At 40.0% G+C, this 94,211-nt stretch carries 62 protein-coding genes (1 of these 62 cut by a window edge); 26 read left to right on the top strand and 36 right to left on the bottom strand.

What is annotated here, in order from left to right; genetic code table 11:
* Positions 1-971 (bottom strand): IS110 family transposase (locus QNI15_RS17835; protein WP_314032843.1); only part of this gene is annotated, 971 nt, incomplete at its 3' end.
* A 575-nt stretch (positions 972-1,546) separates the two neighbouring features.
* Entirely contained in the window at positions 1,547-2,362 is an 816-nt protein-coding gene (locus QNI15_RS17830) for an alpha/beta hydrolase (protein WP_314032842.1), read from the bottom strand.
* A gap of 108 nt (positions 2,363-2,470) precedes the next feature.
* On the opposite strand from QNI15_RS17830, the gene QNI15_RS17825 reads away from it, so the two are divergent.
* Positions 2,471-2,827, top strand: coding sequence for a winged helix-turn-helix transcriptional regulator (locus QNI15_RS17825; protein WP_314032840.1), 357 nt, complete (start codon positions 2,471-2,473; stop codon positions 2,825-2,827).
* 138 nt (positions 2,828-2,965) lie between these two features.
* Positions 2,966-3,607 (top strand): hypothetical protein, encoded by a 642-nt coding sequence (locus QNI15_RS17820; RefSeq protein ID WP_314032838.1) that lies wholly within the window; start codon positions 2,966-2,968, stop codon positions 3,605-3,607.
* A 487-nt stretch (positions 3,608-4,094) separates the two neighbouring features.
* On the opposite strand, the gene QNI15_RS17815 is transcribed toward QNI15_RS17820, so the two are convergent.
* A complete protein-coding gene (locus tag QNI15_RS17815) occupies positions 4,095-4,841 on the bottom strand; it encodes a copper homeostasis protein CutC (RefSeq protein WP_314032837.1) in 747 nt (248 codons plus the stop codon).
* 73 nt (positions 4,842-4,914) lie between these two features.
* Between QNI15_RS17815 and QNI15_RS17810 the strand changes: the two genes are divergently transcribed.
* The gene (locus tag QNI15_RS17810) at positions 4,915-5,901 is read left to right on the top strand and encodes an isoaspartyl peptidase/L-asparaginase family protein (RefSeq protein WP_314032836.1); all 987 of its coding nucleotides are present in this window, start codon (positions 4,915-4,917) and stop codon (positions 5,899-5,901) included.
* A gap of 486 nt (positions 5,902-6,387) precedes the next feature.
* Here QNI15_RS17810 and QNI15_RS17805 read toward each other — a convergent pair whose 3' ends face one another.
* The 8 genes from QNI15_RS17805 to QNI15_RS17770 all read right to left on the bottom strand — a co-directional run bounded on the left by QNI15_RS17805 (position 6,388) and on the right by QNI15_RS17770 (position 20,561).
* Positions 6,388-8,442 carry a glycogen debranching protein gene (locus QNI15_RS17805; protein ID WP_314032835.1) on the bottom strand — a complete coding sequence of 685 codons (2,055 nt, stop codon included), beginning with the start codon at positions 8,440-8,442 and terminating at the stop codon, positions 6,388-6,390.
* A gap of 205 nt (positions 8,443-8,647) precedes the next feature.
* Positions 8,648-9,346, bottom strand: coding sequence for a DUF6250 domain-containing protein (locus QNI15_RS17800; RefSeq protein ID WP_313996050.1), 699 nt, complete (start codon positions 9,344-9,346; stop codon positions 8,648-8,650).
* A gap of 13 nt (positions 9,347-9,359) precedes the next feature.
* Positions 9,360-12,092 carry an exo-rhamnogalacturonan lyase family protein gene (locus QNI15_RS17795; RefSeq protein ID WP_314032833.1) on the bottom strand — a complete coding sequence of 911 codons (2,733 nt, stop codon included), beginning with the start codon at positions 12,090-12,092 and terminating at the stop codon, positions 9,360-9,362.
* A gap of 110 nt (positions 12,093-12,202) precedes the next feature.
* Positions 12,203-13,627 (bottom strand): arylsulfatase, encoded by a 1,425-nt coding sequence (locus tag QNI15_RS17790; RefSeq protein ID WP_314032832.1) that lies wholly within the window; start codon positions 13,625-13,627, stop codon positions 12,203-12,205.
* 127 nt (positions 13,628-13,754) lie between these two features.
* On the bottom strand, positions 13,755-15,245 hold the full coding sequence (locus QNI15_RS17785) for a RagB/SusD family nutrient uptake outer membrane protein (protein ID WP_314032830.1): 1,491 nt from the start codon (positions 15,243-15,245) through the stop codon (positions 13,755-13,757).
* Positions 15,246-15,268: 23 nt separating this feature from the next.
* Positions 15,269-18,787, bottom strand: a complete 3,519-nt coding sequence (locus QNI15_RS17780) for a TonB-dependent receptor (RefSeq protein WP_314032828.1) — start codon at positions 18,785-18,787, stop codon at positions 15,269-15,271.
* A 119-nt stretch (positions 18,788-18,906) separates the two neighbouring features.
* Entirely contained in the window at positions 18,907-19,911 is a 1,005-nt protein-coding gene (locus QNI15_RS17775; RefSeq protein WP_314032827.1) for a FecR family protein, read from the bottom strand.
* A 65-nt stretch (positions 19,912-19,976) separates the two neighbouring features.
* Positions 19,977-20,561 carry an RNA polymerase sigma-70 factor gene (locus tag QNI15_RS17770; protein ID WP_314032825.1) on the bottom strand — a complete coding sequence of 195 codons (585 nt, stop codon included), beginning with the start codon at positions 20,559-20,561 and terminating at the stop codon, positions 19,977-19,979.
* A gap of 843 nt (positions 20,562-21,404) precedes the next feature.
* Between QNI15_RS17770 and QNI15_RS17765 the strand changes: the two genes are divergently transcribed.
* The 3 genes from QNI15_RS17765 (at position 21,405) to QNI15_RS17755 (ending at position 31,270) form a co-directional block, all read left to right on the top strand.
* Positions 21,405-28,658 carry an SDR family NAD(P)-dependent oxidoreductase gene (locus tag QNI15_RS17765; RefSeq protein WP_314032824.1) on the top strand — a complete coding sequence of 2,418 codons (7,254 nt, stop codon included), beginning with the start codon at positions 21,405-21,407 and terminating at the stop codon, positions 28,656-28,658.
* 39 nt (positions 28,659-28,697) lie between these two features.
* Entirely contained in the window at positions 28,698-29,447 is a 750-nt protein-coding gene (locus tag QNI15_RS17760; protein WP_313996027.1) for a 4'-phosphopantetheinyl transferase family protein, read from the top strand.
* A gap of 374 nt (positions 29,448-29,821) precedes the next feature.
* On the top strand, positions 29,822-31,270 hold the full coding sequence (locus tag QNI15_RS17755) for a GAF domain-containing protein (protein WP_313996024.1): 1,449 nt from the start codon (positions 29,822-29,824) through the stop codon (positions 31,268-31,270).
* A gap of 523 nt (positions 31,271-31,793) precedes the next feature.
* Here the strand turns inward: QNI15_RS17755 and QNI15_RS17750 are convergent.
* The 19 genes from QNI15_RS17750 to QNI15_RS17660 form a co-directional block, all read right to left on the bottom strand.
* Positions 31,794-32,576 (bottom strand): acyl-CoA desaturase, encoded by a 783-nt coding sequence (locus QNI15_RS17750; protein WP_313977536.1) that lies wholly within the window; start codon positions 32,574-32,576, stop codon positions 31,794-31,796.
* A gap of 113 nt (positions 32,577-32,689) precedes the next feature.
* Entirely contained in the window at positions 32,690-33,436 is a 747-nt protein-coding gene (locus tag QNI15_RS17745) for a LytR/AlgR family response regulator transcription factor (RefSeq protein ID WP_313996021.1), read from the bottom strand.
* On the bottom strand, positions 33,433-34,458 hold the full coding sequence (locus QNI15_RS17740) for a sensor histidine kinase (RefSeq protein WP_313996018.1): 1,026 nt from the start codon (positions 34,456-34,458) through the stop codon (positions 33,433-33,435). The genes QNI15_RS17745 and QNI15_RS17740 overlap by 4 nt, the downstream gene beginning before the upstream one ends.
* A gap of 176 nt (positions 34,459-34,634) precedes the next feature.
* A complete protein-coding gene (locus tag QNI15_RS17735) occupies positions 34,635-36,599 on the bottom strand; it encodes a cupredoxin domain-containing protein (RefSeq protein ID WP_314032844.1) in 1,965 nt (654 codons plus the stop codon).
* 214 nt (positions 36,600-36,813) lie between these two features.
* The gene (locus tag QNI15_RS17730; protein WP_314032823.1) at positions 36,814-38,673 is read right to left on the bottom strand and encodes a family 16 glycoside hydrolase; all 1,860 of its coding nucleotides are present in this window, start codon (positions 38,671-38,673) and stop codon (positions 36,814-36,816) included.
* A gap of 171 nt (positions 38,674-38,844) precedes the next feature.
* Positions 38,845-39,444, bottom strand: coding sequence for a hypothetical protein (locus QNI15_RS17725; protein WP_314032822.1), 600 nt, complete (start codon positions 39,442-39,444; stop codon positions 38,845-38,847).
* On the bottom strand, positions 39,434-42,865 hold the full coding sequence (locus QNI15_RS17720; RefSeq protein ID WP_314032821.1) for a VCBS repeat-containing protein: 3,432 nt from the start codon (positions 42,863-42,865) through the stop codon (positions 39,434-39,436). Before QNI15_RS17720 ends, QNI15_RS17725 begins: the two co-directional genes overlap by 11 nt.
* A gap of 91 nt (positions 42,866-42,956) precedes the next feature.
* On the bottom strand, positions 42,957-44,582 hold the full coding sequence (locus QNI15_RS17715) for a RagB/SusD family nutrient uptake outer membrane protein (RefSeq protein ID WP_314032820.1): 1,626 nt from the start codon (positions 44,580-44,582) through the stop codon (positions 42,957-42,959).
* Positions 44,583-44,669: 87 nt separating this feature from the next.
* Positions 44,670-48,026 carry a SusC/RagA family TonB-linked outer membrane protein gene (locus QNI15_RS17710; RefSeq protein ID WP_314032818.1) on the bottom strand — a complete coding sequence of 1,119 codons (3,357 nt, stop codon included), beginning with the start codon at positions 48,024-48,026 and terminating at the stop codon, positions 44,670-44,672.
* Positions 48,027-48,133: 107 nt separating this feature from the next.
* Entirely contained in the window at positions 48,134-49,141 is a 1,008-nt protein-coding gene (locus QNI15_RS17705; protein ID WP_314032816.1) for a FecR family protein, read from the bottom strand.
* Positions 49,142-49,357: 216 nt separating this feature from the next.
* Positions 49,358-49,936 (bottom strand): RNA polymerase sigma factor, encoded by a 579-nt coding sequence (locus tag QNI15_RS17700; protein ID WP_314032814.1) that lies wholly within the window; start codon positions 49,934-49,936, stop codon positions 49,358-49,360.
* Positions 49,937-50,377: 441 nt separating this feature from the next.
* Entirely contained in the window at positions 50,378-52,537 is a 2,160-nt protein-coding gene (locus tag QNI15_RS17695; protein ID WP_314032812.1) for a leucine-rich repeat domain-containing protein, read from the bottom strand.
* Positions 52,538-52,718: 181 nt separating this feature from the next.
* Positions 52,719-53,123 carry a type VI secretion system tube protein TssD gene (gene tssD / locus QNI15_RS17690; RefSeq protein ID WP_313996011.1) on the bottom strand — a complete coding sequence of 135 codons (405 nt, stop codon included), beginning with the start codon at positions 53,121-53,123 and terminating at the stop codon, positions 52,719-52,721.
* Between the two features lie 550 nt (positions 53,124-53,673).
* Positions 53,674-54,255, bottom strand: coding sequence for a hypothetical protein (locus QNI15_RS17685; protein ID WP_314032810.1), 582 nt, complete (start codon positions 54,253-54,255; stop codon positions 53,674-53,676).
* 59 nt (positions 54,256-54,314) lie between these two features.
* A complete protein-coding gene (locus tag QNI15_RS17680) occupies positions 54,315-56,198 on the bottom strand; it encodes a type VI secretion system baseplate subunit TssF (RefSeq protein ID WP_314032808.1) in 1,884 nt (627 codons plus the stop codon).
* Positions 56,199-56,252: 54 nt separating this feature from the next.
* Positions 56,253-56,693 (bottom strand): GPW/gp25 family protein, encoded by a 441-nt coding sequence (locus QNI15_RS17675; RefSeq protein ID WP_313996002.1) that lies wholly within the window; start codon positions 56,691-56,693, stop codon positions 56,253-56,255.
* A gap of 39 nt (positions 56,694-56,732) precedes the next feature.
* Entirely contained in the window at positions 56,733-57,890 is a 1,158-nt protein-coding gene (locus QNI15_RS17670) for a hypothetical protein (protein WP_313995999.1), read from the bottom strand.
* Entirely contained in the window at positions 57,887-58,720 is an 834-nt protein-coding gene (locus tag QNI15_RS17665; RefSeq protein WP_313995997.1) for a TssN family type VI secretion system protein, read from the bottom strand. The genes QNI15_RS17670 and QNI15_RS17665 overlap by 4 nt, the downstream gene beginning before the upstream one ends.
* A 260-nt stretch (positions 58,721-58,980) precedes the next feature.
* On the bottom strand, positions 58,981-59,895 hold the full coding sequence (locus tag QNI15_RS17660; RefSeq protein WP_314032806.1) for a type VI secretion system baseplate subunit TssG: 915 nt from the start codon (positions 59,893-59,895) through the stop codon (positions 58,981-58,983).
* A gap of 737 nt (positions 59,896-60,632) precedes the next feature.
* Between QNI15_RS17660 and QNI15_RS17655 the strand changes: the two genes are divergently transcribed.
* The 14 genes from QNI15_RS17655 to QNI15_RS38975 all read left to right on the top strand — a co-directional run bounded on the left by QNI15_RS17655 (position 60,633) and on the right by QNI15_RS38975 (position 80,614).
* Positions 60,633-63,110, top strand: a complete 2,478-nt coding sequence (locus QNI15_RS17655; protein WP_314032804.1) for an ATP-dependent Clp protease ATP-binding subunit — start codon at positions 60,633-60,635, stop codon at positions 63,108-63,110.
* 758 nt (positions 63,111-63,868) lie between these two features.
* Positions 63,869-64,330, top strand: a complete 462-nt coding sequence (locus tag QNI15_RS17650; RefSeq protein ID WP_313995987.1) for a type VI secretion system contractile sheath small subunit — start codon at positions 63,869-63,871, stop codon at positions 64,328-64,330.
* Between the two features lie 89 nt (positions 64,331-64,419).
* Positions 64,420-65,790, top strand: a complete 1,371-nt coding sequence (locus QNI15_RS17645) for a DUF5458 family protein (protein ID WP_313995984.1) — start codon at positions 64,420-64,422, stop codon at positions 65,788-65,790.
* A 97-nt stretch (positions 65,791-65,887) separates the two neighbouring features.
* The gene (gene tssO / locus QNI15_RS17640; protein WP_313995981.1) at positions 65,888-66,388 is read left to right on the top strand and encodes a type VI secretion system TssO; all 501 of its coding nucleotides are present in this window, start codon (positions 65,888-65,890) and stop codon (positions 66,386-66,388) included.
* Between the two features lie 16 nt (positions 66,389-66,404).
* Positions 66,405-66,932, top strand: a complete 528-nt coding sequence (gene tssO, locus QNI15_RS17635) for a type VI secretion system TssO (protein ID WP_314032802.1) — start codon at positions 66,405-66,407, stop codon at positions 66,930-66,932.
* 32 nt (positions 66,933-66,964) lie between these two features.
* Positions 66,965-67,888 carry a PKD domain-containing protein gene (locus QNI15_RS17630; RefSeq protein WP_313995975.1) on the top strand — a complete coding sequence of 308 codons (924 nt, stop codon included), beginning with the start codon at positions 66,965-66,967 and terminating at the stop codon, positions 67,886-67,888.
* Between the two features lie 183 nt (positions 67,889-68,071).
* Positions 68,072-70,459 (top strand): type VI secretion system protein TssR domain-containing protein, encoded by a 2,388-nt coding sequence (gene tssR, locus QNI15_RS17625; protein WP_313995972.1) that lies wholly within the window; start codon positions 68,072-68,074, stop codon positions 70,457-70,459.
* Positions 70,460-70,591: 132 nt separating this feature from the next.
* Positions 70,592-72,697: a type VI secretion system Vgr family protein gene (locus QNI15_RS17620; RefSeq protein WP_314032800.1), complete on the top strand. Its 2,106-nt coding sequence runs from the start codon at positions 70,592-70,594 to the stop codon at positions 72,695-72,697.
* A gap of 12 nt (positions 72,698-72,709) precedes the next feature.
* Positions 72,710-74,044 carry a hypothetical protein gene (locus tag QNI15_RS17615; protein WP_314032798.1) on the top strand — a complete coding sequence of 445 codons (1,335 nt, stop codon included), beginning with the start codon at positions 72,710-72,712 and terminating at the stop codon, positions 74,042-74,044.
* Between the two features lie 146 nt (positions 74,045-74,190).
* A complete protein-coding gene (locus QNI15_RS17610; RefSeq protein WP_313995964.1) occupies positions 74,191-78,330 on the top strand; it encodes an RHS repeat-associated core domain-containing protein in 4,140 nt (1,379 codons plus the stop codon).
* 17 nt (positions 78,331-78,347) lie between these two features.
* Positions 78,348-78,815, top strand: coding sequence for a hypothetical protein (locus QNI15_RS17605; RefSeq protein WP_313995963.1), 468 nt, complete (start codon positions 78,348-78,350; stop codon positions 78,813-78,815).
* A gap of 282 nt (positions 78,816-79,097) precedes the next feature.
* A complete protein-coding gene (locus QNI15_RS17600) occupies positions 79,098-79,724 on the top strand; it encodes an RHS repeat-associated core domain-containing protein (RefSeq protein WP_314032796.1) in 627 nt (208 codons plus the stop codon).
* The gene (locus QNI15_RS17595; protein ID WP_313995958.1) at positions 79,715-80,434 is read left to right on the top strand and encodes a hypothetical protein; all 720 of its coding nucleotides are present in this window, start codon (positions 79,715-79,717) and stop codon (positions 80,432-80,434) included. Before QNI15_RS17600 ends, QNI15_RS17595 begins: the two co-directional genes overlap by 10 nt.
* Before the next feature lie 24 nt (positions 80,435-80,458).
* Positions 80,459-80,614 (top strand): RHS repeat-associated core domain-containing protein, encoded by a 156-nt coding sequence (locus tag QNI15_RS38975; RefSeq protein WP_390902203.1) that lies wholly within the window; start codon positions 80,459-80,461, stop codon positions 80,612-80,614.
* A 110-nt stretch (positions 80,615-80,724) separates the two neighbouring features.
* Here QNI15_RS38975 and QNI15_RS17590 read toward each other — a convergent pair whose 3' ends face one another.
* Entirely contained in the window at positions 80,725-81,789 is a 1,065-nt protein-coding gene (locus QNI15_RS17590) for an endonuclease/exonuclease/phosphatase family protein (RefSeq protein WP_314032794.1), read from the bottom strand.
* Between the two features lie 313 nt (positions 81,790-82,102).
* On the opposite strand from QNI15_RS17590, the gene QNI15_RS39085 reads away from it, so the two are divergent.
* Positions 82,103-82,360, top strand: coding sequence for a DUF7710 domain-containing protein (locus QNI15_RS39085; protein ID WP_449359051.1), 258 nt, complete (start codon positions 82,103-82,105; stop codon positions 82,358-82,360).
* A gap of 129 nt (positions 82,361-82,489) precedes the next feature.
* Here the strand turns inward: QNI15_RS39085 and QNI15_RS17585 are convergent, their stop codons facing one another.
* Positions 82,490-82,693: a hypothetical protein gene (locus QNI15_RS17585; RefSeq protein WP_313977554.1), complete on the bottom strand. Its 204-nt coding sequence runs from the start codon at positions 82,691-82,693 to the stop codon at positions 82,490-82,492.
* Positions 82,694-83,241: 548 nt separating this feature from the next.
* Here QNI15_RS17585 and QNI15_RS17580 point away from each other — a divergent pair.
* Positions 83,242-83,913: a hypothetical protein gene (locus tag QNI15_RS17580; protein ID WP_313995948.1), complete on the top strand. Its 672-nt coding sequence runs from the start codon at positions 83,242-83,244 to the stop codon at positions 83,911-83,913.
* On the opposite strand, the gene QNI15_RS17575 is transcribed toward QNI15_RS17580, so the two are convergent.
* Positions 83,891-85,282: a Gfo/Idh/MocA family protein gene (locus tag QNI15_RS17575; protein WP_313995945.1), complete on the bottom strand. Its 1,392-nt coding sequence runs from the start codon at positions 85,280-85,282 to the stop codon at positions 83,891-83,893. The two genes, QNI15_RS17580 and QNI15_RS17575, sit on opposite strands and share 23 nt — an antisense overlap.
* 167 nt (positions 85,283-85,449) lie before the next feature.
* Positions 85,450-86,454 (bottom strand): zinc-binding dehydrogenase, encoded by a 1,005-nt coding sequence (locus tag QNI15_RS17570; RefSeq protein WP_314032792.1) that lies wholly within the window; start codon positions 86,452-86,454, stop codon positions 85,450-85,452.
* Positions 86,455-86,714: 260 nt separating this feature from the next.
* On the opposite strand from QNI15_RS17570, the gene QNI15_RS17565 reads away from it, so the two are divergent.
* Positions 86,715-88,583, top strand: coding sequence for a gamma-glutamyltransferase family protein (locus QNI15_RS17565; RefSeq protein WP_314032790.1), 1,869 nt, complete (start codon positions 86,715-86,717; stop codon positions 88,581-88,583).
* Between the two features lie 441 nt (positions 88,584-89,024).
* Here QNI15_RS17565 and QNI15_RS17560 read toward each other — a convergent pair whose 3' ends face one another.
* Entirely contained in the window at positions 89,025-90,002 is a 978-nt protein-coding gene (locus QNI15_RS17560) for an ROK family protein (RefSeq protein WP_313977563.1), read from the bottom strand.
* 421 nt (positions 90,003-90,423) lie between these two features.
* Here QNI15_RS17560 and QNI15_RS17555 point away from each other — a divergent pair, with 421 nt between their 5' ends.
* Together QNI15_RS17555 and QNI15_RS17550 are read left to right on the top strand one after the other, a co-directional pair.
* On the top strand, positions 90,424-92,478 hold the full coding sequence (locus tag QNI15_RS17555) for a KUP/HAK/KT family potassium transporter (RefSeq protein ID WP_313995936.1): 2,055 nt from the start codon (positions 90,424-90,426) through the stop codon (positions 92,476-92,478).
* Between the two features lie 107 nt (positions 92,479-92,585).
* Complete coding sequence (locus tag QNI15_RS17550; RefSeq protein WP_313977567.1) at positions 92,586-93,110, top strand: 5' nucleotidase, NT5C type; 525 nt, start codon at positions 92,586-92,588, stop codon at positions 93,108-93,110.
* Positions 93,111-93,205: 95 nt separating this feature from the next.
* Here the strand turns inward: QNI15_RS17550 and QNI15_RS17545 are convergent, their stop codons facing one another.
* On the bottom strand, positions 93,206-93,748 hold the full coding sequence (locus QNI15_RS17545; protein WP_313995933.1) for a hypothetical protein: 543 nt from the start codon (positions 93,746-93,748) through the stop codon (positions 93,206-93,208).
* Positions 93,749-94,062: 314 nt separating this feature from the next.
* Between QNI15_RS17545 and QNI15_RS17540 the strand changes: the two genes are divergently transcribed.
* Positions 94,063-94,211, top strand: the 5' end (the start) of a protein-coding gene (locus tag QNI15_RS17540; protein ID WP_314032788.1) for a GAF domain-containing protein. Its footprint extends 2,143 nt past the window's final position; 149 of the gene's 2,292 nt are visible here — the first part of the coding sequence; its start codon is at positions 94,063-94,065; its stop codon lies beyond the right edge, outside the window.

Raw genomic sequence — 94,211 nt, 5'->3', positions numbered from 1 at the left:
AGATAACTTCTTTCAAAAATACGCTGATAGAAAACGGTAAATCTTCTCTCGTATTTGACCACTGAAAAAGAAGGTAAATGCAACACCCGTCGAATATGGGCATTGCCTTTTTTACTGATCCGACCCAGACCTGCTCGTTTCCCTGATTGGTTTTCAATTACATCATAGCCGGCATAACTACACAATTGTGCCTGGTTTTCGATCAGGGCAAATCCGTCGGTTTCAGCTACAATCACGGCAAAAGTCATTAGCCCAATACCTTTGATTGAGTTGACACAGCTATACTTTTTAGCTAACTGTGGATCTTTCCCGATCACTTGTCGGATTTGCTCTTCGAGCGATTGGAGTTGGGTATGGAGGGTTTTGAGGATGGTTTTCAGTGACTTGCTGGCCTGTTTGGGTTCATACATACTTGCCTGTAAGGCCTGTAAGCGATTGGTTAGGGCTGTTTTCTGAATTTGCAAATCCTCATGCAAACGGGTTAAACTGCGTAAGTGATAAATAGCTTTGGAAACAGGTTTCCAACAGGGTAAACTTTTTTCTGCACACATTTGGGCCAGGCCTTTGGCATCCAATTTATCATTCTTGCTTTTGTAGCCCATGCTTTTTAGATACGCTCGGGCTTTATTGGCCAAAATCACATGAACCTGCATCATCTGTGCTTGTTTAACCTGCTCTTGTTTACTATATAAGAACCAGGCTATTTTCTCATGATAGATCCCGGTTGCCTCCAACAAAAAGTGTAAAGGAACCGAGTCACAGGCTTTGCCTGCATCTGCTTGAGTTGCTTGTGATTTGTGTTTAGAATGCTTATGGATCCAGATCCAAAAAGATTCAAATCCTTTTTCGGTATTGGCAAACTGGGTACTGGCTTTGACTTTGATCTGTAAATCAGGCAAAAGTACACTCAAACAGACTTTCAAGCTGTCTTTAGCGACATCGATTCCTACACAATATTTGAGAGGATTCACACAAGAAGAAGTGTTTGCAGAAGGAGTGCTCATACACATAAAATGGATAAGAAGTGAACAAAACGTAAAACGCAACTCTTGATAGAACTGCCTTGATAAAAATCTATTCACCCATCCTACTCCATTGGTTTAGCTCATAGAATGCAGAATCACTAGTTAAAATACGATGCTTAAAATACGATGCTTAAAATACGATGCAAAATAAAGCTAGTGTTCTTTGGTACTGTTCAACAGCAAAGAGAGGAAATCCTTGTAAGGCCTAAGTCCTTTTGATCGATAGTATTGAAAGAATAGCCTACTCAACATATCTATGTTTCTTTTAGGGCTCTTACAAGGGGTGAATAGTTTACTAACCAAGTATTTTATTCAAAATTGCACTTTTTCTTAACCTTTACAAGATATGAGTTTCTTTCAGAAGGACAGAGAAGGGAGATATCCTTACAGGAGGATAGGGAGGAGTAGATCCTTTCACAGGATAACAAAGGGTGATCATGCACAAAAAAGGAATTTCTTTAAGAGAGGGTATTTCAAAATACCTTGTTTGGCATATCACCACATCAAAATAGAATTAATAGTTAGGAATTATTCTCCAAAAATTCTGCTATAACCTTCAGCGCTTGCTGGGAAGCCTCACTCTGAATAGAAGCCAATGTCCATACATGTTTCTGTTTTTTGTAAACATGTAAATAGGATTCCTTCTGTATCTTCCGGATATAGGCGTAAAAGTTGTTACTATCATCCAGAAGAATTTCCTCTTCACCTGCCAGTATCAGAACAGGAGGAAATGCGTTGAAGGTGAGGAATTCTGGACTCGCTTTTTCCATAGGATTATCTCCTATATAGTCTTTGGCTGCTGCTTTCAGATATTCTGTATTGATAATATCTTTGTCCGCATTTTGCTGATGGGAAGGGTTGGTACAAGTAAGACTAATCCATGGCGAAAGTAATACTACAACCTGAGGCAACGATAAGTTGTGATCAAACATGGCAGCTATAGAAGAAATTGCCAGCCCTCCTCCTGCACTATCTCCCATTAACGTAAATGTATAATCAGGATACTGCTTTTGTAAGGTACTATACACAGCCAGTACATCATTCATTCCACCTGGATAAGGATGTTCAGGTGCCAATGAATAGTCAATAAACAGAATTTTTGTCTGGAACCGACTAGCAAAATGAGAGACCATGCTTTCATGGGATCGTATAGAGCCTACGGCAAAAGCTCCTCCATGTAGATACACAATCACTTTGTTTGTAATTGCCTGCTCTGGTGTAAACCAGAAACAGCTTATTCCATTAATTGTAATGGGTTCTACTTTTACTGACGAATCTTTGGGATAGGCTTTACCCAGTTCATCAAAACCCATCCGGCGTTGGAGCATATCTTGCATATATTTCTTTCTCATTAGAGTTATGTTTGCAAACGTATGTCCATTACTATATTTTTACAAGTAGTACACAAAAACTGTATTAGTATAGAAAACTATAGCTTTCTGGTAATGAGCACGAAAAAAAGAGAGAAAAAAGAAGAAATTTCATGTCCGGTTGAATATGCGGTTACCTTACTGAGCGGAAAGTGGAAATTACGCATCCTTCATGCCCTTATCAAAGAGAGTCCCAAACGCTTTAAGGTGCTGGAAAGAGAAATAACGGGCATCACTCCTACTATGCTTACCTCACAACTCCGCGAACTGGAAGAGGATGGCTTGGTCAGTCGCGAAATATTTCCAACCGTCCCTCCTACAGTAGAATACAGTTTAACAGAATTCGGCCAGACCACTATACCGATGATGCAGGAGATTAAAGTGTGGGGATTACGCCATAAAGAACGAAACCAGATCTCTGAAAATACTTAACATTCTGTGAAACGGACAGGTTAGGCAAGATCACGTGTTTTCAGCAAAGGATTTATCTGCTTTAGTAGGGGCAATACATATTTACCATACAAACCATGATAAACTTTGTAGATGTAAAACTAAAGATGAAACATAACGATGCAAAAATCTATCATAGAAAAACACTACAAAATGCCATTGGGTATTATTAAATGTGGATTAAACTCTCAAAAAGATATCAAATTAGTTGAAACAAAAAGTTATAGAAACGGGAAGTCTGAGATGTTCAAAACAAGCGAGCATAAAATTGAAATTATAGAATTTAAGATTCCCCTTCCTCTTTATAATGGTGAAATGATCACGGATAGCTTGGCTTGGATTTTTAGAATAGAAAAAATTTCTGCTATCAATGAGCTTCTTGAAACTTATTGTCTTCTTGACATAATTAGTAATAACATTAAATTTGATGTAACGACTGGACAAAACTTGAATGCAATAGAAGCTAGTAATAATGAGTGGATTTTACACATTGGTACAGAAGATGGTGAAATGTTGAATTTAAGAGCACAGGATAACAATTGGTTTCCTCAGAGGCTAGAAAGTAATCTTGAACTCTATCAAAAAATGACTGAAACCAGGAAAAATGGCTTTATGACTAAAATTCCAGATTTACAAGAAGGTGAGAAAATTCATATTCAATATTTAACAGCATATGATAAGAAGGAGATAGATAACGTAAATACTTGGCTGGCGGTTGATGAAGAAAAGAGAAACTTGGAAAAATGGATTGGATTAGAATAATTGACACTATTATTAGATAAGGTGATCCTATAGGCATTTCCGAATAAGAATAGTCATGAGTACCTAAAATCATTATTTATATAAACGGACTGTTGCTTACAATGAAGATAGCCATTACATGTCCGAATATGGAAGTAAAATGGAATTGATTTGTATCATATAATGCTGCTTTAGAGTAAAAGAACTATTACAAAGAGAGTTGTGATTACTTTAAACGTAACTGGAAGTGTGGTGCGTAGGGATAAAAATTCTGTAAGGCGAAGCTTTGGATTTTTTTTCCCTTTTTTGATATCACGCTGTGGCGTGACAAAAAAGGGACAGGGCGATAAGAAGAGATAGGTTCTGGGCTACAACTCAACTTTAGATACGAAAACAAAGAAGTTTGTAGAAGAACAATGATCAGAAATCTGAAATAACATTACAAACAAGCAAAAGAAAAACCGAGCCTTCAATCTTCTCAAAAGCGAAGGCTCTAGTCTCAACTCCTTTATTGTGCCGCATTTCGTACCCGTTCCACTTTTACAGGGTCTGTCACCGTTATCAGAAACTCTGGTGGCCGCATCACCCCTCCCATAAACACATTCGCCTGACGATATTCCATCTGACTGTCAACAGTTCGCATAGCAGAGAAATGCACTTCTTTTACGCCTGTATACTGCACCAGCTTGTGTACGTTCTTCTCATTGATACCAGATCCTGGCATAATACGAATACGGCCAGCTGCTTTTTGTACCAGTTCGGCAATCAGTTCCATTCCTTCGATAGCCGATTTTTCCAGCCCTGAGGTAAGTATCCGGTCCATCCCCAATGCAATACAATCTTCCAGTGCCTGATAAGGATCTGCTACCATGTCGAATGCCCGGTGAAAGGTAATGGGTAGCGGAGCAGCCAGTTCTTTCAGTTCTTTCATGCGAGGTATATCCACTCGTCCATCTGCTGTCAGGATACCTGTTACAATCCCATCAGCACCTAGCTGTTTGGCAGTCAGGATATCATGTTTCATTACCTCAAACTCATCGTCTGAATACAGAAAATCACCTCCACGCGGACGGATAATAACGAATAGTTGAATAGTTAAATTCTTACGGGCAATAGCAATAGTTCCTGCACTGGGTGTTGTACCTCCCTCCCAAAGATTCTCACACAACTCCACTCTATTCGCCCCTCCTTTTTGAGCCTCTATTGCAGAAATAGCAGAGTTCACACAAATTTCGACGGTAATTTGATCAGACATACTAAATTATTTTATTATTTTGAATTTCTTTGTCAAAAATACTTCCTAATAAAACCTTATCCAAACAAGCATTATGAATAACCGCAGACAGTTTCTGAAGATTTCTGCAATGGGAGCTGCATTCTTTTCGTATTTACGGGGCAATGGCACATCAGTTGATCAGCATATTAATCCAGGTAAAGCACCAGCAGGTGGACCAATCGTTCTTTCTACCTGGGACCACGGCATTCCGGCTAACCAGGCGGCCTGGGATATTCTAAGCAAAGGAGGACGGGCACTGGATGCTGTAGAAAAAGGAGTTATGGTACCTGAAGCTGATCCTAAAGTAAATACTGTAGGATATGGTGGTCTGCCTGATCGTGATGGAAAGGTAACACTGGATGCCTGTATTATGGATGAAAATGATAACTGTGGTTCGGTAGCATTCCTGCAAAATATTATGCATCCGATTTCAGTAGCCCGCAAAGTGATGGAGGATACTCCCCATGTAATGCTGGTTGGAGAAGGAGCACGTCAGTTTGCCTTGTCCAAAGGATTTAAAGAAGAGAATCTACTGACACCTGAGTCAGAGAAGGCATGGAAAGAATGGTTGAAAACAGCTAAATACGAACCTGTTATTAACATCGAACGTCACGATACTATTGGTATGATTGCGCTGGATGCCAATGGTAAATTATCTGGTGCCTGTACTACCAGTGGGATGGCCTTTAAAATGCACGGTCGTGTAGGTGATTCTCCTATTATTGGTGCAGGACTATATGTAGACAACGAAGTAGGTGCAGCATGTTCTACAGGTCTGGGTGAAGCGGTTATTCGTACAGTTGGTAGCCATCTGGTAGTGGAGCTGATGCGCCAGGGTATGTCTCCTCAGAAAGCATGTGTTACAGCGGTAGAGCGTATTAAAAAGAAATATCCGGGATATGATAAGATCCAGGTAGGTTTTCTTGCGCTAAATAAAAAAGGAGAGTATGGGGCGTATGCTATTCAGAAAGGCTTTAACTATGCGGTGTATAGTAATAGTGTTCAGAATAAATTATTTGATGCAAAAAGCTCTATGTAATTCTCAGATGATATGAGGCATTGTATTCAGCGCCTACACTCTCTTAGGAAGTGTAGGCGCTGTTTTATTTTGCGAATATATCTCTCTGTGTTTTGTTAGAGATCTCTTTCATCTCTAAATATTCTAGGAAAAAATCATTTTTCTCTGTCCTCTCAACTTTTTCCTGTTTTCTACCCTTTATTGTCCTTCTGGAAGAATCTCGTGACAAGACCGGCGACCTTTCGATTGGAGATAATTATTTTTCTCAGAAAACAAACGTGGCACTATTTGTCACAAGATTCTTACAGAAGGACAGGGAGGAAGCTTTTCTTTATTTACAGACCTCATTTCCATGAAAGATATGGGACACGACAAGCGACTTTCATTGTGGCAGAAAGATTCCCTACACACAGCTATAACCTTTCGCGTTTAAAGGTGGCGATCCTCTCTTTATAACTCTTTTGTTTTTCTTTACTCTTTTGGACTGCATTTCTAATTTCCTTTTTTTCAATGATTACTTAGCAGAACTACTATAGATCGTTCACCTACCCAATAGTCTGAATGGGTGATAGTTTCAGTTCCTTCTTTGAGGATATCTTCTCCTGAAGCCAGATAGGTGTTGATAATACGTGACCAGGGGCCGGGCTCCTGAATCACAAAGGGTAGACCTTCCCAGTAAGCATTGATCATTACATACAATGTCTTGCCAGATGAAAGTTTGAGACTAAATGCCAGACTACGGGAAGAGGGTTGAAAGTCAGGTTGGCCATTTACGCCATACCATCTCACATCATTTCGCCAGAAACGGCTTCGACTGATGCCATCCTGTTCTTTGCGGAAACGAATTAACGCTACAATAAACTGATGGAATCCTGAAAACTGATCAAGGCGATTCCAGTTTAACCAGCTGGTTTCATTGTCCTGATTATAGGCATTATTGTTTCCATTCTGGGTATGCAAAAATTCATCCCCAGCCACAAACATAGGTGTTCCGTTGGATAACATGAGAAGAGTAAAGAAATTCTTCGCCTGCCGTTGCCGTAACTGCATCACGGCCTCTGACACACCCATATCACCTTCTATACCACAATTCCAGCTTAGATTCGGCTCATGGCCATCGGTATTGTTATGTCCATTGGCTTGATTATGTTTCGAATTGTAGGCAACTGTATCATACAAGGTAAATCCGTCATGCGAATTGATATAATTTACACTCTGGTAGGAATGATAGGCATGAAAAGCATCTCCAGGGAATAAATCGTCGCTTCCATATAGGCGCTGAATCAATGCACCTACAAACCCGGCATCACTTTTAACAAACTGCCGGACATCATCCCGAAACTTGCCATTCCATTGTAACCAGGTAACTCCAGGAAAAGCCCTTCCCAGTTGATATACATCCACGGCATCCCAGGGTTCGGCAATCATTCGTACAGAGGACAATACCGGATCCGCTGCCAGTTGAGCAAAGATAGGAGTATCTCCTACCCTACCATCGGAAGTACGCGAAAACACCGAAGCCAAATCAAAACGAAAGCCGTCTACATGCATTTCGGTGACCCAGTAACGCAGGCAATCCATAATGAACTGCTGCGTAGCCGGATGATCTGTGCGTAACGTATTGCCAGTACCACTATAATTCAGATAAGGATTGGCAGGATCATGTTTCAACAGATAATAAGTACTGTTATCAATCCCTTTGAAATGATATACAGGCCCACCCTTGCCTCCTTCTACTGTATGGTTAAACACCACATCCAGAATCACCTCAATACCTGCTTTGTGGAGTTCGCGAACCATAGTTTTAAACTCTCGCATCGCTCCACCCGGTGTTTTGTCTGAAGAATAGGCCAGATGGGGCATAAAGAATCCAAGTGGCATATATCCCCAATAATTATTCTCCTGAGGATCAAACTGAAACACGGGCATAAGTTCAACAGCTGTAATCCCCAGCTCTTTCAGATAAGAGATTTTGGCAACAACTCCTGCAAAGGTTCCCTCCTGTCCAACTGGTACCTCTGCATTTGCACGACGTGTAAATCCCCTCACATGCATTTCATAGATGATCAGGTTATCTGTATGACGGACGGGTGTATCATTCTGCCAGTCAAAAGGAGCGGCTGCATCTTTTAACGATCGTAAACACCCCAAGGCTGCCTTTCCAGCATTGGATAATCCATCGCAAGCTGCCAACCGGTTAAATCCAGGAGGAAAGAAGATAGCCTTTGTATAGGGGTCCAGTAATATTTTTTTAGGATTGAAGGCGTGCCAGTAGGGTTCTTCTATGTTAACAGGACCATCTACCTGAAACGCATAATAGGCAGCACCCTGAATTTCTGATTCTTTGAGATAACAATGCCATACCCGCTGTGATTTATTGATCAATGGGTTAAGCACAATGGTATATTTGGGCAATTCATACTCCCCTTCTGCATATAGTAACAAACTTACTTTAGCGGCATGATTGGAATACAATGCCACGTTATAGGCTTTTACAATGGGGTTATAGCTGACACCTAATGGAATAGGTGAGCCTTCGATCAAAGTCCAGTCTGTTTGCATGGATACTGACGGATGAGAGTAAACAATATCAGTTAAATAAGCTGATCACAAAACAGAAAAGCGAAAGAATTATGCACAACAAAAGAACATATGTCCTTCGCTTCTCTTTCAAAAAAATATCAAAAAAGATCATTATATACTGATTTCCAAATATTTAACTTTACATCATAAATTCCAAGACAAACCTGTATTTATCTGACTAAATTTATAACTGGTAAATTCGTATCTGGCTAATCTGTTGATGTGACCAAGTGGAGCGGAAACCAAAATAACCTTCCTTTAAGGGATTCGGATCGTTATATAAAAAATAGCATTGGTCATTAACCCAGAAACTGATTTGATTACCCTTTACAATGATTCGGATATGATAGTCAATTCCTGGCTTCAATAAGTGTTCAGCATCCAGATACTCCTGTACCAATGTGCGCTCTCCATCATTGTATTTACGAAATCGGGTAGTAGTGTTGGTATTCCCTCCCATCCCAACATAATACAATGACAAACTATCGTAAGCCTCAAACTTTCCATTTCTTGTAAAGAGTTGAGGATTCTTAGGATCTGTAGCCATCCAAAACTGATTCAGGTCCGAAACACGGTCGTTAGGTTCTCCATTGAGTACAACTTTACGTGTATACTCAATCATATAATTCCCTTTCAGTTTTTTATTTAGCCATACAGTTACGCCTCCTTTGGTATTCAGGTCCAGGTATCCATTCTGAACGGAAACCGTTGAACCAGGCAATGGCTCGATCTCGGCAACCCAGTGGGTTGTATCTAATTTCCGCTCAAAATCATCTGAAAACACTAATCGTTTCTTTTCTTTTCGTTGTGCCTGTAGCTTTTGAACTCCCACCCCAACTAACAACAAGATAAGCGACAGACCAACTACCTTATTTATTTGCATAGTACAAACAGATTTAATTTTCCGGAATATATTGTCCCACATAGGCCAGACACTGCATAGCTGCCAAGCCCCATTGTGCTACTGCATTGGTTGAAATAGTACGATCTTCCTCTACTGGATTTAATACCTGAGATCCTTTTATGGTTACTAGTTTTCCTTTACCCAAAACAATACCTGCTTTTCCTGCATAAAATTCTTTCCAGGCACGTGCTGCCAGTGTTTTATCCTGAGTGTGGCTAGCAGCAAAGGCTGTCAGTCGGGAATGTCCCTGTTGCAGATTCAACTTGGAAGCACTTTGTCCCAATTCGGATTTCTGCTCTTCTTCAGAAGCGTTGTATAGGCGACAATATTGCAGCCAGGCCTTTGTAAAAGCAGGCTCGTTGACCAAGGCTACTAACTCCTCACAGATTTCTGTTAACCCAAATACGGCACTTAAATGAGATACACTAATGTCTTTATCCTGAGAAATAGTAAACTCCCCAGTCGAAACATTGAGCCAGCTACTTCCTGTAAAGAAACCTTTGGGCTGAGCAGCGATGGCACGCATACTAGTAAGTAGTCTTTTCCGTATACCAGGATCACCAGTACGTTCCCATTGAGTGAGCCAAGCTGCTGCTATTGCTCCCCAGTCTGTGCCAAAACCTACAGGCACACTATCCAATGGATGGGGTGTTGGATTGACATCTTCTCCCTGTGGTAACTTACGGCCAGGAATGATTTTGGCAAGTGTACGTGCTGCTTCTACTTGTTCTGTAAGTAGATCGCCCACCCGTTCATCACCTGTCAGATAATAATACATCCGCCGGTTTGCAGCGGTACTGATACGAAGTTGTTTGGCACTGCATCCCCAATGCATCACATTGTGTCGGGAACCCAGCGGAGCGAAAGGCCCGAGGTGGTGTACATCTACTTCTCCTGTGTGTCGGGTCATGGCTTCCGCTACACGAAAAACATCTGCCCGACCAGTATGCAGAAAGTAGTACCAGAGCCATAAATCTGTAGACAGTTCAGAGTTATCCCATGCAAATCCGCCTACATCGTATCGCCAGGTATGCCGGTCCGGATCGTAGGTATGCATAAAATCGCCATAATTCCAGAAACCATACCACTGATGTTGCTCTACCTGATGCACATAATAATTAAAGTAATAGTCCAGTTGTTTTTCAAGAGCAGCTTTTGCGGGGACAGAAACATCGGCCCTACTCCAGTTGCCACCAAATACCTTTAGTTGTTCCAGATATCCGGGATCACATACCAGTAAGGGAGGATTTTGTAGTGTATCAGCCATTTCCAGCAATGTCTCCCGTGAAGGAGTTGCCTCTACTACCCATAGCATTACTTCACTGGTACGAGCCACACCTTTGGCAGTTCCAAATCCAGGCTCATAATCTTCGTACGTAATTTCCAGCCCTTCTCGTTGCTTTGCAAACGTATCCTGTTCCATGCCATCATGATAAAACCGCAGATCCATAGCGGGCGCATCCGGAGCCCAGAACCACAGGGTTAATCTACCCGTCTCTGTATTGGCATCACGAACATCCAGTTGGGCAGGATAGCTCTGCCAGAAATTTCGGATACCCGCAGCTAAGCCGCCAGAAGAAGTACCCAGATAAGCAAGTCCTATTGCTTTTTGTCCATGTCCGGCAGTAATCCAGCTGTGTTTGGCAGAAGTTCGTTTACGAATAGAAAAAGCATTGTATTCTCCCTGTGACAAGGTATAATCTCCAAAAGCTGGGATGTACTGCAACCGTGTTCCTACTTCTTTTGGAAAGTTTGGTTCCACAGATTTTCCATTCAGCTGTGCATCTGTGATTGCTTTGCCTGGATCGCGTCTTAATCCGGTAAGCCCCTGCACAGCTTCAGCAAAGACACCCTCATGTTCGCTATTCACAAACCGAATGTGGCGGTTGTATAACTCATCTTTAAGTGTTACACCAAAAGAAATACCTATTCCTTTGATAAAGTGCTGGCTTTCTTCTCCATCATAGATAAGTGTATGCATTACCCGAATCGCTTCACTATTATGATGAAAATACAAACGTACAACAAACGGAATCTGTTTTTGTCCGGAAGCAGACTGATGAATCCCGGTGAATTTAATTACTGACCTGAGAGGGCCAGCCTGTTCAATATGTACACAGGCAATAGTCCCTTGAAAATTTTCTCTCCGAATTACCAGACTCTCCTCTGAGTCAGGTTGATCTTGCAGTAGTAATATAAGCTTGCCATCTTTTACAATTTCACGTTCCTGCCGTACAATGGATCGAATCAGCACAGATCCGGACCTGGCAATGGAACAACGGATCGTTCCTGTATCTACCTGAATAGTATCACTCGTTTCTGTCACCAGAACTTTTTTGTCAAGGTTTTTGGATTTTCCAGGTTTAACAAAGATCTGTTTTGCAGTAATACTATCTGTAGTAAGAGTATGAGCAGTCCACTTTAGTGAGCCATCTGGCCAATAGGCTAAAGGCCTGCTTTGCACAGGTAGACCCTGCTGTTTTTCATCAATAGCAATAAAATCACTTCCCTTCTTTACCTTCCCCTGAGGCCAGCAGACGCCACAGGTGACTCCAGATGCAATCCCAGCTTTAAAGGGTGCCAGCCATTTGAGTTCAACAGGATTTACACCATTGGAAGGCGCAAAAGTTAACGAATCAGAAAGTGTATTTCTAAACGGATAAGATGAAACAAGCAGAGCTGATTTTTTCAAAAATCCGCGTCGTGATTCTGATAAATTATACATTATGTGTAAGAGACAAAATAGGTAGTAAGGGAAAACCATCCGATAACAAAAGCCAATACCTATCCCTTTTTACCAAAAGATGATTTTACTTTCCTCAGATAAAAACAATGTTATTGTTCTACCGCAGACCAGTCAAACTCCGAATGCTCAGCAGGCGTAACAGATTGTTTTATTAATCCATACAAACTTTTTACTTTATCCGGATAAGCAGAAGCCAGATTGTTGTTTTCGTGAATGTCGTTTTTCAGGTTATACAATTCGAGTGTTTCAGATTGCCCTTTTCGTTTGAAACGAATTAGCTTCCAGTCACCCTGCACCACAGCCTGTTGCAGATAACCTTCATTAAATTGCCAGAAGAGATATTCGTGTGGTTTTTGAGGGCCTTTACCTGTCAGCTCATTGACGAAAGAAAGTCCATCAACAGAAGCAGGTACTGAAAAGTTTGTTAGTTCAGCAAATGTTGGCAAGATATCCCAGAATGCCCAGGGTTGCTCACTCACCCGTCCGGCAGGAACTTTGCCTGGCATTTTCACAATCATAGGCACACGAATACCTCCTTCATACAAGTCACGTTTAATACCGCGTAAAGGTCCACTGCTGTTAAAGTATTCCGGATCTGCGCCACCTTCCTTATGAGGTCCATTGTCACTGGTGAAGAAGATGTATGTATTGTTGTCCAGACCGAGTTCTTTCACTAATCGTTGCAGTTCACCCACATTGCCATCCAGTTTGGTAAGCATAGCAGCAAAGGCAGCATGAGGCTGAGGCTGACTACGATACGAACCTCCATTCTGATTGTAGGGTGTTTCTGGGGCGAACTTGCTGCTCCCATCTGCATTCTGGAAAGCTTTTAGATCACTGGCAGGCGGAAATAGTTCGGCATGCGGAATAGTGACAGGGAGATACAAAAAGAAAGGCTGATCTTTGTGTGAACGAATAAAAGAATACGCCCGCTGTATAATCAGGTCATGACTATATTGGGTAGAGTCAATTTGGATCTTTTGGATCTTTCCATTTTTCACTTCAAACAGATAATCTGTGTAGTAATTATGAGCATGTCGCTGATTGAGATATCCAACAGATTCATCAAAGCCTTTGATTTCCGGTGACCCAGAAGTTCCTTCTTCACCCAATCCCCACTTTCCAAACATTCCAGTTACATACCCATGATTTTGTAGTCGTTGAGCCAATGTAGTATCCTGTGAACGTAGTGGCAAACGGGTATTGCCCCGAATATACGAATGCCCCATATGCAACCCTGTCATCAGAGAAGCCCTGGAAGGTGCACAAACGGTACTACCTGAATAAAACCGTGTAAAACGAGTTCCCTCACGTGCCAGTTGGTCTATATTCGGAGTAGGGACAGGGCTCCTGGAGTTATAGCATGTCAGATTACCATAACCAAGGTCATCTGCCAGCAGAAAAATGATATTGGGCTGTCGGGCAGCTTGTTGTTTTACAGGGCTTACCTTACAGGATAAAGAGAAAAACAGGATAAGGCAGATTCCTATAGGCTGAATGATTGTAGGTTTCATATGCATAAGGGTTAAAACAGAAAATACCAGTCAGAAAGATTGTCTCTGACTGGTAAAATATATCTGGTCTGATAGAATCTTGGTTCAGGGATCAGATATGCAGATAAATTTATTATCCTTTTATACATCAATAATAACCTGGATTCTGAGTATATAATCCTGGTTTTGCCAGAATCTCAGCGGCAGGTATAGGATAAATAACATAATTAGGCACTACTTCGCTAATAGTTAACAGATCATCACTTTCTCTCCATGCATTCATAGTTGTAATAACCTGACCGGAACGTACCAGATCATTCCAGCGAAGTCCCTCTCCCAAAAATTCGCGTCTGCGTTCTTCCATCAGTACTTCAAGAGTTACATTGCTGACAGGTGCAATTCCTGCTCTGGCTCTTACCTGATTTACGATAGCATCTACGTCTTCCTGTGTACCCGTTGTCCCATGCAAAATACATTCAGCTTTCATCAGCAGTACGTCTGTATACCGAAGCACTATAAAATTAACAGGCCAATCTGTTCCACTAGTCCCCTTCTTCGACAGATCAATATATTTCTTTACAAACGGATTTGAGTAAGAAAGCTGAATCGTAAAATCTTCCCGAACATCTGAACCTTCCCCTTCACTGCTTTCATATGAAGCACGTAAATTATCAGATACGTTAAAGTTACTTGCCCCATATCCATTGCCATAGGTATTGGAAATACCCAGGCTAGTCCAGTAAGCCACAGGTACCAGCTGACTTGGAAAGCCAGCACCATTGGAACTACTGATAAACTGTACATCAAAGATTACTTCTTTGTTGTTTTCATTGGTATATGAGAAAATAGACGCATAGTCAGAAAGAAATGCAAACTGATTGCTGGTGATGATTTCATTAAACAGTGCCAGAGCTTTGTCATACTCATTACTATCCAGTCCTGGTCCCTCAATGCCATAGGTTGGTCCCGAACGAGTCAGGTATACCAACCCCAATATACCTTTGGCCGCGTAGGAAGTAGCCCGTCCGACATTTGCAGCATTATAGGAAGCTGGCAAATTAGTAGCTGCATATTCCAGATCTTCAATGATAAAATCATATACCTCTGTTACCGAGCTACGGGGCACACCCGCGACTTCTGTAGCAGTCATTGCCTTATTGAGAATAGGCAGTTTACCATACAAACGCACCAGCTGAAAATAATAGAAAGCACGTAAGAAACGACACTCTGCACCAAATCGGATACGCAGGGACTCATCAGATATATTTCCACCTTTCGTTTCCAGTGCATCCAGAACAGTGTTGGAATTGTATATGCCATTAAACATATTGCTCCAGGCATTGACAATGAATCCGGTGGTAGTAAGATTGGGCGAAAAATCATTCACCCCCTGCCAGTCTCTGTTTCCATCTGATACAGCTGCTATATTATCACTACGCATTTCGCTTAGCCACAATGACTGATTGGGATATGCTTTTAATTGTGAATAGGCACCATTGACAGCCTGGGTAAAATCATTGGTATTGCTATAAAAATTGCCTGTAGTAATGCTTGAAACAGGAATCTGATCCAGTTCGTTTTCACAGCTGCACAATCCCAGAATCAAAGCAAACAAAAAGATGTATGGTATTTTTTTCATAAAAATCAACATTAGATCAAATATTAGAAAGATAGGTTTACTCCAATAGAAGCTGTTTTACTCAGTGGCATTGCACCATAATCTCCTGGCAATGCATAACTGCTGTTACCGCTAACGTTCGTATTCTGGGCTTCCGGATTTACTCCACCTTTGTATTTGTCATGCCCAAACCAGTTTTGAAGAGAGGCATACACACGGGCAGCAGATATACCTTTGAATTTTACAATTCCTTTTAGATTATAGCCTAGTGTAATGTTCTGAATTCTCCAGAAATCCGTAGAGTAGATCCAGTCAGAAGTCACATAAGGTACTGTATAGGAAGAAGCAGATTTTCCTCTTGGTGCATCATAATTCTGATTTTCGGTTGTCCACCGATCTCGCCATATACCTAGTGTATTGGCAGTTGTGCTACCTGAAAAATCAATAGCCCGACCCAGATAAGACAGGATAGAACCACCATGTTGCCCATATACCTGTACGCTCAGATCGAAGTCTTTGTACTTAAATGTATTCGTCAATCCCCATGTATATTTAGGAGTAGGCTGTCCACCAATAACACGATCATCCGCATCAATTACACCATCTTTATTGTAATCATAATATTTAGCATCTCCTACGGTTTGTTTACTCAGTTTGGCAACTGAAGGATCATCTATATCAGCCTGAGTAAGTATTCCCTGTGTCTTGGTGATGTAGTAACTGAAGATAGGTACACCTTTCTGAAGCAGAAATGGAGGGTTGCTGCCACTATAAGCAGACGAGATATAAATAGGAGAATCGTCGTTACCTAACTCTACAACTTTATTGCTATTAAATGCGATATTGCCATTGGTAGACCACTGAAAATCGCCATAAACAACGTTTACAGTATTGAGTCCAATCTCCAATCCTTTATTCACAACGGCGCCTATATTTTGCAAACTGGAATTAAATCCACTAGCTGCTAGTACAGGCAGGTTCAGTAACAGATCTGTGTTCTTTTTGCGATACACATCAAAATTCATACTGATGCGTCCTTTAAACACACTCATATCAAACCCCGCATTATAGGTATTGGACGTTTCCCATTTCAACAACGGGTTAGCCAATCCCGATACTACTTGTCCGTTAGCTACTGTGCCGGCATTACCACCAAAACTGTAATTAGAGCTTGACAGAGTAGGAATCGCACTATAGTTACCGATGTTATTGTTACCTGATTTTCCCCAGCTTACTCTCAGTTTCAAATCATCAATAAAGTGTATATTCTGTAAGAAGGGCTCCTGAGAAATACGCCATCCGATAGAAGCGGATGGAAAAGTACCCCAGCGGCTCTGTTCACCAAACCGGGAGGATGCATCACGGCGAAGTGTAGCAGACAACAGGTATTTCTCTTTGTAGTTGTACTGAACCCTGCCATAATACGAAAACAATGTACTGTTACTCTCACTGGTACTTCCCGTTAATGTTACACCAGAAGAATTGGCAATGGCATTGTTTAAGGTAGTGACCAGATTGTTGGCAAATCCACCAGCAGTACTGATACTAAAAGCCTCATAATGCACAGAACTATAGGAGACCCCTGCTACAGCAGAGATGCTATGATCCTGAGCTAGCACTTTCGAATAACTCAATGTATTCTCGTTAACAAAGTTCTGCTTTTTGAATCCACTATACGAACCAGAAGAGTTTTTCCCAGGATTAGTAATCCGTTCAGATAAAACTCCTGCTACCACATAATCCGGAATAAACTTCTTGGTATATTGGTTGGCTTCATCAAAGTTTATGGTTGATTTGGCTACCAAACCTGGTAAAATCTGTAATTCTCCATACAATGACCCAAGCAAACGTGTAGTTTTTGAACGACCTATGGTATTGTTAAAATAGGCTACAGGACTTAAAATTTTGGTAGTAGCCCATGTATAGGTTGTATTTTCAAAAGCTCCTGAGTTTAATCCGGCACTTTCCTCTACCACAGGTGTCAACTGAAACATCTTCATCAGATAATTATCTTTCCCCTCTGCATCTGGAGTATTATTGATCGAATAGGTAGGTGCAATATTGATTCCAAACTTAAGACGTTTGCTGGCATTGGCTTCTACATTGGCCCGCAATCCATAGTTTTTATAATCAGAGTTGATCAGCGTACCTTGCTGATTCAGATAATTGCCCGATATGAAATATTTAACGTTGTCTGTGCCACCACTGGCAGATACTTCATAGTTTTGAAATAACGCTTTACGGTATACTTCATCCTGCCAGTCTACATACATAAGTCCCGGATGGCCTGGTTGTGCCCAACGATCGTCAGTCATATACGATGTATTAACAGCACCAGGAGCCAGCCCCAGAATAGTTCTGCGTTCTTCATTCGTTTGATCAGCAGTCCGGCCAGAACCAGATCTTACCCAGTTTGTATTCGCTACCTCAGTAGCCATTTCAACCCATTCAGAGGGACTAAGCAAATCCTGTTTTTTAGCTACCTGACTTACACCTGTATTGACATTAATTCCTATCTTCATTTTTCCAGATTGCCCCTTTTTTGTTGTAATAATTACAACACCATTGGCAGCCCTTGACCCATAGATAGCACCAGCCGCTGCATCTTTCAGTACCTGAATACTCTCAATATCATTAGGGTTTAGGTTTGTCAAGGGATTTCCACTAAAACTACCATTGGAGTTCTGACTCACGACATCCAGCGGAAAGCCATCAATTACATACAGTGGTTCTGTTCCAGCTGTAACAGAGCCTGAGCCTCGCACCAGTATACTCAAGCCACCCCCAGGCATTCCTGTTTGCTGTCGCACCTGTACACCAGGCATTTGACCTATTAGTGCCTGTTCTACACGGGCAATAGGCTTTTCTTCAATACTACGGGCATCAAAAGTAGCCACGGCACCTGTAATTTCTGTTCTTTTCTGGCTTCCATATCCAACCACTACAATTTCATTGAGAGCGGTTACATCCGGAAGGAGTGTCACATTAATTGACTGGTTTTTACTCACTACAATTTCTTCGGTCAGATATCCTACAAACGAAAAAACCAGTGTGCCACCTTCGTCAGGCAGGTTAAGTGAATAACTCCCATCTGCACCTGTAACTGTGCCTGTAGTAGTACCTTTTAATACTACACTTACTCCAGGTAGTGGATTGCTTTTATCATCAATAACCACACCTTTGATCTGTATAGCTACTGCTGGATTCTTCACAAAGGCAATGATGTGGTTATCGACCTCTTTATAGGTAAAGGAAGTATTCTGTAATAAGATGCCCAGAATCTCTGCCAAAGAAGCATCCTGTACATCAAGAGTTATTTTCTGTGAGGCAGGAAAAAGATTATTGTTATAGAAAAACTGGTATCCTGTCTTTTCTTCCAATGCTTTCAATGCATTAGCCAGTGTTACATTACTTAATTTCAGACTAATGTGCGTATTCTGAGAATATACCTTGGCCGATACAGGCAACAAAATAAGTAGTGCAAAAACAATTGACAGTTTTACAATTCCCAAAATACGGGGCATAGCAATTCCATGACCTCGAAGCTTTGGCCTTTTTTTCATACATTTACAACAATTTAAATGAGTAATATGAATCAGGCTCCAACGCCAATTGACACCTGATTCGGAAATTTAAATTCAAAGGGGGAAATGTTTCACAGCATTTCCCTTTGGTTTATAATCTAGTAGATATGAATTAGATTGTCTTTCATTTTTTTGTAAGAAAATTGTCTGGTAAGTTTCAATGTTTCCAGTACAGTCCACAAACTGGTACGACTGCTTACGGAGCCTGTAAACCGGGATTGTTTTATTTCTTCATTTTCAAAGGTTATTTTCACTCCATACCATCGTTCCATATCTGCCGCAATCTGTTCAAATGACTCATTGGTAAAACTCAATCTGTTTTGTGTCCAATCCGTTTCTACTACCGAATTGGCAGATTCTGTATGATTTATTTTTTCCAATTGAAGTGTTGAATCAGAACCAGTATCCGCCTTCTTTTTTGGATATAACACTAGTTTCTCAGAAGGATGTAATACAACTTTTCTGTTAGGCAGATCATGAACCTTTACCAATACAGATCCTCTGATTAATGCTGTTTCCGTTTTTTTATCTTTTGCATAGGCCTTCACATTAAAAACAGTACCTAATACCCGAACACTTAGCTGATTTGTTTCTACAATAAAAGGTTGATCGGCCTTGTGTGTTACATCAAAATGTGCTTCACCACTTAGTCTCACAATCCGCAAACTATCTCTGAATACGTCCGGATAAGACAAACTACTACCTGAGTTTAACCAAACCCATGTGCCATCTGGCAACTTTACCTTCTTCTTCTCACCTGGTTTTGTAAGCACAGTAATAGTATGTACAGGATTTAGTATAACTAACCATTTAGACCTTCCTATCCAGGCAACCAGTGTACATACAAGCAACAGTCCTATAGAGGCAGCTATCCGTAACCGGAAAGAAATAGTTGAAGTAAGTGGTTTTGATTCTGGCTCTTTCTCTGCGAATAAGATTTCTTTAATTATTTTCTGATTTTCTTCCTGAGTGAGATTAACATCTAAGGGTATAGAATCTTTTTGAAACTCTTCGTAAATCTCAAAAAGTACTTGTTCTTCTGCAGGATTGGTCTTACCAGCAAGAAACTTATCCAGTAATTGTTTAAATGTATCTTTAGTCATTCTGTAGAGTATGTATAAAAAAGACCACTCTACCCCCAAAGCACTCTGTGATTTTTTTTAAATTTTTATGAGGGAATACTTAAAATGACAAAAGTGAGGCAGAAAAGATGATGCAAAACCAGGCGTAAACGTTTTAAGGCAATAGTTAACTGATTCTCTACGGTTTTGGGAGCAATGCCTAATATAGTGGCTATTTCTTTGGTAGATAATTGCTCAAAACGACTCATTCTAAAGATTTCCCGACACCTGCCAGGCAATGCGTCAAAGGCAGATTCTATCAGATGTAATGCTTCTTTCTCATTTACTTTTTCTTCGGTGGTATTACTAAAATGCCTGTTTTCTATTTCTTCCCATAACTGGTCATGATGTTTTCCTTCCCGAATGGCATTAAACACCTGAAAACGAGTGGCCGCATATAGATATGATTCCAAAGAAATAATTTGAATAGAATCTCTTCGAACCCAAAGTTGAGAGAAGATCTCCTGAATAATATCTTTACAGGTATCCTTGTCCCGAAGCACCTTATAAGCAAAGGAGTATAGCTTTGAGGAATATTTATAATATAACTCTTCAAGTGCAGCAGAATCGCTCTCTCTCAGTAAAGCAAGCAGCTGATTATCCGTCAAACGTTCTTTTGTCTCAGAGTGCATTGGGTACGTTTTTTCGGCAAATATATTAAACTCTACAAGTTCAATAGACTTTATATACAAATTTATTCAGACTTGTGTAGTTAAAACCAATATATCTTCAATAAGTACTATATAGTATATATATTCTTCAAAGTATTTGAAATGTTGCTATGCCTCCGTATAGTACTTAGCATATAGAATTTATACTATTTATTCAAACTGACTGTCCTTATACTGGCAAACCCAGTTACTGCCACTCAGCTTTCATATTGTTAATAAGATCTTTATAATTTATTCGCTCCCAGGCACCTATAAATACAGTACAGCTACTCTTATAAAAAGTATTTTTCCAATAAAAAATAAAAAATAATCGTAATAGTAATTTAAAACACAATCACAACAAAAAAAATACACTTCTTCTATTGACTAATTATTTACTATTTCTTTACCTTAGTAGCATTCCAGCGAAATAAATCTTCTCATAGATTCAACTAATCATATAAATTTAAAATCTGTAGATAAGAAACAAACTCTACATACTTACATACCTAATAGTGTATTTCTCAATACTTCTGATTTATCTGATTGTTACTTTACATAAGACTTTATCATAACCCAACCACTGTTCATTTTATCTAGTTTTTACTCTAACCCCAGACTTTTTCTTTCAGCTTATCACTTATAAGCGATCATTCCACAATTCTTACAACCATAAATTTTCAGGTAGTTATTTCATCCATCGGTACTCATTCAGTTTGGTAGACGACAGGGAGTGATATATACTCCCGTGTGCATGTTTTTTTCGTAGAATAACACTTACGCCACCTCATACATGTAATTTGTTAAACCTAACCTTCTACTATTATGCCTGAGCAGTTATCATTTGAATCTCCTCAAAAAAACAATCTTGAACCTATTGCCATTATTGGCATCGGATGTAGGTTCCCTGGAAATGTAACAGATCCAGCCTCCTTTTGGAGCAGACTTCAGGCAGGGTTTGACGCAATCACCGACGTTCCGGAAAATCGCTGGAAACTGGATAATTACTACGACCCTGACACACAAAAAGCAGGCAAAATCAAATCCCGAAAAGGTGGCTTTTTAAAAGAAATAGACCAGTTTGACGCCAGTTTCTTTAACATATTCCCCAAAGAAGCTGAACGTATTGATCCACAACAGAGAATGCTGCTTGAGATTACCTATGAGGCAATGGAAGATGCAGGAGTGAAAGTAGAAGATCTCTCTGGCTCCAGAACCTGTGTCTTCATGGGTGTATTTACTACCGATTACTGGGACATGCAAAGCTCCGGCTACCAAAAAGATAAAATCAGCCCACATGTGGCAATGGGAGCTTCTTCTACATCAGTAGCCAATCGTTTATCCTACATTTACAATCTCAAAGGCCCAAGTGTAAGTTTGAATACAGCTTGCTCCTCTTCACTGGTAGCAGTACACCTGGCTTGCCAAAGTATCTGGAATGGAGAAAGTTCCATGGGACTTGCCGGTGGTGTAAACCTCCTTCTCAAACCAGAAACATCTATTCTGATGTCTAAGGGGAATTTCCTCTCTCCCGACGGATATTGTAAAACATTTGATAGCCGTGCCAATGGATATGTACGAAGTGAAGGATGTGGGGTTATTTTATTAAAACCTTTATCGAAAGCATTAGAAGATGGAGATCAGATTTATTCTCTGATTCGAGCAACAGGTGTGAATCAGGATGGCTATACAGAAGATGGATTTACTGTACCTAATCCGGATGCCCAAACAGAATTACTGGAAACTGTCTATAACCGGGCAGGTGTAAATCCAGCAGAGATTACCTATGTAGAAGCTCATGGTACAGGTACACCAGTAGGTGATCCGTTAGAAACCAGAGCCTTTGGAAATGTAGTTGGCAAAGGCCGGAACACCGATAATAAATGTGTGATCGGTTCTGTAAAAACCAACATGGGTCACCTGGAAGCAGCAGCAGGTATAGCAGGTTTGATTAAACTGGCTTTGATCACAAAAAACCGACAGATTCCAGCCAATCTCCACTTTGAAAAACCCAATCCAAAAATACCTTTTGAAACATATAAACTGAGAGTGCCTACTACACTGGAAACTATTCCTCAAAATATTCCGGTTGTATATGCAGGTGTAAACTCGTTTGGTGCAGGTGGAACCAATGCCCATTGTTTATTACAGGAATATATTCCGGCTGCCACAAAAAATCTTTCTTCTTCTGAAGACGGAATGATGCCTCATCTCTTCCTTATTTCTGCCAAGAATGAAAAAGCACTCAAAGATCTAGCTAACAGCTATATCCCCTTTCTGAAAGGAACATCAGAATCTCTACAGGATATCTGCTATTCACTGGCAACTAGAAGATCATCTTTTGAACATAAGCTATCTATTGCAGCCCGCACCAAAACAGATGCATCAGAATACCTTGAGGCGTTTGTAAAAGGAGAAACACGTCAGGGTATGACGTATCAGATAGTAAAAGAGTCTAAGAAGCCCCGCATAGCCTTCATTTATTCAGGTCAGGGACCTCAATGGTTTGCCATGGGTCAACAACTACTTAAGGAATCCTCTGTCTTCAGAGATACTATTCTCAAAATAGATGCACTCTTCTCTAAAATTGCAGATTGGTCATTACTGGAAGAAATGAGTCGGGATGAAGCAACTTCCCGTGTGAGTGATACCCGTATTGCTCAGCCTGCTATTATGGCTGTACAAATAGGGCTTACTGAAATATGGAAATCATGGGGCATAGAAGCCGATGGATGTGTGGGTCACTCGATAGGGGAAGTAGCCGCTGCGTATGCATCTGGTGCACTAACACTGGAACAAGCAGTGGAAGTTATTTATCACCGTAGCCGAAATCAGAATCAGGCCACGGGAAAAGGAAAAATGCTTGCAGTAGGACTGGATTTGCCTTCTGTTAAAAAAGAAATCAAAGGACTGGAAGCCCAAATAGCTATTGCAGCGATTAATGGTCCTCAGATGATTGCACTGGCAGGTGACATTCCCGAAATGGAGCAACTGGCAGCTAGTTTGTCAGAAAGAGATATCTTCAATCGCTTCCTGCAAGTCAATGTACCTTTCCATAGTCACCATATGGAGCCACTGAAAGATGAAATGATTGCAGCATTGAAGCATCTTCAGCCTTCCCGTACTACGATTCCACTTTATTCAACTGTGAGTGGAGTTCAGGAAAATGGGCTTCACCTGGTTTCTGAGTATTGGTACAAGAATGTTCGGGATACAGTATACTTCACTCAGGCTATCGAATCCATGATTCAGGATGGCTATGATACATTCATTGAAATAGCCCCTCACCCTGTTCTTACTGCTGGTGTAGTAGACAGCCTGAAAATGCATCGTATCGCAGGATTGGTAGTACCCTCTTTACGCCGGAAAGAGGATGAAGCCAAAACGATGATTAATTCACTGGGTATTTTGACTATGGAAGGCTATGAAGCTAACTGGAAAAAATTATTCCCATCGGCTCACTATACCAAACTTCCTCATTACCCTTGGCAACACGAACGGTACTGGTTTGAAACCAAGACTCATCAGCAGGCACGTTTGGGAACACCTGTTCATCCATTCCTGGCTAGTGAGGTTATCTCTGTGAAGAGTCTGCATCACCGGATATGGAATCTGAATCTAAATCCTGAGTTATTTACGTATCTCGCTGATCACAAAGTAGATGGTGCTATTGTATTTCCAGGAAGTGGTCACCTGGAGATAGCATTGTCTGCCGGAAAAGCATCATTTCCTGAACATCCTGTCTTTTTGGAAGATATTCACTTTGATAAAGCACTATTTCTGCCTGAAGAAGGAGAACAACCCGAAATCAGATTGGAAATACTGAATCAGGAAGGTGAGTACTATATCTGCAGTAAACAAGCAGATCAGGATAACACAGCCTGGATCAGACACTCCAGAGGTAAAATCAATTACTTTGATGATTTTGTCAGGAAAGAGCCGGTTACAATCAAACCTTTGCTTGAAAAGCTGGAAACAAAAATTTCTATTCCTGACTTTTATGTGGAACTGAAATCTGCTGGCCTTAACTATGGAGAAACATTCAGGAGAGTACAAAAACTGTGGGTAAAAGGAAATGAAATTCTTGGAGCTATTAGTCTGAGTTCTCAAACTACCTATGGAGTAGAACAATATTATGTACATCCAGCCTTATTAGATGCTTGTTTGCATACCATCTTTGCTGCCCGTGAAAATACAGAAGACAACAAACGAGGTATTTATTTGCCTGTTCATATTGAGAAATACAAGGTATATGAAAAACCAGGTCAGCATGTATGGACATATGTAGAAATACTGGAAGCCAGTGATGATTTTCTGATCGGTAATTATCAGATACTAAATGAAGAAGGACAACTGGTAGCTGAAATGGAAGGCCTGACCTGTAAATACATCCAGGGTTCACGTGGCGAACAGCAGGAAAGCCTTTATTCTGGTATGTATGAATATCAGTGGGAACCTCTCGCTCAGGAAGATGAAACCAATCTGGAACTAGAGCGTCTTCATTCAGATGAATGTTATTTGTTATTTGCAGATACACAAGGTGTTTCACAGAAACTCTTGGACAAACTTGCCCAGGATAACCTCTCTGTTATTGAAGTCACTAAAGGTACTGCATTCAAAGAACTTAGTCCATCATCCTATGTCATCAATCCTTTTGATGGAAAGGATACACAAGCACTCTTTGATGCTATTCACCATAAAGGGCTGAAAGTAAAGAAACTATTCTATCTATGGGCGCTGGACAATCAGATCGGAACTACCATTACTCCTGAACTATTTGAGCAACAGCAAACCACATTGATCAGTGGTACCATGAATCTGTTCCAGACAATTGATAGAACAGGCATCAAAACAGGAGTCGTATTTCTGACTCAAAACAATGAAAAGGTAGAAGAACAGGATACAGTGATTAACTACACACAGGCTCCTATCATGGGTATGTCACGTGTATTCATCAATGAATATCCGTATATACCCGTAAAGGTCATTGATATCCAATCAGGTCTGTCGGAAGAAGAGAGTAACATTCTGTATACAGAACTTACCGGAAAGAAATTCAAGTTCGCAGAATTAGCAATCCGTAATACGCAAACGTATATCAGAAAACTGGTGCCTGTTACAGAAGCCCAAGCTTCTGAAGATGCAGCTCAGGAAGTAGTAGCACATGGACACTCTTTCCAGACTATCGTAAAACGCCCAGGCGATCTGAATAGCACTATCTTCCAGCATGTGGTAAAAGAGTCTGTCCAGGCAGATGAGGTAAAGATAGAAGTAGTTGCAACCGGACTTACCCAAAGAGACTCGCTGGTAGCTACTGGAAAACTAGATAAAGCCGGACAGCAGTTGGGCTTTGAATGTGCAGGTATCGTCCGTCAGGTAGGTAGTGCAATCACTCATCTGAAAGAAGGAGACGAAGTAATTGCCTGGGGCACACACACACTAGCAGGATCTCTGACAGTGAAGGCCAATCAGGTAATTAAGAAACCCGCCCATCTTCTCTATCAGGAAGCAGCAGGTTTACCTATAGCGTATATTACATCTTACTATGCACTCACCGAACTTGGTCGTTTAAGTAAGGAAGATGCTGTTCTGATTCAGGTAACAGACTGGGACGTAGCTTTGGCGTCCATTCAACTGGCTACCAACACAGGTGCAAAAGTAATTGTCCTGGCAGCAAATGATACACAAAAAACGCATCTCCAAAAATCAGGTATTGAACATGTATTGACAGATCAGCATACAGACTTTTCTCAGAAGGTAGTAAAACTGACAAATGGAAAAGGTGTGGATGTTGTACTGAATTCACTAGCTGGCATTGGACTAATCAGAGGATTAAAAAGTCTGGCACCATTTGGTAAGTTCATTGATCTCAGTACAACTTCGACAGAAGAAGCTATTCTGGAAAAGAATCGTCTGGACAACAATATTTCATTCCATACACTGGATGCAACCCAGCTTATTGAGTTTAAACCTCAGTTGGTTTATCGGATTATGGATGCAGTAGTTACATTGTTTGCAAACAAGCAACTTCAGTCTGCTCCATTGAAAGCGTTCTCAATTCAGGAATTGGAAAAAGCACTTTCATCAGTAGAAGATTCAACACGTATAGAGAAGGTTATTGTAAATATCGATAATCAATCTATCCATGTACAAGCTGCCAATACATTGACACTGTTAGCAGAAGCCACCTATCTGATTACAGGTGGTGCCAGTGGATTTGGTTTGGAGATTGCCCGCTGGCTAACCGCCAAAGGTGCGAAGTCACTGGTACTGGTAAGCCGTAGCGGACCAAAATCAGATACAGATCGTCAGGTAATCAAAGAGATTGAGGCAACTGGTACTAAGGTCACCCTACTTCAGGCGGATATAACAGATTATCAGGCTGTACAAAAAATCGTAGCAACCATACAAAGCGAGCTACCGCCATTAAAAGGTATTGTTCATAGTGCAGCGATGCTGGATGATCAGTCTATTCCGGATATGTCCAATGAGATATTCATGAAGGTATACAGACCAAAGGTATATGGAGCATGGAATTTCCATGAAGCAACCAAAGAGCTGCCATTGGACTTCTTCCTGATGTTCTCTTCTATCTCTGCTATCTTCGGATTCCCTGGACAAGCGAACTATTCTTCAGCGAATAACTTCCTGGACAGATTGGCTATGTATCGGCAGTCAATAGGATTAAAAGCATCTGCCGCCAACTTAGGCGTATTGGATGACTATGCAGGTATGTCCAAAGAAGGTGGACGGTTGATCAAAGCCTTGATTAATCAGGGATGGACATTGCTTAGTCTGAAAGATGTCACCAGCAAACTGGAAAACGTTCTTTTGCAACAACCTCCAACCCGGATGCTGGCTAACCTGGACTGGAAACGTTTCAGAGACTTCTATTATAACCTGAAAGACGATACCCGCTTTGCCCACCTGATGAATGAATCAGTGAAAAATACAGGTGGTTCAGGATCGTCCAGTCTGGTTGATAGTCTCAAAACGCTTTCAGGAGAAGAACAACTGGAATTGCTGACTCAGAAAGTATCCGAATCGCTGGCGAATATTCTAGGCGTATCAGCTGAAAAAATAGACACAGGCATTCCAATTACCAAAATTGGACTTGACTCTCTAATGCTGAACCAGTTGCGTAACTGGATACAACAGAAGCTGGAAATCAACTTCCCGCTAATGAAGATAGCAAAGGGTCCAAGCATTGTAGAACTATCCACTCAACTGTTGTCCGAGATCAATAATCAGGAAATTGTACAGGAAGAAGCTGTTTCAGCAGATACCTCAGGAATTGCAGCAGAAGAAGACATCGAGATTTACAATCAATGGCTTGTACGCAATAAACTTGTCAAAGAGGAAAATGTCAAGTATCGCATATTCTGTATCCACCCGGTAGGTGCAGGCGCTTCCATGTTTGGTCACTTCATATTTAATCCACCTGCTGATGCAGAAGTTCTTGCATTCCAGTTACCTGGACGTGAAAACAGATTACATGAAGAACACTACCAGGATGTACCTTCACTAGTGGCTGATATGGCAACTGTAATGGAGTCGTTGCTGGATAAACCATTTATTGTATTTGGACATAGCTTTGGTGGGATGGTAGGATTTGAACTAATTCGACACCTGCAACTACAGTTTAACAAAAAGCCAATCCAGCTTTTCATCTCCGGAACGATTGCACCGCAGCTTACCAAGAAATGGAAAGATCGGGATGTGATTAGTGAGACAGCAGTGCTAACCAACTCAGAGGAACGACTCCTGTCCCTAATGTCCTATATTGATGATGTGGAGTTCCTGCGTAAGATACTTCCTGTTATGCGCAAAGACATGGCTATGATTATGAGTTATGTGTATGTGCCGGGAGAGAAGTTTGACTTCCCTATTACAACCTTTGCCGCAGACAAAGATGATGTAGTATATCCAAGTGAAGTTTCTCAATGGAAAGAGCATACCAATAGTTCGTTCACCATGGAAGTACTGGAAGGTGACCACTGGTTTTTGAGCCGAAACAAAGAGCTCATTTCCCAACGCCTCTCAGATGCATTGGAAGAAACAACAGTACAGACACACTAACCACAGGTAATAGTAATCATGTTTTAATCCCTACTGGCAATGAAATCATTGCCAGTAGGCTTTTCATTTCGTACATTGATCAGTCTCCACCCTCTCATTCTACAACGTCAGGATTGTCAGTTTCAGGCTACACTTGGTTTTTGTGATTCAGATTCCCATTTACTAGAATCTATTCAGGAAGAGTTTCTGCATCCGGAAGAAATAGTATACCTAAAAGAACTGAAACTGGATAAAACAAGATCAGAATTTCTCAGAAGTCGCTATCTGGTCAAGAGAGCACTGGCTACCTATCCATTACAGGAAGAACCTACAGAGATACAGATTGGCAAAGGCATCTTCCAGCAACCCTTATTGCTAACCCGATATCATTACCAGCTTGATCTGAGTATCTCACATCATACTACGCTGGCAGCTTGTCTTATCTTTCCACAACAACATCCTATGAGTCTGGATGTGGAAGTGTGTAACCCTTCGATTATAAGTCTTACTAAAAATGAAGTGACAGAACACGAAAAAAAATTATATTGTAACACACGAGAGAGCGAGACTATATTTTTTACACGACTCTGGACTATAAAAGAGGCATTATCAAAGGTTTTGAAAACAGGAATGATGGTGCCTTTCCACAAACTGGAAACAGAAAACATGACATATCAAGGTAATATTGTAACCAGTTATTATACAGATTTTATTCAATATAAGGCGATTTCTTTCCAACGGAAGGACTCTATATGCACTATAGCCCTACCTAGAGCAAGTACTCTTCTCTTTTCAACACAAATCCCCTAATATCTTTCCCTACTGGTCACTACAACAGAAAACAATATCACATTGGTAACCACATTAACCAGACAAAAAATACAAGATCAGATAATTTATTATCTCATAAGTAAAATGAGAACACTATTTAGCTTTACAGATCCTATAAATAAGCAATAGTTAAATAGACAAACATGCTATCCTGATTTTATAGTAGCCTTACATACAGGCACTAAAGATAAAACCATGTAGTGACCTCAACAGATTTTCTTTAGTGAAAAAACATTTTAAAACCTTACATAAACCATTTTTAGCACTATTCCCTACATCTTCATCCAAACAAATTATACTACTTTTAGTATCCAATGTTATACTACTAAATCACACCTTCTATACACGTTACTATGGCCAGTTTACTAACCCGAATTATCGATGCCGGCAGTCAATATGATATGCCTGAATATCTAAGAAATCGGGTAAGACCAACAAATATTATATGCTTACTGGTAATATTTGCCTTATCTATCCCTTTCAGTGGCATATCGCTTATCTACTTCCCAATGATGGCTATTTTCCCATCAGGAGCAGCAGTAGTATGTGTTTTAGTTATCATTAGCAATTATTATGGTGGCATTTATTATTCCCGTGTTGTCTTACCAGTGTTGCTGCTGGTACTCTCTTCGTTATATAATGCCTATTTCTGTGACTCTATAGCTGATTCTATCAGTAGCGTTTATCTGGTTGAATTAAGCTTTACTCTTATTCCCTTTGTTATCTTTGACTTTAAGGAAAGAGGCTTCCTGATATTCTGTACCCTGTTTTCTTTTTTCATCATTGTCGTATTTCCGGCAGCATGGGATAAGTTTGACATGGGGTATGATGGCACAGTATTGAGAGAGGGTCCTTTGGCCGTTCTGACAACCTTACTGGCCACTGTATTTCAATTGGGTTGTATTAGTGGTCTAGCTGTTATCAATCGAAATTCGGAAGAGAAATCCAGTCAGTTGATTACAGTTATGAATCAGAAGAATGAGGAAGTAGAAAGATCCCGTAAAGATCTGGAAGTTAACCTTGTTCAACTGGAGAAAGCACGCCAGGAAGAGAACCATCGGCAGTGGGCATCTGAAGGTATAGCACAACTGTCTACGCTACTTCGGAGCAATTCTGACGATACAGAACTGTTTGACAGAATCATTGCTACTCTTGTCAAATACATTCAGGCTAATCAGGGAGGTTTGTATATAGTAGAGAAAGAAGAACGTACCCATGATATATCTATCCGGCTGGCCGCTTGTTATGCATACAACCGGAAAAAACACATTCAGCAAACATTTCAGGCAGGACAAGGGTTGATCGGGCAGACCTATCTGGAGGGAGAGTATATATACCTGACAGATATACCTGAAAATTACCTTACTATTACTTCCGGACTTGGAGACTCTTCACCCAGAGCATTACTGATTGTTCCTTTAAAGGTAAATGAGTCTACAGAAGCTATTCTGGAACTTGCCTCATTCAAAAAATTCGAGAAACATGAGATTGAGTTTATTGTAAAACTGGGTGAAAGTATTGCGTCCTTTATCCAAAGCAATCGTATCAGCCAACGCACCAAACAATTACTTGAAGATTCTCAGTTCCAGGCAGAAGCTTTGCGTGCTCAGGAAGAAGAAATGCGTCAGAATATGGAAGAACTAGCTTCTACTCAGGAAGAAATGAATCGTCAGCAAATGTCCTATCTTCAAGAAATAGAACGACTTTCAGCATTGTATGCTACAGCACAGGAAGAAATTCATACTAAAAACAAGGAAGTAGAAGAACTTCAGAAAGCTCTGCACACCAATACTATACAATAGAATTTATCCCCTGATTATAAAAAGAAAACACTGACAGATTTACGCTCTGTCAGTGTTTTCTTTTTATAGTAATCCAGAATTTCCAACGAATGTAAGCAGTGAAATAGAATACGATTTCATGTGGTCATATAGGTTTCCAGAATGCATTTTTCTACCAGGTTGTTTTCGCTTAGATAATGATAGGAAAAGTACCTTTTGGGGATAAGCAAAAAAGGAGAAACTGTAGGTAGAGTGATGTTTTGGACAATGAATAAATTTGAGGAAAGAGACCTATAACTGTGGCAAGCAGAGAAATAGAAATGATCTGAGAAAATATAGTAAGAGATCTCTACAAAGTAGAAAGTAGCAACTACACTCTTTTTAAAAATACAAACGCTGTTCTTTTACGATTTTAACCAGAATGAACTCATATCTGAAATTTAGGATACCTCATCTAAAAAAATAAAAACGCTGGCAGAATATTCTGCCAGCGTTTTTATTGTATCTATCTCACTTTGCTACAACTATCTACCTGATACTAACCTCAGGCAGCTTTTCGGATTTTTTTATTTTCGAGATATACAGATTCTTTAGCAGCTTTCTTAGGCAACTTAATAATACCCAATAGGTTAAATAACTTAATCACCTGATAGGTTGGATCTATTTCAAACCATTTGAAAGCAAAGTTAGCACGATGTCCGTAGGTATGGTGGTTGTTATGGAATCCTTCACCCATCATAAATATATCTACAGGCATTAAGTTACGGGAAGTATCACTTACTGTAAATGTAGTGTATCCTATTTTGTGAGCAAACCAATTGATGATAGCGCCATGAATAGGTGACATCAGGAAATGAACAGGCAATAACAGGAACCATCCCCAGGAAGGAGCAAAATAAATATAAAATAGTGTATACAGTGTTCCCCACATAAGACGTACAAAGTTATTCGAAGCAAAGTCGTCAAATGCCTTCCAATCCGGAACATTCACCATAAATTTAGGATCTACATCTGCTGTGCGGTTACGAACGGCAGCATAGAAAGTTTTGGTTTTCCACATCATATCAAAGAATCCTTTGCTATACAAAGGTGAATGTGGATCATCTTCTGTGTCAGCAAATGCATGGTGCATACGGTGCATTACGCCATACGCATAAGCACTCAGGTAGTTAGAACCCTGAAAAATCCATGTCAGCACAAAAAAGATTTTTTCCCATGTCCGTGACATTGTAAATGCCCCATGGGCAGAATATCTATGTAAGAAGAAGGTCTGGAAGAATAGAGACCCATACCAATGAATAGCGAAGAAAATAAGAATAGCGGTCATATCTTGTCTTTAGTTTCCTCAAATATCTATCTCTTCTTCTAGTCTATTATGCTACTCTCAGATGACTGGTATCAATTAACGGATGAGTTGCAGAACTTTCAGGATGACTGACATCAGGAATCCAGCCATTCTTTGAACTGAGGAACCCTATCCCGGCTTACATACACCTCTTCTTCCTCAGGCGGATTCAGTTCGAGCTTTAGTCGTCCATTGAAATGATTATGTATCTTGTGAATAGCTTCGAGAGAAATCAGACGATTGCGACTGATACGATTAAACTTACGACTATCCAATTGGTCCATCAATTGATCCAGTGTTTGCTCAATTACATATCGCTGGTTATCGAATGTAATGAGGAAACTTAGTTTTTGGTCACTCTTAAAATAAGCCACATCTGAAGTTCGTATTACCGCTAACTGACTTCCTTTCTTTACCAGAAAACGTTCTTTAAAACCTTCTTTTGGTTTTTCCGGCTGTAGCTTCAGTCCTTTCTTCAACAAGCGGTATTCCAGATTCTCATATTTCTTGATGGCACTTCGTAACTCATCCAGATCAATGGGCTTGAGCAGATAATCGATACTATTCTGCTTGAATGCATGCAACGCATATTGATCAAAAGCTGTAGTATAAATAATAGGTGCCTCAATAGGAAGCTGGCGGAATAACTCAAAGCTTTCCTGGTCTTCCAGCTGAATATCCGAAAATATCAGATCTGGTTCGGGATTATTCCGGAACCAGTCCAGACAACTTTCTACTGAGGGTAAAATGGCAAGGATTTCGATAGAATCATCGATTCGCTGTAATTGATTACTTAGCTTTTCGGCTGAGAAAAATTCATCTTCAATAATGACAACTTTCATGCTTCTTCTGTTAATAAAGGCAATCCAACCTTAAACACCTGTCCATTATCCTCTACCTGAATGGATTTGCCAATTACATACTTATATCGGGCTTCCAGGTTTTTTAATCCAATACCTGTAGATTCCACCTGAGTATCTTTTTTATTCAGGGTATTTTCTACCCATACTGTATTATCAGCTGTATATATTTTCAGTTCCAGTGGTGATGTATCTGAAATCCGATTGTGTTTTACTGCATTCTCTACCAACAACTGAATAGACAAAGGCAATACATATACAGGCTTTTCAGCAATCTTTACATCGAGTAATACTTTATTATAGAAACGAACATTCAGTAAAAAACAGTAAGCCTCAACCACCGATATTTCTTTTTGCAAGGGCACCTGCTTTTCATCGTTATGCTCCAGTACATAGCGATATACTTGTGCCAATTTGGTTATAAACCGATCTGCCAGCACAGGATCCTTATATACTACTCCACTTAATACACTTAAACTGTTAAACAAAAAATGAGGGTCCAGTTGTTTTTTAAGGCTTTCTACTTTTGCTATCAGATTTTCCTGACGGAGCCGTTCCTGTTCCAGCAAAGATGCTTTCCACTTACCAAATAAAAAAGCCCCTTCGTTAATAGCAATGAATAATAAGGCTAACAGAAACGAGACAAAAATATTCTGTAACACAACACCAATAGAAATAGAAACTTCTGATACCAGTGCATTGTATGTCAGAAGCCCTACAATCAGTACTAGTGAAGAGAAAACAAAGATGCTGGCAACTTCATAACTCAGGTGTTTGATAATACTCTTCTCCCATGGATAGAAATAAAGAATTAACGCCTGAATCAGTTTGCTTCCTTCCCAGATTACGAAACTGATCAGTGTAGCTACAAAGATCCAGAGAAAATGCTCTTCAGATCCCAGAATAACAGGAACAAAAAATGTAGGAACAAGAATTCCAAAAGAGAAGACACCCAATAAGGTTGTCCATTTTACGCGAAAAGAATACGTAAATTTTTCTGCCACAGGAATAGGTTTAAGATAGCATAGTGTTCAGCATGGGTAGCAAAGATAGAAAGAGTATTCGAGCTATATATGCTTGTCAATCTGAATTTGAACGCTTCAGCTCTAAAACAAAAATGCCCAATCCTAGGATTGGGCATTTCTTATGAATTTTTCAGATAAGAAAATTCTCGTTTTTACTACTTTGGCACTACTTTAAATGTACCCTGCATATTCATGTAGTGGCCAGGGAAAGTACACACATACATATACTCTCCTGGCTTTTCAGGAGCTACAAAATAAATAGTCTCTGAAGTTTGTGGTTGCAGTTGAGCTGTATGATACAAGACTTTCGGTGTACTTGGAATATAGTTCATTTTTGCCCCATTCAACCCTAGTTTGATTGCCATCTCTCCTACTGATAGTGCTTCTCCTGGTAACGTAATGACAAAGTTATGAAGCATATCATCATTATTATTGAATGTCAGTTTAACCTTGCTTCCTGCCTTTACTGTAATCTGCGACAAATCAAATTTCAGACCAGGTTTAGTTCCTATGGTAATGGTTTGATCAGGTCCGTTGGTCCAGCTGGCAGGCTGTTTTGTTACACGTTTGGCTGTAGGAGCAGCAGTAGTTTTAGTAGCAGTTTTAGAAGTGGTTGCTGCCGACCCCATCATAGCAGCATGTCCTGCATGGGGTGATTTTGCCAGCTGACTTTCCTTCAATACCAACTTCTCTCCTTCTGGCAGATTATTTAGAGTATAATAACCTACACTATGAAGCAACGGCGCTTTATTCTGGCTACGAACTCCTTCCGCTTTTAACTCATGAATATATCCTTCACGCAAACCATCCACTACAATCCGTACACTCAGGCCATCGTCTGCTACTGCAATTCCTTTGATGGTACATGGTTGATTTTCGATAACAGGACTTCCGTATTCCTTCCGGTACATGTAGTTAAAGCTGGTTATCCCATAAGAATTGGCATCACCAGCCGTAACCTTATCAATAGGTTGGGTGAATTCCAGTTCAAAGCCATCCGGGCGGGCTTGCATGGTCTTTATTTCAAAAGGTGTTTTTCCTGTCCACACCAAACGTTGTATTCCATACAAATCTTTTCCGGTGGCCGCCCATCCACGGCTGGTCATTCCAACAAACATAGATCCATCTTCACCCCAGACCATTCGCAAAATTCCTGACTGAAATCCTTCTCTGAATGGAAAGGCAGCACCCTGGTATTGTCCTTTCACTTTTTCCAGATAGATACGCATAATTTTACTTTGTCCCTGATCTCCTACCAGCATCTGACCTGTAAATGGACCAAAAGCACCAGCTGTTGTGTCTACCAGAATGCCTGAGGTAGAGATACCCAGAATGCCTTGAGGAAACCAGATAGCAGGTAGCTTTAGTCCTTTTATCGTTTTAGCCACCTCATACATAGGCTTTCCAGTACTGGGGATATCAGAAAAGCGAAGTTTTACAGGTGAGCTGGGATCATCTGCCCATTTCAGTCCTTCCGGATTTCCTACGAAATCGCCGACCTCTACATGAGTCATCCGGCCTGAACCTACCCAGTCACCCTGATTCTCTGCATAAAATATAGATCCATCAGGCAATACATTGAATCCAGCCGGGGAACGCATACCCGTTGCAACAGGAGTCATTTTTCCATCTGGTGTTACTTTCAGCATCCAGCCATGCCATTTGGAAAGTGAAGCCCCACGCCCAATCCAGGCAAGGTTCAAGGTAATCAGCATGTCATTGTTTGGCAGGATTACAGGGCCATAGGAATACTCATGGTAATTACCAGACAAAGGCCAGGAATAGATTACCTCATAATCATCTGCGCGGTCATCCCCGTTGGTATCCCGAATGCGGGTTAATTCACTTCGTTGTGTCAGGTAAAAAGACCGATTGTGATACGCCAGCCCTAAGGGTTCGTGTAATCCCTGAGCAAATCGTTTAAAATAAGGCACTCCCTGATTACGCATATAGGGATTTTCGATCAGCCAGATATCTCCTTGTCGGGTTGAGGCTGCCAGTCGGCCATCGGGCATAGTAGTTAAACCACCTACTTCCAGAGGAACATCTTTCGGAATAGGCAGTGTAACCATCTGGTAATAGTCGGCCTCAGACTCTGCTGTTTTCAGTTCCTGAGCCATTCCACTTCCTACACAACACAATAAAAATACACTCAGCCATCCGGACATATGCTTTCTGGAATGTTTTCCGGTTGACTTGGCTATAGTAGAGTTAAAAGATAAAACGGAATATTTTTTCATAATCAATTACTGTCCAAGAAAGAAATGAGAAATTGTGAATCTGTAAGCCCTTTATCATACTTTGCGTCTATTTATCTGTGGGCTCCTACTCTTTTTACCAGATTAACTTACTCTTAATAGTGGTGCCATTGCTAGTTGGGCTTACTGATATTAGCAGTTCATCCCTGTTTTTCGACTTCCGGATAATAGGCTTAAGCTCTTTGGCACCTTCCACTTCCAGATAATAGGCTTTGTCATTCACACTATACACTCCTTCAGATAACTGTGAAATACGAGTTCCACTAGCCAGTAAGTACCACACATTTCCACTGGCACTTCCCTTTAGCTGCACCTGACGTACAAACGCTTTATTATTATCTTCAGGCCATAGTTGATCCTGTACAGCCAGATTGCCTATTGTATACCGGAATGCAGGTCTACCTTGTTCATCCACAGAGTATCCTTTGAACTGGAAATCAGCAGATACAGAATCTGGCCACATGGTATCTTTTCCAGACAGTACCGCCACAGAAGGTTCGCCTGTCATTTCAATTATACTACCTGCAGGCTTGGCCAACTGAGGTTCTCCCCGATCATGCCACATCTCTGTTGCGTCCAGGAAATTACCTTTCCAGATCCACAAAAGGCCACCTTGTTTCAGATCCATTGTATAATGAATGTTTCCAGGTTCTCCTATCGAAATACAATTTGTCTTCTTCCGGTTATTGTGCCAGATAAAGCTGCGTATCATACGGGTTTCAGGAGCACGCACCAAAATAGGCTCTACATATTCAGGGTCAGGAAGAGAGGTAGGTAAAGAAAGCATCTGACGAGCTACACCTGGTCCTTCCACATATAAACTCATTTCCGAACGTAACCAAGGGTCTTTGCTGCGGAAGTATGTTAACGCAAAAGTATGATTTCCAGCCTGTAAGGTGATAACACCATTTGTCCATTCGTCCGGATAGTGAAATCCTTCATAGGTAATAATTTTCTTTCCATCAAGGGTCAGAATGGCCCCTCCCATACACTTGAGTTCAAACAAATAGTTTCCCATACTTGGTACCTGAAGTGTTCCAGTCAGTTGGAGAGCAAAGTCATTGGCACCTTCAATCAGTTGCATATGCTCTTGTACAGCCCCCTGCTTTTTAACTTTAGCCTTTGCTACATCAGCTTCTGCATACATTTTGCCTTCTGAATACTTATACTGCACTTGGGAAAGTTGTACAAACGGTTCATCATAACGTTTGTAACGGATATTACGAAAAGCAACCGGACCATGATCTCCCTGTAACATCAAAGGACCAAAGGGTTTCTCATCCTGAAAAGCAGCTGCACGGGTAGGACCTGTTACTTCTACATTCTCATGTACTACTACTCCATTGTGAATCACTTTTATAAAGCGGGCAGAGGTCAGCTTTTTTCCATTCTTATCAAAAGTAGGTGCCTGAAAAACAATCTTCATCGTCTGCCATAGTCCGGGGGCCCTGCTTACATTCACACGGGGTGGATGTCCTTCATATCCTTTTTGTCCTTCGGGTCTGCTTTCTTCCCAACGCTCATAGATACTTCCACAATCTGACGAACGGGGGCGTGCCACACCCCAGCTATCAAATAACTGAATTTCATATCTTCCTTGCAGATAGATACCAGAATTAGAACCTTTAGCCATCATAAATTCCAGCTCCAACTCAATATTTCCATGTTCAAAGCTGGTAAATAACTGATCTTTGTTTTTATCTGTTGGCTGGTTGACAATAATTCCTTTACCAGAAGAACTTTGCACTATTCCATCAGCAGAACGGTCAACTATAACATCTCCTGCAACCTTCCAGTTAGCGGCAGCAGGTTTAAAGCCACTTAAATCGTCAAGTGAGATTGGAACAAACGGTAGAGCAGTCTGTCCCATAAGCGTTAGGGAATGGCAGCTTATCAGCAAAAAAGCAATCCATAACATACTTCGTAAATAATTCATTCGGGCGTACATGTTTACTTGTGGTTCGGCCATTATTGGATACGTGTATTTCTAACAATTAAAAATCATCTTACATAAATACCAGAAATTATTGGATATAAAAAGGAGTACTCTACCATTTTTTCGGTAATAGCCATTACTGCATTCTATGTACATATTCAGCAAGTGAATCTATTCCACCTTCTTCATTTTCTGTTCTATCACCAGATCAGTATAATCTACCTTAACATGTATCTCATCATATTGCCCAACGGTGATACGACGATTTCCATCTACCTTTACATAGATTACTCCTTTTTGTGGATCACTGATTCGGATAAATGGTGAACCTCCCGAATACCATTTCCGATACAGAACCAATACATCTGTTAGCAAACTATCTGAAGACAGATGTTTGTTCCAGGGTGCCCATCCATCATAATTAAATGAGGTCTGCATCTTATAAATTTTATTATCATAGAAATGAGGATAGAAGTTCATGGATGCAGCATGTTTCAATTCGTGATGATTTAGCTTATACAATACAGATGTGTTATTCTGTCCATCTGTAAAGAGTCCCTTCTTGTTCATCTCCCAACAGTGCAGAAAAAAATTCTTTGAAGTCATTCCAAAAGACATTCCCAAAAATAAACTATCCGCCTGTTTGCCACTTTGCAGCTCTTTGTCCATCACCTCTTTATAAAGTTCAAACCCTTCTTTCTTGTCACAAGCTATACAAGCAATCAGCACAAAGCCAAGTACGGGCAATATTCTCCAATACTTATTTACCATACTCTATCAACTGAATAGTATCGTTGTTTCTTGCAAAGAGAATAATCTTTTTCTTTCCTTTCTGAAGTGTCATAATATCTCTGACTGCTCCTTTAATGCAAATGCCACTCTTTTGCATTGGTACACTTTCAAACTCTCCTTTTCCATTTCCTCTAAGCATCAATCCATAGCTGCCATCATAAATCCCTACTTCCGGTTTGCTTTCATATAGATTGCCTCCTATCAATAAATCTATTTTTCCGTCTCCATCATAATCTCCACTCTCTGTTCCATACAATACAGACCATTGAGCTTCCTTCGGAAAAGCCTTAAACCGGTATTTACCATCCCCTTCACTAATATACACACCACTGCGCAATTCATACGCATCGAGCTTCTTCGCTTTCCCTAATTCCCCTGCATTGAAAATCTCCTCTATGCTTTGTTCTTTGTATTGGGAATAATGTACATACTTCTTTTTCAGATAAGGCAATGCACTTACCAGATCATGACGCAATACTATGGGATATGGCATTGACGCATTATAACAACTTACAATTTGTTCCACTGTGCCATTTCCATCCATATCACCTACATACATACAAACCGGCTTATCTGCACTAGCCTTGAAACGCGAATTCAAACCATGGTTCAAAGCTACTATATCTTCCCTCCCATCTCCATTTACATCCACGACCTTCAGTCGGTTCCACCATCCATTGCTCTGCAAAAAGCCAACCTTTTTGCTTACTTCTACCAAACGTCCTGATTTATTAGCAAACAAACGAAGGCCCATATACTCTCCTGCAATCACCAGATCCTTCCACCCATCCCCATCATAATCCAGCCATTGTCCATCGCTGACCATACCCGCTGACAATAAGGGAGAGCATACTTGTTCAGTCACATCACTAAAAATACCTTTCCCATTATTTTCAAGGATATACCCTTTACAGGCATACCCATACCGGAAAGGTTGCAATCGAACACCTACAAACAAGTCCATGTCTCCATCTTTATCATAATCAGCAACCCGTACAGACGAACTACTCTCAAACAAAAACGAAGGCAATACCTGGGGGGATTTACTGAAGTTTCCTTTCCCATCATTGATATACAGACGGTCAATCAGAGCAGTCGAATTAGGTGAAAATTCGTTACCTCCACTACATACATACAAGTCCATATCTTTGTCGCCATCACAATCGAAGAAAATAGCATCTGTATCTTCGCTCAATTTATCTTTTATGAACAAAGCCTGATTAGTGCACACAAACTCTCCGGAAGGGGTCTGAACAAACAAGGCTCCGGACTGATCCTTCGCACCTCCAATGTAAAAATCCTCCAAGCCATCGCCATTTATATCTGCTTTGGCCAGATGAGGCCCTTGAGTGGAAAGCATATGAAAAGTCAATGGGTCACGATCAAAATCTGAAAAAGGATTTTCCTGATGCAGAAAGTCAATTCCATAATTTTTTTGAGCACTATGAAAAAGAGAAGTGACAGAAGAAATGGATTCAGGACTTTTATAAGAAGCCAGCAAGGCATTAGGCTGAGCAATAGTCAGATGCTGATTAGGTTTAGGCTGTAGCAAAATACTTTTTTGCCCCAATGGCCAAAGTACTACTACAGAATCAATCTGTTTAGCAGCTCCCACTCCAAGAGTAAGCTTTTGATCTACAGAAGATTCAAAACCTCTCATTGGCATCTGCTCCTGAAAAGCCAGTGAAGATTTCCCTTGTTGTGACTGATAATAAACACTCACCTGAGCCCCAATGCCAAAGCGGTTATTTCCTTCACCTTGCAGAGTCAGTTGCAGAAACTGGTGTTGAGGATGAAGCTGGCGGGATTGATTCTGATAAATGAAACAAGGCATATTCACATTATTAATCACCAAATCCAAGTCACCATCATTGTCCAGATCACCATAGGCAGAGCCATTGGAGAAGGAAGGTTGATCTAGTCCCCAGGAGTGAGCCTGGTTCACAAAAGTCAGATCTCCCTTATTTTGAAAAGCATAGTTACTCAGTGCTTCAGAAGGGATCTTATCAATCAGATCTTTAATAATGTTTGTTTCTTTGTTGAGTATTTTCTGTCGGATTTCATTGGTTGTATTAGCTGTATACTGAATATAATCCTGATCGGTAATATCTTTGTAAATACCATTGGCCACAAAAATATCCTTGTACCCATCATTGTCCAGGTCAGTGATTAACGCTCCCCAACTCCAGTCAGTAGCATGTACACCTGCATAGCGACCAATTTCACTGAAAGCCACTGTACCATCTATTTTTGCAGGTCCTCTGTTGAGTTGTAGGGTATTTCGTACAAACTGCTGATAGAATCCACTTTTTTTGTCAGCCTGGTATTTATTCCATGTCTCGAAGGTTGTTTTGGTTTTCACACGGGCTTCCTGTTCGGGAAACATATCCGTTACATAAATTTCCGGATACCCATCATTGGAGATATCGGCAATATCAGCCCCCATAGAGTTCATGCTTATTTCACGGATACAAGATTCCAGCATCTCTTGGAAAGTTCCATTCTGTTGATTGATGTAGAGATAATCCCTTTCAAAAAAATCGTTGGACACATATATATCCGGCCAGCCATCCCGATTGATATCGGAAATTGTCACTCCCAGACCAAATCCAATCATACTACCATAAATACCGGCTTGCTCACTTACATCTACAAAATGATTATGATCATTCCGATATAGCTTGTTTCCCCCTAACGAATCACGCACCAACCGCTGATCTTGGATCATATAGTAATTGCTCACTGATCGAAATGAATTGTTCAGCAGATAGCAGTCCAAATCACCATCCCTATCATAATCAAAGAAGGCGGCATGTGTAGACAATCCCCTGCTATCCAATCCATATTCCTGAGATCTTTCTGTAAAAGTCAGATCTCCATTATTGATAAATAGCTCATTACTTCGGTTTTTCTTTTTCAGATCGCCGGACTTACATACATAAATATCCAGGTATCCATCCCCATTTATGTCTACAAGACTTACGCCGGTAGACCATACCCCATCAGATGTAACACCTGCCTTTTCCGTGATATCCTCAAACTGAAAGTTTCCTTTATTCAGGTATAATCGGTTGGTTTGTTGATTGGAACAAAAGAAGATATCCGGTAAATTATCATTGTTAATATCCCCAATAGCTACTCCACCACCATTGTAAAAATTGCGGAATGTATAAGGGTTAAATTCTTCTGTATAGGATACATTATTTGAGAAATCTATTCCGGTTTGGGAAGATGGCAACAAAGTAAATAAGGTAGTCTCTGTACCTGTTTGCGAATCTGTACAAGAACTAATCAGACATAATACAATCCACAAAAAGAACCAGACAAACTTGCTATCTCCTGAATGTAATTTTTGTTGTATAGGTTTGCTTCTGCTCATCACACGATTTAATTCTTTCAAAAAAACAGATGATGTAGATTACTTAAAATCAAAATACAGTATAGCAGTTCCAAACAGACTACTATACTGTTATAACAATGGCATCAAGTATCTAATATCCGGGATTCTGCTTCAGATTCTGATTGGCATTGATCTGTGTGGCTGGAATTGGAAAAATATTCAGGTGGTTGATACCAGAAGGTCCGAGATTGTCAGAAGCATCTGCAGCATGAAATCTCCAAGCACTGTTGTATTTTCCGAAACGAATCAGATCCTGGCGTCTAAAAGTCTCTGCAAACATTTCACGTCCTCTTTCTGCCAGAAACGTATCGGCAGTCATCGAAACAAATGGTGTTACACCTCCATGTACAGTCCGAATCTGATTAACCAATGCCAAAGCAATCGGATCATTCCAGTCGTCATTTCTGCGGGCAGTTGCCTCAGCTTTCATTAATAATACATCTGCATAGCGGAACAATGGCCAGTCATTACTCAGATCAGCAGTCATCCCAGTGTAAAACTCCCATTTACCAATTCGAGCCCCTGATTGCCGCCAGGCATTAGGCTGTAATTCATTAATATAGGGAGTAAAGGTAATAGGTGCTCCATTTGGATCAGCAGCATCGGCTCCTCCATCTGTCAGAAGAGAGCCATCGGACATATACTGAGGTCCTACCAGAAAGTTGGATAACCGTTTGTCTTGTGTACCTGTGGTAGTAGTTCCTTTTGTATCCACTCCTACAACTGTACCTTGTGGGCCTGGATTTTGTACAGGATCAATGTAAGACTGATAGAATTCCTGAATAGTAGCAAAACCATTCCAAGGTTGTGCGTTCATTTTATACGTATTCTGATTTTGCATGTGCAGTGTCATCATAGGCATATTAAAGCCTTTGGCATATACTGCATCATAGGGGATAGCCCAGATAAACTCTGTCGATCCTTTGTTTTCTTTTTTAAAGTTATCGCTGTAATTGGTTACCAATGCATATTTACCAGAGTTAATGACTTCATCACAGGCTGCAATGGCTTTTTCCCATTGCTCTGTGCCTGTATATATTTTGGCATTCAGATACAGTTTTGCCAGAGCAGTATACCCTGTATAATAATTGACTCGTCCATAAGTAGATTCATCAGTCGGGCCTGTCTTTTGCAACAGAGGGACATTTTCAATCAATTCCTTTTCTACAAAATCATATACTTGTTGCCGGGTGCTATTTGCAGGTGGTGTTGTAGAGGAGAAATCTGTACTCAAAGGCACATTTCCATATAAATCCAGTAACCAGTAATAATAGATAGCCCTCAGTACTTTTAGTTCAGCAATATAAGCTTTGGACTGATCTGTCCCTAATGGTTCAAAGGTAGCCAGCAAACGATTACAGGTATTGACACCGGAATATAGGAATGTCCACCCGTTAGTGGGTGTAGGGTCTTGTGAAGTGTACGTGTGAGTTTGTAGCCGAACCCAGTGCCCGCCATCACCCCAGTCTGCTCCCCGTGTAGGCACGACCATCTCATCGGTAGTTACTTCGTTCAGGGGGATCATATGGTTGTTTCCACCCCAACCAAAAAGATTCGAATAGGCAGCACCAACAGCTGAAAGAAACTCACGATCTGTTTTGTAGAAATTGTCACTGATTACCGTATCATATAACACATCGGTCTCATCCAGATTGGTACATCCTCCAGCTAAAAACAATCCGATCAGGCAGTATTTTGTAATTGATGTATATTTCATAGGTATGTTATCGTTTAAGTGTAAGTACCTGCCAATCTTTCCTTAATTAGCCTATATTGGCAGTTTTTTACCTGTAGTATAAGTAGATTAAAACTGAACATTAACCCCAAGTGTAAAAGAACGCGTCAATACCCAGGTCTCCCTTCTGTCAACCCCTGGCGCTAACGCATTTCGTGTAACAGCGCCGGTATTGGAAGTACTCTCATCTGCATACCGCACCTCTGGATCTACACCGGTATAGTTTGTAATAGTAAACAAGTTTTGTCCACTCAGATAGGCACGCAGGCTTTTTACTAAACTCCCAGCTGGAAGTTTGAAGTTATACCCCAGTGTAGCGTTATCCAACTTTGCAAAGGAAGCTCGTTCTACAAACCGACTACTGAAGATCTGTCCATCGGTAATGTTAGGATTAAAGTACTTAGTCTTTACAATGTTATAGCTACTAGCTACATTGGGATTCTCATAGAATGCACGATACGTATTGATCAGATCATGTCCGATAGAACCTCTTAATAGAAAATTAAAGTCGAAGTTTTTGAACCGAATTGTGTTGTTCCAGCCAAATTCAAATTTAGGTAAGCCATTGCCTATGATAGTCTCATCCTGATTATCGATCTTTCCATCGTTATTCCGATCTTCAAAAATATACTTACCATCCTCTCCTACACCTTTGTATACCTTACCCCATAAGATACCAATCCTCTCTCCTTCTACCGCTCGGGTAATCTGAGTAGCCTCCTGTCCGGGTGTGCCCAGATTTGTAGCTCCAACATAACTACCAGCCAACTGAGGGTCCAGTTTGGAAAGTACTACATGGAAGGTAGTAAAATTGCCTCCAGTATTCCATGAGAATACATCATTCTTAATAACATCATAACTCAGACTCATTTCAAAACCATTGCTTTTCATGGTACCAATATTCATCCAAGTGGTAGGAACCAGATTGGGTGGAACAGGAACGGTTACATTAAATATCAAATCAGAAGTAGTTCGCTGATAGTAATCAATTGTACCTGACAAACGATTGTTAAATAATCCAAAATCAACACCTACATCAAACTCTCCCTTTTTCTCCCAGCGTAGATCCGGGTTAGCATTCTGATTGGGAGAATAGGGTTGTAAGTACACTCCGTCACCCGCATAGAAATAAGATCCTCCGGAAGTTAGGGTTCGCAATGACAGATAAGAACTGGGTGGTAATGCACCTGTTACACCGTAACTGGCTCTTAGTTTTAGATTATCAATTGCTTTTACACGTAAAATCTGGCTCAGATCCACCCCGGCACTTACCCCTGGAAACATCCCCCATTTGTGATTTGCTCCAAATTGTGTTGAGCCTTCCCTGCGCAATGTTGCAGATAAGAATGCAAGACCATTATAATTCAGATTAACACGACCAAAGAAGGCAACCAATCGGGAGCCGTTTTTAAAGCTGGAAATAGCTCCTAACCCTTGTGCAAAGTCTAGTGCAGAGGAAAGGTTTTGTCCAGAAGCATCTGTAATAAAGTTTCCACCACCTACTGTAAATCCTTGATCCAGAAAATCCTGATAGGAATATCCGGTAAGAGCTGATACCTGTAATTTATCAATCCGCTTTTCATAAGACAGCGTATTTTCATACAGCTGGTTAAAACTTTCATTGTCGTTTTTCCATCCATATCCACCACGGGCAAAGCCACTTACACCTAAAAAGTTTCGGGAATTATAGGAGGTGCGTGGCAGATACACCTGATTGTAAGTACTGGCGGTTTGCTGAGCATAACGAATCAAAAACTTTAATCCCGTAACGATTTCATATTCGGCCGAAGCAGCAAAGTTGAATCGCTTCAACTCCCTTTCATTGGTATTCTGTTTGAGTACTGCTACCGGATTTGAATAATCAACAAAGTTTGCCTCAAAGTATCCTCCCCCTGTCAGATCGTATAACGGATCGGTACTGTAGACAGGAGAAGTAGGATTGTAAATGGCCGCATATTTAAATGCTTCATTGAAGCCTAGTTCTGATTTTCTACGCGTCATACTCAAGGTTAAATTCAATACCAATCTATCCTTTAAGGCTTTCTGGATCAGATTCAATCGACCATTGAGCTGTTCAAAGCCAGTAGTAATAGCTACCCCTTGGGAATTACGGTAATTCACTGAAGCATTGTAAGAGGTACCCGAGGAATTACCACCAGACAAAGAAACATTGTGGGTTTGAGAAATAGCTGTACGAGTAATTTCTTTATACCAGTCTGTGTTTGATCCATAATCTGTACCTTTTCCCAAGGCTCTGAATTCAGCTGCAGACATATGAGGAGTTAACCGGGCTGCACTTTCTGCCTGTACCAGCCCATTATAACTAATGCTGGTAGTACCTCCACCTGATTTGGTTGTAATAATAATTACTCCGGCAGAACCACGTGTACCATAAATAGCAGCAGCGGAACCATCTTTCAATACATCAATGCTCTTAATATCATTGGGATCAACTGTATTTAAGTCTGCACCTATCTGTCCATCAATGACAACAAGCGGTTGGGTATTGGCTCCTAGAGTAGACAAACCGCGCAAACGGATAGCAAAGTTTCCATTGGGATCACCTCCGGGACGGGAAATAGACAATCCGGCAACTTTTCCCTGTAACAACTGAGATACGTTACTAATGTTTCCTTTGTTAAACTGTTCTGCATTGACACTGGCAACTGCACTGGTGATTTCTCCTTTCTTTTGTGTACCATACCCTACTACCACTACTTCATTTAAAGCGGTAATATCCGGAGCAAGAGATATATCTATGGTTGTCCTGTTATTAATAGATACTTCCTGTGAAATATACCCTACAAACGAGAATACTAATGTTCCATTCCCATCTGGTACACTTAATGAATAACTTCCATCAGGACCTGCTACAGTTCCGGTTGTTGTTCCTTTTAAGACTACACTTACTCCAGGTAAAGCTTCTTTATTTTCATCCGTTATTTTACCCTTGATAGTAAGAGCAGTTTGCTCAAATTCCTGATCTTTTGATAGAAGTTGAGGGTATATATAATTTTCTATCAATGAATCTGTCGTATTACGGCTTTCAGCATTGGTACTATCTTTATTTCCTGAATCTTTTAAAGTAGTATCTGAAAAAATCACATAGGAACTTCCTTTTAATCGTTTGTATTTTAAATTATAGGGCTTTAATAGAGAAGAAAGTACTCTTTCGAGTGATCCTGTTTCAATAGCCTGAGAAACAGAAACATTTTTAATAAGCTGGGTATCATAAAAAAATACAACTTTATAGCGGCTCTCCAATTCTGTAATAATAGATTTCAGGGAACGTCCCTGTGAAGCTATTTGTCTGGAACCCGTGGCAAAAACCTCACTGGAAGCCATTATTTGCGCCTGTGCAGCCAGTCCTGTCCAGTAGGATAGATAAAGGCTACTGATCAAAAGTAGTTGTAAAGTATATTTCATAAATCCGTTTGTAAGTGTGTCGGTTTTAATAAATAGGTACATACTATGTTATCTGTTGGGCAGATTTCTATCAAAGACTACCAGATATGGATTGCTTTCATACCTTCTTATGGGTTAGGATGGATAATAATGCTGTCTTTCTTTTGGATGATTTTCAAATTGAATGAACTGGACATAGCCTCCAGCAACACATCCAGATTCTGGATGTCCATGCGTCCGGTAAGTCTTTTATCTTTAACTGTTTCATCCAGCAGCACTGACAAGCCATAACACCTTTCCAGACGCAGAGCTACTTCTGAGAGAGGGGTATCTTCAAAAATTAATTGATTATCTTTCCAGGAGGAATATATTTCCGGGTTCACATTGCGTCGTAACAGTTGCTGGTCCTTATCATTGTATTCAACCAGTTCTCCTGGCTTTATTTCCAAATCTGCTGCCTTCTTACTGGTAGCAGATTTCAGGTGTACCTTAATCTTTCCATTATTCAAGACAACTCTGGTTTGTCCTTTTTGCTTGAAAACACTGAATTGTGTACCAACTACCTCTATATTAAAGTTGTCAGTAGTATGTACCAGAAATTTCTGATCATTGGGTTTATGCCTGACACTAAAAAAACCTTCTCCTTCCAGCCATACTTCTCTCTGATGAGTATTATCCCATAAAACCGGATAATGAAGTCTTGAATTACCATTGAGAACAACAACAGAACTATCTGGTAATACAATACGTCTAACCTCTCCATAACTTGTCTGATACACCACTCCTTTTTGTTGTCCTAAAAAGTACCAGCCTCCTATACCTATCAGTAAGGCTAGTACAACAGAGGCTGCTACACGCATTCTTGTTTTCCAGAATGTTGTAAACTGTACAATCGTTGAGGTAGATTCTGGAAAGTCTATATCTGAGGAAGGCATTATATGTGTCTTGATATTTTCCCATACGGGCTTCAGATCAACTGCGGGACGGTTTGTCACATCCATTTCATACCACTGCTCCTGCATCCATTGCTGCAACAAAAATTCATTTGCGGGATCTTCCATCCAAAGACGTACATAGTATTGTTCCTCTTCTGAACATGCACCCCTCCGGTATTTTTCCAATAATTTCTTGTCCATTCTACAGTATTTTATAGGTACTACGTATAACTGAAGAGGTTCCCCTATTCGGACTTAAATTTTTTTAGAAAAATTTTCAGGAAGGAAAGAAGAATGGATAATTCAAACTTTGGCAAATAGGACAAGCCTAATACTATCTTCTTAGTATAGATACTAGATGTGTACTGGAAGACAAAAAATTGTCTGACCAGCATTTAATGCGGAATAATAGGAGTACTAAAAAGAGATCCAGGCAAGGAACAACAGTACAGACGAACAGGTGTAGTGCTTAAAGTATTCCCGCATAAAGTGTAGTGATTCTGATAACTGGTGTTCTACTGTTTTGGGTGAAATTTGAAGCTGTGTGGCAATTTCCTGGTATGTTAACCCTTCTTTTCTACTTAGAATAAATATTTCTTTTCGTCGTGGTGGCAACTGATCTATAGCTTGTTGATACAATGCCTCCAGTTCATGATATAATAGTTCTTCCTCTGTTTGATAACTTTCGTCCGTCAAAACATGAAACAAATGCTTTTGGGCATCGCTGGTAGACTTTCTTTTCCGGAAACAATCCATTATCAATCGATAAGTAATTGTAAAGAGAAACCCACTTAAAGAATATTCTTCTTTTAATGACTCTCTTTTTTCCCAGAGACGTATGAATGCCTCCTGAACAATTTCTTCAGCATCTTCTCTATTTTTCAGATAGTCGAAGGAGAAGTAATAGATCTTTTTCGCATACAAATCAAAAATTATCTGGAAAACTTGTCTATCTGAAAGTTTTAACCTTTGAATAAGATTTTTTTCGTCCTTCATATCCAGATGATTAAATCAAAACGGTAGTCTGGCAGTAAGAAATAGGTTAAGTGATCTATATAAATTTTTACTAAAAACATCTACAGATAGTTGTCAAAGGGACATTTATCACTTCAGACAAAAATTAAGAGGCAAAAGCTTTTTTTAAGCAATTGCAAAGAAATATATCTGTTTAGTGTTAGGAAAAAGAAGTATTGAGTTTAAGGATTTCTAATAAAAATGCTACATCAATCGCCACACTCTATCAATAGAATTAGAGTATGCCATAAGTCGCAATAGACAAAATTAGTTGAACTAAGAAGCAAGATATGTAAGCACTGATCTTAAAACGTGCAATTATTTGCATTAAAAGTACAAATTATTAAAAGTAAAACAATATATAACCTATATTTTTTCTTTGCAGAAAACAAATGAATAGATTTAATCATCTGCTCCACTTTTTTATAAATAAGGATTTTTCTCCTGAGTGATCACAACAGATGGCAACTCCCTTCTAGCCTTTTCTATTGTCTTGGCAAGCCTATCCTGCACCCACGATAGATCAGAAGTACCACTTATGATAATCTCCTGTAGATTGGGCATTTTTTTGAGATTGGCAAAGAATGAATAGTTGGATGTGGAGAGATCCGCAAAATCACGTCCTGTGATAATAACACGTTCGATTTGTGTCAAATTGGCTATATTAATCAAACCACGGGATAAAGATTTTCCAAGATTCAGAGGGGAAGACTCTCTCCATCGATCCACCTGTATCAGATCCAACGTATGATCTGTGATCAGGCAACGCACAGGCAATTCGGCCAGATCAGGTTGAAAATCTAGTATTCGATCGAAAAAATAAACAAACCATGCTTTAGAAGTTGCGAAACCAATTTCTAATCCTTTTCTCAGAAATACGTCCAGCTTGATCACTTCATGGCGAATAATTTTGTGATTGGAATCCTCCAGAATAGATTTTCGTGCATTGGACCTGAGAAAATGCTGCCAGATAGTAGAACAATGTTTTTCGATTACTTTACGAAAAGCCTCTTTTGTCTCTTTCTGCTGATATCGTTTCATCAGAAAACAGATTGCAAATTCTGTAAAGCGGTTTTCTGGAATTCCACCTTCAAGCATCATTTCCAAAGCCAGTAATGTATTGCTTTCATCTTCTGAAAACAACAAAGCCATCAGACTATCCTCCAGTATTACATCTCCTGCCTTCAAAAAAGGTGTTGCTTCTTTTTCCAGTAGTTCCATCAAATGTTCGGGAAGTGCCAGCTGAACGGTACTAGAATACAATAAAGATGTATCCGTTCTTTCGGTTGGTGAGATAATCAGATGTGTAACACTGTTATCTAATACAGGACTGAACATATACCCTTTCTCCTTGAGTACACCTGACAGCTCCTGTGTCTTACGCTGCTTAATTTTACCTGTTAATGATATAACAGCCTTGTCTTTCGCAAAGCCATCAGAAAATGGATTCCGTATCAATGGTGCCAACTGGACAAATGCTTCTTCCCGAATTCGTTTGTTTGGGTAATCCAGTAGGTGTAATAATGTTTCTTTGTCTAAAAATGTTTCCAGGTCTTTATATACAAATCGCATAAACTGTTTTTGAATTTCTATATCCATCCCCTTTCCTTCAACATAATCACGTAGTTCACTGTATTTTGTCTTCTTATCCTTACTGTACTCAATTTTTTCACCTAATGGGTCGATACTATCCCCACGATAAAATCGAAAATAGATTTGCTCACAGTTGCTAAGTAAAAGCAAATTTTCGTATCCTTTGGTAATACACTTGGAAGTCAGATACAAAGACTTCAGCTTTTTCAAACGACCTATACTGTCCGGAACTACATCAAATCCTATATAATCCAGATAAAGGCTTTCCAGATTTTCCGGAAGATTCACAAAATAAGGGACTAATGAAGTTTCAAAACGTCTTAGATTAGTCGCCTCCAACCGAAAGCTTTTCAAATTTGCTAGCTCTTTAAATGATACAGGAAGAGTATCCAGCTGAGCATTACGAATTACTATTTCTTCCAGATTAACGACTCTTCCCAGAGCAGATAAATCTGCCTTTAGCGGGTAATTATTTACATTGATTACATCCAATGTAATAGAACGAAGATTTGACAAAGAGGCTATCTCTGTCAAAACCTCATCTGAGAAATGATTGGAGATAAGATGAAGTTCTTCTAATTGTGAAAGAGAAGAAAAATTACCCGGAGGTAGACTACGGCAGTCTTCAATAGTCAAGGTCAGTGTTTTCAGTGCAGGCATTCTCCAGACAGACGCAGGAAAAGGAGCAGGCGCACTCCCCAATGAGAGTCGGGTGACGGCTGTAAGTTTATCAAAATGATCCGGATAGGATTTCGAAAATTTATTATCTGTCAGCTTTCCTTTTACATGTAATTCTTTGAGCGTATTCAATTCAAAGATAGAATTAGTAATGATAGGAACTCCTTCTATGGATAAATACTCCAGATTCTTTAATTGAACAATTTCTGATGGAAATTTTTCTTTGGCACCTTTCACTATCAGCTTTTTCACTTCTGTATAGCTAGCCCAGTTTGCTTTGAGAGAATCAGTGATTACTTCTAACTCTTCCATTTTAGAGATAGTAAAAATCAGAATAATAGGATATATGAGAACACAACAATACTAAAGTACGTACGTTAAAACTAGCAGAATTGTTCTTATATGGCTATCTTCTATATACTTCTCTAAAAAGAAAAACCCCTGAGATGGAAAACCATCTACAGGGGACCACAGTTGAAAAAATAGATCTTTATTAGATCTTTGACCAGTCTGTAGCAGCGGTAACTTCTGCACTGTCTACTTTCAGTGTCTGGCATGAAAATGTATAGGTAATCAACAATGGTGATGAATTATTGGCATCAAATTCTTCACGAACATCTACCAGATAAGCATTTTTCAATTCTACTTTTTGCAAAGTAGCATCTTCCGTAGCTTTTTTCAGATTGATCTTGATTGAGTCTACGGGCTTATGCGGGTTATTAGCCGCTTTCTCGAAGGTGTTATCTCCTTCTGTTACTCGTACTGTTAAATGTACCAAACCTTGCTGAAAACCAGAGGAAACCATTCCGTCTGCCGCAATTTGTCTGGACGCTCCCCAACGTAAATTTTCGACAACAAATTTACTTCCATTCCATTCTGCATTTGCTTGAAAAGCCATAATTGTAAAATGTTTAAGTGATTAATATTGATTTACTGTGTATCAAATTTGAGAATTCAATCACACATTTACAAATGCTCTGAGATAACAATACAGTAAGATACGACATTACAAAAAATATTTTTTACGCTTATAAGCCGGTTACCTTCCATAAAAAAACATACAAATATTTATTTTATTAAACGCTTATTTTACCTAAGGTACAGTCAATCTATTTACTCATAGTCATTTATGAAAAGCTTACTAAAGTCGACCAACCCGTCTATTTTATAGACAAAAACAGAGAATAGAAATCAAGTAGTAACTTTTCATCAATAAAAATTTTAAAAGCAGGTAAGATTAAGAGCAAAAAAGTAGCAAAACAATCAAAAAAATTACCCAAATAAATAACAGGTAACAATCAAAAAAAGAATTCTCTTAGAACAATAGATAATAAACCTAGTTAATACCAATACAAAAACACCAAATCGTTAACAAATACCAGTTGAAAAGAAATAACAACTATGGAAATATTGCCAGCTACTTTGACATAACTATTGAAGGAAAGTAGTTAGAATGTTTTTTCAACAAGTATTTTTATCTTCTTTACCCATTTATCACGGTAATCAGAATTGGCATGTTTGTAATAGGGTGGAATGGTTGTAGTATATACTTTGCCAAAATCAAGGATTTCCAGAACAGATTTTTTAAGTGGATGATATTGAGTTGTTCGTTCCACTTTAAATTCCATCCAGCTGTAATGATCCAGCAGAGAAATAATGCGGGCAGTTTTGAGAGACAATCCAGGATGACTTCCCCATATTTGAGCAGGAAGTCGCCCTAGAGAATCTGTCTGAAAAATCTTATTGAAAAATGCCTGACTTAATGTGGGTATATAGGCTTGATATACAGGCATAAAAATAGCCAGGTGACGAGAAGAAACAATAGACTTTATAACGTCTTTTAAATCACTTTCTAATTCATAGGCTGCTCTACCTGGATAGATAAAAGGGTCAAAGTCAAGAGTATGGATATCTGTAAAATGCAATGTAATGCCCAACTCTACAGATGCCAGTCTATAGGCCTCAACCAGCTCCAATCCAAACGATTCTTTTGCAGTAAATGCATGAATGAGACAGATTTCCTTTTGCATTGTCTGAGATTTCTACCAAAACAATGCAATGTACGACTTTCAGCTATATATCAACAGACTCAGGTCAATATTACCTGGTTTATATCAGACTGAACCATTACACGATAGCGGATTCCATCCATGCTATGTGCAACCAACTGATTCAATAAATCTAAGCAAATCACCTTCCAGCCATCTATTGAAACCTCTATTTCTTCTGAAGGAAACAATATAACATCTACTGTAGCAACTAATCCCTGTTTGCTTAGCTTTCCAGGTTGTAGTCCTTTTCGGATATCTACTCTCATTATTTGATTGCCCAGATGATAAAAGCAGAAATTTTTGATATCCTCCTGAGTCACTAGCCTGTTGCGGGTAGTCAACGCATATTTATAAGCATGAACCCGATCAAACGATTGTAACTTGGTTCTTCCTCCCCTTGTAGTGGTGAGCAATACAGGATCACCTATAGTAGCTACAGGCACAGAAATCCGCAACAGGCGGCTTCCTGCCCGAATAGAATTAGCCAGCAAGCTATTGGTAAGCCAGTAGTATACTTCCATTGTCTGAGCCGCATTGTCAATAGGCTCCACAAAGATGTAAGTAGGTACCTCATAGTTTTTATTAGGATCTTTCTCCACCTTTTGCTCAATCATTTTTATTTTCTTTGTCAACTCATTTACTACAGAGGCAACAAAATCTTTTCCGTAGGCAGCAAAAGAAGCCACTTCATCCCGAAGCAATTCCGTTAAATAACTGATAAACTCCCTGGCATTGCGTTCATCGAAACGTTCTACCCCACCATACCGAACTGAAAAATGTCCTTTGCCAATATCTGAAGCCCCTTGAGGAATATTGAAGTACTCCCTCTTTCTATCATCAGACACAGAAATTACAGAAAGAAAGTTTTCATACGCTTCCGGAATAAGAGGAATTACATTGTTGATCTCTTTGATTGAATGGAAATACAACTTTGGCTTCCGATTCATCACAGGAAAAGCATTGATATTCAGGGAAAGACTATTCAAAATATCGCTCGAAAAATAAGAAGGGAATTCAATATGTAACCACACCAGAGGCTCCTGATTTCCTGAATTCACGATAGCAAATCGTTCCTTTATCGCTTCCGGCACTGCATATGGATCGGGATTTTGCCAAATTTTATCAAGGTCTTCTATCGTAATAAATTGTTTACCATAAATTGTTTTCACTTCGTTCTCAAGCATCTTCATCACCTCATAATCCGAAAAAACAGATTCTATTGTTTGCCCGGCACCTATTTCAGATGAAACATATGATAAATTCGGCTTAACAGTTAATTCTTTGCCATCCGATGTCTTCCAGAAAGCAACAGGTAGAAGTGTATAAATCCAGTCATCCACATCTGGTTGAAACGAGGCATAAAAAGATACATTCTTTAGATGCTCTTCCGGATCGACAGACAAAGCCACCCAAGCACACTGATAAGGCAAGGGATTATCTGTAAATCCTTGGATAGCTTTATTCCGTTGCTCATCAAACCCATATAGTGTAGACCCTGAGGCATAATACTTTACGTCTGCATTCCATAACCGAATTGAATCAACAGGCGTAAAAATTACCGGATACTCAGTAAAATTCAACCCAGTCTCCTTCACCTGTACCTTTTTCTGAAATCCCAGTTGACTATGCGCATGAAGTGTCTGTCCTGCTTCACGGGTACGCAAATAGGCAATAGCATGGGCAGGCCTTGGAGATACATACATATCAGGTGTAAGCAAACGAGCAATGCGTTCCAGAATCCGGGACTCTGTATTCTGAATGTCATTATAAGCATTAAATAACTCATTGGACAAAGCTTCCATCAAAAGTCTGACAAAAGGATCCAGACTATGTATGTTCTTTACACCCCAAAAATGTGCGGCATTTTTCAGCAATCTGTTATTTATTGCTTCTTTGGAAACTTGCTTACCTATCAATACCATATCTTCTTACTAATTTCTACTATAAAATAGTCTATCTGAACTATTAGCTGTCCTTTAATTCACTGACAAAGGACTTAGAAATAACTCAGTACTAAATGTAAACTGTTCACCAGTCTGTACCATATTGGCACGAATATATACAATTGCTTTTCGTCGTAGTTCGGGACGCTTTTTAACCCCTATATGACGTTCTACTGTTTCAATGGAAATCTCTACTCTTACATTTTCCAGACGTTTTTCGTACCGGACAATCGCATCTGCAACAGCTAGCCGAAAACCTTCCTTCCAGGTTCCCTCATTGACAATCAGTTCAAAATCCATATCCCAGATTGCACATCCAAATTGAGGATCAAAACAATTTTCACCCGGCCTTGTGATCAACAACAATTGTAAATACTGTGCTATAGAGTCACCTGTATCCAGGCAGGTATCCAGCTCTTTTCCTTCCAGCATCTTTGAAAACCGGATAGGAAACTTCAGGTAGTTGGAATGCATAGCTATATAGTTCTCGAAAAATAGTTGTTTGGTAGAATCTTAGTCCAGAATACTCCAACCTGTTTTTTCTTTGGCAGTTTGATTGACTACCTCTTCTTTCACCACCAGGTTTTCCTTATGTTGGCCAATATACTCTAGTGTATTCAAACGACTCACGATCAGCGAAATACTCTGAAGCATCCGCTCTATATGACTCATCATCTGTCCTACATTCAAATGATCATAACGTATACCTACACAAGTAACCAACTGACTCTCAAAATTGCTTGGCAACACATCACACCATTCATAAAAGTACTTGAGCATTTCTTCCTTATCTTTCTCTGACATAGTATTCAGAGAAGTATACATGATATTAGCTAGTGCCGAAAAAATCTCTATGGAATAAACAGGTGGCTGCTGATGGGCAACATTCCTAAACCGGAAGTAGGTCTGGGCAATGTACTGAAGCAATACATCAACCAACATCCGAATATTGTAAGCCAACTCCGACTTCTGTTGTTTGTTTTTTATTTTCTGCACAATACTGATTGCATTCAACTGAATTTCATTCATGATACTCCCGAAGGTTTCATAATAACGTACCAGCAACGGATGACTTCGGATGGATGTGCAGGGTGGAATGAAACCAGCATCCTTATAAAATCCATCTGCTTTTCGTATTACCTTTCCTATGATCAAGAAATAGCCACCTGTATTGTCAGTATTGACACCTTCACTGCTCATCAACGTAAGGCCAACCTTTGGCATAGTATAAGGATGTCTGGGTGGAATCTCTACCGGGTCCAGATCTCCTATAGGCTGGCGATCGTAGGGATTGATAACAATAGCAACATAGTAAACCTTATCTATGTCATGTACAATTCCCCCTGTTCCAGAGTACGAGGCCTTATATACCAAACCATCTTTTACTATCTCACTATTAATAGTAATACGTAATCCACTTAGTGTAATAGCATCGCAAGTCTTAAGCGAAATCTCAACTTCTTTGGTTATCTTATTCTCCACTACAAAGTCATTCAGATAGTCACCTAATCCTCTGGCTGGCAAAAGTCCATAGTTGAATTGGTTAATCTGTGCCGAGAATGTATCATACAACTGATTCATGATATAATTCTCAGTATCTACCAGATGCTGCCGGGTAATTTTCATTCCATCTATCCAGTTAACAGACGGATATCTTTTTTGTATGCTCATACCTGATTGTTAGTAACTCGTTTGGTAATAATGGTATATCGCTCCCGAATACGATTCTCCTGAATACTAAAATCAGGATCTATGTATTTGCGTTTTCTGAAAAAGGAAGGCTGTATATAAAAGATCCAGGAATGCGGATTTCCATCTTCACTCTCTGCCACAATAGGGCTATCCGGAAATTTGCGATTATAGTTTTCAATGAAGATGCCAAACCACTCTCCAAAATTCATGGCTGCCTGTGCTTTTGCCTGTACTTTTATACGTTCTTCATCCTGAATATTCCGACCAAATTCCAGCTCCAGCACCATTAGTTTCGTAAAATCTACACTTTCCAGCTTTTTGGGGTCTACGATAGCAGGATTATACTGCCAGATTTTATAGATATCTACAGGAATATGCAGATACGCCAGATATGTCCAATAAAACAACAAGGGAATTACGATGGCAAGACAACACGAAGAAGCGAGTAAACCATTGGAAATCGGACTTAAAAGATTGTATAGTATAGAAAAGATGCCCATCCCGGCTATGAGTACCAACAATGTAACCACTATCTCAGTAATTAAAACATAGGTTTTTAACTTACTCGTAATGAACCTTGCCAAACCCTGTACATATAGCACACCACCTATCAGATATACAGCCTGAGCCAGAACATAATAATAAGGTGAAAAAACATCGCCTATGATTCCCCACAAACCCTGAATACCTATTGCTGCACCAGAGAGCAGGACAAATAAAATCAACGTTTTATTATCCAGCACTGCATTTTTCTTTTTAAGTAACCAGGCTGGAATAATCAGCAAGAGAGCAATAATAGGAAGTAGCAAATACTTCAAAAAAAAGGGCCAGAATACCATGTAAACAATTATTATTTTTGTACAGATATTTTAAAGTCAAAAAAATACAATCTGTTATATTGAAGCTGTTTAAACAAATTTATAAAGGCTGCAAAGGCAGATAGTATTAAAGTTCTTTAAGAACTAAAACACATAGGCTGCACCTTCACCTATTTTTCGGCCCATAGCCTAATAGGTTCGCTCTAAAACCTGCTCTTTTCGCTTCTTTAAAATTTGTGTAAACAGCTTCATTACAAATATGAACTAAATCCAAGCGTACTATAATCAGAACCTCCCAATACAAACCCCCGGTTTTCTTCTTCTACAAACACATATTGGCGATATCTTTTAGTAACAGGAATAAAAAACCGATAAATCTCCTGCAGAATGGCATTAAAGCTGGCTCCAGTCTTATATTCGTCAACCTTGTCAGCTTTCACAGGTCCTATTTCTATGACAATATCAATCTCTCCATCATAGAAGCTACCTGCCAGCAGCATATCTTCTCCCAGATGTTGCTCTCCAAGAACATAATAGGACTGGCCTTCTTCTACAGGAATTACTTTATTCTGTTCTTCTCTGATTTGCACAGGAGCCCCGATAAAAAGAGACAGATATTTCTCCATCCAGGCATAGTTTCCTCTGACCTTATGCAGAAAAGGCAGGATATACAAAAAAATCATGGCCGATACAGAATCGATTTCTTTTAAAAAAGGCCAGTAGTGTGCAAAAATGTCAATAACAGGAGGCGCTACTACCTGCCCAAGCTTATTTTCAATAAAATGCATCACCACAGTCAGATAAGACAGCTCCTGTTCGAATGGAGCAAAAAACTGATTAGCGGCCTGTGCTTCATCCCTTCTTCTGCGAATCTGCTCTATAATTTCCTCTTCTGTACTCAAAACAGCACCTAGTGTTGGTTCATGAAAAAGATTTTCAGGAAGAGAATCATAGATCCGCATTCGATGTGTCTCAAATATCCATAAGGTAGACAAATCAAATTCGGATGTGTCGTTGTATATTCTTGCTATATCCTTATTGTAAGGACGAGAACTTGAGCTCTTTCTCTGAACAATAATAGGATCTAATACTCCCAACAATTCAAACAAATGAGCTGCAATTTGTTCTACTTTATAATCAGATGAAATTTCATTGATTGAGTCCATCTTTATGTATGCATAGCTTTAACTGATGTTAAAACACACCAAAATTTTGAAACAACACAAATGCATATTTTGGATACTAAATACATAAGCTATGGTATTTAACCTATTTCTTATGGAATCGGGTAGTAGTTTACTTACAGTATATGAAAATATTACCTCTATACATTCAGACTAATAACTACACTTTTATCTATATATAGAAAATACATTTATTTAAAATCCCTATATATATCCAATGTATAATACTGTAAATCAATAGTATCAAATCAAAATACCAATTTTAAATCATAATGCTATTAAAACACACCTATAACGATCCAAACAGACAGATAAATTCTATTATCTTATAATAAAAAACAAAAGAACTCTAGATTGCCATTCAGTAGAAAAAGCATTAAAAAGCCTATCTAACAGCATATTTCTTTACTAACAAGGCTCCTATATATAAATCACCAACATAGTTATAGTTTTATTTTTAAGTATAGAAACGGAAACTTATTTTTCACACATTTCATTACAAGGCAAGTATTTTCAATTTTTAAAATGAAACTAAACCCCTATTTATTCTAAAATTGCCATAACAAAAAACCACTCATTAGTAATATATATTTTTTTAGGACTATTTTTTTCTCATTCTCTTTTCAAGTCAGCAACAGACATATTTCATATATCTGATTATCAACATTATAGTTGTTTCTAAAAACCATCTATATCATCAATCTCTATATCAAGCCAGCATGAATACGATTCTCTATTCTGATACTATCCAACAGATTATTCACATAGCACAAAGCTATGCCAGTGAATACAAAAATGAATATATAGAACCGGCACACCTTTTACGGGCAGCAATGCACAACGAAACAAGTCTGAAAGGATTTGTCTCTTCTTTGGGACATGATCCGTATTTTATCACTGAATGGGCAGAAGTACGTATGGAGGATCTACCCAAACAACTAAAAACCGGACATGCAGAGATGAGTACACTTGCCCTAAGTGTACTGGATGAAGCGGATACAATTCGGGGAAAACTGGGACTGGAAGAAACAACAGCTATTTGTTTGCTGGCAGCTTTGTGTAAGCCACATCTAGGCTTTTCTTCTCAACAACTCAAAACATTTCCTCTCAAAGAAAAAGATATCCTTGCTCCATTTCTTGAAAGAAACTCGCAGCCCCCCAACTTTCCTCTTCCCTCAACAAACACAGGATTGATATCTGAAAAAGCAGATGCTCTCACCCGATACTGTCAGAATAAAACCTTACTGGCAGCAGCAGGCAAACTCGACCCTATCATTGGACGAGATAGGGAACTTCGGATGATGATTGAAATTCTCTCCCGCAGAAACAAGTCGCATGTGCTACTTTTAGGAGAGCCCGGCGTTGGCAAATCTGCACTCATTGAGGGATTTGCACAAAATATAAGTAAAGGCAACATCCCTCTCCTTTTTAAGGAAATAGGACTATACGAACTAAACCTCAGTAGTCTGGCAGCCGGGGCAACCTATAAAGGAGAAGTAGAAGATCGCCTGCAACAGGTGATTGCAGAAATAAAAAGGCAAGGTAAGGGAATATTACTGATTGAGGAACTTCATACACTCCTCGATACAAAAAATCCTATGTACACAGGCATTGCCAGTCTGCTGAAGCCCGAACTAGCCCGCAATGAAATTATTTTTATTGGTACAACTACCATAGAAGACTACAGAAAAACCATAGAGCCAGACAAAGCTTTCAGCCGACGTTTTGAAATCATCACCTTGCAGGAACCAGACGAGGCTACCTGTATAAAAATACTTGAAATTGCATCTCCGACCTATGAACAACACCATCAGATAGTGGTAAAAAGAGAATCCTTCGCAGAATGTATACGACTGTCTAAACGTTACATGAAAGATAAACACCTGCCGGATGGCGCTCTAGATCTGCTTGACATGACAATGGCTTCGATTAAACTAACCGGAGAAACCAGCAGTAAAGATATTAATGTGCTTCAGCAACAATTTGAAGCTATTTGTAATAATACAGACTGGTCTGAAACAGAACAAGCCAGGGAGTTAAAGTGGCTTCACAATGAACTGACAAACAGAATCAGTCCTATACTGCTTGGTATGCTAACAGACGAAACAGATTTTAAAAATCTGGAAACAACAGAGGAAATCAAACTATACCTGACCCGGAAACTCTCAGATTTACATACACTATCTCAACAAAAATTCGAACAGGTAGACAAAAACGAACTCGCTGCTATAGTTGCTTATAAAACCGGTATTCCTATTGGAAAGATTCAATCCCAGGAAAAAGAACGCCTGATTAATATGGAGGAATACCTGAAACGACGGGTTATCGGACAGGATCATGGCCTCAAAGTCATCACAGATGCAATCATAGAAAATCGGAGTGGCATCAATAAACCGGGACAACCTATCGGCTCCTTCTTCTTACTGGGACCAACGGGTACAGGTAAAACAGAACTCACAAAATCCATTGCAGAGTTTTTATTTAACGATGAAAAAGCCATGATCCGGTTTGACATGTCTGAATTCAAGGAAGAACATTCGGCTGCACTGTTGTATGGAGCGCCCCCAGGCTATGTAGGGTATGAAGAGGGTGGCATGCTGGTAAATAAAATTCGGGAGAATCCCTATTCAGTTGTACTGTTTGACGAAATAGAAAAAGCTCATCGCTCTGTCTTTGATATATTCCTCCAAATCATGGATGAAGGGGTTATTCATGACAAACTGGGCAAAGAAGGTGATTTTTCAAATGCGCTGATCATTTTCACCTCCAATATCGGTAGCGATTGGATTGTCGAAAAATTCAACAATCAGGAGATGCCTAAACAAAATGAACTACTCGAAATTATGAGCAGGCATTTTCGCCCTGAATTTCTTGGGAGACTTACAGAAATTATTCCCTTTGCTCCTATCAATGAAAACAATGTAGTACGCATTCTGGAAGTTCAGATACAATCTCTCCTTTCCACACTTAACAAAATGGGTATTGAACTGGAATTAACACCAGAGGCAAAAAAGCATCTTGCTACCAATGGATTTACCCCTCAATATGGCGCCAGACCAATTTCAGGTATTATACGCAATCAGATACGAAGACCTCTTTCCAGAAAGCTCATAGCCGGCCAAATTAATAAAGGAGACAAGGTAATATTACATTATAAAAATGAAGAACTTCTGTGGCAATCTGTATCTACAGATTAAAATAAACAATTTCTACAGTATCATACTATATTATTTCTCACTCTATAATATACAATAAAACAGCAAATCAAAACAGCTTTAATTATATATAATTAAGGCTGTTTTGATTTAAATATAGATTAAGAATCGAAAAAGAATAATATAAAAATATTTCAGTATACCAATCCTACACCTAAAAACAGAGTTAAATCACATCTCACTAAATAGTTACAGTAAAATGCCAAAACATTAACTATTAAATATAAACAGTATTTACCTGCACTATATCAGATATTTATTACACCGCATTTTTGATATATACACATATCTATTTACATAAAAAACAGCTAAAAGAACAGTCTTTACAATCTATAATCTGTTCAAAACTTATACTACTCCAAAGAAAACTTCATTGAAACACAACGACATAAGTAACAATCAAATTAATTACATATCTTCATTCTTATACACTAATCAATTTTACACTTTTTCATTTTCATTTAAAGACTTACAATCCCTAGTATTTTCCTAAAGTCAGTTTCAATCGATATCAAAAGCCTATAATTTTACCGATAGTAACAATCACTACAAAATAAATATCAACAAGTATACATCTACAAGCTAAAAACCAATACAAAACCAAAATGCTAAAGCTATTTAGTTTCATAAAAAAAGCGCTAAAAATAAATAAAAATGAAACTAGTAGTTTAGACAACGCAGATTCCACAACGAAAGAAGAACAAAAATCAATTAGTATAAACCCAATCAACACTACTACTATGTCATCAGGATTGTACAATTATGGTATCGGAGGTAACGAAGTTAAAGTAGATGCATCTGAAGCCATTCAGGAAATACAAGGCAATAAAACGCTTATTGCACAAAAATTGACAGACGAAGACCCTCTTAATCCTGAAGCTGTATATGACCTTAAAACGGTTGAAGATGTATTTAACTATTTTAAACCCAATGTCAATATTGAGTTTGAAGATCAGGATGGGCAAACCATAAATGAACATCTCAAATTCAAACACCTAGGGGACTTTACAGCCCGAAATATCACCGAACAAAGCGAGTTTTTAAAAGACTTAAACATACAGAAAGATCAGTATGCTAAAATTGTGAAGCAACTCAAATCGAACAAGGTACTGAAAGCTATTCTGGAAAATCCTGAAACCAGAGCAGCATTTACACATGCATTACAAGCCCTTTCGAATGAATTGGATCAGGAAGAGAATTAAGTAAGTAATAGTCATTATACCAGTACATTTTTTTGACTCTTCTCGCATTTTTTCAGTTTCATCACTTTTAAGATATTTTTTATTTAGTTATGGCCAATTTACAGACATCTACTTCTGTCGTAGATAACTATTCCTATACACAGGAACTTGCTCCCGAAAACTTAGATAATGAAGTTAAAAAGCTAGCCAAAGCCGGTGGTTTCAGTTTTCTGGAAAGTACCATTGACGGAGTACAAAACCTGAATCCCGAAAGAAAAGCACGCAAGCAGATCTTTCTTTCTGATCCGGAAAAGAAAAATGAACGCCAGGCTTTAAAGAAAAAACTCGATACCTGGCTTAAATTACTGCAAAGTGCTGACTCAGTAGCGGATATGATTGATGAAAGCAATAAACAAGCAGAAATTGCAGATCATACACTGAAGAAAAATCTAAAGAAAACACTGAACCGGACACATGATCTGGAAGTAAGCTATCGTACTGTAGCCCAATTTTACAAAAACTCTGAACTGGATAAAGTCAATAATGTTACGATCATCAATGCCAACACAGAGCAACTGACCGATCTGGATAATCCACGTTTCATAGACTATATATCCGCTGAATTTAAGCGAAGTTACGATAAGCTGGACTTACGCGAAAACTATTCTTTGTGTGTACTACCTGGTTACCTCGGTAGCAACAAGATTCTGGAAAAATGGGCAAAAATCGCCAATGAAAACAAAGTTATGCTGGTAACAGACTTTGTAGACCTTGACAAGCCAGATGATGTCATTGAAATGTTTACCTCAGCTAATCTTACCGGAGGTGATGTATATCGTAGCAATGTAATCATGACCTGTAACTACCTGGTAGGCCGTGGACGGGCAGAAGAAGTAGGTGAAGAAGAACATGTATTTATTCCGGGCTCCTCCTCATTGGCAGGTAAAATCTATAGCACCCTTATGTCTCAGGTGGCAGCGGGTAAAAAGTATGGAGGCATCAATGAAGTAGATGCTGTTCGCTTTGAATTGCAGAAAAGTGAGATTTCCCAACTCGAAAAAATTGGTCTGGTACCAATGGTATCTGAATATGGAAAAGTAATGGCCTTCTCTGCCAAAACACTTTTTAACGGAGATAATCTCGGCCTGCAAACCTATTCCGTGGTACGGGTATTTGACTATATCACAAAAGTGCTGTTTGACTTCCTGAACAGACGGGCTTTTGAAAACTGGAACAGCAAAGCTGAAGCTGAACTACGTGGTCAGATTGTTTCTTTCCTGGATGGAATCAAAGGTCCTGATAAACTCATCGAACGTTTCAAAATCATGCGTTTTGAGCGGGATGAAAAACAAAAAGATCGTGTCCTGCTGGATATTCATATTACACCTTATTTTCCAGCCAAAAGCTTTGTAATCAAACTGGATGGCCACAAAGGAGAAGACGAAAACTCAACCTGGAACACAGAGTATCAGCAAGGATAATTATTTGTGCTGCAGGTATACAAGCTGTATTACCTGCTGCATTTTTCTGTTTGCCAGATATATCTGTGCTATTTAATTGATTTGAAAAGCCCGAGACATGAAACCGCTGAATGACAACGAAGTAAAAAGAGGGTTCCGAGTATTTATACTTTATCTGATTATACTTCTGGGGGTTTCTGTGCTGAGTGTATTTTTTTTGATTCAAACCAGAGAAGTACAAATCAGTGAAACAACCAACCAATTAGATCAATACGACGAGATACAGAATAAGCAGATTATACTCAGTCATAAAATTGATTCTCTTCTGTATGATATGTCACTACTGAATACAGACAAGATTCAGAACAGTATTTTTATGCAGACACGTATTTCGTACGAGAAAGAACAGATAGAGAAATTTATTCAAACCTCTGATTCCAGTCATTTTTTACTTTATCGTAAACTCATCAATCTGGTTAATCCCATGCTGATGAGCAAAGACAGCATCAATAGTCAGCTTGTTCGGGAAGAGTTTCTGAAGAAGTCACTCCATGACTGTATGAACAAATACAGTGACACAAAAAAGAAGGTTGACTACAATCCGGTTCGCTTTAAATAAGATCTAAGACATTACTATGCCAGCCAATGTAAACCTTACCCGAAAGGAAAGGAGAATGTCATTTTTGAATCTGTTGCTTATCTACCTGATAGCCATGAGTGCGTTGGCCTTCCTGTTATTTAAGAACTCCTTTATGGCTACTTCTGTCGACTACAAACTTTCTAAAAGGAAACTGGAAGAAGGTAAAGCATTTCAGAAACAGCAACAGGAAGCTGCCGAGTTTATTAACCAGGTCAATTCTCGGATCCTGCAAATGTCAGGTAATACTCGCCAGATATTTCTGGAACGTGACATTCAACGATCTATCAAAGATCTGAGAAGCTATTACGATCCTGGTAATGGAGATCTCAGAGAAGTAGGTTTTACACAAGCTGCTTCATTTTTAACCATGCAATACGAAGACAAACTCGTTCTTGCCAAAACCAATCAGAACCTTCTGTTTTTTGAGAAGCAACTGGGCGATTGTGAAATAGGATTCAAACAAAAACAGGATTTACTCAATCAGAAAAAGCTGATGGAAAACTCCCGGATCGGGAACCGATAAAAGCCATTTCTGCAAACACTTTCTAACGATGTATGAGCCTTATTATAGCTGACAGGAAATTTTATATCTCTCTCATTGTCATTGCAACACTGGCAGGTGGCGTATGGCTGGCCAGGGTATTGTATCCATCCAGCTATGACATTGAAGCGGACATCAGTCGCAGACGAATGTATCTCACAGATTCGCTGCAGTTTGTCGACCAGACCAGCTTTGCCCAAAGATGGCGCTGGGACTTTGGAGATGGAGTGGTTGCATTTGATAAAAGTGGTCATTACCGATACAGCAATCCAGGTAACTACATTGTTACCTTGACTATCAATGATCGTTACATTGACACCTTTCATGTCAAGGTAGTAGCCCGTACTGTACAGCACACACTGTCAGATACAATACTGACAATTGAAGGTCCGACAGAAGCTATGCAGTATGAAAATCTGGTCTTTCGTGTCAAGGGAGTGGGAGCCAAACTGTACAGATGGACATTTGGAGACAACAAGCAGGAAGATGCCAAAGATCCTTTTGTACTCCATGCCTATGATCAACCAGGTACCTACATCATAGAACTACATACAGACATTAATCAATATCCTATCCGGTATCCTATCACCATTACACCCTCTTTTATGGGAGCACTGGGAGATACCAGCAGCGTAGATGATAAATTCAGAGCATTGGATGAAGACTTTAAATACAGATTACAAAAGATTGCCAATCACGAAAACTTCAGACAACATTATTACTATCTGGTCAACAAGTATCTATGTAAAAACGAGAAAATACCTGTTGTAATCAATGGTCAGAAATTCAATGAATTCTTTAGCTACTGCAGTGGCTTGCATTATGACAACCATGTATATATCCAGCAAGCTAAAGTAACTGTTGACACCGCATTTTCCTGTGTCACCAAGCTGGAAATTAATCAGCAAAAGCAGGAACAGATAAGTGCACTCAGATAACAAACCACGTAGTACACTACCGTTAAAACAAACCACGAACAACCAAATTCAGAAACCAGCTCATCCTGTCTACATTTTAAAGTATCCTAAATGAAAGTTCAGCCCGTATTTACATATACGAGAAATGTACTTATCCTTCTCATCGTCTGTCTCATACTGGAAAAGTTGTGCAGCTTTTCTGTTATGGGTCAGGTCAAACGATCTACACGACTATACAAAACTCCTGAAGGCGTTTTATATAATCTGGACGACCATGATATCAGCAAAACAAAACTTGGCAACGGACTCATTCTTGAGAAACGCTGGCTCGTGTTTTCTGACAGAGAGAAAAATAGTTCGTATGTAGAACCCGGAAGCGACATCCGGCTGAAGATGTATGGGTTCATGGATGCTTTTTATGTGATTGAGACCAAGGGTGATTACATACACCTGATGAAATACAATCCTAAAGTAGGCGTTCGCAAGTGGTTCCGGCTTGTCTCCAACTGGAAAGAAATGGAAGATGCGGGCTGGGTTCACCGTTCACAATTGCTGATGAGCCGCAGTGCCTTTGTTGAACTGAAAAATAAACACCACGCCAAGTTTATTACTGTAATCCGGAACAACTACACAGAGATATTTGAAAATCCCAAACGCTATTTTGAAGGCAATCAGGTTAAAATATACAATTCACCAGATTTCACCAGTACCATTTCTCAAAAGCTTCCGGTTTCTTCCATTGTCTATGCATACAAAGCCTCTGATGATAAAAAATTCATTCTGATCGGAAAAAACAGCCAAATGAGTGCAGACTCAGGCAAGGTGGAGATGGTAGGCTGGATACCAGCCTGTCTGTTGTCGCATTGGGGAGAAAGATCCTACTGGCAACCCTATTATAAAAACAATGTAGCAGCAGCTACACAAAATAACAAAGCAAAAACAGGAAATACAATTGACATTCTGGCTACCCAGTCTGATAGTGCAGCGGTAGTAACTCAGATAGGACAGGAAGACAGTCTACTCAATATTGTCCCTCGCTTTGTACAAACTCTCTTCCCAACCTATACCGCTCTGACAGACAGCATCAATAGTCGTTATCAGATGCAGTCTGAAATCCTTACCAATATATTTGACAGAAATCTGAACAAAGTATACAATGTAGGCGGATCGACAGTTGCGTATACCAAACTTCTACAACTCAAGAAAAAAGCCCGTAATCTTAACCTGGTTTTTGTTGTAGATGCCAACCGGGGAGGAGGTGATGCATCAGCCTTACAACCGTTACTGTCGGTGTTACAAAATATTCAGATCCGTCTGGATAGCTTTTCGTATTTCCGGCAGGTCCGTTATGGAGCCGTATTTCTCAAAGAACTCCGAAATAATTGCATGGGAGAAACAAAGCTTCCTCTTACAGGCGACTATGTTTCTCTGGTCAACTTCTTTCAGGATAAGCTTAACAAGGCAATGGATTGTCCCAATCGAGAAAAACAGGCGATTTTTACAAGTCTTGCAGACGCTTCTGAGCTTTTACGGAATACAGAGAATGAAACCAATATTATTGTAGTGATTGGAGCAACCTCCAGTAACGAAAATGACAATGCCACCTGGAGGTCTGTAGTAAACCGACTAACCGCTGTGAAACCCCGTCTGATTGTATTACAGACACATAGTGGGCAATCTGACGACTACAACAACTTTGTCATTGATGCTAAAAGCATTGTACATCAGCTAGCAAACCAGATATCAACCTGGAAAAAGGGCATGCTAACCAATCCCAAGGATGTAAAAAGCGAAAATCAGTTTAAGATAGAATCCAGTGACTTTCAGTCTTTCTATCTGGATTATCCAAAAAATAGTATGTGGCAAAGCATGGTTCTGTTTCCAAATAAGTTACAAAGCCTCTCTCCTATTTCCGTTAATCAATACCTGGATACCTTGTTATCTCAGGTATATCAGGACAATGAACGCATTATCTCATCACTGGATAATATTTTCAACTCGTATGTAGGTAATATCTATACCCATGTAGACAAACGGTTACACCATCACTTTGGCAACTATACAGAAGCCTTGCCCGAAGTATTTATCCGACAAATGCATTCAGACCTGGATATGTATGCCTTACCAGTTCGCTTAACAACAAGCCTCTTTGACTCTACTGTATATGGTAAATCAGGTGTATTTGTATCGATGGATGAACTTGAAAATCTTCATTTTTACTTTAATCGGTTTGCCATACCCTGGCAGAGACAGGCTTCTATGAGTCGTAGAGAGGCTTATACTCACCTGAAAAAGGAGATTCAAAAGTACCAGAAACAGAAGAAGATCCGCTTTGACAGAAAACCCAAACGGCTCACTCTGTCAGAAATCACCTACTTGTTTACAGGCTATCATGCTGACAATTCATTGTTTCACACATATACCATGCGACATCTGAAAAAGAAACGAAAAATGCCTGGTTCTGCCTACTACACAGTAATCAAGACATGGTCTGAATATTATACCAAATTACGATCCTATTACAATGACCCTGAAATCGTTAAGCAGAGATCTCTGAATAAGGATTATTACTGGGTCCCCTTCCGGTTTTAGAACTGGACAGATTATACACGATTGCTCAAGTAACGTTACAACCAGACACTGAATATCCCAACAAAACCCTATTAGTCCACTTAGCACGAGCAACAACTTTTATCTATCAACCAACATTCTTTTTTATCTTTTATGTCGTCACACAACCCAGAAAATCCAACCCTCTCAGCGATCAAAGATACGGTCAAAGAACAAGCTATGCAGGTGGGCATACAAAAAGCTGTTTCACTGACAGAACAGAAAACTGACATACCAGAACAAACACAGCAAGGTATACAAACAGGTATTCAGTTAAGTAGTCAAGTACTTGCCAACACACCTAAAAAGTCACATACAACACAGAATGTACTATCGCCAGAGTCGAAACAATCTGCTACTCAAAATACGACGCCTACAAATTCTGAGGAAGTTCAGACACCGCAGGAAGAAGTATCTGCAGCAGCGATGGAAAGTATTTATGAGCAGGTGCAATGGCAAATTCTGGTAGATGGCAAACAGATTAAACGAATTGTTTCGTTTGAATTAAAACAGGCATTTAATACACATCACTTTTTTCAGCTGAGGGTATATCATGCTGAACTGGAACAACCTCGTGCTTATCGTATTGACCAGACACAGGAACTGCTGGGTAAGCATTTGACGGCGATTTTAGGCTCTCACCTCAAAGAAGACAGAATTGAATTTACGGGTATTATCACCAGTATTTCTTTTATAGAAGCCAATGGACTGAATGGTGATATACTTGTAAGTGGCTACTCTCCGACTATATTACTGGATAATGGCCCTCATCTTAACTCTTTCTACAATAAGAATCTGCAGACTATAGCCAAAGAGGTAACTGATAACCTGGCAGGGAAACTAGATGTTGCTATCCAGCCTCGTTATACCCAGCAACTGACGTATGCTGCTCAATACCAGGAATCCGGATTTGCCTTTTTAAACCGCCTTAGTTCCTGGTATGGCGAATGGTTTTATTACAATGGAAAGAAACTATGTTTGGGCAAGCCAGATTCGCTACCCAAATATACTCTCTATTATGCCCGCCAAATCGAAGGATTGCAGATGAACATGCAGGTGCTGCCTATGAATTTCAGCCACCTAAGCTATCAGAGTACAGATGATACACTGTTAAAACAACAGTCCCCTCAAAAGGTAGACGGACTCAATTACTATGCAGATATGGCCGTAGAGAAATCAGATACCCTATTCTCTCACCCTGTCAAAAATAAACCTATACAAAGAGCAGGCACTCCAGGGAGCCTGGAACAGGCCGCTAAAGTCAATAAAGCCGTATCAGCAGCAGGAACATTCAGTATCAGTGGAGATTGTAAAACTCCCTATCTGTCTGTAGGCTACAAGGTAAAGATCATGCTGGGAGAAACAGAACTGGGCGAATACCTGATCACAGAAATCACACATCACCTTGGTACCGGAGGCAAATACATTAGTCACTTCAAAGCCATAGCAGGTGATGTTCATATTATTCCTTCCCCGGTCATTCCCTCACCATCCTGCGAACCTGAACTGGCAGTAGTACGCAAAAACGATGATCCCCAGCAACAGGGACGGGTACGGGTACAGTTTCAGTGGCAGGATGGAGATAATATGAGCGACTGGATACGGGTAATGAGTCCCGACGCAGGTGGTAATGGTGACAAAGTAGCCAAAAACAGAGGGTTTGTATTTATTCCGGAAGAAGGTGATCTGGTGATGGTAGGTTACAAAGACGGCAATCCCGATGCACCATTTGTATTGGGTAGCCTCCACCATGGAAAGATAGGTAGTGGTGGCGGAAAGGGCAATAAAACCAAAAGTCTCACTACCCGAAGCGGAAGCACAGTGACTTTGGATGATGATAAGGGAAGTGTCACTGTCAGTGATCCAAGTGGAAACACCATCATTCTGCATGGAGATGGCACGATGACCATCAAAGCACCTAATAAACTTACTATAGAATCAAAAGAGATTCATGTATTGGCAGAAAATGATCTGGAAATTTCCTCTGCTAATACCAAAGTAGATATTACAGCACAGGCAGAAATAAATGTTACAAGCAAAGGTAGCCTGGCTGCCAGTTCCACCAAAGAGGCAAGCATCAAAAGTACCACTACACTTAAGATGAATGCACCCAGTATAGAAACGGCAGCAGATGCAAGTCTGAAAATGCAAGGGGTAATGATCGACCTTCAGGGACAAGCTATTACCACAATCAAAGGAGGAATTGTAAACATTAACTAACCAGTATCGGCTATGGATCATAACGCACATTCTCCTATTGCCCGCTGTCTGGAAAAAATGCAGTACAAATGGGAAAAAGCAACAGCATCTAATCCTTCCTGGCAAATTGCCTGCTGGCAAATGGGAGAAGATGAGGCTGAGATGCTCAATGCCTTTTGCCAAATTGAATCCTCTGTACAGGGTAGTATGCCCGAACTGTTTGTGGTTTTACTGACACCCTTTCAGGATGTAGAAACATTCAGTGCTGATTTGATCAAGGATTGGCTAAAGATGTGGGTAGAATCCGGCCAGGTATCTGCCAGTGACTGGGGGTTTGACTATTTCTCTCAAGAAATACAGCATACCCAAAATGCTGATAGCCTGTTGATAGAGCTACTCAATCGTTTTTATCAGGTATATGGTAGTGCTCAGCAACCTCTGGTACTTGGCTTAATTCCTCGTCTGCTTTCCCATGTAGAAGGATATACGATCTGGATCAAAACCATACTTCCTCAACTCCATTCTGGAATCCGGCTAATGGTGGTAGAGCAACTGAATACGCCTTTATTTAAACAAATTCAGAAAAAATTTCGGGATACCTATCTACACATTCCATGTGGTGATCTGAATGTAGCACAGGCACTGGAAGAGGCAGCAACCAGTGGTGATCCCAATCAACCGGAAATACAGTTTCGCCAGTGCCTTTTTCAAATGGGTAAGGGAACTGCCTCCAACAATCAGCAGCAGGTGGAAGAATGGGGAGAAAAAGCATTACTGGCAGCTCAGAAAAGTGGAAGTCAAAGTATGATGGCAACAGCGTATCTGGTTTACGCCGGTTTTCTGATGCATTTTGAAAAGGAAACCGCCATTCAATCTTTGCTCGACAGAGGTATTCAGATTGCCAGAGCGGCTATAAAAAGTACAGATCCCGCCATAGTGCCTGTATTGCTTCAGTTATATGGGTATAAGAGTGCCTGGTACAGCATGTCTGCTCAGCGGAGCAAAGCAGCAGAATGGATGAGCCGTCAGGGCGAACTAGCTCAGGAACATCAGCTATACTTCCAGGCTATGCTGGCCTATTACCGGACAGCTGCACTCTATAAGCAAAACGGCAATAGTGAACCAGTTGGTATATTTACTCAGAAAGGGTATCAGATGAGTCTTCAGGTAGATGATGAAATACTAAAAACCTCCGATTTTCTTCTCCTGGGAAATGACTATTATGAACAATGTCGCCAGGAAAAACACTTTGAAGAGTCAGATCAGATCCATCAGCGATTAACAAGGCTTTATGGTCTTGACTGGCAGGAGTTATTATATGCACAATCTGAAAAAGGAAAATACATCGCATTACAACCACAGATCTGAATGTATCAGACTGATTTTTCTGTTTGTATAGGTTTATCTGTGCTGAATCTATACCTGTCGGTGATTACTACAGGTATACATTTCCGCATTGTCAGCATTTTTTCTATTTCTGTTTATAAAGCCATTCGCATAAGACATTCAACTATATGTTATTAGCTAATCAGCACTTCACCCTGGTTATAGGCATTGACGTGCATTTCAATACCTTGCCCCCCTTTAATCCCCTGCACCCTTTTATTGGACTGGTCATCGATCCAATGGATTATGTGCCCTTTATAGGAGGTACTGTCCTGATTAACGGACGGCAGAGAGGTGTCAGTGACACAAGTGGTAAGCTACTCATGCTCAAACACATTCCTTTGGGTACAGGACCGTTTGCACTTATGCCCATGATTGCAGATGAAAGTGTAAACTTTTTTGGTAGTGTCAATACCTTTGCCGATGGCTCCAGGTTAAGTCCTACAACCTATATGCTTATGACCTGTAATGATGTAGGTATTCCTCTCAGCATGCAGCCCGGCAAAAAATTCAAACCCATACCAAGCCTGTTCGCTCCTACCAGTGTGACTATTCCTATTCCTTCCGGACCTCCGGTAATGGTAGGCGGACCTTACGTACCCGATCTGGCCGGTGCACTTAAAAACCTGCTGATGGGCTATGGCTTTGGTGCATTGATGAAAGTGGGAGGCAAAGTACTCAAAAAGGCCATGACTGCACTCAATAAGTCTGTCCTTAAAAAGATGAAGTGCACCAACGGACTTAGTGAAAAATTTTGTCATTGGGGGTTTGAACCCATTGATCTGATTAATGGACGTGTGGGCTACTGGGGAACTGATTTTGAACTACCAGGACCATTGCCCCTGATCTGGAAACGTAGCTGGTTTAGTGACAGTACCCGAAGTAGTTGGCTGGGACATGGCACCCATCTGTGTTATGATCTGAAACTGGAAGTATTTGAAGAAGGTATTGGAGTCATGTTACCTGATGGCCGGGCTACCGGATTTGACCATCTGTCTGTGGGAGAAAGTTATTTCAATCGCACGGAACAATTAACGCTTACTCATCAGGCTCACTCACATCAGGGTAGCTTCTATACTCTGTTTGATCATGCCAGCCGTCTGAGTTATACTTTTGAGGCTACTACTGATCTGCTACAGTATGCCTTTAGTGGTATTACCCTTTCCGAATATAGCCAGAAACACTATCAGCTAACCTGTATAGAAAATGAATTAGGTCATGCTATTCACTTTTTCTATCGTACTAATCGCCTGGTACAAATTAAAGATAGTGCCCATCGTCTGCTCGATATAGATACCGATACACAGGGACGCATTACAGATGTACATTGCGAAAAACAACTGCTGATCCACTATGCTTACAATGAGGAAGGAGATCTGGTAGAGATCACAGATGCGCTGGGGCAAACCACTCGCATTCACTACGAAAATCATCAGATGGTCCGGAAGACAGACCGAAACGGGGTTTCGTTTCACTGGGCTTATGAACATAGCCTGCCTGAGGCGAGATGTATTCATACCTGGGGAGACAAGGGTGTACTGGAAGGCTGGGTATCCTATCAGCCAGGTTACAATCTGGTGACAGACTCAGAAGGCAACCAAACCCGTTATGATTATCAACCTGATTATAAGTGTACTCAGATTACTTCTCCCATGGGAGGAAAAACACTGTACGAATATGATGCATGGGGTGAATTGTACCGGGTAATTGATCCGGATGGACATCGTACAGGCTATCACTATGATGAGCAGGGACGAATGGAGGCAGTGACCCAACCCGATAACAGCGTCTGGCGATATAACTATGATGAGCAGGGGCGATTAAAGATGGTCACTTCCCCTGAAGGAGCCCATCAGATTCAGGTTTATGAAGATAAAAAACTGCTGAGCCGTATTGCGCCCGATGGAGCCGTAACCTTGTACCATTATAATGCTGACAACCTGATTGAGGCAGTGGAACAGGCAGATGGCAAGAAAATTCGCCTGTTATATGATCAACAGTACAATCTGATCCAGGTGCAGCTACCGGATGGTTCCTCTCATCGCTGGCATTATGACAGGCTGGGTCGCTGCCGGGAAAGTTCCCGTAACGGACAACTACAGCTATTCAGTTATGATACTCTGGGACGCATTACCGACGTGCAGCTTCCCGATGGCAATCAGGTACATCTGCGCTACAATGCCTACCAGGAAGTAATAGAGGCCTTTGATCATCGCCACCATGTGCGTTTTGCCTATACGCCTATGGGGCAATTAAAAATGCGGGAGCAGAATGGAACCCGCATCCATTTTGATTACAACAAACAGGAAGAACTTCTCTCGATTCGCAATGAAAAGGGAGAACGTTATCGCTTTGGGCGAAACAAAGATGGAGCGATAATTTCAGAGGAGGGCTTCGATGGCCTGTTGCGACGCTATGAGCGGTCTGCAGCAGGACGTGTACTTCGGGTAGATCGTCCGGGGGGACGATGGACTGACTATGAATATGATGCAGCAGGTCGGGTAGTACGGAGTGAGTATAGCGATGGAAGCTGGGAAATCTATGGATATAATAAAAATGGGGAGCTGATTTCAGCCCGTAACGAAACCAGTGAACTGCACCTTGAACGGGATGTACTCGGACGGGTACTCAAAGAAATACAGGATGGCTATCAGGTAAAAAGTGCCTATAACGCCCTGGGGTATCGTATCGGAGTAAGCAGCAACCTGGGAGCAAAGATTGATCTGGCGTGGGATGATCTGGGACAGGTAAAGGAACTTCACGCCAGTCAGGGAGATTCCCCATCCTGGCAGGCACAGTTTGCCTACAATGGACTGGGACAGGAAGTAGAACGAATTCTGAATGGAAATCTGTATAGCAGCTGGGACTATGATGCAGCCGGAAGACCACTGCAACACCGGGTATATACTTCAGGAGGGATTGGCCCAGACTCACACTCAGCCTCACACAAAAGCCAGCGGCTGCATCGGCACAAACGTTATCACTGGAGTGTGAATGATACACTGAAAACAATTCAGTGTATGCTCACAGGGGCCGTCCATTCATTTGACTATGATGGATTTGGCAATCTGGTTTCGGCGCTGGGCAAAGGATTTGATGCAGAGCACTTTTTCCGCGATGAGGTAGGTAATATGTTCTCTCAGAAAGATCATAGTGACCGAAGCTATGACAAAGGTGGACAATTGAAGCAGCGTAATGGCGCACGCTATGAATACGATGAAGAAGGTTTTCTCATAAAGAAGACAGAAAAAGAGGGCCAATGCTGGCACTATCACTGGCAGGGCAATGGGATGCTCAAAGAAGTCATCCGTCCTGACCGCAAAACGGTCCGGTTTGAGTACGATGCATTGGGAAGAAGAACAGCCAAAATCTTTGAAGGACAGATTACCCGCTGGGTATGGGACGGTAACACACCACTGCATGAGTGGACGTATGAGATAGCCCACCGACCCAGAACGGTAGTCGATGAATGGGGTCAGATCAGCAAAGACAGAACGGAACCTGTCGAAAAGCTGATTAGCTGGATTTTTGAGGAAGGCACCTTTAAGCCAGCGGCAAAATTAGAGGGAGATATTCGGTATTCGATTATCAATGACTATCTTGGCACGCCCAAAGAGGTATACAATGCATCAGGCGAGAAGGTTTGGGATATCGAGTTGAGTGCCTATGGTCAGGTCAGAGAGTGCAGTGGCGATGTTGATTTTGTTCCTTTCCGTTTTCAGGGGCAGTACCATGATAGGGAAACAGGGTTGTATTACAACCGATTCCGGTATTACTCGCCACAAGAAGGAATGTATGTCAGTCAGGACCCGATTGGATTGTTAGGGGGAAGACACTTTTATGCCTATGTACACGATCCTAATACTTGGCTAGATGTTTTAGGTTTAGCAGAAATGGTTGATCCTAACATGCTTAATTTCTCTCAAGCTTATGTAAAGGGACAAACATTAACCTATGAAAAAGCGATGAAAGATGGCACATGGGATTGGAATAAATTTCCAGATAACCATCCAACTCCAAGTGCATTAAGAGTAGTAGAAGTAAATGGTGAGCTTGTTTCACTAGACAACAGAAGATTATTGGCTGCTCAAAATGCAGGATTGAAAGAAGTTCCAATAATTAAAGTTAAGGCTGAAGATGCAATGCCAGGTGGAGGCACATATGGAAAAAATCTAGCGAAAAAGTTATATTCCAGCCCAAGTAAAGAGATTCCTAAAGTACAACTGCCTCCAACAGGGACAAAAACAAAACCCATAGTTTGTAATTAATCATAAAATCAGAAATAATGGACAAGAGTATAATACAACATTGGAATGAACAAGAAATAGTAGGAGGGCTTGATTGCCTTGTAAACAAAGATGGAAGTGTAGTTTTATTTAGTTGTTATGTAAGAGATGAAAATGAAAAACAATTGAATTTTTGTATTCCATTTTGTGATACAACTGTTAATAGCTTAGAGAAATACAATAAAGACTTATGGACACAGATCGATATTTTTACGAATAAATGGCAAACAGAAACAGGTGATACTATTATGGGTGGAGAAGGCTCTATGGGAAATCAAGGATTTATTGTTTGCGTAGATACAAACAATGATTTTAAATGGTCACTTTTTTTCTTAAACTCTAATCCTTTTTACCAAATCAGTGTTGTCAACAATGAACTATATGCTCAGTCTTCCTATAATTTATTATACAAGATAAACTTAAAGGATCCATCAATAATACAGATCGAACCAAAAGAATGGTCTTGAAAACTACTGATTCTTCTGGTAGTAACATGTATAGATATACGTCTATTACAATATTAGAACTGTACAGAGAACTACTATGCAACATCCAATAGTTGCATAGTAGTTCTCAAATGGAACAAATTCATAAGTTCCGTAATAATTGTCAGATAATTTATGAACAGCAAAAGCCTAGCAGGTATTAGGCTTTTGCTGTTCATAAATTTTGTGTAAACTCTTAAAAATGATTATCCTAGCCCCAAAGAGGTATACAATGCATCAGGCGAGAAGGTTTGGGATATCGAGTTGAGTGCCTATGGACAGGTCAGAGAATGCAGTGGCGATGCAGGTTTTGCTCCGTTTCGTTTTCAGGGGCAGTATCATGATAGGGAAACAGGGTTGTATTACAATAGATTCCGGTATTACTCGCCACAAGAGGGAATGTATGTCAGTCAAGACCCGATTGGATTGTTAGGGGGAAAAAGATTATATGCCTATGTGCATGATCCTAATAAATGGTTGGATGTATGGGGACTTTATAAGACTGCTTTAGGAATCTCACCTACCAATCAAGAATTACAATATGATTTTGGATATATTTCAGATGATAATTGGCGTCAAAAAGGAATTACACCTTGTGAAATGAATGAAAAGACTTTTGCCAAATATTTTGACAAAGTTGTGAAAAAAGCAGATGAAATTCATTTTAGTATAGTAGGGTTAGATCCTAATAAAGTAAAAGCAGCAGGTTTAGACTTTGAGGTTGTTAATGGTGAATTAAAAAGAGGTAATGTGACCAATGTTGAGTTAAATAAAATTTTACATGATGATTCATTATTTGCCAAAACCACCTTCTATAAACAGAATGCCAAATTCGATTTTGAAGTAGTAGATAAAGCAGAAGTTAAAAAACTCTTTAAACTATGTCAGTAAAAAAAATAACAAACGAAGAAATTATCTCTGAAGTCAATTTCTTGTTACAGTCTTTAAATTATAAAAATATCAAGATTGACAAAATTTCAATTTACCACTCTAGTAGTGTTGAAGTTGCAATCGAGGATTTAGATGCTAATATTATTTTTATGCTCAACTTTAATTATTGTTATTATTTTAAAGGTAGAGCAGATGTCTGGACTAATACAAATCTGGTTTTAGAATATAGTGAGGGCTTTAGGAAACTGGGTAAACGGAATTTACCTGAGAACTTATTTATACTCAGAGACCTTGATAGTGGCTCCTTTATCAAAAGTTTATATTTAGACTTCAGTACGATTAAGAGTAAGAGTGTAAACAAGTATGAGGAAGATCCTAAAAGACCCTATGAAGGAACGAATATAGAATTAATCAGGTCAGTTCTACAAAAAAAAGAGATTAGTAGAGTAATGATTTTTAACTCTAAAGCACCTTTACTTCACTTGAGAATTGATAACCACCTTTCCTATTTTGTAGATTTACCTACGATTTATGAAAGTATAGAGCTGTTATGTGACGATGTCATTTACATGAATGTAGATTTATTTTTATGGGAAACTACCCAAGGATTTAGTCTGGAAAGAGAAGATGAGTATCTGGTTCTAACAGAGAAAGAACATAACTATCAGATTAAATGTAAATCTATCCGACTCCTTGAGCAAAAAGGTTAAATAAACTACTAAATATAAAAACAGATCGCCAAATATGCGATCTGTTTTTATATAAACTCATGTCCGTTTCGTTTTCAGGGGCAGTATCATGATAGGGAAACAGGGTTGTACTATAACCATTTTAGATACTACTCGCCTGAAGATGGAAGATATATTAGCTCAAATCGAATTAAAAGATGAGGTTATTTTTTGCTTTGGACAAAACAATCATTGCGGCTCCAATGCAGAATCGTACACAGCCACAAAGAGTAGAAAAAAGTTTGAAAAGCCGCAAAGACCCTATCTAAACGTTACGCTTTCTCCTCTTCCAGTTGTTGCTCTTTCTCGCTGGCTTCTTTATAATCAGAAGCTTCTGCCTGTGGTTTGTTCTCTTTTGCTTCCGGATCAGGCTCATAGCAGAAATGGGCAAACATTGGAAAGTGATCCGAACCACAATTAGGTAGCCTTTCTATATCTATCAACTTGAAATGATGCGAAACAAACACATGATCCAGCGGCCAGCGCAACAGCCAGTACTTGGCATTGAAAGTATTAAAGAAGCCTCGCCCAATCCGCGGGTCTAATAACCCACTGAGTCGCTGAAATAACCGGGTAGTGTGTGACCAGGCTACATCATTTAAATCACCTGCAACAATTACTGGGTTAGTAGCTACCTTGGCTCGTTTGCCCACCTGGATTAATTCGACATCCCGTTCGGTAGAGCGATTGTTTTCACCCGGTGCAGGTGGCCTTGGATGTACACCATAGAGATCTATAACCCGTTTGGATGGCAATGTCAGCTGAACATACAATGAGGGTATATCATCCTGTACCAGAAAGTTAATCTCTTTATGTTTTATGGGAAATCTGGAATAGAATAGCATTCCATATGTATTCTCAAGAGGACAACTCACCCGATACTCATAGATTTTTTCCAGAGGTTTTAACTTATTCATCCAATGCTGATTGGTTTCTACGGCCAGCACAATGTCAGGATTATACTGATATACTTGTTGAAGAAATTCATCACATCTTGTATTATCCATGAACACATTAAATATCATCAGCTTCAATCCATCTCCTGACTTTTGCTCTTTTTCACTAGACAGAACCTGATGTGAATGCAAACGCGTATAAGGCCGTATGCGATATAAATGGTAGATCAATGTGATGGCTGTTACAGAGATAAAAACATATTCCTTAGGAGAATCTATATCAAACCATATAAGATAAGAGGCAAAGATAAGGAATAGAGGAACAGCTAGTTGCAGATGCGGAAAGTCTGCAGCCCGAATCCACCAAACCTCATATCGAATCAGATGCATCCAGGAAAATACAATCAGAACAGATCCCAGGATCAATAACAGGTTTTGCATAGGATGAGAAGATGACTATAAACAATACGGTTAAAATTTTCTTTGTAACAGTTGTTACTCGTACAGGTATTAGTATAAGTATTACACAAAACTCATAAAAGATTCATGCCATACAGGGTTAAGCAGATAATAGCTGTAGCAGATTTGAGAGCAAAAAAAATTGCATCTTCTGTTTCTTTTGACAAACTTCTGAAAAAACATTTACTCATTTGATACAGGATATCTCACAATAAATAGTAGCGGGATAGAATACCAATTTTTCAGGAAAAGTTAATTTTGCTCATCTATGAACAATCTACTCAATGAAATCTGAATATTTTCCGGAACTTCTCAACACACTTCATTTCCGTCGGGAGTTTTCTCCAGCAAAGAGGAAGCTGAAAAGAATATCAGAAAATATAAACTTTCGGGTGTATTGACCAAATATCCGGTAGATATATTGGTGTATGACTGGGCTTTAGAGGAAGGTTTCCTTGAAATCAGGAGAAAGGACGAACAAACTACTCCAAAGTTTATTCAAAGCTTTTCTTCAGCACATCTGGAACATTATCATTATCAAGATGGTGAATGAAAACTTCTTATTGCAGCTATTAGAGACAATCTGTTACAAACAGTAGTTTCTAAATTATTACTACACAAAGAAAAAGCACAGATTTCTCTGTGCTTTTGTATGACCAAACCGATAATACTATCAAGTCTTCTATCGTTGTACTGAAGTCAGTAACTGTGAAATGCGGTGAAAACGTGCATTCAGAAAGTTAATCTCCTCCTCCGAACAAGCCCCCTGGTGTTCTGCAAAATCCGATACTGTTTTAATGCGTGCAGGATCTAACCCCAATTGCTGCAGAAATAGAGCGATATCGCTCTGCAAAAGGGTGATTTCTTCCAATTTCCATTGTTCCATAAATGGCCTTATTTAGAATTTTAGTGGTTTCGTACAATTACAAATCAAACGGATACTTTCATGTATTCATAGAAAACAGGTCTGCTTCCTTTACATTCCAGCCTATTGATCTCAAGCCCCTTAACCTGTAGTTTTTATACCAAAAGGTGTATGCAAAAATAAGAAAATTTTACCACACTTTCATTAGAGATTTTATAATAGTAGAAAAGATATTTAAAGTTAGCTAAGTTATTCTATCAGGATGCTAGGATTATCATCCAACTAAATGAATTTGTGATGATAAAAAGAGGTTACTACGTGTATTGTATCAAAGTACCAGTGAGGCCATGGAAACGTTTATTAAAAATACATCACAAATAACCTCAACTTATCTACAAAAAAATATCCAATAAAAAATATACTTATCCCTCTCTAATAGTAAATACATATATATTTTCAAAATATGTCTACATTTATATTAATTACAAATTACCATAAATACATCAAAACAAGGTGTTTTTTTCCTATATTTACAGCTAATAACTGCAACTCTAATTCCTCTGATAGCTATGGCAAATTATCTTACTACTGAAGCAGCAATTGACAAGTACCGTTATGCATATTACGATCTGGTAGATTATGAAATCCGTTTGGATAAGGAGATCTATCTGATGAAGAAGCGTATTGCCAAAATTGCCGTTGATGAAGCCAAATATCAGGCACGTCAACAGTTGCTAGATATACATCTGACTGAATTACGAGAGCGGAAAATGCAGTTCCAAACGGAAGATGTACCAGAGAGATATCAAAAACGGAAACTGGAAAAATTACAGAAAGAAATTGATAAGGTTCAGGGACGCTGGCATGCCAATCGCTGGCATCTGAGTGTGGTGTATAAACGCAAGCGTAAAGACAATGTCACTAAACTTCTTCTCAAAGAAACCAAACAAGCTGAAGTACAGGTACGCATCCAACAAACCCAACAAACTCTTCAGCAATTGATAAAAATACAGCAACAGGAAGAACAATCCATTCTATACTCTGCAAAGCATCAGGAGGCAGAAGAGGTGAAAGAACAGATTCAAACAACAGCTTCTCTCTCACTTTCTTCCAATATGCTACTAAAAAGAGTAATACTTGTTGCCTTAGTACAACAGAGACTTTACACTCTCCATAGAAATGGACAATGTAAAGTCTCACAAGAAGTTATGGAAAGAATCAGACCTGAACGATTCGCATAGCTTCAGGGTCCCAAACAATAGCTTTCTGCTGTTCTGCACTCAGATTAGCCAGTAGTGAAGGACCAGCAGCACGCAAACCAAAGGAAGCATCTTCTACAATGGGTTTGTTCTCACGAATCCCATTAAAGAAGTTGACCATATGGTCGTACCTTTCGTCATACCCTTGAGGAGCTACAAACTTAATCTCGTCGAATTTCTGCCCAACACGGTCAGCCTCACTATACATGGCATTATAGGCCTTCATGACATCATCCTGTTGTGCTTTCGCAAAGCTTTCAACAGAATCATATCCTCCGATGCCAGGTGCCTTGGCGCGTTTAAAATGTTTGATGGTAAAGCCACTCCACCCTAACTCAATCACCCCCTCTGTTCCTACCAGTTTTACAGATTGCATTCCACCAGTACCAGAGGCCAGATTGACCCGTGTAATAAACTGAAAGGCAGGATGGGTTTTAGCTTTAGGGTATTGCATAATAGCTGTCACCAGATCATAAGCATCCCGTCCGTCTTTCCAGTAATTCAATGCACCCAGAGAAAATACCTTATTGGGTCCGTTTGAGCTTGTAATTACATGTAAACTGGTCAAAAGATGCACAAACAAGTCTCCAGCTACACCCGTGCCATAGTCTTTGTAATTCCGCCAGCGGAAAAACCGGTTTGCATCAAAGGGCACTTTGGGTGCATCGCCCAGATAACGATCCCAGTCCACTGTTTTGGGAGATGCATCTGTAGGAACAGTATATTGCCAGGCCCCCTTGGCATCTGTGCGATCAATAGCAGCCTCTACAAAGGTCAGTTCGCCTAAGATGCCTTGTTCAAAGTATTTTTTTGCTTCCAGGATCGGAGTTCCACTAGCCCGCTGACTGCCTACCTGAAATACTTTGCCTGTCTTTTTTTGTGTATCAATCACAGCCTGACCTTCCTCTACATGATGTACCATCGGTTTTTCACAATACACATGTTTGCCAGCATTCATGGCATCAATAGAAATGCGGTCATGCCAGTGATCCGAAGTACATACCAGCACAGCATCAATGTCTTTACGATTGAGCAATTCCCGATAATCCCGGGTTGTAAATAGCTTACTTCCCCACTTTTCCCTGGCACGCACCAGTCGTCCATCGTATAGATCACAAACACCCACCAATTCTACGCCGGGTACTTTCATAGCAGTTTCTACATCATAATGGCCGATAATTCCGGCTCCGATAAGACCAATACGGATCTTGTCATTGGCCGTTACTTTAGTTCGGGATTGTAAGATACGGATATCTCCTTCTGCCTTTGCCTGAGACGAAAAAGCCCCGGCAGAGATAAAAGCAGATGCTCCTCCCAGTTTTTTCAAAAAACTACGTCTTGAATTCTTCATGGATGTGTGGCTTGGGAAACAAATAGAATAGATTGGTTAAAAGTGATGTTTTTCTATCAACATCTGTTTTAGCGAAAATACAAAAAAGTCCTATTTGCCAATACTAAAATACCACAAATTAGTATAAACGGTTGTAAGGGTACTAACCAACTTTAAAAAAATCTTCATTATTCGATCTCCAGCACGATTTTACCAAACTGTGCAGCCTCCTGCATATATTGGAGGGCCTCATTCACCTCCGCAAAAGCAAATATTTTACTGACTACAGGTACCAGTTTGTGCTTTTCGACAAACTCAACCATAGTGTTAAACTCCCCTTCTGTTCCCATAGTAGAACCCAGAATGCTCAGTTGTTTCCAGAATATTCGGCCTGGCACTACTCCATTGATTACTCCATTAGTCCCGCCATAAAAAACAATACGCCCTCCTTCAGCAGCCAGTTCGGTAAGTTTTGCCACACTATCTCCAGCAGCACTATCTATAATCACATCAAAGGCTCCTGCCTGTGACTTCAGGGAAGCAACCCAATCTGCCTGTTTGTAATTCGCTCCACCCTTTGCACCCATTTGTATAGCTTGCTGTAGTTTATCATCCGACCCTGATGTCACATATACTTCTGCCCCTGTCGCTACAGCAAATTGAAGACATTGCAATGCTACCCCTCCTCCTATTCCGGTAATTAATATCTTTTCATACGATTGTAATTCTGCACGGGTAAATAAAGACCGATACGCAGTAATTCCAGCCAGTGGCAAGGCTGCAGCCTGCTGCCAGGTTAGATGTGCAGGTTTAGGTACAAGATGTGTAACAGGAACTTTTACATACTGCGCAAAGGTACCTGAATCTGGCATACCCAAGACTCTGAATTCGCGCGACTGCACCTTCGGATTCTTCCCCCAATGCAAACCCGGATTAATTACTACCTCTTTGTCTTTCCATGCTGCATCTACTGTAGCCCCTATATCTGCCACAATTCCAGCCCCATCAGACCCCAGAATAGCTGGCAGCCGGATAGCAGCATATTGTCCCTGTTGTATCCAGAAGTCCCGCCGATTCAGTGCAGCAGCTTTTAGCCGAATCAGAACTTCATTTTCCTGTAAAACGGGGGTAGCAACCTCTTTTAGCAATAAAGGCTGATGCAATTGTTCCAATACCAATGCCTGCATAGTCATAGAAGAATCAGGTTGATGAATACTATCAAAAGTAGCAGTTTTTCCCTTTCATCCTAGTTCCATAAAAAATGATCCACTCTTACTCAACAAGATAGAAGCAAGATGTATCCAGTTAAAAGGCATCAATCACCAAACATCAAATTCCTTTCCACATTTTTGTAAACCCTTGGTTGTATTTTCATCTAACCATTTTTACCTTCATTTGCTTTAACCAATTGTGTTTTACTCTATCTTTAAGGGACAGACCAAACATTTTCATTATGAAGAAACTTACACTACTCATGGGTTATTTGCTGGGTTGTATTCAGATAATTCTGGCTCAGTCATTTAACAATCTTCCTGTAATCACACAGAAACCACCTCTACATGGTCGGCACTGGATGGCGGTCACTGGTAAACCTCTGGCTGCCACTGCTGGCGCTATGATATTTAACAAAGGCGGGAATGCCATAGACGCCTCATGTGCTATGCTTGCAGCTACCTGTACTATGTGGGATGTATTGAGTTGGGGAGGTGAAACGCAAGCATTGATTTATAATCCCAAGACCAAAAAGGTTATCGCCATCAATGCCTTGGGAGTAGCTCCAACAGGTGCAACGTCTGATTTTTTCAAAAACAAAGGAATGAAATACCCTCCGGAATACGGTCCACTGGCAGCGGTAACTCCTGGCACTCCTGGTGGATTAATGACCATACTGGCTGAATATGGCACGATGAGCCTAAAAGAAGTATTGGCTCCTGCTATGCAAATGGCCGAAGGATATCCCATCGAAGCACAGACAGCGAATCAAATTGAGCGGAACAAAGAGATGATTAAACAATGGCCTTATTCCAAAAAGGTCTTTTTACCTCACCTGGGTGAGAAAAGAGAGGCCCCGGATGCAGGGGAAGTATTTGTTCAAAAAGATCTGTTGGAAACGCTGAAGAAGCTGGTTGAAACAGAACAACAGGCACTGAAAAAAGGAAAATCTAGAAAGGATGCGATTTATGCTGCTTATGACCGTTTTTACAAAGGAGATATTGCCAAAGAAATTGCACGTGGTTGCAAAGAACAGGGTGGATTAATCACTGAACAGGATCTGGCTAACTGGAAAGTAAAAATTGAAGAACCAACGATGACATCTTACCGGGGCATTGATGTGTATAAACTTCAACCATGGACACAAGGACCAGCGATGCTGCAAACCTTGAATATCCTTGAGAACTTTGATATCAAAAGCATGGGATATAATTCAGCCCGTTATATTCATACGCTTTATCAGGCTATGAACCTGGCGTTTGCGGATCGGGACTTCTATTATGGTGATCCGGCATTTGCTCCGGAAGAACCTATCAAAGGATTATTATCTAAAGAGTATGCAAAAGAACGCAGCAAGCTGATCAACTTTGACATGAACGATCCTAAGATTGGTCCTGGAGATCCATATCCGTTTGAAGGCAAACAAAATCCATACAAAGATGTACTGCAAAAATGGGGCAATCTACAAAGTCAGTTGTATACACCTGGTAATCCTGTTCTGGATGAAAAATACTTTGAACGCTTCCAGGCAGGCACCACTTCAGTAGAAGCAGCAGACAAGGAAGGCTGGGTTGTATCCATTACTCCCAGTGGTGGCTGGGTACCAGCTTGTATTGCGGGAAATACAGGAGTTGGTTTGAGTCAGCGTATGCAGAGCTTTGTTTTAGATCCTAAAGAAAATCCGTTCAATGTAGTAGAACCAGGTAAACGTCCACGTGTTACGCTTACTCCTACGCTGGCGCTCAAAGATGGCAAACCTTTTCTTTCATTTGCCAAACAAGCAGGTGATGAACAAGATCAGTTACTGCTACAGTTCTTCCTCAATATGGTCGAGTTTAATATGACCGTACAGGAAGCCTGTGAAGCGTCCAGCTTCAAAACATTACAAATGTATAGCAGTTTTGGCGCTCATGAGAAAGTTCCCGGAGGACTTGTACTCAACTCAGCCATGCCAACATGGGTTCGCAAAGATCTGACTCGTATGGGCTATAGCCTTTCGTATCAGGAAAGAACTTCCGGCCCTATCAATGCAATCTGGTTTGACTGGATGCATGGTACGTTTTGGGGAGGATCAAGCAATCATGGAGAAGATTATGGAATAGGCTGGTAATCTTTTGCATTATACATAACTATCCCAGAAATTGGAAGCGAGTCATATGTCCAACACCTATCCTTTTTTTCAAAAGCGTAGGTGTTGATTAATTTTTGACAAATCACTCTTCCTTTGTTTTCTCAGATCCCTATCTTTATTCAACTTGCAGCATGGTACTTTTTTGCTTGTCCAAAAAAGTACCCCAAAAAGGACAAAAAATTCCAAAGCTTCGCCCCACAGGGCTAACGCTAGGCCCGCGGAATTTTTATCCCTACACACCAGCACTACCAACCACGATTGAAGTTTACAAGACTCTCTGTGTAACTCCTTTGTTCTGATCAAGTTTATTTTTCTTCAAATTCTTTTCATCAAAATTCAGGATGGACTCATGTAAAAACAAAAGAGAGGGTCAGAATAATTCTAACCCTCTCTTCGATACTATATTGAATGTATTAAGTGTTATGATTGTAAAGGCATATTCTCCAGTTCGTGCCAGATCAGAGCTGCAGCACCCAATACAGCAGTGTTGGCTCCTGTCAAACCGGAAGTCAGCAATTTTACTTTGTTCCGGAAGATAGGCATCATAAACTGTTCCATATACCGACGGGTAGGTTCAAACAGGTAATCCTGTGCACGAGTCAGTCCACCAAACAGGATAAATGCTTCCGGACTCAGAATTGCCATCACATCGGCAAGTTTCATTCCCAGAATACGTCCTGTATATTCAAAGGCTTCAATCGCAATCTTATCACCACGCGTAGCAGAATCTGTAATCATACTGGCATCCAGATCTTCAAAGCTAATACGACGCATTTCGCTCTCCTCTGTGTGATCAGCCAATAGTTTATATACGGTACGGCGAATACCAGTAGCAGATACATACGTTTCCAGACATCCTTTTTTGCCACATCCACACATCCGGCCGTTAGGGTTTACCACAACGTGTCCCAGTTCTCCGGCAAAACCATCATGACCGTAGGCCAGTTTGCCATCTACCACAAATCCACTTCCTAAACCTGTTCCTAAGGTAATCATCACGAAGTTTTTCATCCCTTTAGCTACACCAAACTTCATTTCACCCAGTGCTGCAGCATTGGCATCATTGGTAAGACGGCATGGTAACTTATAATGGTCTTCAATCCATTGCGCCAGCGGAACATAATCGCTCCATTGGAGATTGGTAGGCATCTCTACTGTTCCTTTGTAATAGTTTCCATTGGGTACACCTATGCCAATACCTACAATTTTAATCTTATCCCGCAAGGGTAACATCAGCTTATCTACAGCCCGGTATAGTCGTGGCAAGTACTTATCTGCATCATCCTCTCCTGTAGGAATAGACATATCTGCCAGGCAAACACCATCCTGGTCTACAAATCCTAATTTGGTATTGGTGCCACCAATATCCACGCCAAGGGCAACTTCTTTCAATGACATATTAAATGAACGATAAGGTTTAGTATTTTAACACTGCATATACATGCAGATACTGATCATGACAGGATATATATTCCTCTTTATATTAGGTAAAACATATCCCATCTGCCAGTCTGTAATACATGTACACAACAGATGAGGGGTAACAAACGGCGTGAAGATAAAAAGAAAATACCTATGCACAGAAGGTTTTATAAGATAGATTTTTTTAAGACAAAATGTCCTTCCTTCGAGGCCACATAAGAAAAACAACACACTCACTATAAAACATTGTATTTATTATGAGATAAACACAATTCATCATAAAAAATCTACGTTAATAGTTAGTAGATTACAATTAAAGTGTCGTAACTTTGCAAAAATTACATATCTGCTTCTCTCCCATCCATGAAGTCAAGCAGCGGTTGTTTCATCCTAAAACATGGATAATAAACATAACTTCGATAAAGTAACTGCCGGAGGCTTATTAGTCGCACTAGGTATCATTTACGGTGATATCGGAACCTCTCCCCTCTACGTTTTTAACGCTATCATCGGCAAAAATTCCATTGATAGTCACGTTGTATTCGGAAGTCTGTCCTGTATTTTCTGGACACTTACTCTCCAAACGACTATTAAATACGTGATTTTAACCCTTCGGGCTGATAACAACGGCGAGGGAGGAATTTTCTCATTATATGCCCTGGTGCGTCGCTATAAGCGCTGGCTAACAGTACCTGCTATCATTGGAGGCAGTACACTATTGGCAGATGGTATCATCACTCCGCCAATCTCGGTATCTTCAGCTATTGAAGGATTGCGTCTGATCAAACCCGACATTACGCCAAATACGATCATCACCATCGTGATCATTATCCTCACGTTTCTCTTCCTGCTTCAGGCATTAGGAACTCAACTGGTGGGACGATCCTTTGGCCCACTGATGACACTCTGGTTTAGCATGCTGGCCATACTGGGGGTTGCAAACCTGGTTGAAGACTGGCATATTCTGGCAGCGATAAATCCGTACTATGCATATGATTTGCTGGTGAAATATCCGGGAGGATTCTGGTTACTGGGAGCAGTATTCTTGTGTACAACAGGTGCAGAAGCACTGTATTCTGATCTGGGTCACTGCGGACGAGGTAATATCCGGGTAAGCTGGATATTTGTAAAATCCTGTCTGTTACTGAACTATTTTGGCCAGGGAGCCTGGTTGATTACACATGAAGGAAAGTTTCTGGATAAGAGTGTTTTCTACTCTATTATGCCAGACTGGTTTATTTTACCAGGTATTTGTATTGCTACTTTAGCTGCCATTATCGCCAGTCAGGCATTGATTTCGGGTTCATTTACTCTGATAAACGAAGCTATTCGTCTTAGCTTCTGGCCCAAAGTACGTATCAAATTCCCAACCGATCAGCGTGGTCAGATTTATGTTCCCAGTATCAACTGGCTATTATGGCTAGGTTGTGTTGGGGTTGTACTATATTTCCGTGAATCTTCCAATATGGAAGCAGCCTATGGTCTGGCCATTACGGCTACGATGATATCTACTACTGTATTGCTTACTTACTGGCTTTATACACGTCATGTACCTCAGTTAGTAGTGTGGCTGGTATTTCTGGTATATTTCTCCATTGAGTGTTCTTTTCTGATAGCCAACCTAAGCAAATTCAGACATGGGGGTTTTGTTTCACTGATTATCAGCGGACTGTTACTCACAGTGATGTATGTGTGGATCAACTCCAACCGCATTAAACAACGTCTGACTCAGTTTGTCCGGGTTGATGAATATATTGAACCACTGCAAATGCTAAGCATTGACCAGAGTGTACCTAAATATGCCACTCACCTGGTGTTTATGACCAATGCCCGCACTGAAAATGAAATAGAGCAAACGATTATTTATTCGATATTCCAGAAAAGGCCTAAACGGGCAGACATCTACTGGTTCGTTCACGTAGATACAGCAGATGATCCGTATACAATGGAATATACAGTAGATATTAAAGCCCCAGAAGATCTGATCAAAATTACTTTCCGTTTAGGCTTCCGGGTAGAACAGCGGATTAACCTGTTTTTCCGTAAGGTAGTTGAAGATATGGTACGTAACCGGGAAGTAGATATCACCAGCCGTTATGAGTCATTGAGTAAGCAACATGTGATTGGCGACTTCCGTTTTGTGGTATTTGAACGCTTCCTGTCCTTTGAGAACGAACTACCATTCAATGAACGTCTGATCATGAATGCATACTTCTTCATCAAAGAGTTTACACCAGGTGATGACAAATGGTTTGGTCTGGATACCAGTTCTGTAAAACTGGAAAAAGTACCGCTGGTTATCCGTCCGGCAGAGAATGTACTGCTGACCCGAATCTATCACAATCCGGATGGTAGCGTAACCCGAAGACTCATTAATGGAGGAAATAATGGCAAAGCCTGCGCAACTCCTGAAGAAGAGGAACTTAAGAAAAAAACGGCCAAAGCAATCTAAACGGATTAAAAGTACCTTGGCAAAACGATTCACACGTTCAATTATATTTTTAAAACCTCATCCTCAAGCAGGTGAGGTTTTTTTCATTCTTAAATCTAGCTTAATTTATGAAAAGAATTGCCATTGACATGGATGACGTAATTGCCGATGCAGCAGGTCGGTTTATTGAATATGCCCAGCTTCGTCTCGGCAAAACAATAGCTCCTGTTGATTTACACAATCGTACCTGGGCAGAAGTAGCGGGAGTACAACCAGAGATCGTACGGGCGTGGCTCTTTGAAGAAGGATTTTTTCGTGGGATGAAAGTAATCGCCGACAGCCAGGAAGTCATCAAAAAGCTTTCAGAAAAATATGAAATATTCATTGTATCAGCCGCTACAGAGTTTCCTAACTCCTTAAAAGAAAAGCTGGAATGGTTAAATGAACACTTTCCGTTTATTAGCTGGACACATACTGTTTTTTGTGGGCACAAATACATGATTCAGACAGACTACCTGATTGATGACCATGAAAAAAACCTGATTCGTTTCCCAGGCAAACCGATTCTGTTTACAGCTGGTCACAATATGCATTTGGATCAGTATACCCGAGTAAATAACTGGAAAGAAGCAGAGAAGATGTTTTTGTCATAATTCTTTGCAGCCTTAGTATAGAAATGCCCCAGCTTACAGATAGAGCTGGGGCATTTTAGTTAGAAATATCCTATTTCTACAAACTCTCTGGCAACTTAGTTTGCCCAATCCTGTAAACGTTGAGGTGCAGCGCTACCATCTTCCGAATACACTTTGGCATTCCCATCCTGACGGATAGCTACATATAATACATTTTTTGTCACATCAGCCATCAGCACAGCTCCCGGATCACCACCACTATGTGCCTGCATGGCACTGGTATATAACAATCCATTTTCTATTTCAATAGGAGTCTCTACCTCCCAGATACTTACCAGATAATCATATTGTGATCCCAATAATTTCTGTAGTCGGGGTTTTAACACTTCATTATCCAGCAGTTTTATATTATGAGGATACTTGCCATTTAGCTCTGTCAAAAAAGATAAGCTAGCCTTGTCTGATTGAGTACTGGCAGATGCTTTGGAGTCATTCTCTTTCTTTAATATTTCATTTTCTTTTTTTAATAGCTCATTCTCTTTCTGTAATAATTCACTATTGTTATCACTTTCTGATTTGGTAGCAGGCATACAGGCATAGAGAGCAATGGCTAACACGAGAAAAAAAATCCGGTATAGGTTATTTTGTTTGTTTATCATTTGAGTAGTGTTTTTGAAGAGTACTATGCAATATCTATGCGAGGTTAATAGTACACTTTTTTAGAAGGAAGCCCAAACACAATTTTAGTAAACAATTGCAACAGGTAACCAAAAAAAATATGAAGTACCTAAAAGACAGAAACTACTGTCCTATATGCTAGTAGTGATTTCCTCTGTTTTAGTATTGAGCTCCTAAAATCTTACATCCATTTAAAGAATGGTTCTTCCTGGTCCTATTACCCTACTAACCCAATGATTATAAATCATTTATATTTAATTCCACGACTTCATCACGCACTCGTCTTTATAAATGTATGAACCTGTACTCATTTATCCGTAATCTAAAACTCTCTCCACAACTATGGTTTGCATTAGTACTGTTCCCTACATTTCTATTGCTTACCTGGTTTGGACTAATCTCTTATAAAGAAGGTACTCTCATAACAGAACATGGAAACTGGCT

Source organism: Xanthocytophaga flava (assembly GCF_030068545.1).
Classification (GTDB): Bacteria; Bacteroidota; Bacteroidia; order Cytophagales; family 172606-1; genus Xanthocytophaga; species Xanthocytophaga flava.
This window is presented reverse-complemented; position numbering and strand designations above follow the sequence as displayed.

What these genes read in the sequence shown, in the direction of transcription:
- QNI15_RS17830 (WP_314032842.1), bottom strand. Translation starts at nt 2,362, where the DNA reads ATGCAAGATATGCTCCAACGCCGGATGGGTTTTGATGAACTGGGTAAA.
- QNI15_RS17825 (WP_314032840.1), top strand. Translation starts at nt 2,471, where the DNA reads ATGAGCACGAAAAAAAGAGAGAAAAAAGAAGAAATTTCATGTCCGGTT.
- QNI15_RS17820 (WP_314032838.1), top strand. Translation starts at nt 2,966, where the DNA reads ATGCAAAAATCTATCATAGAAAAACACTACAAAATGCCATTGGGTATT.
- QNI15_RS17815 (WP_314032837.1), bottom strand. Translation starts at nt 4,841, where the DNA reads ATGTCTGATCAAATTACCGTCGAAATTTGTGTGAACTCTGCTATTTCT.
- QNI15_RS17810 (WP_314032836.1), top strand. Translation starts at nt 4,915, where the DNA reads ATGAATAACCGCAGACAGTTTCTGAAGATTTCTGCAATGGGAGCTGCA.
- QNI15_RS17805 (WP_314032835.1), bottom strand. Translation starts at nt 8,442, where the DNA reads ATGCAAACAGACTGGACTTTGATCGAAGGCTCACCTATTCCATTAGGT.
- QNI15_RS17800 (WP_313996050.1), bottom strand. Translation starts at nt 9,346, where the DNA reads ATGCAAATAAATAAGGTAGTTGGTCTGTCGCTTATCTTGTTGTTAGTT.
- QNI15_RS17795 (WP_314032833.1), bottom strand. Translation starts at nt 12,092, where the DNA reads ATGTATAATTTATCAGAATCACGACGCGGATTTTTGAAAAAATCAGCT.
- QNI15_RS17790 (WP_314032832.1), bottom strand. Translation starts at nt 13,627, where the DNA reads ATGAAACCTACAATCATTCAGCCTATAGGAATCTGCCTTATCCTGTTT.
- QNI15_RS17785 (WP_314032830.1), bottom strand. Translation starts at nt 15,245, where the DNA reads ATGAAAAAAATACCATACATCTTTTTGTTTGCTTTGATTCTGGGATTG.
- QNI15_RS17780 (WP_314032828.1), bottom strand. Translation starts at nt 18,787, where the DNA reads ATGAAAAAAAGGCCAAAGCTTCGAGGTCATGGAATTGCTATGCCCCGT.
- QNI15_RS17775 (WP_314032827.1), bottom strand. Translation starts at nt 19,911, where the DNA reads ATGACTAAAGATACATTTAAACAATTACTGGATAAGTTTCTTGCTGGT.
- QNI15_RS17770 (WP_314032825.1), bottom strand. Translation starts at nt 20,561, where the DNA reads ATGCACTCTGAGACAAAAGAACGTTTGACGGATAATCAGCTGCTTGCT.
- QNI15_RS17765 (WP_314032824.1), top strand. Translation starts at nt 21,405, where the DNA reads ATGCCTGAGCAGTTATCATTTGAATCTCCTCAAAAAAACAATCTTGAA.
- QNI15_RS17760 (WP_313996027.1), top strand. Translation starts at nt 28,698, where the DNA reads ATGAAATCATTGCCAGTAGGCTTTTCATTTCGTACATTGATCAGTCTC.
- QNI15_RS17755 (WP_313996024.1), top strand. Translation starts at nt 29,822, where the DNA reads ATGGCCAGTTTACTAACCCGAATTATCGATGCCGGCAGTCAATATGAT.
- QNI15_RS17750 (WP_313977536.1), bottom strand. Translation starts at nt 32,576, where the DNA reads ATGACCGCTATTCTTATTTTCTTCGCTATTCATTGGTATGGGTCTCTA.
- QNI15_RS17745 (WP_313996021.1), bottom strand. Translation starts at nt 33,436, where the DNA reads ATGAAAGTTGTCATTATTGAAGATGAATTTTTCTCAGCCGAAAAGCTA.
- QNI15_RS17735 (WP_314032844.1), bottom strand. Translation starts at nt 36,599, where the DNA reads ATGGCTCAGGAACTGAAAACAGCAGAGTCTGAGGCCGACTATTACCAG.
- QNI15_RS17730 (WP_314032823.1), bottom strand. Translation starts at nt 38,673, where the DNA reads ATGAATTATTTACGAAGTATGTTATGGATTGCTTTTTTGCTGATAAGC.
- QNI15_RS17725 (WP_314032822.1), bottom strand. Translation starts at nt 39,444, where the DNA reads ATGGTAAATAAGTATTGGAGAATATTGCCCGTACTTGGCTTTGTGCTG.
- QNI15_RS17715 (WP_314032820.1), bottom strand. Translation starts at nt 44,582, where the DNA reads ATGAAATATACATCAATTACAAAATACTGCCTGATCGGATTGTTTTTA.
- QNI15_RS17710 (WP_314032818.1), bottom strand. Translation starts at nt 48,026, where the DNA reads ATGAAATATACTTTACAACTACTTTTGATCAGTAGCCTTTATCTATCC.
- QNI15_RS17705 (WP_314032816.1), bottom strand. Translation starts at nt 49,141, where the DNA reads ATGGACAAGAAATTATTGGAAAAATACCGGAGGGGTGCATGTTCAGAA.
- QNI15_RS17700 (WP_314032814.1), bottom strand. Translation starts at nt 49,936, where the DNA reads ATGAAGGACGAAAAAAATCTTATTCAAAGGTTAAAACTTTCAGATAGA.
- QNI15_RS17695 (WP_314032812.1), bottom strand. Translation starts at nt 52,537, where the DNA reads ATGGAAGAGTTAGAAGTAATCACTGATTCTCTCAAAGCAAACTGGGCT.
- tssD (WP_313996011.1), bottom strand. Translation starts at nt 53,123, where the DNA reads ATGGCTTTTCAAGCAAATGCAGAATGGAATGGAAGTAAATTTGTTGTC.
- QNI15_RS17685 (WP_314032810.1), bottom strand. Translation starts at nt 54,255, where the DNA reads ATGCAAAAGGAAATCTGTCTCATTCATGCATTTACTGCAAAAGAATCG.
- QNI15_RS17680 (WP_314032808.1), bottom strand. Translation starts at nt 56,198, where the DNA reads ATGGTATTGATAGGTAAGCAAGTTTCCAAAGAAGCAATAAATAACAGA.
- QNI15_RS17675 (WP_313996002.1), bottom strand. Translation starts at nt 56,693, where the DNA reads ATGCATTCCAACTACCTGAAGTTTCCTATCCGGTTTTCAAAGATGCTG.
- QNI15_RS17670 (WP_313995999.1), bottom strand. Translation starts at nt 57,890, where the DNA reads ATGAGCATACAAAAAAGATATCCGTCTGTTAACTGGATAGATGGAATG.
- QNI15_RS17660 (WP_314032806.1), bottom strand. Translation starts at nt 59,895, where the DNA reads ATGGACTCAATCAATGAAATTTCATCTGATTATAAAGTAGAACAAATT.
- QNI15_RS17655 (WP_314032804.1), top strand. Translation starts at nt 60,633, where the DNA reads ATGAATACGATTCTCTATTCTGATACTATCCAACAGATTATTCACATA.
- QNI15_RS17650 (WP_313995987.1), top strand. Translation starts at nt 63,869, where the DNA reads ATGTCATCAGGATTGTACAATTATGGTATCGGAGGTAACGAAGTTAAA.
- QNI15_RS17645 (WP_313995984.1), top strand. Translation starts at nt 64,420, where the DNA reads ATGGCCAATTTACAGACATCTACTTCTGTCGTAGATAACTATTCCTAT.
- tssO (WP_313995981.1), top strand. Translation starts at nt 65,888, where the DNA reads ATGAAACCGCTGAATGACAACGAAGTAAAAAGAGGGTTCCGAGTATTT.
- tssO (WP_314032802.1), top strand. Translation starts at nt 66,405, where the DNA reads ATGCCAGCCAATGTAAACCTTACCCGAAAGGAAAGGAGAATGTCATTT.
- QNI15_RS17630 (WP_313995975.1), top strand. Translation starts at nt 66,965, where the DNA reads ATGAGCCTTATTATAGCTGACAGGAAATTTTATATCTCTCTCATTGTC.
- tssR (WP_313995972.1), top strand. Translation starts at nt 68,072, where the DNA reads ATGGGTCAGGTCAAACGATCTACACGACTATACAAAACTCCTGAAGGC.
- QNI15_RS17620 (WP_314032800.1), top strand. Translation starts at nt 70,592, where the DNA reads ATGTCGTCACACAACCCAGAAAATCCAACCCTCTCAGCGATCAAAGAT.
- QNI15_RS17615 (WP_314032798.1), top strand. Translation starts at nt 72,710, where the DNA reads ATGGATCATAACGCACATTCTCCTATTGCCCGCTGTCTGGAAAAAATG.
- QNI15_RS17610 (WP_313995964.1), top strand. Translation starts at nt 74,191, where the DNA reads ATGTTATTAGCTAATCAGCACTTCACCCTGGTTATAGGCATTGACGTG.
- QNI15_RS17605 (WP_313995963.1), top strand. Translation starts at nt 78,348, where the DNA reads ATGGACAAGAGTATAATACAACATTGGAATGAACAAGAAATAGTAGGA.
- QNI15_RS17595 (WP_313995958.1), top strand. Translation starts at nt 79,715, where the DNA reads ATGTCAGTAAAAAAAATAACAAACGAAGAAATTATCTCTGAAGTCAAT.
- QNI15_RS17590 (WP_314032794.1), bottom strand. Translation starts at nt 81,789, where the DNA reads ATGCAAAACCTGTTATTGATCCTGGGATCTGTTCTGATTGTATTTTCC.
- QNI15_RS17585 (WP_313977554.1), bottom strand. Translation starts at nt 82,693, where the DNA reads ATGGAACAATGGAAATTGGAAGAAATCACCCTTTTGCAGAGCGATATC.
- QNI15_RS17580 (WP_313995948.1), top strand. Translation starts at nt 83,242, where the DNA reads ATGGCAAATTATCTTACTACTGAAGCAGCAATTGACAAGTACCGTTAT.
- QNI15_RS17575 (WP_313995945.1), bottom strand. Translation starts at nt 85,282, where the DNA reads ATGAAGAATTCAAGACGTAGTTTTTTGAAAAAACTGGGAGGAGCATCT.
- QNI15_RS17570 (WP_314032792.1), bottom strand. Translation starts at nt 86,454, where the DNA reads ATGACTATGCAGGCATTGGTATTGGAACAATTGCATCAGCCTTTATTG.
- QNI15_RS17565 (WP_314032790.1), top strand. Translation starts at nt 86,715, where the DNA reads ATGAAGAAACTTACACTACTCATGGGTTATTTGCTGGGTTGTATTCAG.
- QNI15_RS17560 (WP_313977563.1), bottom strand. Translation starts at nt 90,002, where the DNA reads ATGTCATTGAAAGAAGTTGCCCTTGGCGTGGATATTGGTGGCACCAAT.
- QNI15_RS17555 (WP_313995936.1), top strand. Translation starts at nt 90,424, where the DNA reads ATGGATAATAAACATAACTTCGATAAAGTAACTGCCGGAGGCTTATTA.
- QNI15_RS17550 (WP_313977567.1), top strand. Translation starts at nt 92,586, where the DNA reads ATGAAAAGAATTGCCATTGACATGGATGACGTAATTGCCGATGCAGCA.
- QNI15_RS17545 (WP_313995933.1), bottom strand. Translation starts at nt 93,748, where the DNA reads ATGATAAACAAACAAAATAACCTATACCGGATTTTTTTTCTCGTGTTA.